Annotated in this window: 79 protein-coding genes, 1 tRNA gene and 1 rRNA gene (1 of these 81 running past the window's edge); 44 read left to right on the forward strand and 37 right to left on the reverse strand. The window is 62.3% G+C overall.

The features are described from left to right. The 6 genes from ACYU70_RS10765 to ACYU70_RS10790 form a co-directional block, all read right to left on the reverse strand. A 16S ribosomal RNA gene (locus tag ACYU70_RS10765) occupies positions 1-161 on the reverse strand; the annotation flags it as partial. 1,146 nt (positions 162-1,307) lie between these two features. Then, positions 1,308-2,576 (reverse strand): adenylosuccinate synthase, encoded by a 1,269-nt coding sequence (locus ACYU70_RS10770; RefSeq protein WP_342299644.1) that lies wholly within the window; start codon positions 2,574-2,576, stop codon positions 1,308-1,310. Positions 2,577-2,684: 108 nt separating this feature from the next. Next, complete coding sequence (locus ACYU70_RS10775; protein ID WP_342299645.1) at positions 2,685-3,035, reverse strand: STAS domain-containing protein; 351 nt, start codon at positions 3,033-3,035, stop codon at positions 2,685-2,687. Next, entirely contained in the window at positions 3,032-3,487 is a 456-nt protein-coding gene (locus ACYU70_RS10780) for a Fur family transcriptional regulator (RefSeq protein WP_342299684.1), read from the reverse strand. The genes ACYU70_RS10775 and ACYU70_RS10780 overlap by 4 nt, the downstream gene beginning before the upstream one ends. A gap of 254 nt (positions 3,488-3,741) precedes the next feature. Further along, positions 3,742-4,074 carry a CHY zinc finger protein gene (locus ACYU70_RS10785; RefSeq protein WP_342299646.1) on the reverse strand — a complete coding sequence of 111 codons (333 nt, stop codon included), beginning with the start codon at positions 4,072-4,074 and terminating at the stop codon, positions 3,742-3,744. A gap of 2 nt (positions 4,075-4,076) precedes the next feature. Then, on the reverse strand, positions 4,077-6,275 hold the full coding sequence (locus tag ACYU70_RS10790) for a RelA/SpoT family protein (protein ID WP_342299647.1): 2,199 nt from the start codon (positions 6,273-6,275) through the stop codon (positions 4,077-4,079). Between the two features lie 139 nt (positions 6,276-6,414). Here ACYU70_RS10790 and ACYU70_RS10795 point away from each other — a divergent pair. From ACYU70_RS10795 to ACYU70_RS10805, 3 genes are all read left to right on the forward strand, one after another. After that, positions 6,415-6,496, forward strand: a tRNA-Leu gene (locus ACYU70_RS10795). Between the two features lie 88 nt (positions 6,497-6,584). After that, positions 6,585-7,907 carry a trigger factor gene (gene tig, locus ACYU70_RS10800; protein ID WP_342299649.1) on the forward strand — a complete coding sequence of 441 codons (1,323 nt, stop codon included), beginning with the start codon at positions 6,585-6,587 and terminating at the stop codon, positions 7,905-7,907. Between the two features lie 142 nt (positions 7,908-8,049). Then, positions 8,050-8,766 (forward strand): ClpP family protease, encoded by a 717-nt coding sequence (locus ACYU70_RS10805; RefSeq protein ID WP_277881541.1) that lies wholly within the window; start codon positions 8,050-8,052, stop codon positions 8,764-8,766. A 500-nt stretch (positions 8,767-9,266) separates the two neighbouring features. Here the strand turns inward: ACYU70_RS10805 and ACYU70_RS10810 are convergent, their stop codons facing one another. Continuing rightward, positions 9,267-9,899, reverse strand: coding sequence for a GNAT family N-acetyltransferase (locus ACYU70_RS10810; RefSeq protein WP_342299650.1), 633 nt, complete (start codon positions 9,897-9,899; stop codon positions 9,267-9,269). Between the two features lie 376 nt (positions 9,900-10,275). After that, on the reverse strand, positions 10,276-14,472 hold the full coding sequence (locus tag ACYU70_RS10815) for a two-component regulator propeller domain-containing protein (protein ID WP_342299651.1): 4,197 nt from the start codon (positions 14,470-14,472) through the stop codon (positions 10,276-10,278). Between the two features lie 425 nt (positions 14,473-14,897). On the opposite strand from ACYU70_RS10815, the gene clpX reads away from it, so the two are divergent. Then, the gene (gene clpX / locus ACYU70_RS10820) at positions 14,898-16,121 is read left to right on the forward strand and encodes an ATP-dependent Clp protease ATP-binding subunit ClpX (protein WP_342299652.1); all 1,224 of its coding nucleotides are present in this window, start codon (positions 14,898-14,900) and stop codon (positions 16,119-16,121) included. A gap of 349 nt (positions 16,122-16,470) precedes the next feature. On the opposite strand, the gene ACYU70_RS10825 is transcribed toward clpX, so the two are convergent. From ACYU70_RS10825 to ACYU70_RS10845, 5 genes are all read right to left on the reverse strand, one after another. Next, positions 16,471-20,415, reverse strand: a complete 3,945-nt coding sequence (locus ACYU70_RS10825; protein ID WP_342299653.1) for an IPT/TIG domain-containing protein — start codon at positions 20,413-20,415, stop codon at positions 16,471-16,473. 217 nt (positions 20,416-20,632) lie between these two features. After that, the gene (lpxB, locus tag ACYU70_RS10830; protein ID WP_342299654.1) at positions 20,633-21,745 is read right to left on the reverse strand and encodes a lipid-A-disaccharide synthase; all 1,113 of its coding nucleotides are present in this window, start codon (positions 21,743-21,745) and stop codon (positions 20,633-20,635) included. Positions 21,746-21,878: 133 nt separating this feature from the next. Continuing rightward, positions 21,879-22,295, reverse strand: a complete 417-nt coding sequence (locus ACYU70_RS10835; protein ID WP_342299655.1) for a 6-pyruvoyl trahydropterin synthase family protein — start codon at positions 22,293-22,295, stop codon at positions 21,879-21,881. A gap of 96 nt (positions 22,296-22,391) precedes the next feature. Next, positions 22,392-23,393 carry a FecCD family ABC transporter permease gene (locus ACYU70_RS10840; RefSeq protein ID WP_342299656.1) on the reverse strand — a complete coding sequence of 334 codons (1,002 nt, stop codon included), beginning with the start codon at positions 23,391-23,393 and terminating at the stop codon, positions 22,392-22,394. Continuing rightward, positions 23,393-24,301 (reverse strand): ABC transporter substrate-binding protein, encoded by a 909-nt coding sequence (locus ACYU70_RS10845; RefSeq protein WP_342299658.1) that lies wholly within the window; start codon positions 24,299-24,301, stop codon positions 23,393-23,395. The genes ACYU70_RS10840 and ACYU70_RS10845 overlap by 1 nt, the downstream gene beginning before the upstream one ends. A 79-nt stretch (positions 24,302-24,380) precedes the next feature. On the opposite strand from ACYU70_RS10845, the gene rfaD reads away from it, so the two are divergent. Beyond that, positions 24,381-25,349, forward strand: a complete 969-nt coding sequence (gene rfaD, locus ACYU70_RS10850) for an ADP-glyceromanno-heptose 6-epimerase (protein ID WP_342299660.1) — start codon at positions 24,381-24,383, stop codon at positions 25,347-25,349. Between the two features lie 77 nt (positions 25,350-25,426). Then, entirely contained in the window at positions 25,427-26,794 is a 1,368-nt protein-coding gene (locus ACYU70_RS10855; RefSeq protein WP_342299662.1) for an FAD/NAD(P)-binding protein, read from the forward strand. Positions 26,795-26,848: 54 nt separating this feature from the next. Here the strand turns inward: ACYU70_RS10855 and ACYU70_RS10860 are convergent, their stop codons facing one another. The 4 genes from ACYU70_RS10860 to ACYU70_RS10875 form a co-directional block, all read right to left on the reverse strand. Next, a complete protein-coding gene (locus tag ACYU70_RS10860) occupies positions 26,849-27,127 on the reverse strand; it encodes a hypothetical protein (RefSeq protein WP_342299664.1) in 279 nt (92 codons plus the stop codon). A gap of 167 nt (positions 27,128-27,294) precedes the next feature. Then, positions 27,295-28,302 (reverse strand): zinc-binding dehydrogenase, encoded by a 1,008-nt coding sequence (locus ACYU70_RS10865; protein ID WP_342299666.1) that lies wholly within the window; start codon positions 28,300-28,302, stop codon positions 27,295-27,297. A gap of 151 nt (positions 28,303-28,453) precedes the next feature. Then, entirely contained in the window at positions 28,454-29,335 is an 882-nt protein-coding gene (locus tag ACYU70_RS10870; protein ID WP_342299668.1) for a rhomboid family intramembrane serine protease, read from the reverse strand. A gap of 275 nt (positions 29,336-29,610) precedes the next feature. Beyond that, positions 29,611-30,459 (reverse strand): hypothetical protein, encoded by an 849-nt coding sequence (locus ACYU70_RS10875; protein ID WP_342299670.1) that lies wholly within the window; start codon positions 30,457-30,459, stop codon positions 29,611-29,613. 151 nt (positions 30,460-30,610) lie between these two features. Here ACYU70_RS10875 and ACYU70_RS10880 point away from each other — a divergent pair, with 151 nt between their 5' ends. Then, positions 30,611-30,901, forward strand: coding sequence for a hypothetical protein (locus ACYU70_RS10880; protein WP_342299672.1), 291 nt, complete (start codon positions 30,611-30,613; stop codon positions 30,899-30,901). Between the two features lie 221 nt (positions 30,902-31,122). Further along, positions 31,123-32,937: a glycoside hydrolase family 10 protein gene (locus ACYU70_RS10885; protein WP_342299674.1), complete on the forward strand. Its 1,815-nt coding sequence runs from the start codon at positions 31,123-31,125 to the stop codon at positions 32,935-32,937. Positions 32,938-33,028: 91 nt separating this feature from the next. On the opposite strand, the gene ACYU70_RS10890 is transcribed toward ACYU70_RS10885, so the two are convergent. From ACYU70_RS10890 to ACYU70_RS10900, 3 genes are all read right to left on the reverse strand, one after another. After that, positions 33,029-34,312 carry a hypothetical protein gene (locus tag ACYU70_RS10890; RefSeq protein ID WP_342299675.1) on the reverse strand — a complete coding sequence of 428 codons (1,284 nt, stop codon included), beginning with the start codon at positions 34,310-34,312 and terminating at the stop codon, positions 33,029-33,031. Between the two features lie 174 nt (positions 34,313-34,486). Then, a complete protein-coding gene (locus ACYU70_RS10895; RefSeq protein ID WP_342299676.1) occupies positions 34,487-36,058 on the reverse strand; it encodes a SusD/RagB family nutrient-binding outer membrane lipoprotein in 1,572 nt (523 codons plus the stop codon). A 105-nt stretch (positions 36,059-36,163) separates the two neighbouring features. Beyond that, positions 36,164-39,328: a SusC/RagA family TonB-linked outer membrane protein gene (locus tag ACYU70_RS10900; RefSeq protein WP_342299678.1), complete on the reverse strand. Its 3,165-nt coding sequence runs from the start codon at positions 39,326-39,328 to the stop codon at positions 36,164-36,166. Between the two features lie 492 nt (positions 39,329-39,820). Here ACYU70_RS10900 and ACYU70_RS10905 point away from each other — a divergent pair, with 492 nt between their 5' ends. From ACYU70_RS10905 to proC, 5 genes are all read left to right on the forward strand, one after another. Next, positions 39,821-43,066 (forward strand): SusC/RagA family TonB-linked outer membrane protein, encoded by a 3,246-nt coding sequence (locus ACYU70_RS10905; RefSeq protein ID WP_342299680.1) that lies wholly within the window; start codon positions 39,821-39,823, stop codon positions 43,064-43,066. A 91-nt stretch (positions 43,067-43,157) separates the two neighbouring features. Then, positions 43,158-44,483 carry a RagB/SusD family nutrient uptake outer membrane protein gene (locus ACYU70_RS10910; protein ID WP_342299682.1) on the forward strand — a complete coding sequence of 442 codons (1,326 nt, stop codon included), beginning with the start codon at positions 43,158-43,160 and terminating at the stop codon, positions 44,481-44,483. Positions 44,484-44,611: 128 nt separating this feature from the next. Continuing rightward, on the forward strand, positions 44,612-46,531 hold the full coding sequence (nagB, locus tag ACYU70_RS10915; RefSeq protein ID WP_342300944.1) for a glucosamine-6-phosphate deaminase: 1,920 nt from the start codon (positions 44,612-44,614) through the stop codon (positions 46,529-46,531). Positions 46,532-46,735: 204 nt separating this feature from the next. Beyond that, complete coding sequence (locus ACYU70_RS10920; RefSeq protein WP_342300945.1) at positions 46,736-47,917, forward strand: acyltransferase family protein; 1,182 nt, start codon at positions 46,736-46,738, stop codon at positions 47,915-47,917. A 202-nt stretch (positions 47,918-48,119) separates the two neighbouring features. Further along, positions 48,120-48,920: a pyrroline-5-carboxylate reductase gene (proC, locus tag ACYU70_RS10925; protein ID WP_342300946.1), complete on the forward strand. Its 801-nt coding sequence runs from the start codon at positions 48,120-48,122 to the stop codon at positions 48,918-48,920. 28 nt (positions 48,921-48,948) lie between these two features. On the opposite strand, the gene ACYU70_RS10930 is transcribed toward proC, so the two are convergent. From ACYU70_RS10930 to ACYU70_RS10940, 3 genes are all read right to left on the reverse strand, one after another. Then, positions 48,949-49,350: a GxxExxY protein gene (locus ACYU70_RS10930; RefSeq protein WP_342300947.1), complete on the reverse strand. Its 402-nt coding sequence runs from the start codon at positions 49,348-49,350 to the stop codon at positions 48,949-48,951. A gap of 79 nt (positions 49,351-49,429) precedes the next feature. Beyond that, the gene (locus ACYU70_RS10935) at positions 49,430-51,055 is read right to left on the reverse strand and encodes a 3-(methylthio)propionyl-CoA ligase (protein WP_342300949.1); all 1,626 of its coding nucleotides are present in this window, start codon (positions 51,053-51,055) and stop codon (positions 49,430-49,432) included. A gap of 75 nt (positions 51,056-51,130) precedes the next feature. Next, positions 51,131-54,208 carry a glycoside hydrolase family 3 N-terminal domain-containing protein gene (locus tag ACYU70_RS10940; protein WP_342300950.1) on the reverse strand — a complete coding sequence of 1,026 codons (3,078 nt, stop codon included), beginning with the start codon at positions 54,206-54,208 and terminating at the stop codon, positions 51,131-51,133. A gap of 302 nt (positions 54,209-54,510) precedes the next feature. Here ACYU70_RS10940 and ACYU70_RS10945 point away from each other — a divergent pair, with 302 nt between their 5' ends. The 10 genes from ACYU70_RS10945 (at position 54,511) to ACYU70_RS10990 (ending at position 72,505) form a co-directional block, all read left to right on the forward strand. Next, positions 54,511-56,727, forward strand: coding sequence for a T9SS type A sorting domain-containing protein (locus ACYU70_RS10945; RefSeq protein WP_342300952.1), 2,217 nt, complete (start codon positions 54,511-54,513; stop codon positions 56,725-56,727). A gap of 963 nt (positions 56,728-57,690) precedes the next feature. Continuing rightward, positions 57,691-58,164 carry a T9SS type A sorting domain-containing protein gene (locus ACYU70_RS10950; RefSeq protein WP_342300953.1) on the forward strand — a complete coding sequence of 158 codons (474 nt, stop codon included), beginning with the start codon at positions 57,691-57,693 and terminating at the stop codon, positions 58,162-58,164. A gap of 175 nt (positions 58,165-58,339) precedes the next feature. Next, the gene (locus ACYU70_RS10955; RefSeq protein WP_342300954.1) at positions 58,340-58,888 is read left to right on the forward strand and encodes a hypothetical protein; all 549 of its coding nucleotides are present in this window, start codon (positions 58,340-58,342) and stop codon (positions 58,886-58,888) included. 235 nt (positions 58,889-59,123) lie between these two features. Continuing rightward, on the forward strand, positions 59,124-60,938 hold the full coding sequence (locus tag ACYU70_RS10960; protein ID WP_342300956.1) for a DUF885 domain-containing protein: 1,815 nt from the start codon (positions 59,124-59,126) through the stop codon (positions 60,936-60,938). Positions 60,939-61,184: 246 nt separating this feature from the next. Next, positions 61,185-62,942, forward strand: a complete 1,758-nt coding sequence (locus ACYU70_RS10965) for a DUF885 domain-containing protein (RefSeq protein WP_342300957.1) — start codon at positions 61,185-61,187, stop codon at positions 62,940-62,942. A gap of 167 nt (positions 62,943-63,109) precedes the next feature. Continuing rightward, positions 63,110-65,365, forward strand: coding sequence for a M3 family metallopeptidase (locus ACYU70_RS10970; RefSeq protein ID WP_342300959.1), 2,256 nt, complete (start codon positions 63,110-63,112; stop codon positions 65,363-65,365). 271 nt (positions 65,366-65,636) lie between these two features. Then, positions 65,637-67,976 (forward strand): S9 family peptidase, encoded by a 2,340-nt coding sequence (locus ACYU70_RS10975; protein WP_460615989.1) that lies wholly within the window; start codon positions 65,637-65,639, stop codon positions 67,974-67,976. Positions 67,977-68,152: 176 nt separating this feature from the next. Then, positions 68,153-70,144 (forward strand): S9 family peptidase, encoded by a 1,992-nt coding sequence (locus ACYU70_RS10980; RefSeq protein ID WP_342296617.1) that lies wholly within the window; start codon positions 68,153-68,155, stop codon positions 70,142-70,144. Between the two features lie 134 nt (positions 70,145-70,278). Further along, positions 70,279-71,775, forward strand: coding sequence for a M28 family peptidase (locus ACYU70_RS10985; protein ID WP_342296616.1), 1,497 nt, complete (start codon positions 70,279-70,281; stop codon positions 71,773-71,775). Between the two features lie 91 nt (positions 71,776-71,866). Further along, complete coding sequence (locus ACYU70_RS10990) at positions 71,867-72,505, forward strand: flavin reductase family protein (RefSeq protein WP_342296615.1); 639 nt, start codon at positions 71,867-71,869, stop codon at positions 72,503-72,505. 80 nt (positions 72,506-72,585) lie between these two features. Here ACYU70_RS10990 and ACYU70_RS10995 read toward each other — a convergent pair whose 3' ends face one another. Next, the gene (locus ACYU70_RS10995) at positions 72,586-72,924 is read right to left on the reverse strand and encodes a hypothetical protein (RefSeq protein ID WP_342296614.1); all 339 of its coding nucleotides are present in this window, start codon (positions 72,922-72,924) and stop codon (positions 72,586-72,588) included. 112 nt (positions 72,925-73,036) lie between these two features. Between ACYU70_RS10995 and ACYU70_RS11000 the strand changes: the two genes are divergently transcribed. The 3 genes from ACYU70_RS11000 to ACYU70_RS11010 all read left to right on the forward strand — a co-directional run bounded on the left by ACYU70_RS11000 (position 73,037) and on the right by ACYU70_RS11010 (position 77,560). Continuing rightward, the gene (locus ACYU70_RS11000; RefSeq protein ID WP_342296612.1) at positions 73,037-74,203 is read left to right on the forward strand and encodes an esterase/lipase family protein; all 1,167 of its coding nucleotides are present in this window, start codon (positions 73,037-73,039) and stop codon (positions 74,201-74,203) included. A gap of 145 nt (positions 74,204-74,348) precedes the next feature. Next, positions 74,349-74,765 carry a thiol-disulfide oxidoreductase DCC family protein gene (locus tag ACYU70_RS11005; protein WP_342296611.1) on the forward strand — a complete coding sequence of 139 codons (417 nt, stop codon included), beginning with the start codon at positions 74,349-74,351 and terminating at the stop codon, positions 74,763-74,765. A 335-nt stretch (positions 74,766-75,100) separates the two neighbouring features. Then, positions 75,101-77,560: a reprolysin-like metallopeptidase gene (locus ACYU70_RS11010; protein ID WP_342296610.1), complete on the forward strand. Its 2,460-nt coding sequence runs from the start codon at positions 75,101-75,103 to the stop codon at positions 77,558-77,560. Positions 77,561-77,587: 27 nt separating this feature from the next. On the opposite strand, the gene ACYU70_RS11015 is transcribed toward ACYU70_RS11010, so the two are convergent. Both ACYU70_RS11015 and ACYU70_RS11020 read right to left on the reverse strand, forming a co-directional pair. Continuing rightward, positions 77,588-78,835 (reverse strand): serine hydrolase, encoded by a 1,248-nt coding sequence (locus ACYU70_RS11015; protein WP_342296609.1) that lies wholly within the window; start codon positions 78,833-78,835, stop codon positions 77,588-77,590. Beyond that, a complete protein-coding gene (locus ACYU70_RS11020; protein WP_342296608.1) occupies positions 78,835-79,950 on the reverse strand; it encodes a mandelate racemase/muconate lactonizing enzyme family protein in 1,116 nt (371 codons plus the stop codon). The genes ACYU70_RS11015 and ACYU70_RS11020 overlap by 1 nt, the downstream gene beginning before the upstream one ends. A gap of 266 nt (positions 79,951-80,216) precedes the next feature. Between ACYU70_RS11020 and ACYU70_RS11025 the strand changes: the two genes are divergently transcribed. The 3 genes from ACYU70_RS11025 to ACYU70_RS11035 all read left to right on the forward strand — a co-directional run bounded on the left by ACYU70_RS11025 (position 80,217) and on the right by ACYU70_RS11035 (position 82,993). After that, positions 80,217-81,746, forward strand: a complete 1,530-nt coding sequence (locus ACYU70_RS11025) for a DUF2271 domain-containing protein (protein ID WP_342296606.1) — start codon at positions 80,217-80,219, stop codon at positions 81,744-81,746. Further along, positions 81,736-82,422 (forward strand): PepSY-associated TM helix domain-containing protein, encoded by a 687-nt coding sequence (locus ACYU70_RS11030; RefSeq protein ID WP_342296605.1) that lies wholly within the window; start codon positions 81,736-81,738, stop codon positions 82,420-82,422. Before ACYU70_RS11025 ends, ACYU70_RS11030 begins: the two co-directional genes overlap by 11 nt. Positions 82,423-82,522: 100 nt before the next feature. After that, positions 82,523-82,993, forward strand: coding sequence for a hypothetical protein (locus ACYU70_RS11035; RefSeq protein ID WP_342296604.1), 471 nt, complete (start codon positions 82,523-82,525; stop codon positions 82,991-82,993). Positions 82,994-83,164: 171 nt separating this feature from the next. Here the strand turns inward: ACYU70_RS11035 and ACYU70_RS11040 are convergent, their stop codons facing one another. The 3 genes from ACYU70_RS11040 to ACYU70_RS11050 all read right to left on the reverse strand — a co-directional run bounded on the left by ACYU70_RS11040 (position 83,165) and on the right by ACYU70_RS11050 (position 86,673). After that, on the reverse strand, positions 83,165-83,407 hold the full coding sequence (locus tag ACYU70_RS11040; RefSeq protein WP_342296603.1) for a hypothetical protein: 243 nt from the start codon (positions 83,405-83,407) through the stop codon (positions 83,165-83,167). A 219-nt stretch (positions 83,408-83,626) separates the two neighbouring features. Continuing rightward, entirely contained in the window at positions 83,627-84,199 is a 573-nt protein-coding gene (locus ACYU70_RS11045; RefSeq protein ID WP_342296602.1) for a hypothetical protein, read from the reverse strand. An 11-nt stretch (positions 84,200-84,210) separates the two neighbouring features. Then, positions 84,211-86,673 carry a glycoside hydrolase family 31 protein gene (locus tag ACYU70_RS11050; RefSeq protein WP_342296601.1) on the reverse strand — a complete coding sequence of 821 codons (2,463 nt, stop codon included), beginning with the start codon at positions 86,671-86,673 and terminating at the stop codon, positions 84,211-84,213. A gap of 988 nt (positions 86,674-87,661) precedes the next feature. Between ACYU70_RS11050 and ACYU70_RS11055 the strand changes: the two genes are divergently transcribed. The 4 genes from ACYU70_RS11055 (at position 87,662) to ACYU70_RS11070 (ending at position 91,520) form a co-directional block, all read left to right on the forward strand. Continuing rightward, positions 87,662-88,318 (forward strand): glycosyltransferase family 4 protein, encoded by a 657-nt coding sequence (locus ACYU70_RS11055; RefSeq protein ID WP_342296600.1) that lies wholly within the window; start codon positions 87,662-87,664, stop codon positions 88,316-88,318. 79 nt (positions 88,319-88,397) lie between these two features. After that, positions 88,398-88,868 carry a YdeI/OmpD-associated family protein gene (locus ACYU70_RS11060; RefSeq protein ID WP_342296599.1) on the forward strand — a complete coding sequence of 157 codons (471 nt, stop codon included), beginning with the start codon at positions 88,398-88,400 and terminating at the stop codon, positions 88,866-88,868. A 180-nt stretch (positions 88,869-89,048) separates the two neighbouring features. Next, complete coding sequence (locus ACYU70_RS11065) at positions 89,049-90,920, forward strand: glycoside hydrolase family 13 protein (RefSeq protein ID WP_342296597.1); 1,872 nt, start codon at positions 89,049-89,051, stop codon at positions 90,918-90,920. Positions 90,921-91,031: 111 nt separating this feature from the next. Further along, the gene (locus ACYU70_RS11070; RefSeq protein WP_342296596.1) at positions 91,032-91,520 is read left to right on the forward strand and encodes a hypothetical protein; all 489 of its coding nucleotides are present in this window, start codon (positions 91,032-91,034) and stop codon (positions 91,518-91,520) included. Between the two features lie 77 nt (positions 91,521-91,597). Here ACYU70_RS11070 and ACYU70_RS11075 read toward each other — a convergent pair whose 3' ends face one another. Next, positions 91,598-93,646: an alpha amylase C-terminal domain-containing protein gene (locus tag ACYU70_RS11075; protein WP_342296595.1), complete on the reverse strand. Its 2,049-nt coding sequence runs from the start codon at positions 93,644-93,646 to the stop codon at positions 91,598-91,600. 143 nt (positions 93,647-93,789) lie between these two features. On the opposite strand from ACYU70_RS11075, the gene ggt reads away from it, so the two are divergent. Continuing rightward, positions 93,790-95,544: a gamma-glutamyltransferase gene (ggt, locus tag ACYU70_RS11080; RefSeq protein ID WP_460615990.1), complete on the forward strand. Its 1,755-nt coding sequence runs from the start codon at positions 93,790-93,792 to the stop codon at positions 95,542-95,544. A gap of 194 nt (positions 95,545-95,738) precedes the next feature. Here ggt and ACYU70_RS11085 read toward each other — a convergent pair whose 3' ends face one another. Beyond that, positions 95,739-96,110, reverse strand: a complete 372-nt coding sequence (locus ACYU70_RS11085; protein WP_342296593.1) for a hypothetical protein — start codon at positions 96,108-96,110, stop codon at positions 95,739-95,741. A gap of 105 nt (positions 96,111-96,215) precedes the next feature. After that, a complete protein-coding gene (locus ACYU70_RS11090) occupies positions 96,216-97,286 on the reverse strand; it encodes an NYN domain-containing protein (RefSeq protein ID WP_342296592.1) in 1,071 nt (356 codons plus the stop codon). A gap of 289 nt (positions 97,287-97,575) precedes the next feature. On the opposite strand from ACYU70_RS11090, the gene ACYU70_RS11095 reads away from it, so the two are divergent. Next, a complete protein-coding gene (locus ACYU70_RS11095; RefSeq protein ID WP_342296591.1) occupies positions 97,576-98,112 on the forward strand; it encodes a GNAT family N-acetyltransferase in 537 nt (178 codons plus the stop codon). Between the two features lie 24 nt (positions 98,113-98,136). On the opposite strand, the gene ACYU70_RS11100 is transcribed toward ACYU70_RS11095, so the two are convergent. From ACYU70_RS11100 to ACYU70_RS11110, 3 genes are all read right to left on the reverse strand, one after another. Continuing rightward, entirely contained in the window at positions 98,137-98,778 is a 642-nt protein-coding gene (locus ACYU70_RS11100) for a phosphatase PAP2 family protein (protein WP_342296590.1), read from the reverse strand. Positions 98,779-98,823: 45 nt separating this feature from the next. Next, the gene (locus tag ACYU70_RS11105) at positions 98,824-99,567 is read right to left on the reverse strand and encodes a phosphatase PAP2 family protein (RefSeq protein ID WP_342296589.1); all 744 of its coding nucleotides are present in this window, start codon (positions 99,565-99,567) and stop codon (positions 98,824-98,826) included. Between the two features lie 69 nt (positions 99,568-99,636). Next, on the reverse strand, positions 99,637-100,671 hold the full coding sequence (locus ACYU70_RS11110; protein ID WP_342296588.1) for a YncE family protein: 1,035 nt from the start codon (positions 100,669-100,671) through the stop codon (positions 99,637-99,639). A 250-nt stretch (positions 100,672-100,921) separates the two neighbouring features. Between ACYU70_RS11110 and ACYU70_RS11115 the strand changes: the two genes are divergently transcribed. The 7 genes from ACYU70_RS11115 to ACYU70_RS11145 all read left to right on the forward strand — a co-directional run bounded on the left by ACYU70_RS11115 (position 100,922) and on the right by ACYU70_RS11145 (position 107,948). Next, positions 100,922-102,373, forward strand: a complete 1,452-nt coding sequence (locus ACYU70_RS11115; protein ID WP_342296587.1) for an alpha-amylase family glycosyl hydrolase — start codon at positions 100,922-100,924, stop codon at positions 102,371-102,373. A gap of 141 nt (positions 102,374-102,514) precedes the next feature. Further along, positions 102,515-103,108: a nitroreductase family protein gene (locus tag ACYU70_RS11120; RefSeq protein ID WP_342296586.1), complete on the forward strand. Its 594-nt coding sequence runs from the start codon at positions 102,515-102,517 to the stop codon at positions 103,106-103,108. A 123-nt stretch (positions 103,109-103,231) separates the two neighbouring features. Next, on the forward strand, positions 103,232-104,371 hold the full coding sequence (locus tag ACYU70_RS11125; RefSeq protein WP_342296585.1) for a TlpA disulfide reductase family protein: 1,140 nt from the start codon (positions 103,232-103,234) through the stop codon (positions 104,369-104,371). Positions 104,372-104,464: 93 nt separating this feature from the next. After that, positions 104,465-104,950, forward strand: a complete 486-nt coding sequence (locus ACYU70_RS11130; RefSeq protein WP_342296584.1) for a DinB family protein — start codon at positions 104,465-104,467, stop codon at positions 104,948-104,950. A 70-nt stretch (positions 104,951-105,020) separates the two neighbouring features. Continuing rightward, positions 105,021-105,410: an SMU1112c/YaeR family gloxylase I-like metalloprotein gene (gene gloA2, locus ACYU70_RS11135; protein ID WP_342296583.1), complete on the forward strand. Its 390-nt coding sequence runs from the start codon at positions 105,021-105,023 to the stop codon at positions 105,408-105,410. Positions 105,411-105,581: 171 nt separating this feature from the next. Continuing rightward, complete coding sequence (locus ACYU70_RS11140) at positions 105,582-106,928, forward strand: alpha-amylase family glycosyl hydrolase (RefSeq protein ID WP_342296582.1); 1,347 nt, start codon at positions 105,582-105,584, stop codon at positions 106,926-106,928. Between the two features lie 57 nt (positions 106,929-106,985). Further along, complete coding sequence (locus tag ACYU70_RS11145) at positions 106,986-107,948, forward strand: aldo/keto reductase (protein WP_342296581.1); 963 nt, start codon at positions 106,986-106,988, stop codon at positions 107,946-107,948. A 123-nt stretch (positions 107,949-108,071) separates the two neighbouring features. Here ACYU70_RS11145 and ACYU70_RS11150 read toward each other — a convergent pair whose 3' ends face one another. Next, positions 108,072-112,319 carry a T9SS type A sorting domain-containing protein gene (locus ACYU70_RS11150; RefSeq protein WP_342296580.1) on the reverse strand — a complete coding sequence of 1,416 codons (4,248 nt, stop codon included), beginning with the start codon at positions 112,317-112,319 and terminating at the stop codon, positions 108,072-108,074. Between the two features lie 342 nt (positions 112,320-112,661). After that, positions 112,662-113,684: a transglutaminase-like domain-containing protein gene (locus ACYU70_RS11155; RefSeq protein WP_342296579.1), complete on the reverse strand. Its 1,023-nt coding sequence runs from the start codon at positions 113,682-113,684 to the stop codon at positions 112,662-112,664. Between the two features lie 232 nt (positions 113,685-113,916). Here ACYU70_RS11155 and ACYU70_RS11160 point away from each other — a divergent pair, with 232 nt between their 5' ends. Both ACYU70_RS11160 and ACYU70_RS11165 read left to right on the forward strand, forming a co-directional pair. Then, positions 113,917-114,633 (forward strand): DUF421 domain-containing protein, encoded by a 717-nt coding sequence (locus ACYU70_RS11160; protein WP_342296578.1) that lies wholly within the window; start codon positions 113,917-113,919, stop codon positions 114,631-114,633. Between the two features lie 42 nt (positions 114,634-114,675). Next, positions 114,676-115,343, forward strand: partial view of a helix-turn-helix domain-containing protein gene (locus tag ACYU70_RS11165; RefSeq protein ID WP_342296577.1) — the 5' portion only. Its footprint extends 193 nt past the window's final position; only the first 668 of its 861 coding nucleotides appear in the window; it begins with the start codon at positions 114,676-114,678; the stop codon falls past the right edge of the window.

The raw sequence follows: 115,343 nt of genomic DNA on the forward strand, positions 1-115,343 counted from the left end.
TATTAATCCGCCTTTCGGCGGGCTATCCCCCAGATTCGGGTAGGTTGGTTACGCGTTACGCACCCGTGCGCCACTATTGTTATTGCTAACAACCGTTCGACTTGCATGTATTAGGCCTGCCGCTAGCGTTCATCCTGAGCCAAGATCAAACTCTCCATTGTAAAATATTCTACACCACGGCGAACCGTGGCTGATGTCGAGTGCTGACCTTGCTCACATATTGACATTATGGTCAAATTCGTTTCGCTTGGTTTGTTTCACTGTGTTTCTTCCGAAGAAGAAGCAGCAAGTGGAACACTTACTATTTTGTCTATTTCCGTCATTCAAAGAACGTGTGATGCTTCCATTTGAAGCGTCAGTGTGGGTTGATAATTTAACCCGGTATTGGCGTTGTCAGCCTTTGTTCGTTTTGGGAGTGCAAAGGTAGAAACTATTTTTGATTTGACAACTTGTTTTCGAAAATCTTTGTGACTTTCGATTTGTTTTTCAAATCTGCCGATTTCGTTTAAAGCGGCTTTTTTATTTGTAAGTCAATTGTTTAAGACTGACTTTTAATTACCTCTGTTCGTTTTGGGAGTGCAAAGGTAGTTGATTTTTTCGACTTTCAAATTTTTCAGCGAAAAAATTTTATAATCTTTTCGTTTAGATTTTCAAGTCTGGCTGCTTCCGGTTGAAGCGGGCTGCAAAGGTACGGTGGCTTTTTTCGCCCGTGCAAGCTATCTGAGAAATAAATCTCGACGCTTGCAGCGGGCTGCGGTGGGTAAGACAAACTACTTTCCGCTGGAGTTCCTGACCTTTCAATTTGGTGCCAGAGCAGTTGCTTTTGGCTTTTCCGTTGGTCCGTTTGACGTTTCGGGACTGCAAAGGTAGGTGGACTTTTTGGGGTGGCAAGGGGGCTTTTACGAAATAGATGGATTAGAGTTGTAAGTAGCTGATTGATGCGGCTAAAAAATCAATTGAATTTGAGGTTTAGCTTGGAATGGTGGTGGATTAAGCGAGAGGGCGCTGCGTTGCGAGTGGATAAAGCTGGCGAGAAAATGCCTGCTTAGTGGTATTCGGAGCGGGTTTTGAAGGCGAAATCTTGAGGTTAGCGGATGTATCTTGATACGATATTTGCTCCTACCCTGCTGTTGGAGTGGGTGGTTTTGAAGTAATAATGCCCGCTTTGGGTGGTTATGGGAAAGTTGGGGCTGGAACATTCTTTGCAAAAGCCCCGCATCTATCTCCAGCATTTAAGGCTGGGGAGGAATGCGGGGCTGAATGAAGCAGCGAGAAACTGCGGCGCTGACGGACTTAGCGCTTAGTGCTTAGCGGTGGAGGGTGCTGACGCGGTCGGGGCCGACGCTGACGATGCGGATGGGGACTTGCAGCTCTTTTTCGAGGAATTCGAGGTAGGCGACGAGGTTGGGGGGGAGTTGGGTGGCGTCGGTGATGGTGGTGAGGTCGGAGTTCCAGCCGGGGAGGGTGATGTACTCGGGGGTGACGGTGGTGAGCTCGCCGGGGTCAGGGAGTTGGGGGGTGCTTTCGCCGGTGGCAGTGCGGTAGTGGGTGCAGGCCCGGATTTCGGTGAAGCTGTCGAGGACGTCGGCTTTCATGAGGTGGAGTTCGGTGACACCATTGAGCATGATGGCGTAGCGGAGGGCGGGCAGGTCTATCCAGCCGGTGCGGCGGGGGCGGCCTGTGGTAGAGCCGAACTCGCGGCCGGCCTGGCGGATTTGCTCGCCGACTTCGTCGTGGAGTTCGGTGGGGAACGGGCCGCTGCCGACGCGGGTGCAGTAGGCTTTGGTGATGCCGTATACTTTATCGATGTGGCGTGGGGCGATGCCGAGGCCGGTGCAGGCGCCGGCGGCGATGGTGCTGGAAGAGGTGACGTAGGGATAGGAACCGAAGTCGATATCTAATAAGGAGCCTTGGGCGCCTTCGGCGAGGATGCGCTTGCCTTGGGTGAGGAGGCCGTTGAGGAGGTATTCGGTATCTGTGAGTTGGAGGGTGCGGAGGAATTCGACGGCGGAGAAGAATTCAGCTTCGAGGGCTTCGATTTCCAGCTCTTTGTGGTTGTGAGCGGCGATGGCGGCGTGCTGGGCGACGGCTTCCTTATAACGTTGCTCGAAATCGGGCAGGAGGATGTGGCCGACGCGGAGGCCGACGCGGCCGATTTTGTCGGAATAGGTGGGGCCGATTCCTTTGAGGGTGCTGCCGATTTTGGTGTTGCCGCGGGCTTCTTCGCTGATGCGGTCGAGGGCACGGTGTGACGGGAGGATGAGCTGGGCTTTCTTGGAGATATAGAGGTTTTTGGACCAGTCTACTCCCCTATCGGTGAGTTTTTGGAGCTCCTGACGGAAAACGATGGGGTCGAGGACGACGCCGTTGCCGACTACGTTGATGATGTGCGGGTGGAAAATGCCGCTGGGGACCTGGTGCAGGACGTGCTTTACGCCATCGAAGAGAAGGGTGTGGCCGGCGTTGGGGCCGCCCTGGAAGCGGGCTACGGCATCGTAGGTGGGCGCTAATACGTCTACGATTTTGCCTTTGCCTTCATCGCCCCACTGGAGGCCTACTAATACGTCTACTGGCATGTGCTTGTGTGAAAACCTCACCTTGGGCCCTCCTTCAAAGGAGAGGGGAGCCGAACGGTGAATAATTGAAAATTGATTTGTTATTGGCTAGGACAAAAAAATGGCCGCCTAAATGGCGGCCGGGGTAAGCTGTTGGCGGGCGGTGGCTTCGTCGGGCGAAACGGTGAAGATGTTGTTTAGCTTCGTGATGGCCAGCATCTTTTTGGGGTGGTCGGCGGGGTTGATAAGGACCATTTCGCCGCCGCGGCTGCGGAATTTGGTGAGGAGCGAAACGAGAACGCCGATGCCGGTGCTGTTGATGTAGCGGATTTCGGAGAGGTCGACGGCGCACTGGTTGAGGTCTTCGCCGAGGTGCGTGTTGACGGACTGGAGGAGTTGGTCGGTGTCGGGGCTGCCGATGAGGTCGCCGTTGAGGCGGACGAACAGGATGCCGTTGTCGACGGTGCTGGTGGTGGTCATGCGTGGGGGTTTCGGGCGGCGGCCTGGGCGCGGCAGTCGCCGCAAATGCCGTACAAATTTAGAGAATGGTGCAAGATATGGAAGTTCAGCAGGTCGCCGACCATGGTCTGGATGCCGTGGATGCGGGGGTCACAGAATTCCACCACTTTATGACATTCGGTGCAGATGACGTGGTCGTGCTGGCGGTAGCCGTAGCTTTTTTCATACTGGGCAAGGTTGCGGCCGAACTGGTGCTTGCTGACGAGGCCCTGCTCAACGAGCAAATCGAGGGTGTTGTAGACGGTGGCGCGGCTTACTTGCAGGCCGCGCTCCTTCATGCCGGCGTAGAGCTCATCCACATCGAAATGGCCGGAGCGGGCGTAGATTTCTTCGAGAATGGCATACCGCTCGCCGGTTTTGCGGAGGCCTTTGTTTTCGAGATGGGCGGTGAAGAGTTTGCGGACTTCGTCCAGCTTATCGGTGTTAAGCGTTGCTTCGGAGGCGGGACTGGGCGTGTGTTTGGCGGCGTAGCCGGTTTCGGAGGAGCCGCCCGCGCCCTGGCCGGCCGCATCGGCGGGGGCGTTGGGGATAGAGGCGGCTGTGGATTTACTCACTGTATATATATGGTGTAAGTCGGCGGGACAAAAGTACGTTCTAATGGTTCACCTCGCCCCCCAGCCCCCTCTCCTCATGGGTAGGGGGAGCTACGGCGGCACGAATAAGGAATCTATTGTTCGAAATAGAGGTGATAGTGATTGGCGCAGCCGGGGTTAAAGGCGGCCTGGCAATGTGGGCAGGTACTGTCGCAGCTTAAGTAGCTGGCGATGGATAAGGTTTGGTGGCAGTTGCCGCAGTAGATGGCCTGGGTTTGGAATTCGGCTTTGGGCCAGACTTGCGCGGGGTGGTTGGCAGCTTCGTTGTGACACTGGATGCAGGCGTAGAACTCACTGCAGCATTTGTGTTGGATGGCGATGATGTCGCGCTCGGAGTGGTAGTGGGCGCATTGGGTGCGTGCATTTACCTCAGTGCCTTTGATGATGATGGGCTCGGTGGCTTTCACTTTTAGGAATCAAACCGCTCAACCTGGAGTACGCCGTCTACTTTCTTGAGGCGCTGGATGAGCTTGTTGAGATGGTCAGTATCATTGACGAAGACCATAATCTGGCCTTCGAAGAATCCGTCATCGGCGGTTAGGGAGATGGAGCGCATGTTCACCTTGAGGCTGGTGCTGATGATGCGCGTAACGTCGTTGACGAGGCCCACGCGGTCGGAGCCTTTGAGGCGGACGCCGGCGAGGAAGGCCAGCTCTAACTGGTCGGTCCACTTGGCGCGCACGATGCGGTTGCCGTAGTTCGACATGAGGTCGACGGCACGGGGGCAGCTGGTGCGGTGGATAATGAGGCCCTGGTCGGTTTCAAAGCCGAACACGTCATCGCCGGGAATGGGGTTGCAACAGCGAGCAATGCTGTAGTTGAACTTGTCGGTATGCTCGCCGACTACCAGCATATCCGGGCGCACGCCGCGGATTTTCTGGACTTCGTTGTCGAAGGTTTTGGGTTCGAGCACGGCCGGCAGCGGCTTTTCGGAGGTGAAGAGCGACTCACGGATGGCGCGGCCGTCAATCTGCCCCACGGCCAGACGGTAGTAGAATTCCTGGGCGCTGGGCACGTTGAAGTAGGCCAGCAGGCGGTTGAAGTTGTCCTGCGTGAAGGGCACACTGATGAGCTCCAAGCGCTTCTCCAGCAGAAAGCGGCCGTCTTCGGCTTTGGCGCGCTTGTCATCGCGCAGGAAATCCTTGATTTTGGAGCGCGCCTTGGTCGTGATGACGTAGTTGAGCCACTCGGCCGTGGGACGCTGCTTGTGTGAGGTCAGGATTTCGACCTGGTCGCCGTTGTGCAATTGGTAGCTCAGCGGCTCCAGCTTCTGGTTCACCTTGGCCCCGAGGCAGTGGATACCGATTTGCGAGTGAATGTCGAAGGCGAAATCCAGCGCAGTGGCCTTGTCGGGCAAAATCACCAGCTTGCCCTTGGGCGTGAAAGCATACACCTCCTTCACGAACAGATTCTGGCGGAATTCGTCCATGAATTCAAGCGCGCTGGAATTGTTGGATTCCAACATTTCGCGCACCTTGTTCACCCAACCTTCGAGCGAGCTTTCGGGCTGAATGCTGCCGGTGTCCTTGTATTTCCAGTGCGCGGCGTAGCCTTTCTCGGCGATGTCGTCCATGCGGCGCGAGCGGATTTGCACCTCCACCCACTGGCCGGCGCGCGACATCACGGTGGTATGCAGGCTCTCGTAGCCGTTAGCTTTCGGCGTGCTCACCCAATCGCGCAGGCGGTCGGGGTTGGGCTGGTAGAAGTCCGTTACGATAGAATAAACCTGCCAGCAAGCCGCTTTCTCCTGCTCCGGCGGCACATCCAGAATTACCCGAATGGCAAACAAATCATACACCTCCTCGAAGGTGATGTTTTGTTTTTTCATCTTCTTGAGGATGGAATAGATGCTTTTCGGCCGTCCCTTGATTTCATAATCGAAGCCCTGCGCCTTCAATTCCTCATCAATCGGCTGCACAAACTCCTTTATAAAGCGGTTGCGTGCCGCCTGGCTCTGCCGCACTTTGGCCTTTAGCTCATTGTACGTCTCTGTATCCGTGAATTTGAGGTACAAATCCTCCAACTCACTCTTTATAGTATAGAGCCCGAGTCGGTGGGCCAGCGGCGCATACAAATACAGCGTTTCCGAAGCAATTTTCAGCTGCTTGTGGCGAGGCATCGAATCCAGCGTCCGCATGTTGTGCAGGCGGTCGGCTATTTTGATGAGAATCACACGCACGTCCTCGCTCAGCGTGAGCAGCATCTTGCGGAAGTTCTCAGCCTGCTCGCTGGTCCCATACTCGAAGACCCCCGAAATCTTGGTTAGCCCGTCAATAATGCGGGCCACCTTGGGGCCGAATTCGCGCTCGATGTCCGAAATTTCAGTCGGCGTGTCCTCCACTACATCGTGCAGCAAGGCTGCCACAATGCTAGTAGTACCCAGCCCGATTTCCTCCACCGCAATCTGCGCCACGGCCAGCGGGTGCAGAATATACGGCTCGCCCGACTTGCGCCGCATCTCCTTATGGGCCTCCAGGCTCTGATTAAAAGCCTTTTTAATCAGTTTTGGGTCGCCGTCTTTCAGGTACGGCTTGGCGGTGCGCAGCAGGCGGCGGTAGTGGCGCAGGATTTCCTGGCGCTCAGCTTCGGGGGAGATAACGGGAGGCATAATGGGTAAAGTAACAACGCCGGGGCGGAAAAGGTGGCCCCACCAGCCCTTCTGATACGAGTTATACCCAGACTTTGCACGCAATGGTTTTCCCGAGTACCTTTGCGGGCCCGTAGCAAACGGCTGCGGCGCCCCATATGCGGATATGGCGAAATTGGTAGACGTGCCAGACTTAGGATCTGGTGCCGCAAGGCGTGTGGGTTCGAGTCCCTCTATCCGCACTTTTATTTGATGCAGGCCTTCAGTCGTATAGGCTGGAGGCTTTTTTTTCAACCTTTCAATCTGGCCGGCAGCAGCTGGCTCCCTGTTTTGAACATTACTCTCGACAAGAACGACGAGCAGCTGACCGGGCTGCTGACCGTGAACCTGACCGAAGCCGACTACGCCCCCGCCGTCGAAAAGCAGATTAAGGAATACACCAAGCGTGCCCAGGTGAAGGGCTTCCGTCCCGGCATGGTGCCCGTGGGCATGGTGCGCAAGATGTACGGTAAAGGCATCATGGGCGAAGAAATCAACAAAATGCTGGGCAAAGCGGTGGACTCCTACATCAAGGAGAACAACGTGAAGCTGCTCGGCGAGCCCCTGCCCGTGCCTTCGGAGGTTAATTTCGATACGGACAAAGACTTCGCTTTCCAGTTTGAGCTGGGCCTGCTGCCCGATTTCGAGCTGCCCGCTGACCTCACCGTAGAGCGCCACCAGGTGAGCCTTGATGACGAGACGCTGGCCCAGACCAACGAGCAAATCGCGCGTCAGTATGGTGAGACGACCAACCCCGAGGTTTCGGAAGCTGGCGACTACCTGTTCGGCAAGCTGAAGAAGGCTGGCGAAGAAGGCGAAGGCCGCACCATCCTGCTGCCCATCGGCAAGGTGACCGGCGACCCGGCTCAGTTCATCGGCAAAAAAGGCGGCGACGTGATTACGTTTGACCTGAAGGCAGCTTTCAGCAATGATGCCGCTTCGATTTCAAACGTGACCGGCCTGAGCAAAACCGAAGCGGAAGAAGCTACCGGCGACTACGAGTTCAGCGTGGAGAAAGTGAACCGCACGGCTGCCCCGGAAATGAACCAGGAGCTGTTCGACAAAGTATTCGGCCCCGAGGCAGTTTCGAGCCAGGAAGAATTCGATGCCAAAGTGCGCGAAACCATCCAGTCGAACTACGACCGCGAGAGCGACGGTGCGATGAACAACAGCATCGTGGAGCAGCTGGTGGAGAAAACCTCCATCAAAGTGCCCACGGAGTTCTTCAAGAAGTGGCTGGTGCGTGCCAACGAAGGCAAACTGACCGCCGAGAAGGTGGAAGAGCACTACGCTGACTACGAGAAGGAGCTGAAGTGGAGCATGATTCGCAACAAGGTGGTGGAAGAAGCCGGCCTGAAGGTGAGCAATGACGAGATTGTGGACCGCACGCTCGACAAAATCATGGGCCAGTTCAACATGCCGAACATGCCCGACGAGATGCGCGAATCGATGCGCAACTACGCCAACGAGTACCTCAAGCAGGAGAACGGCAAGAACTACGTGAGCGAGTACGAGGCCATTCTGGCAGAGAAAGTGCTCGAAAACCTGCGCGGCAAAGTTGTTGTTACGGACAAGCCCGTAACGGCCGAAGAATTCCGGACCCTGCACAGCTAACCCCTGCGCAACCCGATTTTTGGAAAAGCCCTTACGGAAACGTAGGGGCTTTTTTTATTGGGTTTCCAGCAACATTCGCTTTCTTCGTCCGTCTTACTAACCTCACCCGTGCGAGCGCAGGCCCGCACCCCATTTTTCTCCAATGAATCCATTACTGAATAGACAAGAATTCCGCAAGTTTGCCGTGAAAGGCCAGGGACTGAGCGGCCTGGGCGTTGACCAGTACCTGAACCACATGGAAGGCCAGGTGCGCAACGGCATGATGCTGCCCACCAACATGACCCGCTCGGTGATTGAAGAGCGTCCGCAGAACTTCCGCGAAATCGACGTGTTCTCGCGCCTCATCATGGACCGCATCGTGTTCCTGGGCACGGCCGTGGACGATTATATCGCCAACATCCTGACGGCGCAGATGCTGTTCCTGGAATCGGCCGATGCCAAGAAGGACATTCTGCTTTACATCAACTCGCCCGGTGGCTCGGTGTATGCCGGCCTCGGCATTTATGACACGATGCAGTATGTAAATCCCGATGTGGCCACGATTTGCACGGGTCTGGCCGCTTCGATGGGCGCGGTGCTGCTCGCGGGCGGTGCTGCCAACAAGCGCTCGGCCCTCCCCCACGCTCGGGTGATGATTCACCAGCCTTCGGGTGGCGCGCAGGGTCAGTCGTCGGACATTGAGATTACGGCTCGTGAAATCCTGAAACTGAAGAAGGAGCTGTATGACATTCTGGCGCAGCACACCGGCAAAACCTACCAGGAAATCCACGACAACTCGGACCGCGACTACTGGATGCGCGCCGATGAGGCCAAAGAGTACGGCCTGATTGACGAGGTGCTGGAGAAGAAGAAAGCCTAATCACGGATTCAGTCGCATTTAACTGATTTCACGGATTTTGTAGTCGCTTCTATTTGTAAAAAAGCCCCTGCTGGTTTAGCAGGGGCTTTTTTATTGACCGGATTTTAGGCGCTAATAACGGCTAGCCGGAGCCGGACGGGAGCCGCGTAATAGCCCGCCGGGCGCGAGGGTTGGAGCGGAGTGGCGGTGAAAACCCACCCTGTACCCCAGGCCGGGGTGATGGTGGAAGCTAGAAATACTAATTGCAGATGTTGGGCTTGTGATTCCATGAGTAAGAGCAGGAAACGTGACTTGCGCCAGGCGTCGCATTCTTGGGTTGGCTTCGATGATGCGGGTACCCATTGGGCAAGGCAGCGCGAAGGCAAGTCACTTGGTGTCGGATAAAATCAGGATGTGGGAATTCATTTTCAACAGGAAAGGACGGGGCAACTAATGGTAGCATAAGGGCAGGATGGTCAACTGGTATTTTGAAAAAGCGCCGGGCTGGCAGCATTAGTGCTTCAGGCGTGGCCTTCGCGCATGAGGCCCCAGTTGATGGGCGCTTCGGCGTCGTGGCCGGCAGCACACTGGCCGGTAGTCTGAAAACCCAGCCGTTGGAAAAAGAGCAGGATTTCGGACCGTTGGGCATCAAGGTAGCAGGGCGCGTGGGTGGCCTGCATGGCGGCCAGTGTGGCCTGCATCAGGCGGCGGCCCAGGCCGTGGCCCCGGGCGGCGGGGTGCACGGCCAGCGCCAGCAGGTAGTAGTGGCTGGTGGCAGTGAGGCTCTGGCGGCGCAGCCACGCCGAGGCCACCAGAAAGTGCCGCAGCCGCTGAAACCCGGCCCAATCGAGCCGCCATACGGCGGCAGGCAGCAGCCCCATGCGCAGCAAGCGCTGCAGCGTGACGGCCGGATGGCTGGGTCCCAGCCACACGGCAATGGCACTGGAATCGGCATTGGTGTACACGCGGCCGTAGCGCAGGCCGAAACGTAGCAACTGTTCCAGCAGCCATATTTTCTGGCTTTTGTCATCGGAGCCGGTGCAGCAATATTTCAGGACGGGATGGTCGGCGCACGCGGCTTCGAGCAGGGCGGTGGCCCACACCATATCGGCAGGCTCAAGGCGGCGGGCGGGCAGGGTCGTGGTGGGGTGCATAGGCGCATCGGTAATGGACGGGAATGACTAGGTGGTGACGGGTGTGAGTTTGCCCAATGATATACCCGTCTGGTTATTCCCGTTGTATGATGGGTCGCCGTTGGCCTAGCCCGGCGGCACGCAAATGGGCGAGCCCATTAAATAGCAAGTAGTGTTTTTTCATGGTGACGCATTAACCACCAACCATGCGTTGGCCGGCAATCTCAAAGCACGGCCGTTCTTCCCCAGATGCGTTTCGCTGATGTTGCAAATACATTCGCTAACGTTTCGCCGCATGCGAAAACGTTGCAAAAACTCATTATTTTATAAAAACAGCTTGGAATTATTCTGTAAAATTCAAACCTCGCGCCCTAAAAAAATGTAACAATTAATTGATTTATTGAATTTTATTACTGGCAACGTACTCTTTAACGGCCTCCTCCCCTGCCATTGCGCCATTCCTTGTTACCGCACTGGGAGGCATGCCAAACTGCCGCGAGAAGGCGGTTGAAAAAGCAGCCGGGCTGCCAAATCCCACCTGATAAGCCACTTCAGCCACCGTGCCCACGTGCGCTTGCAGGAGCACCAGCGCCCGGTTTAGCCGCGTGGTACGGAGGCTCTCGCCCGGCGACTGTCCGGTGAGGGCTTTCAGCTTGCGGTGAATCTGGGTGCGGCTCAGCCCAATGTCAGCCCCAAGCTCATCGACGCCGAAGGACTCATCGGCTAGGTGGCGCAGCATTGACTCGCTCACGCGCCGCAAAAAATCTTGGTCGAGGGAAAGCTGGCCAGCGGCGGCAGCGGTGTGGGCCGCCGCCTGCGCGGGCTCCAGGCTGACCAGCGGGGCGCTAGGTGCCGCCGGTGGCACGGGGGCAAAATGAGCCTGCACCTGCCGACGCAGCGCCAGCAGGTTGCGCACCTGCGCCCGCAACTCGCGGGGATTGAATGGCTTGGCCAGGAAACTATCGGCACCTGTTTCGAGGCCTTCGAGTTTGGCAGCGGGGCCAGATTTGGCAGTGAGCAGCACCACCGGAATATGGCTGGTGGCAACGTCAGCCTTCAGTTGGGCGCATACCTGGTAGCCGTCCAGGCCGGGCATCATCACGTCGCTCACCACGAAGTCGGGCACTTCGGCCCGGGCCAGCTCCAGACCGGCATCGCCGGTGGCGGCCAGCAGGAGGCGGTAGCCGGCCGGGGCGAGCGTCGCGCGGATGAATTCGCGCACCTCGTTGTTGTCTTCGATAATGAGGACAAGGTCGGGCTCGACAGTGCCCTGAACCGGCTCATCAAGCTGCTGACCATCGGGAAAAGGCAGCGGGGCTGACTCCGGATAAACGGGACTACGCGTAGTTACTCCGCCAATTAAATCCGGCACTTCTCGGGTCGAGTTGGCGGGCAGGCCGTGCGGCAATTGCACGGTGAAGGTAGAGCCGGCCCCCGGCTGGCTGGCCACGGCCACCGTACCCCCGTGCAGCATGGTGAGCTCGCGCACCAGCGCCAGGCCAATGCCAGTACCGGTAGGCCGGGCCTCGCGGCCGGGGCTGCGGGCCTGGAAGAATCGGTCGAACAGGTAGGGCACGTCTTCGGGCGCGATGCCCGGGCCAGTATCCTGCACGGCAATGCTGACGCTGCCGGCGGGGCTGGCAGCCGTGGCTGGCTCCTCGGTCACAATCACCGTTACGCGGCCGCCGGCCGGGGTGAAGCGCAGGGCATTGGCCACCAGGTTAGTGAGAATTTCCTCCAGCTTGCCCGCGTCAAACACCAGCGGCACTGGCTGAGCGGGTACCTGACAGGTCAGGTCAATCTGCCGGCTTTCGGCCAGCACGGCAAAGGACGAAACCAGCTGCCGCACGGCCAGCGCAACATCGCCCGGGGTGGGCAGCAGGTGGAGGGCTCCGGCTTCGAGCTTGCTCAAATCGAGCAGCTGATTGATGAGGGTGAGCAGCTTGCGGGCATTGCGCAGCACCAGCCCACCCTGGCGGCGCACGGCGGGGTCGGCGGGTTCGGTGGCCAGCGCTTCGGCCGGGCCGAGGATGAGGGTGAGCGGAGTGCGAAACTCGTGGCTGACGTTGGTGAAGAAGTCGGTTTTTACGCGGTCCAGCTCCTGGAGGTGTTGCAGAGCCTGGCGTTCGAGCTGGCGGTCGGCGCGCTCCCGCTCCCGGTTGCGGGTGTAGGCCCGCACCCCGTACATTATGCAGGCAAAAACTATGACATACAGCAGATAAGCCCACCAGGCACGCCACCACGGCGGCTGCACGCTGAAGGCAAACACCGCCGGGCGCGGGCTCCACAAGCCGTCTTCGTTGGCGGCCCGCACCTCGAACTGATAGTCGCCGGGCGGCAGGTTAGTGTAGGTGGCGGAGCGCGCCGCCGAGGGGCCATTCCACCGCTGCTCGAAGCCCGCCAGGCGGTACTGATAGCGCACGCGGCCGGGCGTGGTGAGGCTGGTAGCGCCGTAGTCGAAAGTGAGGTAATTGAGGCGGTGCGGCAGGCGGGCGTGGGGCAGCAGCACCGTGTCGTGCATGAACAGGCGGAAGCCGGTGAGCTGGGGGCGCGGCGGCACGCGGTTGGGGTGCGCCCCGGCGGGCGTATAGCGCATCAGGCCGAACACGGTGCCGGCCCAGAGCACGCCGTTGGGCTCGGCCAGTACGGCATTGATGCCGGCTTCCTGACCGATGAAGCCTTCTTCATGGCCAAAGAAATCCTGGCGGCCCGTGGCGGGCGTGTAGCGCAGCAGGCCCCGGGTGGTGCCCAGCCAAACGGCCCCGCTGGCGTCGCACTGCACGAAATAGGGATTGTTGACGTGGGCACCGGGCACATCCTGCAAGGGCACCCGGCGCAGCCCAGCGGCGGGGTGCGCCGGGTCATAGCAAAACATGCCTTCACCGAAACTACTGAGCCACAGCCGTCCGTGACCGTCTTCGCTCATCGAAAAAACGCTGAGGGGCTCGGCTCCCGCTGGCCGGGGCGCCACGATGCGGAACCGCAGGCCGGGCAGCGCCCCCGGACTGGCCGGGGCGATTTCCTGCGCTTCGAGCAAGCCGGAATTCTCAGTACCCAACCAGATGGTGCCGGTGTGGCTGCGCAACAGCTTCATCACGCGCCGCGCGCCGGCCAGGGTGGCCCCCACGTATTGCTGGTAGTGTGCCGTGGCGGGGTCGTACACTATCAGGCCCTGGGTTTCGGTGGCCAGCCAGATGCGACCGTGCCGGTCCTCGGCCAGGCTGGCCACGGTGGCGTCACTCAGCTCCGGGATTTGGGCATTCAGCGAAAGCCAGCGGGCTTGCCGGGGGTTCCAGATGGCGGTGCCGCCTTTGGTAGCACCGGCCCACACGTCGCCGTTGGCCCGCTCCAGCACGGCCCGGATGATGTTGTAGGTATCGGGCTCGCGCTGGGGCAGCACTTGGCAGCGAGTAGCTGGAAATGGGCCGGGATGCAGCAGCGCCAGGCCATTATTGGTCCCCACCCAATAGTCGCCACTAGTGCCCCGGGCCTTGGCCAGGGCATACACTTTGGCCCCGGGCAGCCCGTCGACGGTGCCGAACAGGGCAAAGCGGGCATCGGGCGGGTACTGGGTCAGGCCGTTGGCGGAGGTGGCCCAGAGGTTGCCTTCGCGGTCGCGCAATAGGTCGCCCCGGCGGTAGCTGTGGCTCACCAAGCCGGTGCCCGGTAGGCAGCGGGCCACCGGGGCCGTGGCCCGCTCCAGGTAGCTCAAGCCTTGCCCCGTGAGCACCCACACCCGGCCGGCCGGGCCGGGCTCGGCCACTATGCGTAGCACTTTATCAGAGCATAAGCCCTGCGCCATAGCATATTGATGCACTCTGCTCCCAGCGGCGGGCGGGTCGAGGACAAACATCCCGGCGCGTTCGGTACCCACCCACAGCCGGCCGTCGGGCGCGGCGTTCAGGCCCAGTACCGGCCCGGTGGTGAGGGCAGCCGGCAGCGGCCCCGGCAGCGCCCGAGGCTGGCCCGTGGCTTCATCTACCAGCAGCAGGCCCTGGTCGGTGGCGACCCAGAGGGCACCGGATGGCCCCAAGGCCAGGGCATTGATGGCGGGTGGCTGCCCACCCGGACCAATGGGCAGCGGCACCCGCTGCACTTGTGGGGCCGCAGGCCAGATGCGTCGGCCCGACTCCTGGGGCCAGAGCAGGCAGTATAAATCGCCGCCGCCGGTGCCCATCCACACCCGCCGCCGGGCGGCGGTGTCGCGGGCCAGGATGGCTCGCACATCGGTGGGGTAGCCCAGGACGCGGGGCGTTACGCGCTGCACGCGCTCGGAAGTGGGGTTGAAATAGCAGAGGGAGCCGTCGCGCAGGCCCATCCACAGGCCGGCAGCCAGGCCGGGGTCGGCCGCGAGGGCCGTCACGCGCGTGTTGGGCAGGCCCGATTGGGTGGTGAGCGAATGGAAGGCGTGGCCATCGTACCAGGCCGCCCCTACTTCTGACACCAGCCACAACCGGCCCAGGCCATCCTGCGCCAGGGCGCTCACGCTGGTTTCGGGCAGACCCTCGGCCAGGCTGAAGCTGCGCGAAGGCAGGGTCTGACCCACGGCGGCTAAGCTGAGCAGTACGGCCAGGCAGCTCAATACTGACCTCACCAGCCACCGAAAATGCGTGTACTCAAGCCCCATACCAGCACCTTTTGATTCAGGAATTCAAATATGGTAGATTGCCAAATATAGGAACTGATTTCTGGATTGACTACTGGGTTAACTAACGGTAGCCAGCGGCTAAACGCAGGCGTGCGGCGGGCCTACCCGAAGCAACCATTAGCCCGCGAAACGAGTCGTTTAATCCCCGCATCAAAGCCCCCTGGCAACTGTCCACCTACCTCGAAGGCAATTTACAGGCCGCCGTTTTTGCCGTTAACAGCGGCCTATTCGGGGATTTGACGCGCGGCTGGGCGATGGGCCCATGCGAAGGCGATGGCACCATTTTTCTAGCCGCCGACGTTGGGCATGTCGTATCTTTGAGCCCGCTTGTTCTAAAACTTGCCCTCCCACCTTCCTCTATACCTCCCTCCGTGGCCGAAATATCCTGTTCCTTTTGCAATAAGAGCAAGCGCGAAGTCGCCGTCATGATTTCGGGCATCAACGCCCACATTTGCGAAAAATGCGTGGGCCAGGCCCAGCACATCCTCGACGAAGAAGCCAAAGCCCAGGACGCCGGCCGCCAGCCCAAGTTCAACCTCATCAAGCCCAAGGCCATTAAGGAGCACCTCGACCAGTACGTGGTGGGCCAGGACGAGGCCAAGCGCGTGATGGCCGTGGCCGTGTACAACCACTACAAGCGCCTGATGCAGAAGCCCCAGGACGACGAGGTGCAGATTGAAAAGTCGAACATCATCATGGTGGGCGAAACCGGTACCGGCAAAACCTTCCTGGCCCGCATGCTGGCCAAAATCCTGCAAGTGCCTTTCTGCATTGCCGATGCCACCGTGCTGACGGAGGCCGGCTACGTGGGCGAAGACGTGGAAAGCATCCTCACCCGCCTGCTGCAAGCCGCTGATTACAACCTCGAAGCGGCCGAGCGCGGCATCGTGTACATCGACGAAATCGATAAAATTGCCCGCAAGAGCGATAACCCCAGCATCACGCGCGACGTGAGCGGCGAAGGCGTGCAGCAGGCTTTGCTCAAGCTCCTCGAAGGCACCAACATCAACGTGCCGCCGCAGGGCGGCCGCAAGCACCCCGAGCAAAAGATGATTTCGGTGAACACCGAGAACATTCTCTTCATCTGCGGCGGTGCGTTCTCGGGCCTCGACCGCATCATCAAGAGCCGCCTGAATACCAAGCCGATGGGCTTCGCCAAGACCAACCTGGACGAGCAGGTGGACACGCAGAACTTCCTGCGCTACGTGTCGGCCCAGGACATCAAGAGCTTCGGCCTGATTCCGGAACTGATTGGTCGTCTGCCGGTGCTCACCCACCTCAACCCGCTGGACCGCACGACCCTGCGCATGATTCTGACCGAGCCCAAGAACTCGCTCGTGCGCCAGTACAAGCGCCTGTTTGGCATGGAGAACATCGAGCTAAGCTTCACCGAGGATGCGCTGGAATACATTGTGGAGAAGGCCGACGAGTACCGCCTCGGCGCGCGCGGCCTGCGCTCCATCTGCGAGAGCATCATGACCGATGCCATGTTCGAAATGCCTTCGGAAGAAGGCTCCGACGCGCTGCAAATCAACCTGAGCTACTGCCGCAGCAAGTTCGAGAAATCGCCGCTGCGGCACATGCGGGCGGCGTAAAGCCTCCCATTCCGGTACATCGGTTGCCGCGTAATCATCACTAAAAAGCCCGCCTGATAATTCAGGCGGGCTTTTTAGTTGGTTTTCGTTGGAGCGCCCCTGGCGTAATGATGGAGGCAACAGTTGTACGAGTATTTTCAGAAAATGAAATTTACTTGTACACATTAACATCTCTATCTGTACGAGTGGATTTGCAAAACTGAATTTATTCGTACTGACATCGCCCGCCTTTGTGCACCGTGCACCCAAACAAGTTTGGCTCATTCCTGCCTCAGCCCCACAAAAAAGGCCCGCCAATTGGCGGGCCTTTTTCATACACAATTGGAAATTTTCCAATCAACTTTCAACCCTACTCCACTACCACGCGCTGCACGCTCGGCGCACGGCCGGCGGCCTGCACCGTGAGTAGATAGGTACCGGCAGCCAGGCCGGTCATGGGCAGTTCGGTGGCCGTGCCACTGAAGGCGCGGGTGGCTACCGTCTGGCCCAGCACATTGCGCAGGGTGACCTGAGCAGCGGTGGTGGCAGTGGCCAGCTTCAGGTTCAGGGTGCCGTGGCCGGCTACCGGGTTGGGGTACACGCTGAACGCGCTCTGCTGAGCGGCGGCGGTAGCCGTAGCCGTAGTTGTTACCGTGAAGGTCACGCCGTTGCTGGGGATGCCGGTGGCCGTGGTGATAACCACGTTGCCGGAGGTAGCACCGGCCGGGATGGTGAAGGTAATGGTGGTGCCATTCACCACCGTGAAGCCGGTTACGGCCACGCCGTTGATGGTGGCTGCCGTAGCTCCCGTAAAGTTGCTACCCGTGACCGTAACAGTGGTGCCGGCCGGGCCGCTGGTGGGGCTCAGGCTGGTGATGGCCGGGGCCACAGGCGGCGTGGCGCAGGTCAGCGTCAGCCCGAAGTTGCCAACCTCGGTGGCATCGTAGCCATTCACAAAGACGAGGTAATTGACTCCATACTGCGAAGCAAACGTCACGGTCGAGCACGTGTTCGCGCCGGTATCGTCGTTGCCCCTTACGCAGGTGTAAGAGCCGCAACGGCCCGTGAATACGAACAGTTTGGTGTCAAAGTCCGTGACGGCGTTGCAAGTAGTCACCGTCATGCTGGCTCCGGTGCCCACCACCGTATAGAACACGCCGCCCGGGCCGATGCTGAGGGTACAGGCAGCGGTGGGGTCGCCGGTAGACGTGGCACCCAGGTTAGTGCCGTTTATGGTTTGCCCGCAGGCCAGCGGAATGGCACCGGTGCACTGGTCGTTGGGCAGCGGCAGCAGGAAAGGCGTAGTCGAAGTGCCGCTACCGATGGGCGCGGTTACGGTAATGGGGCCCGAAGTAGCGCCGGTGGGCACCACCACGGTAATCTGCGTGGCCGAAACCACTGTGAATGTCGTCGCGACGGTGCCATTGAAGGAAACCTGCGTCGCCCCGGTGAAGTAGTTGCCGGTAATCGTCACCAGCGTGCCCACTGGCCCGCTGGTGGGCGTGAACGAGGTGATGACCGGTACCTGCAGCGTGAAACGGGTGGTGGAAACGGCAATGCCGTTGGGCGTAGTCACGGTGATGAGGCCCGTGGTAGCGCCGGTAGGCACGGTCACGGTAATCTGCGTGGCCGAAACCACCGTGAACACCGGAGCCACCGTGCCGTTGAACGTCACGCGCGTAGTACCAGTGAAGTTGGTGCCGGTAATCGTCACGACCGTGCCGGGCACGCCGATAGTGGGCGTGAACGAGGTGATGGCCGGAGCCGCCGGGATGGTGAAATTAGTAGCCGAGGTGCCCGTGCCCAGCGGCGTAGTCACCGCAATAGGTCCCGTGACGGCCCCGATGGGCACCACCACGGTAATCTGGGTGGGCGAATTCACTGAATAGACCGGTGCGCTCGTACCGGCGAAGGTAACCTGCGAAGCGGCCGTGAAGTTGGTGCCGGTGATGACCACCGTGCTACCCACCGCACCCGTAGCGGGCGTGAAGCTGGTAACCGTGGGCGGCACCCCTACCAGGAACGACGTGGCCGATACGGCCGTGCCGGCCGGCGTGGTCACGCTGATGAGGCCGCTAGTGGTACCGGCAGCCACCGTCGCAGTGATGCTGGTAGCTGATGCTACAGTGAATGTAGCGGGCGTGCCGTTGATGTTCACAGCCGTGGCCCCCGTAAAGTTGGTGCCCGTGATGGTAACCACCGTGCCCACCGGCCCGCTGGCGGGCGTGAAGCTGGTGATGGTGGCACCCGGACCCGGCGCGATGGTAAAATTGGCATCCGAAATATCGAAGAAGTAGTTGTCGGCCGCTTCCACCATCACACGGGCCTGGGCCGTGCTCACATTAGGCACGACTACCGTAGCAGTGCCGTTGTTGAGCACATTTGAGGCCAGCAACACCGGGTAAGTGAGGCCGCCGTCGAGGCTCAGGCGCAGGTTCACGATGGCGCAGCTCACGGGGGCCGCGTCGGTGCCGGCCACGTTCCAAGTTATAGTCTGCGCGGTGCCACCGGTCCAGCTAACGGCCGTGTTGGGGGCCGAAATCACGAAGGGACCAGCGGTGCTCACCACGTTCAGGTTCACGAAAGCGCTGTAGTCGACGCCGCCAATCACACCGGCGGGGCCGCTGTGCTGGTCACGGGCCGTGCAGCGGAATTTCAGGGTGCGCGTCACGGTGGGCAGGCGCTCGCCGATGACGGTGGTATTGTTCACCAGGTCGGTGAGGCGCGGGAAGTAGCGGGTGCCGTCCAGCAGTGGCACGAACGAGCGGAACAGCGGCACGTTGTCGTTGGCAACCTGTGCGTCGTTCGGGGCCTTCTGCGAGCCGAGGTCCATTTCTTCCCACATGTAGGTCAGGGGGTCGTTTTCGGCATCCGTGGCCGTAGCCGTCAGCTTAAAGGGCGTGCCCATGGGCAGGGTTTTGCCACTGGCCGGAGCCGTTACCACGGGAGCCGTGTTGCCGGTGGCCGCATCGGTGCCGCAGGTCGTGCTGGTGATAAAGGCCCGCATCTCCTGGTAATTGCCGGTGTGGAAGGTAGCATCGGAGTGCGCCTGCAGGTCGTTGGTGGCGGTGCAAATACCGGCGTAGGCCATGATGGTCGTGCCCGAGCCCGGCTCCCAGGCCGTGGTGCCGTTGCGGTTGCCGCCGGCGCAGCTGCCCGCATTGCCGTTGAACGGGTGGTTGCCGGAAAACTGGTGTCCCATTTCGTGGGCCACGTAGTCGATATCGAAGGCATCACCTACGGGGTTGGGCAGGCCGGTGACACCTTGGGCCTTGCGGGCCGAGGAGCACACCACGCCCAGGCCGGCAATGCCGCCGCCGCCGGTGCTCACCACGTGGCCAATGTCGTAGTTGACCGAGCCGATGATGCGGTCAACGTTGGACTGGTTCTGGCCCAGCAGGGCGCCGCCGTTGCTGTTGCTGAACGTGGGCGAAGGCTGCGTGCCAATACCGCTCAGAAACACGAGCTGGTCGTTGTTGGGCACCAGCACCATGCGCACGGCCAGCTCTTTCTCATACACGCCCACTACGCGGTTCACGGTGGTAACTTCGGCAGCCAGCACGCTGGTTACCGTGTTGCCTTTGGTTACGGCATACTCGGGGGTGTTGGACAGCGCCAGGCGGTAGGTCCGCAATTGCGAGCCGCTGGCCAGGGCCTTGCCCGCAGCAGCAGCAGCCGTCAGGCGCAACCGGTTGTCTTTCAGTTCTTCGGCGGTGGGGGCAAATTCGCAGGCTGGCATCGGGCCGGCGGCCACGCGGTTCATGTCCTTCCGAAAAAAGCCCAGATAGTGGCGGTTATCGGTGTGGCTAACGGGGTCGATGTAATAAGTTTTGCCGCCCCCGGCCAGCACCTGGGCGTGGAAGCCCTGTGGTGTCAGGTCGAGGCGCACCGAAGCCGACGGGTCGTCGAGGCCCACGCCGGCGTAGGTTTTAATGGTTGGGTACTTGCGCGCCAGCTCCGGGTCCATCACCGAGGTTTCGCGCACGGCGAAGCGGCTGGTGCTGCCATCGGGCCGGGGCAGCGCCAGCACCAGCGGGGCGGCACTGGACCGGATTTCGGGCGGTGCCGTGGCCAGGGCGGCCTGCAGGCTGTTCACGTCCAGCGTGAGGGCCTGCGAGTGGAACAGCGCCGCCGCAAGTGGCGAAGCGGCGGCCACACGGCGGGCCTCGGCATCGGCCTCAAAAAACTGAGGTGCGGTTTGTTGAGCATTGGCTCCGAGCGTCAGGCCCAAGGCCAGCAGCACGGCCCCGATACGGCCCCGGCCGCCTGTTGCCGGCCGAAGGGTGGCCGGCCAGCGTGAGTAACGTTGTGTCATTAAAAGAGGAAAATGGTATGTAAGAGTAAATCTAAGGAATAACCTCTACCATGGGGCATTTTGTCTGCTAATTGGCTGATTTAGTCGACAATTACTCTTTCAACAGTTGCCCTTCAACCCCAACACAATCACTCATATTCCCCAAACACAAAAAAAGCTCCTGGAAATACCAGGAGCTTTTTTATTGTGTTTGGGGAATAAATAAGGGCGCCGGCGGCTACTTGTCCCGCAGGTAGCTCACCATCAGCTCAGCGGTTTTTTTGGCGGCCTGGTGCTGGCCCAGCTTTTCGCGGAGCTCGGCGTAGCCGGCTTTCATGCGGGCCAGATAGGCTTGGTCGGTGAGCAGGGCGCGCAGCTCGTCGAGCAGGTTGCGGGCCGTGAAGTCACCCTGAATCAGCTCTTTTACCACCTCGCGGCCGGCAATCAGGTTCACCAGCGAAATGTAGGGCACCTTGATAACCATCTTGCCGATGGCGTAGCTCAGCGAGCTGGTGCGGTAGCACACTATCTGCGGCACGTCGAACAAAGCGGTTTCGAGCGTGGCCGTGCCGCTGGTGACGAGGGCCGCCGTGGCGTGGCTGAGCAGGTCGAACGTCTGGTCAAAAACGAACCGGATGCCGTTGCGGTGGAAGTGCTTGTAGTAGTTAGGGTCGAGGTTGGTGACGCCGGCCACCACGAACTGATACTCCTGAAAACCCGGCAGAATGGCAATCATCTCGTGCAGCATCTCCTCAATTTCCTGCTTGCGCGAGCCCGGCAGCACGGCAATAATGGGCTTGCCGGCCTCCAGGCGGTTGCGCTCGTAGAAATCGGTGGTGGGCTTAAACTCGGCCACGGCATCGGCCGTGGGGTTGCCCGTGTAGTCGACGGGGTAGTTGAATTTCTGGTAGAACTCCGTCTCGAAGGGCAGGATGACGAACATCTTGTCCACCCGGGCCTTCACCTGCTCAACGCGGCCCTGGTTCCAGGCCCAAATTTTGGGCGAGATGTAATAGAACACCTTGATACCATTCTCCTTAGCGATTTTGGCCATGCGCAGGTTGAACCCGGCGTAGTCGACCAGAATGAGCACATCGGGCTTGTAAGCCAGCAAATCCTGCTGGCACTGCTTGAGGTAGCCCCGGAACTTAAGGATGCTAGTGGCCGCTTCCAGAAAGCCCATGATGGCCAGGTCCTGGTAGTGGCGCACCAGCTCACCGCCTTCAGCCTGCATCATGTCGCCGCCCCAGTAGCGGAACTGCGCGTCGGCATCCTGCCCGCGCAGCTCGTGCATGAGGTTGGCAGCGTGGAAATCGCCCGACCGTTCGCCGGCTATTAGGTAGTATTTCAATTTGTTACGCCATCCTGAGCATTCCCCGAATGAAGGGGCGACGAAGGACCTTATCACGTCCGCGCCGCTTGGGTTAGTAATTCTGACAAAAGCGCCCGTGATAGGATGCTTCCTTCGTCAGCATGACAACGGCCTAGTTGCCGTAGTATTCCACGAAGTTGCGCGGCGTTTCGTAGAGTTTGATGCAGTGCAGCTTAGCCGGGGTAATGGCGGGCAGCTCGCGCTCGATGATTTGCCAGAAGGCGATGGCCAGGTTTTCGGTGCTGGCCATCTGGCCGGCCATGAAAGGCACGTCGAGGTTGAGGTTTTTGTGGTCGACTTGCTCGGTGATGTGCGTACGCAGCAGGTCGGACAGGGCTTTGAGGTCGACTACGAAGCCGGTTTCGGGGTCGGGCTCGCCTTTTACCGTCACAATGAGGTCGTAGTTGTGGCCGTGCCAGTTGGTGTTGGCGCAGGGGCCGAATACTTCGCGGTTGCGCTCCTCGCTCCACTTGGGGTTGTAGAGCTTGTGGGCGGCGTTGAAATGTTCCTGGCGGCTGATGTATATCATTCTGATTTTTAGCTGTTAGCTACTAGCCATTAGCCATTAGCTTTCAAATAAGCGCTTCTGAAAGCGGCTTACCGCCGTCAGCAATCAGCTAACGGCTTAATTAGTTTTCCGCAGCAAATATACGAAGAAGGGTACCCCGAACAGGGCCGTGACCAGCCCCACCGGCAGCCCGGCCGGCGGGTAGAGCAGCCGTGCCAGCAGGTCGCAGGCCAGCAAAAAGGCCCCGCCCAGCACCGCGCACACCAGCAGATTGTAGCGCCCCGTGGTGCCCAGCAGCCCCCGCGTGAGGTGCGGCACCAGCAAGCCCACGAAGCCCACCGGCCCGCACAGCGCCACCACGCCGCCCGTGAGGCCGGCCGCCAGCAGCACCAGCAGCCAGCGCCGCCGCGCCACCGGCAGGCCCAGAGCAGCAGCCCGCTCCTCCCCCAGCAACAGCAGGTTGAGGTCTTTCTGCAAAAAAGCCAGCACAAACAGGCTGATAACCAGTGCGGCAGCCGGATACGGCAGCACATCCCACCCAGCCCGTTCGAAGCTACCAAACGCCCAGAACACCACGCTCCGCAGGCTGCCCTCGGGCGAGGCCAGAAAGGTGAGCAGGCTGCCCACGGCCGCCGCCAGCGCCCCCACGGCCACGCCCGCCAGCAGCAGCGGGGCGGGCAGAATTTTGCCACGCCGGGTGCCCAGTGCCACCACCAGCAGCGTGGCCGCGAAGGCCCCCGCAAGGGCGGCCACCGGCGGCAGATACACGCTCATAAACGTGAGTGACGGCACCAGAACATAGCAGGCAATAGCCCCTAAAGAAGCTCCCGAGGCCGTGCCCAGCAGGTAGGGGTCGGCCAGCGGGTTGGTGACGAGGGTTTGGAGGAGGTAGCCGCTCACGGCCAGGCTGGCCCCGGCCAGCAGCGCCAGCAGCAGACGCGGCAGGCGCAGCTGCACCAGCACCAGCTGGGCGGGGTCGGCAGGGTTGTAGTGCTGGAAGGTGTTCAGGATGAAGCTGTACGACGTAGCGTAGCTGCCCACGCGCAGGCCCAGTACCAGCAGCGACAGCGCGAGCAGCAAGCCGATTATCAGCCACAACGCAGGACGACGAACCGGCATCAGCGGGCGGGAATGGGTGGTTTGGGCGGAGCCTGGTTCAGCAAGCCTTGCAGCTCGCGCACCGACTCGACCACACGGGGACCGGGCCGCTCCATGAGGTTGCCGGTGATGGGGAACACGCGCCGGTTTTTATACGCATTGATGCGCCGTAGCTCGGGGTAATTCTTGAAAAAGGTGCTGTCCAGCTTCCCGAAGTTGCCGCCGAGCAGCACGTCGGGATTCAGCTTGAGCACGTACTCGCGGGTGAGAGCCGGGTAGGGCTGCGGGAAAGTTTCGGTGATGGCATTGCGCCCGCCGGCGAAGCGAATCTCATTGGTGAACAGCGTATTCTGACCGTAGCAATAAATGGGGTCGAGCCAGGTAATGGCCAGCACTTTGGGGGTTTTGGCGGGGCGCGCGGCTGAAAGCGTGAGCTGCCGGAGCTGCTGCCGGAGCGAGTCCGTCAGGTGCCGGGCCTGGGCGGTGCGGCCCAGCAGGCGGCCCACGTCGTCGATGCCCTTGAACACGTCCTCCACGCGGCGGTAGCGCTGGAAATATACCGGAATGCCCAGGTCCTGGAGGCGTTTGGCGTCATCGACGGAGGTAATGCCTTCGATGGTGAAAACCACGTCGGGCTTCAGCAGCACCAGCTTTTCCAGGTCGAGCGGGTAGTTATTCACCACCGGCTTGCGGTAGACGGCGGCGGGATAATCGTCCTGTGGCACGCGGGCAACGATGGTGGCGGTATCGGCCACGGCAAACAGCATTTCGGTCATGCTGGGGGCTAGGGCCAGTACGCGGCTCGGATGGGCGGGTATTTTCATGGACCGGCCCAGGTCGTCGCGCACCTGCACGGTGCCCGTTTTCCCGGCCTCGGATTGGCAACCCAGCAGCAGGGCCAGGGGTAAAAGCAGCATCAGAACACGCATGGCGCAAAGGTAGGCGAGCGGCCCCACGGCCCGGCGCGCCGGTATACCTTTGCCCTTCCCCGCTTCAATCTCCGCTCCCATGATAGTAGTCACCGGCGCAGCCGGCTTTATTGCCAGCTGCTTAGTTTCCCGCCTCAACGCCGCCAATTTCAACGACATCGTCGTGGTGGATAATTTTTCCATCGAGAAGAAGCTGCCCAATATCGAAGGCAAAAAGCTGCGCGAATACGTGGACCGCGAAACGTTTTTCGACTGGCTCGATGCCAACCACGAACAGGTGGAATTCATCTTCCACCTCGGGGCCCGCACCGATACCACGGAGATGGACCCGGCCGTGTTCGATGTATTAAACTTGAACTATTCCAAGCAGATGTGGCAGGCCTGCGTGAAGTATAATCTGCCGTTGGTCTACGCCTCCTCGGCCGCGACTTATGGCGACGGCACGCTGGGCTACACCGATACCGACGAGGCGCTGTTCCCCCTCTACCGCCCGCTGAACCCCTACGGCGATTCGAAAAACGACTTCGACAACTGGGCTTTGCAGCAGGAAGAAAAGCCGTATTTCTGGGCCGGATTGAAGTTTTTCAACGTGTACGGGCCGAATGAATACCACAAGGGCCGCATGGCGTCGGTGATAATGCACGCCTTCCACCAGATTCAGCAGTCGGGCTCGATGATGCTGTTCAAATCGCACAACCCTGACTACACCGACGGCGGCCAGATGCGCGATTTCGTGTACGTGAAGGATGTGGTGGAAGTATGCTTTTTCCTGCTGAACCACCGCACGCATTCCGGCATTTACAACCTGGGCAGCGGCCAGGCCCGCACCTTCCTGGACCTGGCCTTGAACACGTTCAACGCCCTGGGCCGCACGGCCGATATCCAGTTCCGGGACACGCCCGAGGATATTCGCGATAAATACCAGTACTTCACCGAGGCTGATATGAGCAAACTCAAAAGTATTGGCTACGACCGGCCGTTTACGCGTCTGGAAGATGGCATTGCCGATTACGTGCAGAACTACCTCGTGCCGGGGCGGTATATGTAATACTCCCGTTTGTCATGCTGAGCGAAGTCGAAGCATGACGTTCTTTGGTTCCGCTCTATTCAAATACCTCTCCGCCCGTGCCCCAACTTGCTCGTCCCGTTATTACCGTTGTGGGCGGCGGCTTCGCGGGCACGGCGCTGGTGTTGCAATTGCGGCGGCAGCCGGCGTTGGCTGCGGCTGAAATTCATCTCATTGAGCCGCGCGACGTACCCGGCCCCGGGCTGGCCTACACCGCCCGCCGCCCCGAATACCTGCTCAACGTGCGCCCCGGCGGCCTGAGTCTGTACCCGGACGAGCCCAACCATTTTGCCGACTGGCTGCAAACCCAACCCGAAAGTGCCGCCGGACTGCCGGAATTCGCTTCCCGCGCCGCTTATGGCCGCTACCTGCGGGAGGAGCTGGCGCAGGAATTAACCACGGCCGCCGTGCGCTGGCACCACACTACCGCCGTGGCCGCTCCGCTCCTGCCCGATGGCCGGCGCGCCGTGCTGTTGGCCGATGGCACCATAATCAGCAGTGATATCGTGGTGTTGGCTCTCGGCAACTTCCCGCCCCCGCCCCCCACCGGTCCCGACCGGCGCTACCTCCAGCACCCCGGCTACCACGCCGACCCGTGGGCCATCGGCAACCTGCGCCGCATCGGCCCCGATGAAGAAGTACTGCTCATCGGCTCGGGGCTGACGGCGGTGGATGTGCTGCTAGCCCTGCGCCAGGATGGGCACCGCGCTCCCATTACCGTAGTGGCCCGGCACGGGCGCTGGCCCTCGGCGCATGGCCCGCTCATGGCTCCCTACCCCAGCTTTTATCCCGAACTGGCCCACGAAACTACCGTGACGGGTGTGGTCGCGGTGTATAAGCGGCACCTGAAACTGGCCGCCGCGCAGGGCCTCGACTGGCGGCCGGTGCTGGATTCGCTCCGGCCCGATTTGGGCCGCATCTGGGCGGCGTGGCCGCTGGCGGAGCAGCGCCGGTTTCTGCAGCATCTGGCGGGATTGTGGGCCGTGGCCCGGCACCGCAGCCCACCCCAGAATGCGGAGGCAGTGGCCGCCCTCACGGCCGCCGGGCTGGTCCAGCTGCACATTGGCACGGTGCGCGAGATTCTGCCTGAAGGCAACCGGCTACGGGTGGGCGTGCGAACTCATAGCCCAGAGACTTGCTGGCATACCGCCGACCACGTCGTCAGCTGCGCAGGGCCGCTACTGGACTACACCCGCATTGCCGACCCATTGGTGGTGAGCCTGCGCGAAGCCGGGGACCTTACTCCCGACCCGTTGCACCTGGGCCTGCTGACCGATGCCCACGGCGCGCTGCTGAACGCTGCCGGGGCGGTTTCGCCGGGCCTGTTCACGCTCGGCCCCAGCCGCCGGCCGGCTTATTTTGAGTCGACGGCGGTGCCGGAATTGCGGCAGCAGGCGGCGGCGCTGGCAGCCCATCTGGCACAATAAAAAAGCCCTCGAAATAGAATTTCGGGGGCTTTGCATACCGGTTTTGGCTTGTGGTTAGGCCGCCATGTTTTGCTGGCCGGGATAGAGCGGCAGCACGGTGGCCTCGTCAGCAAAGAAGGACGAAGAAGTGGCATTAACTGCGGGAGCAGCGGCCGGGTCGCTAGCGTGATGGCGTAGGGCACGCATCAGCAGGTAGCGGTATTTCTCGGCATCGGCCACGGCTTGCTCGATGGCATTCAGAGCGGCATCATAGGCTACCACCGGCTGCAATTCGCGGCGCGGGCGGCGGGCTTCAAACACTTGGTTTTTGAGGTATTCGGCGGCGGACTTCATAGCGGAAAAGCGGCTGTATTTAGGTCATATGACAGCGCACTTTATTAACTCTAAAATCCTCGTTTTCATTCCACAAAGCAATGTTTTACCACTTTTTCAGCAAGCAAAATCGCAGTTAAAATCTCACGGATTTTAACTGCGATTTTATCATTTATCCAGCTCTTTTCTCAGGCAATTTTCAGCACCACTTTGCCAAATTGCGCGCCCGCGTCGAGGCGGCGCAGGGCGGCTTCTCCTTCGGCCAGCGGGAAGATTTCATCAATCACCGGCACCAGTTTTTTCTCGCTCACCAAGGCCAGCATGTCCTCAAAATCCTGCGCCGTGCCCATGGTGGAACCCAGGATGCTGAGCTGCTTCCAGAATATTTTGGCGGGCGGCACATCGGGGATGTTGCCCAGCGTGCCGCCGTAGAACACGATGCGGCCGCCGGGCGTGGCCGCATCGAGCAGCGCCCCGAAAGCCGCCCCCGCCGCGCTGTCGACGATGACATCGAACGCGCCGCCAGCTTGATGGGTGAGGGCTTTCACCCAGTTTTCGGCGTTGTAGTTGATGCCGCCTTTGGCTCCCAGCGCCTGGGCGCGGGCTATTTTTTCCTCGGAGCTGGACGTTACCCACACCTCGGCACCCCGGGCCACGCACAGCTGCACGGCCGTGATGGCCACGCCGCCGCCCACGCCGGTTACCAATACCCGCTCGCCGGGCTGCACTTTGGCGCGGGTGAAGGCCGCCCGGTATGCCGTGAGGCCCGCCAGCGGCAGCGCCGCCCCCTGCTCGAAGCTGAGGTGGGTCGGCAGCGGCCGGATGTATTGGGCCGGCAGGGTGATGTATTCGGCAAACGTGCCGGGGTCGGGCATGCCGAGGACCACGAAATCGCGGGCCTGGGCGCGGGGGTTAGTGCCCCAGCGCAAGCCCGGGTTGATGAGGACGCGGGTGCCCACGGCCGGCGCATCGGCGGGCACGTCGGGGCCGTGGGCGGCTACTTCGCCCGCGCCATCGGCCCCGAGGGTGCAGGGCAACTTGATGCCGGCATACTTGCCCTGCTGAATGAACACGTCGCGGTGGTTGAGGGCGGCAGCGTGCAGCTTCACGAGGATTTCGCCGGGGCCGGGCGTGGGCGTAGGCACTTCGCGCACAACGGCGGGCTGGTGGATAGCATCGAGCTGGAGAGCTTGCATGGGTTGTTTTTGGGTTTTGGATTAGTGGCGAACAATAAGGAACGTCATGCAGAGCGCAGCGAAGCATCTTTACCGTGGAAGCATATCATTTACTACCGAGGTAAAGATGCTTCGCTGCGCTCTGCATGACGTTCTACATATTAATAACAGACTACACCGTCTCCATTTTCTCCCCGCCCTTGAGCCCGATAAACGCCAGCGGGCCGGCGATGAACAAGCCAGTGGCCAGCCCGCCGAGGTGGGCCGCGTTGTCGATATTGCCGGTGAGGCCGGAGAGCAGGTTGCTGAGCACCAGGTAGAGCACCAGGCCCAGCATGGCGCGGCGGTCGGACTTATCGAGCACCAGCTTCTTGCCAATCAGCAGGGCCAGCAGCAGGCCGTAAAGGCCAAAAATGGCCCCGCTGGCGCCCACGGAATTAATGCCCTGGGTATTCCACCACAGACTGGCCAGGCCACCGCCCACCCCGCAGGCCAGGTACACCAGCAGCAGGCGCAGCGGCCCCACCCGGTCTTCCACCAGCAAGCCCAGCAGCCAGAGCGAGAGGATATTCAGCAGCAAATGCGAGAGGCCGGCGTGCACAAACATGTAGGTGAGCAGCCGCCAGGGCTGGCCATACAGCGTGAGGTCGGTGACGTTGGAACCCCAGCGCACGAGCTGCTGCGCGGTGGGGTCGGAGGCCGGTACGCCGTTGAGCATCATCAGGCCGAATATCAGCAGGCAGGCATCAATCAGCAGAGGCGTGGCCAAGAAGCGGCGCGAAGGGATGAGCAGCCCGCGCAGCAAATCGCCCAGCAGCTGGGGCCAGGTTTCGTGCTCGGTTTCGGCTTTGGCGGGTGGCGGCACGGGGCGGGCGGTGTCGGGCAGCAGGCCGCGCCGGTTGAGCTCGGCCACGGCGGCGGCCCCCACGGCGGGCGGGTAGCGGGCCGAATTCTGGGCCAGGTACAGCAGCTCGGCTTCGGGCTTCTGGGCAAAAAGCTGGGCAGCCAGCGCGGCCGTGGAGCCGGGGGCGTGGTCGGGAGGAGATGGTTCCATTAGAAAGCCGGACGCGGCAAGGAGTGCGCCAGCTTCCCCAACCGGCCAATTTGCCAGATGTTGGAAACTGAGGTCCGAGGACCAACTCCCCTCCTTACCAAGGAGGGGACGCGGCCGCGAAGCGGACGCTGGGGTGGTTGTGGCGTTGGGTGACACTGAGTAGCAACCAAAACCCCTTGAAATACCTGCTCAACGAAGCGGCCACCCACACCCCCCGTTTCAGCTTCACTGAAACATCCCCTCCTTACCAAGGAGGGGGGTTGGCTACCCTCCCGCTATAGCCGCACCCGGCGCACGATGGTATTATAAGGCTGCCCCGTGACCGGCGATTTCGGCAGCAGGCCGGAGAGCAGGTCGCTGACATCGGCGGTGCGCTTGCGGGTCTGGTCGTTTTCGTAGCTCTGGGGGTTGTTGGCTACTATCAGCAGGTCGTTCAGGCCTTCCTGCTGCTGTTGGGCCACGCGGGTCATGATGTCGAGATGGTCGCTCATGGCTGGGCCGAATTTATAGCTGTAGCGCAGGGCCTTGTTCCACTGCTCCCAGGTGGCTCCTACTGCCTGGATGTGGCCGGGCAGGGCCGCGTCGAGCTGGCCCCGGCGGGCCTGGTTCATCACGTATTCGGTCTGGGTTTCGGCCGTCCAGAAGCGCTTGGCCAATTCGCGGTACTGGCGCAGGGGCATGGCCTCCTTAGCCGCAGCGGCCCGCTCGGCGGCCGGAATGCGCTGCACCTGCCGCTGCACGCTGGCCACCACGGCCGGCCCGAAATCGGGAATGGTGGAGGTGGCAACTTCCGTGAGGCGGGGTGGCGCTTTGGGTTTGGCCGGGGCGGTGGTGGCAGGTGCGGGGTCATTTTTGTGGTTGATGAAGTAGAGCACGCCCAAGGTCAGGGCCAGCACTACGGCCACGGCCAGTACCAGCGGACCGGTTGGCAGGCCGCGGGTGGGTGGCGCATATGCTACTTCGGCTGGGGCGGGTGCCGGCTGGGGCAGCGCCACGCCCCGGCGGCGCAGCTCGCGGCGGGCTTCGGCCACAATGTCGGGCTGGTAGTGGTCGGGGTTTTCGATGAAGAACTGGAGCTCAGCGTCGGTTTTCTGATGGTAGAAGTCGGTGATGGAATCGGCCACGGCAAGTGGAATATTGGGTGAAAAGGAAAGTTCTCAGCAAGATGGCAAACGCCGCGCAATCTACCGCGCCCAACCGTGCGGGCCGGCCGCCGTAAACCCAACCACGGGGCTGCTACCGCGCCTCCTTCATCCTTCTCATTTCCTCTCAATCATGCCTGACCCCACGCAAAACCCCACCGACCCGCAGCCCGACTACGCGCCCACTTCCAGCACCCCCGACGATACTTCGGAGCAGGAGGCCACCGTGAACGCCACGCCCGACAAAGGGCCTGACGAACAGCCCCGCACCGGTACTACCATCCCCAGCAGCACCCAGCAGAACATGGGCGACGGGGCCGGCATTCGCGGCGACTACGGCGACGCCAGCCAGACCAACGGCCTCGAAGGCGGCCCCGATACGCCCGACCAGCCGATGACTGACACCGAACTGACGGGCTCGTAAACCCGGCAACAGCAAAATAGAACGGTCATGCCGAGCGCAGCCGAGGCATCTCGCATGTGGTAGTAATTCCATCGCAAGGAAAGATTTACTGTCACACGCGAGATGCCTCGGCTACGCTCGGCATGACCGTTCTCATAACCGTTCTTCATTAAGCAGCAATCAGACTGCGGGGCTTAATGGCGTAATTTGCGGCAATTATTCCTGCTGCTGATTTTCCCTTGATGCGTCGTTTCCTTTCCGCTGGTCGGTTTTTGTTTTTTCTGGTGCTGCTGAGTGGTTTCTGCGGCTCACTGCCCACCCTGGCCCAAACGGCGGCCGACTCCACCGAAGCTCTGCCCCCGCCAAAGCGCGAATTGCGCGGCATGTGGATTGCCACCGTCGAAAACATCGACTGGCCCAACCAGCGCGGCGAGGCCCCCGAGCAGTACCGCCGCGACTATCGCCGCCTGCTCGATGCCGGCCAGCGCGCCGGCCTCAACGCGGTGTTCGTGCAGATTCGGCCCGCCTCGGATGCCTTCTATAAATCAGACCTGGAGCCTTGGAGCAAGTGGCTGACCGGCGTGCAGGGCAAGGCCCCCGCCGGCGGCGACGACCCCCTGCCCTTTCTCATTACCGAGGCGCACCGGCGCGGCATGGAGTTCCATGCCTGGTTCAACCCCTACCGCGCCACCATGGATTCGGTGACGCGCCGGCTGGCTGCTAACCACCCCTACCGCCAGCATCCGCAATGGTTTTTGCGCTATGGGGGGCAGCTGCTGTATAATCCCGGCCTGCCGGAGGTACGGACGCACATCACTCGCGTGATTATGGACGTGGTGCGGCGCTACGACATCGACGCGGTGCATTTCGATGATTATTTCTACCCCTACCCCGACCCGGGAAAGGTGTTTCACGACGAGGCAGCCTTCCGCGACTTCAACCCCGACAGTCTGAAAAAGCTGGCCGACTGGCGGCGGCAGAACGTCAACATCCTCATCCACGACCTGCACGACAGCATTCAGAGTGCCAAGCGCTGGGTGAAATTTGGCATCTCGCCGTTTGGGGTGTGGATGAACAAGTCGAAGGATTTCCCGCAGGGGTCTGATACGCGGGCTGGGCAGCCGTCGTATTCGAATTTGTATGCCGATACGCGGCTGTGGCTGGAAAAGGGCTGGATTGACTACGTGGTGCCGCAGCTGTACTGGAGCTCGAACTTCCGCCTTTGCCCCTACCCCGTGCTGGTAAAATGGTGGGCCGAGAACCACTTCGACCGCCACCTGTACATCGGCCACGGCACCTACCGGATGCTGGAAAGCACCCGCTCCGACACCACCTGGCGCAACGCCCGCGAGCTGCCCCGCCAGATTCGGACCAATCGCGCCACCGACGGCGAGGCCATCGGCAGCGTATTCTTTTCGGCCAAATCGGTGCTCACCAATCCCCTTCACACCACCGATTCGTTGCGGCAGGACCTGTTTCGCTACCTGGCCTTGGTGCCGGCCATGCCCTGGAAAGACGCCACCCCGCCCCTGCCGGTGACCAACCTCACCCTGCGCCGCCTCAGCCACTACGTGACCCTGAACTGGCAGTCCGGCCCGCCCGCCGCCGACGGCGATGCGGCCACCTACTACGTCCTCTACCGCTTCGAGCCCACCGAGGCCAGCACCCCCAACGACCCGCGCCGCATCCTGGCGCTGCCCCGGCCGGCCCCCGGCTTCCCCGCCACCTACGTGGACACCACCGCCGTGCCCGGCCAGGCCTACGCCTACTACGTAACGGCCGTGGACCGCCTGCACAACGAAAGCCGGCCCATGCGCGTCATCACCACCGGCCAGCAATCGGCGGAGCTGGCCTTGGGCCAGGCCCCCGGCGGCGCGCCCCGGCCAGCGGCTCCGGCCGTGGCCACGCAGCCCGCGCCGGCAGCCCAGCGCCCCACCATCCGCCTCAACGCCCCGGCCGATAAGCCCGAGGCTTCGGCACCGTTCTCCAAAATCAAAATCAAGGAGAAGCCGGCGAAGAAGAAGGGCTTTTTCGCACGGTTGTTTGGCGGAGGGTAATGCTCGCCCTGTCCCTTCGGCTAACATGCAAAAGCGGCCTTCCCCAATGGAGAAGGCCGCTTTTGCATGTTAGCCGAAGAAGGTTAAGTCCTTACAGCGTCTTGTACTCGAAGCGCACGCGGGCGTTGGAGCCGGCCGAGCTTTGCTTCACGCTGAGGATGCGCAGCAGGGCAAACTCGGCGGCGCGAATGCGTACGGCGTACACGTCGCCAGCCGCTACGGGGCCGAGGTCGGCGCTGACGCTGGCGGCCGAGGCCACGCCGTTGGCGTAGAGGGCCGTGCCCACCGCGTTGGCCGTGGGCGCGGAGTAGAAGCCCCGGTCAAGCTGCAAAGGGGTGATTTTGGTGTAGCGCGTGGTGTTGGCGGCCGAGAGGTACACGCCGCCGCTCACGCCGCTCACAAACAAATCCTTGGCGGTAGCCGGGTTGGCGGCCGGCTCGATGAGGCCGGTGCGCAGGTTGAAGGCTAGGGAATCGGGCGTAGCATTGGGGCCGCCGCTGATGCGGCCGGTGCGCAGCGTGGCCAGCGCCGTGGGGTTGGTCACGTTGATGGGCGGGGCCGTGACCGTCACGGCCTGCACCGCCCCGTAGGCCGTGAAGGAATAGGTGACGGGCTGGCCGTTGGTGTTGCGCGGAATGGTCACGTCCACGGTGCGGGTGTTGGCCGCACCGTTCGAGGGGTTCCGAATCACGCCCACCCGCACCGGCGCACCGGTCCCGATGCGGTAGAAGGTGGTGAGGCTGTCCACGGCCTTGAACAGCGGGTTGGCGGCCGTGAGCACGGCCGGCGGCGTGGGCAGCGCCCCAATTCCGGTTTCGTTGGTGATGAGCGAGTAGCCGATGATGTCGCCCTCGCTCTGGGCCGTTGCGGCCAGCGTGTTGCGGTAGGTGGCCGGCGTCGCGCCAAACTTAAGGGTGATGGGCTGGGCCACGGTGTAGGTGAAGCGGCGCAGGCGCTTGGCCCCGTTCTGGAAGGTCAGGGTCACATCCACGCGCACGGGCACGCCGTTGGCGGCATTGGCGGGCACCGTATAGGGCACGGCCTGGGCCAGCAGGCCCCCACTGGCATTGAAGGCCCCGTTGGCTGGGTACACGCCGGTCTGCACCGAGTCGGCCTTGTTTACCACCTGAAACACGGTGATGTCGCGCAGCTGGTCAGTTTCGTTATAGGTCACGTAGAGCGGCACGGCATCGCCGGGGGCGTAGCGGGGGCTCAGGGGCACGCGGGGCAGCCCCAGCCCGGCAAAGCCCGAATCCGACGACTCGTTGGTCGGGGCGTGGAAATAGTCGTCGAGCTCGTTCTTTTTGCAGCCGCCGAGCAGCAGCCCCAGCACCGGCAAGGCCAGCAGCAGGTTTTTGGTTGAGAAGAAATTCATATCGGGAGGGAATGGAAGTTTAGAGGAAGATGGATTCGGCGCTCGCCCGTCATGCTGAGCGCAGTCGAAGCATCTCTACCGCAGCAGTAATTCAATTAAAAGGAATAGTTACGCAGTAGAGATGCTTTGACTGCGCTCAGCATGACCTTTCTGGCGAGGTCAGCCAAGCCCGCTTTACGGCCGGTCAAACCACAGATTCTTGGTGACGTACTCCTGGTCACCGGCCGTGGTGCCCACCGCCACGCCGGCCTCGTTGTAGAGGGCCGCGATGGCGTTGGGGTTCACCGTGACTTCGGTGGCTCCCGGCAACAGGCGGCGCGGGAACTTGTTGCCCGTCAGCGGCGGGATGGTGTTGCCGGAATACGTCGGGTACAGGAAGTTCACGTAGAGGTCGCTGCGGAAATCGTAGCGGCGCAGGTCCGACCACGAGTCCGGGTTCAGGAACATGGCAATGTATTTCTGCTCCATGATGTGGCGCAGCGTGAGGGCCGTTTCATTCTGGGGCAGGGCGGCGCTGGCCAGGTAGGCCGTAATCTGCCCGTCGAGAATGACCGGGAACGTGACGGCCGGGGGCGAATACGAGCCGCCCGCGCCCACCTTCTTCATGTGCGCCGTGATGCCGGCCCGCAGCGCATTGAAAGCCCGGAGCTTGTTGCCGGCCAGGAAGGCCGCCTCGGCCTCAATAAACTTCAGCTCGTGGTAAGTGATGGCCTCGTAGTAGCCCAGGTCGCGGGCGTACCAGCCACCGTAGAAATCGGTGATGTTGGTAGTGCCCGGCGTGAGGTTGGCCGTGGTGCTGGTGCCCCGGCCGGGGTCGATGCCCTGACTGTTGGTGGGCGTGAGGATGCCGAAGCGCGGGTCAATCACGCCGGGGTAGGTGGTGCCGTTCAGGTACTTCACGATGTTCGACGAGAACGTGGCCGTGCCAAAGTTGGCCCGCGTCACCCCAAAAATATTGGTCGTGTTCGAGAGCGGGGCAATGGCCGTCTGGAAGTTAATCTGGGCATCATCGGCCGTGCTCTGGAAGGCTTTGTCGCAGAGAGCCAGCACGGCGTTGGGGTCGTAGCTGGTCTTTTTGGTGAGGTGCTGGGCCTGGCGGGCCTTCAGGGCGTAGGCCAGGCGCACCCACTTGGCGGCATCGCCCTTGTAGAGGATGTCGCCGCTTTCGCTGGGCGAGGTGCTGTAGAAGGGGCGCACCTGGGCGCTGGCGGGCTTGCTCATTTCCACCACGCCCTCGTCGCAGAGCTTGTTGATGGTGGCGTAAATCTGCTGCTGCGAGTCGTACTTGGGCGTGAAATTGGCCCCGCCTTGGTAGGCTTCGGAGTACGGAATATCGCCCAGCATATCGGTGGCATGGGCCAGAATCATGGCCTGCATAATCTTGCCCGCCCCGATGTAGTACACCGAACCCTCGGCCTCCGCCGCCTTCTGCATGGTCGGGATGTTGCCGCCCGACTGGAAGTAGGAGTAGTTGAAGGTGTTTGTGCTTTGGGCGTTGGTGAAGAAATACTGGTCGTTGCCGCCGCTGTTGGCCGTGCGGCTCACCACGTACTGCGTGATGTAGGGCGTGCGCAACGCCGTGAACATCTGCGTCTGAATGCCATTGGCAATGATGCCCGGCAGCAGGAAGTTGGGCGTGGAGACGACCGGGTTGTTGGGGTTGTTGTTCACGTCGAGAAACTTCTCGCACGCGGTAAGGGCCGGGAGGCTAAGTAACAGGCCGAAGCCTAGGATATATCTTTTCATCGGAGGAATTATTAGGATGTAGGGGCGGGGCTTGTCCCCGCCCGCAGTTCGCGCCACATGGGCATCGTTCAACGACGGGCGGGGGCAAGCCCCGCCCCTACTCGGTTAGAAATTGACCCGCACGGCCATGTCCACGCCACGGGTGGCGGGCACGTTGCCGAAGTCGAAGCCATTGGAGCCGCCGCCGCGCACGCCCGCGCCGGCCGCCGACGTTTCGGGGTCGGCCCCGGTGTAGCCGGTCAGCAGTATCAGGTTGCGGCCGGTCACGCTCAGCTCCACGCCTTTGATGTATTTGGTGGGGCTCAGCAGGCTGGCGGGCAGCGCGTAGCTGAGGGTGGCGTAGCGCAGGCGCGCCCACGAGCCATCCTCGATGAAGGCGGTGCCCACCCGGCCCAGAATGCTGGTGTAGTAGGTCTGGGTCAGCTCCACGGGGCGGGTGTTGGCGGAGTAAGTCACGCTGCCGTCAGCATTTTTCTTGATGGTGCCGTCGGCGTTGAGCGGGGCCACTACGCCATCGAACACCACCTGCTTGTAGCGGTCGGCGGTGCGCTGCGAGGTGCCCACGCCGGTCTGGTACCAGTCGTTGCCGTTCACCACTTTGCCGCCCACCCGGAAGTCGAACAGCGCGGCTAATGACAGGCCTTTGTAGGTGAACGTATTGGTGAGTTGCGTGGTGAAGCGCGGGGCACGGTTGCCGGCGTAGCCCAGAGTGGTGTTCACGCTGGGGTAGCCCGTCGAGCTCACGATGACTTTGCCGTAATCGGGGCTGTTGGGGTCGGTCACGCGGTTAAAATCGGTGGCCCCGATGCTGGAAATGGCCCGGCCGGGGAAGGCGCCGCCCTCGTGCACGTCGGTGATGAAGGCATCGGACTGAAACACCACCGTGAGCGGATAGGGCAGCTCTTCCACGCGGTTGGTGTTGTGGTAGAAGTTGGCAATGATGTCCCAGCTGAAATCCTTGCTCTTGACGGGCGTGCCAGTGAGGGCAATTTCCTGGCCCTCGTTGGTCACGATGCCGCCGTTGATGTACTGCAGGATGAAGCCGGCCGCCTGGCTCACGCGGGGCGCGATAATCTGGTCGGTAGTACGCGAGTAGTAGTAGTTGAAGTCCAGACCCAGGCGGTTTTTCAGGAACTGCAGGTTGACGCCGGCCTCGTAGGTGCGGGTGCGCTCGGGCTTGAGGTTGGGGTTCGAGCCGAAGAAATCATTACGGAAGCCGCCGCCGATGTAGGTGTTCTGGGCCAGCGCGGCCTGGATGCGGTAGGGCTGCGTGTCCTTGCCCACCTCGGCCACCGAGGCGCGTACCTTGCCGTAGTTCAGGATGTTGTTCTGCTCCAGGCCCAGGGCCTTGGTGAACTCATAGCCCAGGCCGGCCGAGCCGTAGAGGAAGCCCTTGCCGTAAATCTTGTTCTGGTCGGGGCGCGGCAGGGTCGACGACTGGTCGTAACGAGCCTGCAATTCCACAAACAGCTGGTTGAAGGCGCTCACGCTCAGACGGGCAAAGTTGCCAATGAGGTGGCGTGTATTGTCGCGCTGCAAGGCGCTGCGGTTCACGGTGTTGTTCAGGCCCACAAAGCCGGGGTTCTGGAAAATCAGGCCGATGTAGTCCACGGCCTGGTCCTTGTTTTCCTCAATCGTGTTGCCCAGGATGAACGTGCCGCCGAAGTTTGAGCTGAAATCATGCGTAAACGTGGCCAGCGACGTGGCCGTGATGAGGCGGAACTGGTCCACGGTTTCGGCCAGGCCGCCGTTCTGATTGCCCACCTGCGAGGTGCCCACGGCGCGCACCGAGGTGTTGCGCGAGGTGTACAAATCGGTACCGATGTTGTGGCTCAAAGTCAGCCATTTGGCGGCCTTGAAGCTCAGCTGCACGTTGCCGATGAAGCGGTTGGTGCGGTCGGTCTGCGGGTTTTTCTCAACGGTGAAGTAGGGGTTGTCGGCGTCGGCATCGGTGCCGTTGCCCAGGGCCAGCAGGCGGCGGCGCGAGCCATCGGGGTTGAGGTAGTTGCGGGCATCGTCGCCGCGCGGCCAGTTCAGCAAGCTCAGCAGATAGCCGCCCGACGAACCGAACAGGCCCGGCCCCTGAATGGGCCGCTCGCCGCCCGAGGTCAGGTACTGCGCCGAGCCGCTCACATTGAGCCGGGGCGAGATTTCGGCCGTGCCCGACAGGCGCACGGTGGTTTTGTCGTACTTGCTCTGGGGCGTCACGCCGCTCTGCTGCAGGTTGGAGGCCGACACGAAGAACGTGGCCTTATCCGAGCCGCCCGACATGTTCAGGAAGTTCTGGTAGGTGTAGCCCTTGCGGTAGAAGTTAGCCAGGTTGTCATACACCGGCTGGCCCGGCGTGAAGCGCGGCCCGAACGACACCCGCGTGGTGCCATCAAACACGCCGCCCGAACCCTGGCCGTACTGGTCCTGCATTTTGGGCAGGCGGTTCACCTCATCCACCGAAACCTGCGAGCGCACATTCAGCGTAGTGCGGCCGGAAGTGCCTTTTTTGGTCGTAATCACCACTGCGCCACCAGCAGCGCGCAGGCCGTAGAGGGCAGCGGCAGCCGGCCCTTTCAGCACCGTGATGCTGGCAATGTCCTCGGGGTTGAGGTCGCCGGCGCGGTTGGCCGCACCCACCGAGCGGCCCAGCAGGCCGTTGAACTGCGAGCCCGCGCCCGGCGCGGCGCTTTCCTGAAACGAGCCGTTGTCCATAATCATCCCGTCGATGACGAACAGCGGCTGGTTGTCGCCATCCAGCGACGTACCGCCCCGGATAACGATGCTGGCCCCTTCGCCCGGCGCGCCGCCCGAGGAGGTGATGTTCACGCCCGCCACCTTGCCCTGCAGGGCGTTCACCACGTTGGTCTGGCGCGAGTCGATGATGTCTTTGCTCTTCACTTCCTGCACGGCCGTCACCAGCTCGCGCTTGTTTTGGGCAATGTTGTAGGCCGTCACCACCACCTCATCGAGGCCGGTAGTGCTTTCCTTCAGGGCCACGTCGATGTTGCCGCTGGCATCCACCGTGCGCTCCTGCGACGTGTAGCCAATGAAGCTGAACACGATAACCGCGCCCGGCGCGGCCGATAAGGAATAGCGGCCGTCGGAACCGGTGGTGCTGCCGATGGTGGTGCCCTTCACGAGCACGGTCACGCCCGGGAGTGGGCTTTGGTCGGTGCCCGAGGTGACGGTACCCGACACAGTGCGGGCCGTCTGGGCCCAGCCGGGCGTGGCCAGCAGCAGGCCCAGCAGCAGCAATAATAGCCAGTATGTTTTCTTCATGAGAAGGGGAATTAGGGTGAGAAATTGGGGGTGAGAGTCAATAAAAAAGGCCGGGACCCGGCGCGGTACGCGCTCAGGTTCCGGCCCTGGGTAAAGGCGGCAGGTGGCAACAGCAGGAAGCCGCGCAGGACATCGTATTCAGGACAAGAAGGGTGGGAAATGGAAATGAGGGGTCAAATGTGCGAAATATTCAGGAAACATTCAGCGGAAACCACGCCGCCTCATCACCAACAAATTAGCACATTCTATTTTATAATTATTTATTTTTCAATATTTATCAGCACAATATCACCCCTGATTTTCACCTGACAATCAAGCCCAAATGACCAAAGCCAATGCCCCAGGCGGGCCAGTCTGGGCATAGTTGCTCTATCGGGGCTTGCAGGGCTCTCGCCAAGCCATTCATCAGCAAACCATTCGGCATTAGGCAAGCATCAACTTTTTGCGATATTAGCCACCTCATCCTTCACTCTCACCTAACCCCTCTTTCCCATGCGAAACCCCTACTCATCTGGTAGCTCGAGCCTCCGTTGGACCGGGTTGCTATTTCTCCTGCTGCTGGCGGCCCTCTCGGCCGGCGCGCAAACGGCGGCGCAGCGCTACACCCTGCAAGGCCGCGTGACCGATGCCGGCGGCCAGGGCCTGCCCGGGGCCACCGTGCTGCTGAACGGCACCACGCTCGGGGCCTCGACCGGAGCCGATGGCGGCTACTCGCTGGAGGCCAGCATTGCGCCGGGCAGCTACACGCTCACCGTGTCGCTGATTGGCTACGCGGCCGTGTCGCGGCCCCTCACGCTGGGCGCGAGCCCGACGGTGACCACGGACGTGGCGCTGACGGAAGCCCGCCAAAAGCTGGACGAAGTGGTGGTGGTGGGCTCCACCATCAGCGCGCCGAAGCGGGAGCTGGGCAACGCCATCAGCACCATTCGGGCCGAGGACTTAGCCCAGAGCGGCTCGGGCGGGCTGCTGAACTCCTTGCAGGGCAAGGTGGCCGGCGCGCAGATTACCCAGAACTCGGGCGACCCGGCCGGCTCGCTCTCGGTGCGGCTGCGCGGGGTGCACTCGCTGCAAGGCTCGTCGGACCCACTGTATGTGATTGACGGCGTGATTGTGAGCAACGCCAGCACCAACGTGTCGCAGCTGGCGCTGAGCAACGACATCGGCGCGGCCAACCCCGGCCAGAACCGTTTGGCCGACCTCAACCCCAACGATATTGCCAGCCTCAACATCATCAACGGCGCGGCGGCGGCGGCCCAGTACGGCTCGCGCGCGGCCAACGGCGTGGTGCTCATCACCACCAAGCGCGGGCAGAGCGGCGCGGCGCGGGTGGCGGTGTCCACCAGCTTTAACATGAATGAGCTGCGGAAATCGGTGCCGGTGAATACCTACGGCAAGCAGTTTGGGGCCGACAATTTCACGGCGCTCGATAACCTGGGCCGGCCCGTACCCAGCGTTTTCCGGCTGTATACGATTGGTTCGGCGGCCCCCATTGCCTCCAATCCGGCCAACACTTTCCTGACCACGGTGCCGATTACCCGGGCCGGCACGACCACCCCGCTGGCTTCGAACCTGATTGACGTGACCCGCTACAACTACTTCGACCAGATTTTCCGGACTGGCTACGGCACCGATAACGCGGTGTCGGTATCGGGTGGCTCGGAGCGCACGCAGTACTACGTGTCGGCCAACTATTTGAAAAATGAGGGCATTATCAAGGGCACCGATTTCACGCGCTACAACCTGCGGGCGCGGGTCGACCAGCGGCTCACGGACTGGGCCAAAGTGTCGGCCGGCCTGAGCTACGTGAACAGCTTTTCGAACGAGAAAGCCAACGGCAACGTGTTCTACAGCCCGATTAACTCCATCAACATCACCAACAACATCTACGACATCACGAAGCGCGACATCAAAGGCGACCTGATGGCCGTGGAGCCTACCCGCGTCAATCCGCTCTCGACCATCGAGGACATGAAATTTACGCAGAGCGTGAACCGCACCGTGAGCGACGTGCAGGTGAACCTCACGCCTTTCAAAGGCTTTTCGGCCGACTACGTGCTGGGCGTGGATGCCTACTCGCAGGTGGGCCAGAGCTACATCCGGCCCTACCCTTACCAGGCCACGGCCGGCCTGCCCGCCGCCCGCTACCCGCTGGGCTTCGCGGCCAATGGCAACAACGCCGTTATCCAATTGAACTCCGATATCAACCTCGGGTACGAGTACCAGCTCAGTGAAAACCTGAAGCTGAACCTGCGCGCCGGCTACAGCTACCAGTACGCGCAGCAGGACTACACCACCACGCAGGGCCAGAACCTGGCCCCGTTCATCACCACGGTTTCGGGGGCGGGCAGCACCACGGTGGTATCGGCCTACAACCTCGACCGCTACGACCTGAGCGGCTACTACGGGCAGGCCACCATCGGCTTCCGCAACCTGGCATTTCTGACGGGTGCGGTGCGGCGCGACCGGTCGTCGAAGTTCTCGTCGTCGGAAACCAACCAGGTGTACCCCAAGGTGAGCGGCTCGCTGGTGGTGTCGGATTTCAGCTTCTGGCAAAACAGCGCCTACGCCAACTCCTTCAACAGCCTGAAGCTGCGCGCCAGTTACGGCGAGGCCGGCAACCTGACGGGCATCGGCTCCTACGACCGGTTCTACCAGTTCAGCCCGGTGGGCTTTTTGGGCAAGAACACCATCACGCCGGGCACGCAGCTGGCCAACCCCGCCGTGAAGCCCGAGCGCATGGCCGAGCTGGAAGGAGGCGCCGACCTGGCTTTCCTGCACGACCGCATCACGCTGGGCGTGACGGCCTACTACCAGAAAATCACCGACCTGGTGGTGAAGCGCAACCTGGCCCCGAGCTCGGGCGGCTCCAGCATTGTGAACAACGTGGGCACGATGGAAAACCGGGGCCTGGAGGTGTCGCTGGGCGGCACCCCCGTGAAAACGACTGATTTCACTTGGGACGTGGCCTTCATTTTCAGCCGCAACCGCAATAAGGTGCTAAGCCTGCCCGGCTCGAACGGCAGCGTGCAGGCCATTTCCATTGATAACGCGGCCGGTGCGCCGGTGTATCTGCTGGAGGGCCAGCCGGCGGGCGTTTTCTACGGCTCGGGCTACGCCCGCAACCCCGACGGCTCGCTGCTGCTCACGCCCCAGGGCTTCGCGCAGGACGAGCACGCCGTGGGCCAGGGCGTAGGCGCGGTGAGCTTCACGCCGGCCCGCGGCAGCGACGGCCAGCCGCCCGCCAGCTCCCCCACTGCCAACGTGCTCATCGGCAACCCCAATCCGAAATGGACGGGCTCCTTCAACACCAACTTCACCTACAAAAAGCTGGGCCTGCACGTGCTGCTTGATGCGGTGCAGGGCGTGAGCGTATTCAACGCCGACAAGCGCACCCGCCAGGGCGTGGGCCTCGGCGATTTGGCCGAGCAGGAATTGCGCGGCACACTGCCGCGCGGCTACATTTTCGCCATCTACAACACCCAGGAATTCCGGGTGGACGACGGCTCCTACGTGAAGCTGCGCGAGGTAGCGCTGAGCTACGGCCTGCCCACGTTCACGAAGTTCATTACCTCCCTGAACCTGTCGCTGGTAGGCCGCAACCTGTATTCGTGGGACAAATACAACGGCTTCGACCCCGAAACCAGCGCCGGCGGTGCCTCGGATTTGCTGCGGGCCATTGACTTCGGCAACGTGCCGATTCCGCGCACTTACCAGGTTAAGCTGGCGGCTACTTTTTAGGTGTAGCGCGGACTTTTAGTCCGCGCCTGAGCCGTTTCCGGCGCGGACTAAAAGTCCGCGCTACTCTCCCACCTTCCCGCAATTCATCATCATGAAGAAAATAATAACCCTCGCAGCCCTGGCCCTCGCGCTGGGCAGCTGCAACAAGGAATACCTGAACCCAAGCACCGCCAGCCAGCAGCAGGTGGTCACTTCCTCCGATGGCCTCATCACGCTTTGCAACGGCTTGCAGGCGCGCTACAGCACGGGCGGCCTGCTCAGTGTGCTGTATAATACGGTGGCGGCCGGCGGCCTCACCACCCGCGAGCTCACCGTCCTCAACCAGGGCAATATTGAGGAATTCAACGTGGGCCTCGGAGGCGGCAGCATCACCAACAGCAACGGCGTGGTGCGCAACCTCTGGACCCAGGCCAACTTGGTGAAATCCAACGCCGACCTGGTGCTGGCCAACGTGGGCAACGCGCCGGATGCGGGCACCCGCAGCGGCATCGTGGCCTACGCCAGCATTTTCCGGGCGCTGAGCATTGGCACGCTGACGCAATATTTCGAACAGCTGCCGCTGGTCACGCAGGAGAACGCGCCTTTTGTGCCCCGCGTAGATGCCCTGCGCAACGCCGTAGCCCAGCTCGAAGCCGCCGCCACGCAACTGGCCGCCACGCCGGTTTCGGCCGATTTCAACGCCAAGATTGTGCCCGGCATTGACTTACCGAACACCATTCAGGCCCTCATCGCCCGCTACAGCCTGGAGGCCGGCGACTACGACAAGGCCCTGGCCGCCGCCGGCCGCGTGGACCTCACCAAACGCTCCGTCCTCAACTTCGACGACAACACCCGCAACCCGCTGTTCGAAACGTCTTTTGGCAATAAGAACGTGTTTGAGCCCACCAACACCAACCTGGGCCTCACCGGCGCGCTGGCTCCCGAAACCGGCGACCGCCGCCTGCCCTTCCTGCTGCGCATCACCCCGCCGCCCACCACCACCCAGAACCTGGGCACTGGCTTCTACACCGCCAACAGCGCCCCCATTCCGGTGTACGTGCCCAACGAAATGCTCCTGATTCGGGCCGAGGCCTACGCCCGCAAAAACGACGTACCCAATGCCGTGACGGAGCTGAACAAGGTGCGCACCAGCACGGCCGCCGCTGCCACCACCAGCACCGGCCTGCTGCTGGCGCTGCCCGGCGCGGCCCTGCCCCCCTACGCCGGCCCCCTCACCACGGCCGACGTGCTCACCGACATCCTGCGCAACCGCGATATTGAGCTGGCCTTCCAGGGCTTCCGGCTGGCCGATAGCCGCCGCTTCGGCCGCCCCGCGCCGGGCACCACCGGGGCCGAGCGCAACCGCAATTTCTTCCCCTACCCCCGCATAGAGCGCGAAAATAATTCGCAAACGCCTCCCCTGCCCGACCCACAGTAAGGCAGTGGAGGGGGTGAAACGGGGCGTTGTGCCCGCTGGGCAGTGCGCTTGCAGTACCGACTTCCACGTCTGTCATTCGGAGGATGACAGACGTGGAAGTCCATCCTTCTTCCTTTACCTTCCACCCCATGAACCCACCCAATTCCCACCCTACCCCCATCGCCACCACGGTTTATGCTGATTCCGAATTAGCCTCGGCCGCCGTGGCCGGCCAGATTGCTGACCTCATCCGCACCCGCGCCGCCGAGGGGAAAACCTGCGTGCTGGGCCTTGCCACCGGCTCCTCTCCCACGCGGGTTTATGAGGAGCTGGTGCGCCTGCACCGCGAAGACGGCCTGAGCTTTCAGAACGTCATCAGCTTCAATCTCGATGAATATTACCCCATGCAGCCCGACTCGCTGCAGAGCTACGTGCGCTTCATGCGGGAGTATTTATTTGACCATGTTGATATAAAACCGGAGAACGTGCACATTCCCGATGGCACCGTGCCGCCCGAACAGATTGCGGAATTCTGCCGGCGCTACGAGGAGCAGATTCACGCGGCGGGCGGGATTGATTTGCAGCTGCTGGGCATCGGGCGCACGGGGCACATTGGCTTCAATGAGCCCGGCTCCGGCCCGGCCTCGCGCACCCGGTTGATTACCTTGGACCATGTGACGCGCACCGACGCGGCATCGGATTTCTACGGCGAGGAAAACGTGCCGCGCCGGGCCCTCACCATGGGCGTGGGCACCATTCTCGAAGCCCGCCAGATTGTGCTGCTGGCCTGGGGCGAGGGCAAGGCCGCCGTGGTGAAGCGCATGGTGGAAGGCGAAATCACCGACACCGTGCCCGCCACTTACCTCCAGCGCCACCCCAACGTGCAGGTGGTGCTGGACGAGGCCGCCGGGGCCGAGCTAACGCCCCGCAAAACGCCCTGGCTGCTGGGCCTGCCCTGCAACTGGCACGATGCCGGCCTGGTCCGCAAGGCCGTTACTTGGCTGGCCCGCACGGTCACGAAACCAATTCTCAAACTAACTGAGGAAGACTACAACGAAAACGGCCTTTCGGAGCTGCTGGCGCAGTCCGGCCCGGCCTACGACATCAACATTCGCGTCTTCAACGAGCTGCAACATACCATCACCGGCTGGCCCGGCGGCAAGCCCAACGCCGACGACACCTACCGCCCCGAGCGCGCCGCGCCCTTCCCCAAGCGCGTCCTCATCTTCAGCCCCCACCCCGATGATGACGTGATTTCGATGGGCGGCACCCTGCTCCGGCTGGTCGACCAGGGCCACGAGGTGCACGTCGCCTACCAGACCTCCGGCAACATTGCCGTGTTCGATGACGAGGCCATTCGCTTCGCCGATTTCGTGGCTGATTATGATGAGGCGTTTCATCTTTCTTCCAACGAGCCGGCCGACAACCTCTACCACCGGGTGGCCGATTTCCTCAAAAACAAGCAGCCCGGCCAGGTCGACTCCGACGAGGTGCAGCAGATAAAGGGCCTCATCCGGCGGGGCGAGGCCAAGAGCGCCTGCCGCCTGGCCGGCATCCCCGATGCCAACGTGCACTTCCTGGATTTGCCGTTCTACGAAACCGGCCGGGTGCGCAAAAAGCCCCTCGGCGACGAGGACATCCGCCTCACCATGGAGCTGCTGAACCGCATCCAGCCCCAGCAGATTTACGCCGCCGGCGACCTCTCGGACCCGCACGGCACCCACCGCGTGTGCCTGGCGGCCATTTTTGAGTCCATCCACCGCCTCAAAGCCTCCGGCACCGCCTGGCTCGACGACTGCTGGGTGTGGCTTTATCGCGGGGCCTGGCAGGAATGGGACATCGACCAGATTGAGATGGCCGTGCCCCTCTCGCCGCAGGAGCTCACGCGCAAGCGCCGCGCCATCTTCAAGCACCAGAGCCAGAAGGACCGGCCACTATTCCCCGGGGCAGACCAGCGCGAGTTCTGGCAGCGCGCCGAGGCGCGGAACCGCACCACGGCCAAGCTGTACGACCAGCTGGGGTTGCCGGAATACGAGGGTATTGAGGCCTTTGTGCGGTGGGAGTTTTGAGGTAATTGAACGGCAACTCCCCTCCTTACCAAGGAGGGGATGTTCGCGCTTCAGCGCGAACGGGGGTGGTTGTGGGCGTTGAATGACGACCAAACGATTTACTTCAATGATTCGGACGCCACAACCACCCCAGTTGCCGCTAGCGCGGCAACATCCCCTCCTTGGTAAGGAGGGAAGTTTTTTCCATCCCTATTCCCACCCGCCATGCAACGCACCACCCAGGCCGCCCTCGAAACCACCGGCGCACTGCCCCTCGCGGAGGCTTCCCAGCCCGGCCGCCTAATCAGCCTCGACGTGTTTCGGGGTATCACCGTCATGGCCATGATTCTGGTGAACAACCCCGGCGACTGGGGCCACATCTACCCGCCGCTGGAGCACGCCGAATGGAACGGCTGCACACCCACCGACCTCATATTTCCGTTTTTCCTGTTCATCGTGGGCGTGAGTCTGGTGTATGCGCTCGATGGGGTGAAGCGCCAAGGCGGGCCGCAGGGCGCGGTGCTGCTGCGGGTGCTACGCCGGGCCGGCGTGCTGTTTGGCCTGGGCCTGCTGCTGTCGTTGTATCCGAAGTTCGACTTCTCGGTGGTACGCATTATGGGCGTGTTGCAGCGCATCGCGCTGGTGTTTCTGGGGTGCAGCGTCATCTTTCTGAAAACCAGCTGGCGCACGCAGGTTTGGCTGATTGTCAGCTTTCTCATCGGCTACGCGGTGCTGATGCAGCTGGTGCCCGTGCCCGGCTTCGGGCCGGCCAACCTGGAGCCCGCCACCAACCTCGGGGCTTGGCTCGACCGCACCATCTTCACCGAAGCCCACCTCTGGAAAACCAGCAAAACCTGGGACCCCGAAGGCCTCCTCGGCACCCTGCCGGCCCTGGCCACCGGCCTGCTGGGCGGCCTCACCGCCCAGTGGCTGCGCCACCGTGGCCCAGAGCCGGCCGCCAAAGTGGCCTGGCTGTTCGTGGCCGGCGGCGGCATTATTCTGCTCGGGCTGTGCTGGGCCCCGTGGTTTCCCATCAACAAAGCCCTGTGGAGCAGCCCATACGTGCTCTACACCGGCGGGCTGGCCATGGCCGGCCTGGCCGCGCTCTACTGGATTTGCGACGTGCAGGGCTACCGCGCCTGGACGCGCCCGGCACTGGTCTACGGCGTCAATGCCATCCTCGTATTCTGCCTCTCGGCGCTGCTCTCGCGCACGTTCGGGCTGTTCAAGCTGGCTTTGCCGGGTGGCAAAACGGGCGGATTGAAGGAATGGCTTTACGAATGGGGCATCGCCCTGCATTTCTCCGACCCGCGCACGGCCTCGCTGGTGGGCGCGGTCACGCTTATCATCATCTGGTATTTCATTCTGAGCTGGATGTATAAAAAAGGTGTGGTGCTGAAGGTGTGAGGGGACGTTAGGAATAACACAGAACGTCATGCAGAGCGCAGCGAAGCATCTTTACCGCAGTAGTAACTCCAATTGAAAGGATTAGTGACTGCGGTAAAGATGCTTCGCTGCGCTCTGCATGACGTTCTGCTTTTCGACGTTCTATTCCTGACGTTCTTTCCACCGTGCCGTTCTTTGCCAGCTCAGACGGCATCCTATCACAATGAAAATCCTCATCATCGGCGGCGGCAACATGGGCCTCACATACGCCCGTAGCTTCGTGCGTGCCCACATCACCTCGCGGCTCGATTTGCGCCTGCTGGCCCGCTCGCCCGAGCGGGTGCCGGCCCTGGCGGCCCACGAAATTGGCACCGTCTGGGGCTCGCCGGCCGAGTGCGTGCCGGGGGCCGACATCCTTATCCTGGCCGTGAAGCCGCAGGACTCCCCCGCCCTATTCGCATCGCTGAAGGGGCTGGTGCAGCCGCAGCAGCTCGTGCTCAGCATCATGGCGGGGGTGCGGATTGATACCTTGCGCGAGGCCCTGGGTACGCCCAAAATCATCCGGGCCATGCCCAACCTGCCCGCCCAAATAGGCATGGGAATGACGGCCTTCACCAGCACCGACGAGGTGACTCGCGCCGAGCTGGTGCAGGTGCAAAACCTGCTCTCCACCACCGGCAAGACGGTTTACGTCGAAAACGAAAGCGCCATCGACGCCAGCACGGCCATCTCGGGCAGCGGCCCGGCCTACGTCTACTACTGCATGGAAGCCCTGATGGCCGCCGCCGCCCAAATGGGTTTCAGCGGGGCCGAAGCCGAGCTGCTGGTGAGCCAGACCTTTCGCGGCGCGGTGGAGCTCTACTCGCAATCGGGCCTAAGCTGCCAGGACTGGATTGCCAAAGTGGCCTCCAAAGGCGGCACCACCGAGGCCGCGCTGGGTGCGTTCGGCGCGGGCGCGGTGCGCGAGGGCCTCATGGCCGGGGCCGGCGCGGCGCGCGACCGGGCCGAGGAGTTGGGGCGTTAGCGGTTTTTCCCGCAGTGGGCGCAGGGGTTTACGCAGTGGCCGCAGTGTCGTTCTCGAGGCCGTTTACGCGACGGTGCATATGGTCTTTGAGGCGGTCAACGTTGAAATTGATGAGCAGCCCGAGTTTGAGGCCGGACAGTTTCAGGTAAGTCGTCAGTTGCTTGAAATGAACTTCCTGCAGCGCATCGACGGATTTAAGCTCAATAATGACTTTGCCTTCCACTACCAAATCGAGCCGATAGCCCGTTTCCATGTGAATGCCTTTATAAACCATTGGCATTGGTACCTGCCGGGCTACCCGCAGACCTTGCTGCCGCAACTCATGCTCCAGAGCAGTTTCGTAAACCGACTCCAAAAGGCCCGGCCCTAAATCTGTATGAATTTCATAGGCCGCTTTACGAACCTGAAAAGAAATCTGGTTTTCATGCATCGCGCAAAGTAAACCCGGCTGAACGACACTGCGCCCACTGCGTAAACCCCTGCGCCCACTGCGGGAAAAACCGCTAACGCTATGCCACTGAATACCCCGCGAAATCCTTTCGGAGCTGGGTTTTCAAAATTTTCCCCGTAGCCGTGTGAGGCAGCTGGCTCACGAACTCCACGGCATCGGGCTCCCAGAACTTGGCCACCCGGCCCCGGAAGAAGTTCAGCAGCTCATCGGCCGAAACCTCCATGCCGGGGCGGCGCACCACTATCAGCAGCGGCCGCTCGCTCCACTTGGCGCTGGGCACGCCGATGACGGCGGCTTCGGCCACGGCGGGGTGGGCCACGGCCAGGTTTTCGAGGTCGATGCTGGAAATCCACTCGCCGCCCGATTTGATGACGTCTTTGGAGCGGTCGGTGATGTGCATGTAGCCGTCGGGGTCGATGGTGGCCACGTCACCGGTGCGGAACCAGCCGTCGGCGGTGAGCTCGCCGGGCGTGGCGGTGCGGAAGTAGTCGCGCACCACCCACGGCCCGCGCACCAGCAGGTCGCCGAAGGCCACGCCGTCGTGGGGCAGCGCGTGGCCGTCGTCGCCCACAATCTTCATATCGACCCCAAACACCGCCCGGCCCTGCTTAGCCCGGATGGCCATGCTGTCGGCCGGACTGAGGCCGGCGTGCTTGCCCTTGAGGCGGGCGGTGGTGCCCAGCGGGCTGGTTTCGGTCATGCCCCAGGCGTGCATGATGGTCACGTTTAGCTCTTCCTCGAAGGCTTTCATGAGGGCCGGTGGGCAGGCGGCCCCGCCCACCACCGTGCGGTTGAGGGTGCTGAAATGGCGCTGCCCCTCGCGCATAAATTGCAGCAGCGCCAACCAGATGGTGGGTACCCCGGCCGAAAACGTCACGCCTTCGGTTTCAAACAATTCAAACAGACTGGCGCTATCCATGCCCGCGCCGGGCAGCACCAGCTTCGCGCCATTGAGCGGGGCCGCGTAGGGCAGGCCCCAGGCATTGACGTGGAACATGGGCACCACCGGCATTATCACGTCCGAGGCCGAGCAGCTCAGCGCATCGGGCAGCGAGATGCCCAGGGCGTGCAGCACCGTGGAGCGGTGCGAGTAAAGCACGCCCTTGGGCTGGTCGGTGGTGCCGGAAGTGTAGCAAAGGGAACAGGCCGTGTTTTCATCGAAGCTGGGCCAGTCATAGTCGCCGGTTTCGGCCGCTAGTAAATCTTCGTAGCTGCACAGGCCAGGCAGCTCGGAGGCGGCGGGCAGGTGTTCGGGGCCGGCCATGAGCACCCATTTTTCCACGGTGGGGCACACCGGGGCCAAGCGCTCCACGAGGGGCAGAAAGGTGAGGTCGAAGAACATCAGCCGGTCTTCGGCGTGGTTGATGATGAACACCAGCTGCTCGGGAAACAGGCGCGGGTTGATGGTGTGGCACACCGCCCCGATGCCGGCCACGCCATAATACAGCTCGAAATGGCGGTGCGTATTCCAGGCCAGGGTGCCCACCCGGTCGCCGTTTTCGATGCCGAGCTTCAGCAGGGCCTGGGCCAGCTGCTTGCTGCGGTGGTTGGCCTCGGCGTAGGTGTAGCGGTGCATGCCGCCCTCGGGCCGGCGCGAGACTATTTCGGTATCGGAATGCCACTTGGCGGCGTGCTCGATAATCGTAGCCACGCGCAGCGGCTCGGCCATCATCAGTCCTAACATAAGTGCGGGGTGGGAATGTAGGGCCGTAAGGTAGCAAAAGGCGGCGCATTTCCACCGCTGCCGCAGCCCTACAAACTACCGCGCCGCCTCAATCGCCAGTTGCAACAGGCTCGAGCGCACACTCAAATCCCCCAGCTTATTATTCCGCCGCGTGGGGTGCACCCGGTTGGTCAGCAGGACCACCACCAAATCCTTCTCGGGCTCCACCCAGAAGTACGTGCCCGTGAAGCCGGTGTGGCCGTAGCTGCGCTGGGAGGCACTTTTGGCCGAGTTCACCGTGGGGTTGGCGGCGGGGCGGTCGAAGGCCAGGGCGCGGCGGTTGTCGGGGCAGAACTGGCAGCTGGTCCACTCCGTCAGCACGGTTTTGTCGAAGAGCTGCTGGCCGCCGTAGCGCCCGCCCCAGGCGTAGGTCTGGGCCAGCTTGGCCACGTCATTGGCATCGCCGAAGAGGCCGGCGTGGCCCGAGAGGCCACCCAGCAGGGCCGCGCCTTCGTCGTGCACCGTGCCGTGCACCAGCTGCTTACGAAACGCCGAATCCACTTCCGTGGGCACGATGCGTGCCACCGGAAAGCGGTTGCGGGGTCGGAAGCCCAGCGTGGTAGCGCCCAGCGGCCCGTACACTTCCTTCTGCAAAAATGCATCGAGTGGCAGCCCGGTGCGGGCCTGCACCAACGCCGGATACAGCACAAACGACAAGTCCGAATACACGTACCCCGGCTTTTCATTCAGCGGCGACTCCCCTATCTCTTTATAAATACGAGCCGGCAGTTTCTTCCGCGCCCAGATGCCCTGGGCCACCGGCAGCGGGAACCGGCCCGACGAATCGGCCCGGAAATAGCGGCGGCGCAGGTTGCCATTTTTCTTCACCAATTCCTTCCAGAACGGAATAAAAGCCTTGAGGCGGGCCTGGTGAGCCAGCACGTCGCGCATTTTCAGGTCGGCCTTGTTGGTGCCGCGCAGAAAGGGAAAATAGTTACCCATCGCGCTGTCAGGGCTGAATTTATGGTCGGCTTCCAGGCGCATCAGCGCGGGCGTGGCGGCCATCAGCTTGGTCATCGAGGCCAGGTCGTACAGGTCGTCATCCTTCACCGGGCGCGGCACTGATACGGGTTTGGTATCGGTCACTACGGCGTCCTTTTTCTTCTTTTTCTTATCGACTACCGCTTCGCTGAAGCCCGCATACGTCTGGTTGCCGTAGCTTTTGCGGAGCACCACCGTGCCGCGCCGGGCAATGAGCACCTGCGCCCCCGGGAATGCCTGCGCCGCCAGCGCCCGGCCCAAGAGGCTATCCACGCGGGCTTCAAGGCGGCCGTCCATGTTCACGTCTTCAGGGTTGGCGTAGCGCAGGCGGTAGTTGCCAGCCGTGCGCAGGCCAAAGCCACGCGGGTACCGGTCGCTCACCGTCACGGGCAGCTTGCCGGTGGCCGCGATACCCCCGAAAATGGCCTGTGCGGCCAGTTTCTGGGCATTCGGGCTTTCCTGGTAGGCCATGATGACGGCGGCGGCGCGGTCCAAATCCCGCACTTTGGCCACGGCGTAGGCCGAGCCAAATACACTTAGCACCAGCGTTTGCTTCTGGTCGGCCAGCTCGCGCAGCAGCATGTTATCCTCGGGTGTGATGCCGAAGCTGGTGGCCGGCAGGCGGCCCAGGCTTTGCAGGCTCACCAGAATGAGGTTGTAGGGCTTGAGGGCGGTGCGCAGCTGCATCAACTCATCGAGCGTAGCTGTGGCGCCGATGTGGAAATGCGCGGCCGGCGCGTAGTCGGCAACCGCTTTCTGGAAGTCGGTGGTATCGCGCGGGGAGCCGCCCAGCACCAGCGTGGCAATGCGCAGCGTGTCGAGGCGCTGGAGCGGCAGCAGGGTTTTCTGGTTGCGCAGCAGCGTGATGCTCAGCTCGGTGAGGCGGTGGCTGAGGTACTGCGCGTGCGGGCCGTTGAGGTCTTCGTAGATGTTTTTGGTATTGATGGGCCGATAGTGGTTCAGCCCGGACCACTGCTTGAGGGCCAGCACGCGGCGGCAGTGCTCGTCAATTTCCTTTTGCGAAATCCGGCCGCTGTCCACGGCAATTCTTACCATCTTCAGCGCCAGCGGAATGTTTTTGCTGAACTCCAGAATATCGTTGCCGGCCATGATGGCGCGCACGTCGGCCTCACCGGGCGGGAACTTGCTGATAACGCCGCGCATGTTCATGGCATCGGTGAAAATCAGTCCCTTGAAACCCATTTCGTCCCGCAGCATCCCCGTGATGATGGGCCGCGAAAGGGTACTTGGCCCCAGTACCGTGTCCAGAGCCGGCACGTTGAGGTGGGCCACCATCATACCGCCCAGGCCGCCCGCGATGAGGCTACGGAAGGGCGGCAGCTCCAGCGTATCGAGCCGGCGGCGGTCGACGCGCACGGTGGGCAAGGCGAGGTGTGAGTCGGCGTCCACGTCGCCGTGGCCGGGGAAGTGCTTGGCTACGGCCAGAATGCCGGCATCCTGCATGCCGCGCATGTACTGGCGGCCGTCGCGCGCCACAGCCGCCGGGTTTTCGCCCCAGCTACGAAAGCCGATAACCGGGTTGGCGGGGTTGTTATTCACATCGACCACCGGCGCGAAGTTGACGTGCATGCCCAGCCGCTTGAACTGACGGGCCACCTCGCGGCCCATATCGTAGAGCAGCGTGGTGTCGGTTTCGCCGCCCAGGCTCATCTGGTAGGGGAATTTCACCACGCTGTCTAGGCGCATGCCCACGCCCCATTCGCCGTCCAGGGCCACCAGCAGTGGCACTTTCGATTGGCTCTGGTAGCGGTTCAGCAGGCGGGCCTGCCGGGCCGGGCCGCCCTGAAAAAATATCAGCCCGCCAATGCCGTACTGCTTGATGAGCGTCGAAACCGAGTCCTCAAACACGCGGGTGCGGTTGGAATACGCGGCCACCATGAACAGCTGCGCGGCGCGCTGGTCGGGCGTAAGCACCCGCATCAGGCTGTCGACCCAGGGCGAGTGCAGGTACCGCGTGAAGGCGGGCGCATTGGCCGGAATCGGCACTAACTTCTTTTTTTTCAAAGCCTTGCGCACCCCCGACGGCTGCTTTTTGGGGCGGGGAGCGGTATGCTGCTGCGCGTCGGCCAGCAGTGGGAAGGTAAGCAGCCAAAACAAGAACAGGTACTTCATTAACGACAAGAGCTGAGCGACAAAGGAGACGACCACGCATACGCGGCGCTGCAAAAGTCGGCAGCTGAACGGTATGAATCCGCAACCGCCCGCTACACCCCGCCTCGGAGGCCCCTGTTCATCTCGGCAGGCAGCGGAGAGGCTCAAGCCACTAGCAGAACAGCAAATACAATTAAATATTAAAAATATTTTATAATAAGAACAAATATTACTTATTTGCAATATCTAATAAAAACAATACGTCTATGAGCACAACTACAAAAACACCAGCTCGGCTGATGCTTAGCCATTTCCATTCGCTGATGCCCAAAGCAGCTTTGTTACTCATCAGCTTTTTGCTCCTGCTGTCGGCCACGGCGCAGGCCCAGAACACCTACTATTGGCGCGGCGCGGTGGGCGCCAACTGGAGTACATCAACCAGTTGGAACACTGCGGCCAATGGCACGGGCACGGCCCGGACCACTCGCAACAGTGGCGACGTACTGATATTCAACGGCGGCAGCCCCGTCGTCACCATGGACTTAAGCGAGACCATCAAGCAGTTGTCCTTCACGAATAACACTGCGGCTACGCTCAATACTACCACGGATGCGACCCGCACCATCACCCTTGGCGGGGGCACGGGCGAGGACTTTGTGGTAGCCGCCGGGTCGTCGCTGGCGGTGGTGGGCGTGGTAAGCGACAACGATGACGCGGCCGTGATTTTTCAGCTCAATAACAGTGTCACGGCCAGCATTGCCGGGGCCGTCACCTTCACCAGCTCGGGCGGCAACGGCGGCTCCAATGCACTCCACGAGTTTCGGGGCGGGGAAGGTTCGGTGCACTTCACGAATGGCGGCAGCCTGATTGCCACCGGCCGGATGAACGGGGATTCCTTTGGTACGACGGCCGGCATGGCCGTTTTTGAGGCGGGCGCCACCTACCAGCAGAATGGCTCCAATGCCGATGACCCCTACGGCCCCGCCACCTTTCTGGATGGCAGTACCTACCGCTACCTCACGGGCAGCTTTGGCGGCACGACCCTAACGGTTAACCGGGCCTACGGCAATCTGTCGTACGAGAGTTCCAGCGACCGAACCATTGGCGGCCTCATGAACCTGCTCATTCGCAACAACCTAACCCTTAGCGGCACCGGCAACCTCTCGCTCAATGCCCGCAATACGGACGGCACCAGCATTGGCGGCAATATCAGTATCACCAACAACAGCGCGCTGCTCAATTTCGACCCCAGCTCGACGCGGCCGGTAACGCTTAATGGTACCACGGCCAAAACCGTCAGCGGCGTCGGAGCGCTGGTTCTCGGGGACAACGCGCAGCTTGAAATTGATAACCCGGCCGGGGTGACGCTCATGCGACCCATCACCGTAGAGAGCGGCCTGATTCTGACCAACGGCTTGCTGACGACCAGCGCCACGGCCCTGCTCACCTTAGACCCAAACGCCACCATAAGTGGCGGCAGCGCCACCAGCTTTGTGAACGGCCCGCTGGCCCGCATCACCCCAGCGAATAATAGTGTCAACCGCACCTGGGTTTTCCCCATTGGCAAAGGCACCGCGTACCGCCCCCTGACGCTCCGGTCCTCCGACCAGAATAACGCCGCCACTTACACCGTGGAGCAGTTTGAGGGCAACCCCGGGCAAACGGTGACCGGCCTGCTCCAGCGGGTGTCGTTCAAGCGTGCCTACAGCATCATTTCGTCCAGCGCTTCGGCCACCAACCTCACCGGCACCGTCACCATCTCCTTCGCCCCGGACGACTACGTGAACGTACCGGGCACCTCGGACCTGGTAGTAGCCCGGCGGCAGGGCACCACCGGGGCCTGGAGCACCATAGGCCATTCGGCCAATACCGGCCCGGCCGGTGCAGCCGGCGGCCCCGGCGTAAGCGGCACTATCACCTCGAATTCCTTCACTGGGTTCACCACCGGCTCCGCCACGTATTTCGCACTGGGCGCGCTGAACCTGAACAACCAGGCCAACCCGTTTTCCACCGCCGTGAACCCACTGCCCGTGGAGCTCACGCGGTTTGACGCCGCTGCCAAACCACAGGGCATTGCCCTGAGCTGGGCCACGGCCACGGAAAAAAACAGCGACTATTTTGAGGTGCAGCGCAGCGCCGATGGCGAAATATTCCAGCGCGTGGGCAGCGTGAAGGGCCAGGGCACCAGCAGCAACGCCCACGAGTACGCTTTTCTGGACGGCCACCCGTTGGCGGGCCTCTCCTACTACCGCCTGCGCCAGGTAGATACGGATGGCACCAGCACGTTTTCGCCGGTGGCCACGGTGCAAATGCGCGGCGAAGTAGCCGTGTACCCCAACCCCAGCACGGGCACAGTTTCGCTGCCAGCTACGATGGGTGCCGTGCGCTACCGTGTGCTCAATGCCCTGGGGCAGGCCGTGCTGAGCGGCCAGGCCACTGGCAGCGACCAGCTCGACCTGCACACGCTCGCCAAAGGCTCCTACTTTCTGGAGCTAACCGGGGCAGGCGGCAGCACCATTCAGCGCCTGATGCGGGAGTGACTGGCTTAAGTAATTCGCCGACACCTGATTTTGGTCAGTAGTGCCGTGCTTTTACACTCTACTGCCGAATTACGCCCAATAAATTGCACATAATCAATAAAAACAAACATGATACAACCTTATGATATTACTTTATCTTTAATATGCAAAAAAAATGGTAAGTTTTGGATGAAACTGGTGTAAATTGCGGACTTACAGCATTTTTCAAACTGAAAACAAATGATTCACTTTATACCTCGTCGCCTTTCTGCATCATCAAATTCTTTTCTAATCTGTGCAGCAGCACTATGCTTTGGTTCTTTCGGGGCCTCTGCTCAGATTCTTTCGAGAACCCAGGATTTTTCAGGTGCTGCAGCCACGCGAAACACGTACGGAACTGATTTCGCAGCTGACATCGCTAAAGCGACTAACCAGAACTCTGCCGGCTATTATTCGACAGGTTTTGTCTATAGTACCACTCCTGCTGGTGCCTTCGGCTCGGCCGACAACAATGCCAGCGCCACTCCTAATTCTATTCCGGTACTTTTTGACACGCAGGTATTTCAAGCAAATTCCACCAACAATAAAATAACTTTTGAGCTAGGTCAAAGTGGGCAATTTGGTTTTGATAATAACAATAGTGTAACTGCAGATGTATCGCTTAATGGGGCAGCCGCTGTAAGAGTCGTAGAAGTAACCGGCACTACCGTTAATAACGCCACTCAATCCTTTGCTATTGGCAGTGGCAGCACGTACACAACTACTTACCCGGCATTAGGAAAAGTTGTAGAATCTAATACTAATGTAGTCGGTAAGTTCGTCGTAAATCTTCCCAATTTTACGGCCAGAACAACAGTTGATGTAACCATCGTCGTTACAGCTTCTCGAAAGTCCACTGTACTTATTGATAACGTTACGATTTCTTCAGGTTCCCCCCTGCCCGTCGAGCTCACCCGCTTCGAGGCCACGGCCAAAGCAACGGGCGTGAGCCTGAGCTGGGCTACGGCCAGCGAAAAGAACAGCGACCGGTTCGAGATTCAGCGCAGCGCCACGGGCGAGGCTTACGAAACCCTGGGCCTGGTGAAGGGCCAGGGCAACACCACCCTAGCGCACGACTATTCCTTCGTGGATAGCCGCTCGCTGGCCGGCACGGCTTACTACCGTCTGCGGCAGGTCGATTCCGATGGCACCTTCAGCTACTCGCCGGTGGTGACTGTGCAAACTGAAGCCAGCGCCAAAGTAGTGCTCTACCCCAACCCCAGCGCGAACCAGCTCATCCTGCCCGCCGGTTTGGGCGTAGTGGAGTACCGCGTTTTCAATGCCTTGGGCCAGACCTTGCTCGCTGGCAAAGCCACTGACAATGACCGCCTCGACATCACCAGCCTGCCCAAAGGCCCCTTCTTTCTGGAGCTGAGCGGAGCCACCGGCCACCGCACCCAGCGCCTGCTGCGCGAGTAACGCTCTGCGTGGGCCATATGCACCGCATCTGGCCAGTCTTACCATCAAGCCCCGCCCCTGCCTTGCGTAGTGGCGGGGCTTTTTTTGATTACGACATAGCACCAGGCCAGCATTGCCTTTTTTGGCCTGCCAACGTAGAGGATAGTTGCGATAACCGCCTTTCAACGTTCGTTTTATGCGTACTTCCCTTCTTTCCATCGGGCCGGGCACCCGGCTGCTGGCGCTGGCCGGTGCCGTGCTGCTGGGGGCCTGTAGCGGCCAGGCCCCGCTGGAGCAATCCAGCGGCGGCACCGCCCGCTCCACCACCGTGCAGCTTGACACCACGGCCACACTGCCCACCGAAGCCTGCGGCCTGCTCACGCCCGGCGAGGTGGCCAGCCTCACGGGCCGCCCGGTGCAGCAGCAGGCCCAGGGCGAAGCCTGCCGCTTTGTGGAGGCCGACCAGCCCGCCAGCCCCGATGCCGTGGTGACGGTTTCGTTTCGGCCGGCCGCCGCGTTCCAGATTGCGCAGGCCGGCAGCGACTTGCGCCGACGCAACATGGTGCCGGTCACGGGCCTGGGCCGCGAGGCATATTACGACGACAGCCACGGCGACCTCTACGTGCGGCTGCCCGACCGTACCCTCGTCATCGGGATGCCGCGCCGCGTGAAAAGCTACTCGCGCGAGCGCATCGCGCCGGAGCTGGGCCGCCTGGCCGTGGCCCGGCTCACGACCAGGCGGTAGAACGACAACTCCCCTCCTTTTTTAAGGAGGGGATGCCGACGCAAAGCGTTGGCTGGGGTGGTGGCATTCGTTGAACGATACCCGAACGATACCGGCGCAAGTCGTCCAGTCATCGTTCAACGAGTCCCCTGCGGTGCCACTACCCCTGTTTCAGCTTCGCTGAAACATCCCCTCCTCATATGACGAGAGGAGTGATGTGCCGTTTCGTAGCTTGCGGCACATTCCCATTCGCTCCATGAAGAAACTTGCCCTGGCCGGCCTCGTCGCGGCCGCCCTCACGTCGGCCTGTAACCAGACCAAAACCACCGAAACCGCCGCCACCAGCGCCAACGGCGCGGCCGCAACTGATACCACCAAAGGCATCAACGGCCTGTTCGCCAGCTTCTGGGAGCAGCAGTCGCGGCTCGACCCGCTTTCGGCTACGGCCCAGGGCGACAACCGCTTCAACGACCAGTTGCCCAACGACCAGACCCAGGCGTTTCGGGACACGCTGCGCACGTTTTATCAGGATTACCTGACGCGGCTGGGGCAGTTTGACCGCGCCAAGCTGGATGATAACGACCGCATCAGCTACGACATCTTTCAGTACGACCTGAAGCAGCGGGTGGAGGGTTTGAAGCTGAACACCTGGATGATGCCGTTTCAGCAGTTCTGGGGGCTACCCATCAGCATGGGGCAGTTTGGCTCGGGGCAGGGCAACCAGCCGTTCAAAACCGTGAAGGACTACGACAACTGGCTGGGCCGGGTGCGGGGCTTCACGGTGTGGGCCGATTCGGCCATCGGAAATTTCCGGCGCGGCATGAAGGCCGGTGTGGTGCTGCCCAAGTCGTTGGTGGAGAAGATGATTCCGCAGATGCGCGATAAAACTATGGTGGTGACGGACCCCACCAAGTCTCTGTTTTACGGGCCGATAAATGCGTTCCCGAAGGACTTTTCGGATGCCGACAAGAAGCGCATTACCGAAGAGTATAAGAAGGCTATTCTGACGGAAATTGCTCCTACTTACAAGAAGCTCGGCGATTTTCTGGCCAACGAATACCTGCCCAAGTCGCGCCCCACCAGCGGCATCAACGCCATTCCCGGCGGGCCGGAAATGTACCGCTACTACGCCAGCTACTGGACCACGACCGACAAAACCCCGGCCGAAATCCACGCCCTGGGCCTGCGCGAAGTGGCCCGCCTGCGCGCCGAGATGGAGCGTATGAAAACCCAATTGGGCTTCAAAGGCACGCTGCGCCAGTTCTTCGAGAGCCTGAAAACCAACCCCAAGGCCATGCCCTTCAAAACGGCCGAGGAAGTACTGGCCGGCTTCCGCAAGATTCAGGCAACCATCGACCCCAGCCTGAAAAAGATGTTCGGCCGCGTGCCCAAGTCGCCATTCGAAATCCGGGAAACGGAGAAGTTCCGCGAGGCATCGGCATCGGCCGAATACAACCAGGGCTCGCCGGACGGCTCCCGGCCGGGCATTTTCTACGTGCCGCTGTCCAAGCCCGCCGAGTACAACGTGACGCAGGGCATGGAGTCGCTGTTTCTGCACGAGGCCATTCCGGGCCACCACTACCAGATTTCTTTGCAGCAGGAAAACACCAGCCTGCCCAAGTTCCGCCAGTTTGCCGGCTACGGCGCCATGACCGAAGGCTGGGCCCTCTACTGCGAAAGCTTAGGCAAGGAACTCGGCCTGTATAAAGACCCCTACCAATACATCGGCGCACTGAGTGATGAGATGCTGCGCGCCGTGCGCCTGGTGGTGGACACCGGCCTGCACACCGGCCAGATGACCCGCGAGCAAGCCATTGACTACATGCTGGATAACACGCCCGACAATAAAGAGAACGACACGGCCGCCATTGAGCGCTACATGGCCATTCCGGGCCAGGCGCTGTCCTACAAAATCGGCCAGCTGAAGATTCAGGAGTTGCGCGCCCGCTACGAAAAGCAGCTGGGCAGCAAGTTCTCCCTCAGCAACTTCCACGACGAATTGCTGAAGGATGGCGTGATGCCGCTGGCCGTGCTCGAAACCAAGATGGATGCCTGGGCGGCGAAGCAGTAGTTGCTTCAGAATTCTGAACAGAGCTAGAAGCAAGTCATGCTGAGCGCAGTCGAAGCATCTCTACCGCAATAGTAAATCCTGTCGATTGGATTACGGCTGCGGTAGAGATGCTTCGACTGCGCTCAGCATGACGTTTTTAATATATTCAGCCTCGCCTCGAGAAAAACTGCACTATTTACAGCCGTTTGTGTAGCTTGCCGGCTTACTTACTGGTTGATGAACAGATTTTTTGTTGCCTTACTGGCAATGTGGTGCCTTTTGGCGCACCCGGCCGGCTCCCAAACCCCACCCAATAGCGGCACGACCTCCGCCACACTGCTCGCCGGTTTATTCAATTCGTATTGGGAAGACCGCGCCCGGCTGTTTCCGCTGATGGCCACGGCCCAGGGCGACAACCGCTACAACGACCGCCTGCCCAACGACCAGAGCCGCGCCTTTCGCCAGCAGCAGACACGCTTTTACCGTCGCTATCTTAATGACCTACTAAACATTGACCGCGCCCGTCTGTCGACCGACGACAAGCTCAGCTACGACATCTTTCAGTACGAGATGCGCAGCCGCCTCGAAGGCCTGCGACTGAATACGTGGATGATGCCGTTTGCGCAGTTCTACAGCCTGCCCACCACGCTCAGCCAGCTGGGCGCGGGCACCGGGGCGCAGCCGTTCAAGACGGTGAAGGACTATGACAACTGGCTGGCCCGCGTAGGCAAGTTTCCGGTGTGGGCCGACTCGGCCATTGGCAATTTCCGGCAGGGCATGAAGGCGGCCGTGGTGCTGCCCCGCGTGCTGGTGCTGAAAATGGTGCCCCAGCTGCAAGCCCAGGTCACGGCCGATGCCGCCAAAAGCCTGTTTTACGGCCCCATTACCCACCTGCCCGCCAGCTTTTCGGAGGCTGATAAAGCCCGCCTCACCAGCGCCTACCAGCAGGCCATTCTTACCGAGGTGGTGCCCACTTACCGCAAGCTGGCCGATTTTCTGCAAACCGAATATCTGCCCCAGGCCCGCAACAGCACCGGCCTGAGCGACGTGCCCGGCGGGGCCGAAATGTACCGCTACGACGTGCGCCTGATGACCACCACCGACCGCACCCCTGACGCCGTTTACCAAACCGGCCTGGCCGAGGTGAAGCGCATTCGGGCCGAGATGGAGGCCGTGAAAAAGCAGGTTGGCTTCAAAGGCAGCCTGCCCGGCTTCTTTAGCTACCTGGGCTCCAGCGGCAAATTCATGCCCTACAAAACGCCGGACGACGTGCTGAACGCCTTTCGCAGCATCCAGGCCCGCATCACGCCCAACCTACCCAAGCTGTTCGGGCGCACGCCGAAGTCGCCGTTTGAGATTCGGCAGACGGAAGCCTTTCGTGCTTCCACGGCCTCGGCCGAGTACAACCGGGGCACGCCGGACGGCGCGCGGCCCGGCATTTTCTACGTGCCCATTCTCGATGCCACCAAGTTCAACGTGACCTCCGGCATGGAGTCGCTGTTTCTGCATGAGGCCATTCCGGGGCATCACTACCAGCTGTCGTTGCAGCAGGAAAACACCAGCCTGCCCAAGTTCCGCCGCTTCGCCTCCTACCCCGCGTTCAGCGAGGGCTGGGCACTGTATTGCGAAAGCCTGGGCAGGGAGCTCGGCCTCTACACCGACCCTTACCAACGCATTGGCGCCCTGGGCGATGAGATGCACCGCGCCCTGCGCCTGGTGGTGGATGTAGGCATGCACGCCAAGGGCATGAGCCGCGAGCAGGCCATCGACTACATGATGGCCAATGAGCCCATTTCGGAGCAGGCCGCCACGGCCGAAATCGAGCGCTACCTGGCCATGCCCGGCCAGGCCTTGGCCTACAAAACCGGTCAGCTCAAAATCCGCGAGCTGCGGAGTCGCTACGAAAAGCAGCTGGGCAAGAAATTCAACCTGCGGGCTTTCCATGATGAGATTCTGGCCGGCGGCTCCATGCCCCTGGCCGTGCTGGAGCGCCGCATGGATGCCTGGGCGGCCCGGCAGCGGTAAGGCATTCTTTCCGTCTGTCATCCTGAGCGCAGCGAAGGACCTTATCCCGTCTGCTACAATTACTGCAAATTGTTCGGCCGTGATAAGGTCCTTCGCTGCGCTCAGGATGACAGACAGCCCAAATTGTTACCTTGCTCCTTCTTTCGTATTCTCCGAATCTCCTCTCAATGCCCAATTTCAATTCCCACCAGCGGCTGACCGGTTTTCTGGCCACGCTCGGCCTGGCCTTCACCCTGCTTCCCACCCCTGGCATGGCTCAATCTTCCGCTCCCGCTGCATCGGCCACGGCCCGTGCCGACCAGTCGCCGCTGCTCCAGCCCTGGGGCAGCCTCCATGGCGGCGTGCCCGCTTTTGATAAGGTACGGGTGGCTGATTTCAAGCCCGCGCTGGAAGCGGCGATGGCTGAGAACTTGGCTGAAATCAACGCCATTGCCACCAACCCGGCGGCCCCGACGTTCGAGAACACCATTGCGGCAATGGAGCGTAGCGGGCAAACGCTGACGCGCGTTTCGGCCATCTACGACATCTGGAGCGGCACCCTGAACGATGCCGCTTTCAGCGCCGTGGAAACCGAAATGGCCCCCAAGCTGGCCGCGTTCTACGACCAGATTTCTCAGAATCCGGCCCTGTTCAAGCGCATCGAGGCAGTGTATAACGCGCCGGCTACCAAAAAGCTAACGACCGAGCAGCAGCGGCTGGTGGAGGTTGACTACAAGCAGTTTGTGCGGGCAGGCGCGAAGCTGGATGCCACGGCCAAGGCCCGGGTTTCGGCCATCAACCAGCAGCTGGCGGGGCTGTTCACCAATTTCTCCCAGAACGTGCTGGCCGATGAAGCTGACTCGGTGCTGGTGCTGAAAACCGATAAGGACCTGGGCGGCCTACCGGCCTCGCTGCGCGACGCGGCTAAAACCACGGCCGGCACTCGCAAGATTGCGGCGGCGGGCGTTATCACGAATACGCGCTCCAGCATCGACCCGTTCCTGACCTACTCCGACCAGCGCGGGCTGCGCGAGAAGGCGTGGCGCATGTTTACGAACCGCGGCGACAACGGCGGCGCGCACGACAACAACGCCATCATCACCCAGATTTTGCAGCTGCGGGCCGAGCGTGCCAAGCTGCTGGGCTACGCCACCCACGCCCACCTGCGCCTCGACAACACGATGGCCAAAACCCCGGAAGCCGCCATGCAGCTGATGGAGCAGGTGTGGAAGCCCGGCGTAGCCCGCGTGCACGAGGAAGTGGCCGACATGCTGGCCGTGGCCAAAAAAGAAGGTGCCCCCGCCAACTTCAAAATCGAGCCTTGGGACTACCGCTACTACGCCGAAAAAGTGCGCAAAGCCCGCTACGACCTCGACCAGAACGAGGTGAAGCAGTATTTGCAGCTGGATAAGATGCGCGAGGGCATGTTCTGGGTGGCCGGCGAGCTGTTCAATTTCAGCTTCGCGCCCGTGACGGATGTGCCCGTGTACCACCCCGATGTGAAGGTGTGGCAGGTGAACGACAAAACCACCGGCAAGCAAATCGGCCTCTGGTACTTCGACCCCTACGCCCGTCCCGGCAAAAACTCGGGCGCGTGGATGAATGCCTACCGCAACCAGGAACGCCTAGATAAGGAGGTGACGACCATCGTGTCGAACAATTCCAACTTCGTGAAGGGCAAGGACGGCGAGCCGGTGCTCATTTCCTGGACCGATGCCACGACGCTATTTCACGAGTTCGGCCACGCTCTGCACGGGCTGTCGAGCAATGTGACGTACCCCTCGCTTTCGGGCACCAACGTGGTGCGCGACTACGTGGAATTCCCTTCGCAACTGCTGGAAAACTGGCTGGCCACGCCGGAGGTGCTCAACAAGTTTGCCCTGCATTACCAAACCGGCAAGCCCATTCCGAAGGTGCTTGTGGACCGCATCAACAAGGCCAGTTCGTTCAACGAAGGCTTCGCCACCACCGAGTTTCTGGCCAGTGCGCTTATTGACATGAAACTGCACCTGGCCGGCGCGCAAAAAATTGACCCTGACAAGTTTGAGCGCGAAACCCTGGCCGGCATGGGCATGCCCTCCGAGCTGGTAATGCGCCACCGCACGCCGCAGTTTTCGCACGTTTTCTCCTCGGATGGCTACTCGGCGGGCTACTACTCCTACCTGTGGTCGGTGGTGCTGGCGGCTGATGCCTTCAGCGCCTTCACCGAGGCCGGTGGGCCGTACGATAAGGCCGTGGCCGCCCGCCTGCGCAAAAACGTCTTCACCGTGGGCAACACCGTGGACCCGGCCGCTGGCTACCGCGCCTTCCGCGGCCGCGACCCAAAAATCGACGCGCTGATGAAGCAGCGCAACTTCCCGCTGGCGGGGGCCAAAACCAGCACCACGGCTCCGGTCAAAAAACCGGTTGGCAAAGCCAAGCCGGCGGCAGCGAAGGGCAAGTAGTCGCTTTTTGGCGAATGTTAATTCCAGGAAAGCCCCGTTATTGGGGCTTTCTTTTTGGCCATTGTAGGGTGCGGGGCTTGCCCCCGCCCGTCGTTGAACGGAACCATTGCAACGATGCGAACGGGGGCAAGCCCCGCACCCTACACCAAATATTAGAACGACTTCAATTCATCGCTGTTAGCATTAGCCAAAATCAAAGCAACCTCCCGGCCCAACTGCCGACCTTTCGCGCTTAATCATCCCAACTTTTAGCCCGCTCCTTCCCAAGCCTATGCATAAGTACGTACCGGCCCTGCTCGCGGCCGCGACCTTTTTCGTTTCAGCAGCAGCTTCAGCCCAGCAAATGCCCGCCCTCACGGCCGAGGACTACGCCCGCGCCGAACGCTTCCTGAGCTACAACACCCAGGCGCTGGTGGACCACAGCGCCGGCCAGCCCAACTGGCTCGCGGGCGACCGGTTCTGGTACCGCGTGCTCACGGCGCAGGGCAGCGAGTTCATCCTCGTGGACCCGGCTCGCAAAACCCGCACCGCCGCCTTCGACCAAGCCAAGCTGGCCGCCGCGCTGTCCACGGCCACCGGCAAAACCTACGAGGCCAGCCGGCTGCCGTTCCGCACGCTCACGTTTTCGCCCGATGAGAAGACGATTTCCTTCGCCGCGAGCGACAAAAGCTGGAAATATGACGTGGCCAACGGGCAGTTGAGCCCCGACTCTGCGCCCGCTGCCAAACCGGACCCCAACGCCGAGAACGAAATTGAGTCGCCCGACGGCAAGCTCGCCGCCTACATCAAGGACTACAACCTGTGGGTGCGCGACACGAAAACCAATCAGACCACCCAGCTCACCACCGACGGCACCAAAGACTACGGCTACGCCACCGACAACGCCGGCTGGACCACCAGCGACAAGCCGGTGCTGCGCTGGTCGCCCGACTCGCGCAAAATTGCCACCTTCCGGCAGGACCAGCGCAACGTGGGCGATATGTACCTGGTGACCACCAACGTGGGCCATCCCACCCTCAAATCGTGGAAATACCCGCTGCCCGGCGACAAGGATATTGCCACCATCGAGCGGGTGATTGTGGAGGTGAACAGCCCGAAAGTGGTGCGCTTCCAAATGGCCCCCGACCCGCACCGGGGCTCGCTCTCGGATGATATTTCGAGCAGCGGCACCTTCGATGACGTGGATTGGAGCGCCGATGGCCGCGAGTTGGCGTTTGTGTCGACTTCGCGCGACCACAAGGAGGAGAAAATCCGCGTGGCCGATGCGGCCACCGGCGCGGTGCGCGACGTGTTTTCCGAAACCGTACCCACACAGTACGAGTCGGGCCAGAACGCCATCAACTGGCGCTATCTACCCAAGAGCAAGGAAGTTATCTGGTATTCGGAGCGCGACAACTGGGGCCAGCTCTACTTGTATGATGCCGGCAGCGGCAAGGTGAAGAACCAGATTACCAAGGGCAATTTTGTGGTGACGCGACTGCTGAAAGTAGACGAAAAGAAGCGTCAGCTTTACTTCCTGGCCGATGGCCGCGAGGCCGGCAACCCCTACTTCACGCACCTCTACCGCATCGGGCTGGATGGCAAAAACCTCACGCTGCTCACGCCCGAGGCCGGTAACCACCAGGTTATGCTCGCCCCCTCGGGCCGCTATTTTGTTGACACCTACTCGCAGCCCGATAAGCCCGGCGTGACGGTGTTGCGCGGGACCGATGGCAAGCTGATTTCGACGCTGGAGAAAACCGATATTTCCCGCCTCACTGCTACCGGCTGGAAGGCCCCCACTCCCATCACGGTGAAAGCCCAGGATGGCCAGATTGACTTGTACGGCCTGATGTTCACGCCCACCAACCTGGACCCCAACAAGAAATACCCGATTATCAACTACATATATCCGGGGCCGCAGGGCGGCGGCGTGGGCAGCTGGTCGTTTGCCTCGGCGCGGGGCGACCACCAGGCGCTGGCCGAGCTGGGCTTCGTGGTGGTGGTCATCGAAGGCAGCTGCAATCCCCTGCGTTCCAAGAGCTACCACGATGCCTGCTACGGCAACATGGCCGAAAACACCCTCTCGGACCAGGTGACCGGCATGCGCCAGCTGGCCCAGAAATATCCGTACATCGACCTGAACCGCGCCGGCATCTGGGGTCACTCGGGCGGCGGCTACGCCACGGCAGCGGCCATGTTCCGCTACCCGGATTTCTTCAAAGTCGGCATCTCGGAATCGGGCAACCACGAAAACCGCAACTACGAGGACGACTGGGCCGAGCGCTATATCGGCTTGATGAAAACCAACGCCGACGGCACCACGAGCTACGACAATCAGGCCAACGCTGCCTTTGCCAAGAACCTCAAAGGCAAGCTGATGCTGGCCCACGGCCTGATGGATAACAACGTGCCGCCCTACAACACCATGCTGGTGGTGGAAGCTCTCACCAAAGCCAACAAGAGCTACGACCTGGTGGTGTTCCCCAACGCCCAGCACGGCTACGGTGCCTACTCGCCCTACATGATGCGCCGCCGCTGGGACTATTTCGTGCAGAACCTGGCCGATACTCAACCGCCCCACGATTACGAGATGAAGCCCCACCCCGACCCGCGCAACGCAGTGCAGTAGGGAGTTCAGAGTAAAAGTAACGTCATGCTGAGCGGAGTCGAAGCATCTCTACCGCAGTAAGTAATCCAATCATCAGGATTTACTATTGCGGTAGAGATGCTTCGACTTCGCTCAGCATGACGTTTTTTATTCATTCTATTGCGGCAATGAAAAGCCTTGTGCCCAAATTGATTCCGATGCCAAGATTTCTCTGGCTGCTGACGCTGCTGCTGTTGCTCCGGCCCGGCTTCAGCCACGCCCAGCGCCGCTTCGAGCTGGCCGACATCAGCCGGCTGGTGAACGTGAGCGACCCGCAACTCTCGCCCGATTGCAAAAGCATTCTGGTAGTAGTGTCGCGGCCCAATCTTACCACCAACCGCCACGATGCCGAGGTAGTGCTGGTAGACGTGGCCACCGGCCGGCAGCGCATACTCGTAGCCAACCAGCCTACCGTGAAGCAGCCGCGCTGGTCGCCTACCGGCGACCGCGTGGCCTTCCTGGCGCGCACCAACACGGGCAAGGACGCGCACACCCAGCTTTTCGTGCAAAATCTGGCCGCCGACGAAGTCCGCCAGCTCACCACGGCCGTGACCAACGTGCAGCTTTACAGCTGGAACCCTGCTGGTACCGCACTCGCCTACTCGGCCGCCGATGCGCCGGCCAACGCGGCTGAAATAGCCCGGGGCAACGACAGTTTCGAGGTGGGCAACGGCAGCGTGACGCTAACCGCGCCACCTGCGCCCGACCACCTGTGGCTGGTTTCGGCCACCGATGGGCAGCCCGCCCGCCGCCTCACCAGCGGCCCGCTAAGCTTGCCCGATGACTCCTCGGCTCCCTTTACCTGGGCTCCCGACGGCCGCATGCTGGCCTGCGTGCTCCGCTCCAGCGCCCAGACCGGCGACCAGGAAACCGCCGTGTACACGCTCGAAGTGGCTACCGGCACGGTGCGCGAGCTGCCCGGCTCCCCGCACCACGTCGATTTGCCCGCCTACTCGCCCGATGGAAAATGGCTGAGCTACCAGACACCCCGCGAGCCACCCTATTTCGAGTCGCTGGAATTTGACGTGGTGCCCGCTGCCGGTGGCCCAGCACGCCACCTCTGCCGCGCGCTCGACCGTAACCTGCAGCGCGCCCTATGGAGCCAGGACAGCAAAAGCCTATTCGTAGGCGGCAACGATGGGGCCACGGTTTCCATCTGGCAGCAGGAACTGAATGGCCGCAGCCGCAAGCTGCCGCTGGGCCCAGTATCGCCCAACGGCAGCTACTGGGTCGAAATGGCGGTGGGCCGCCGCAATGCTGTGGCCCTCACGGCCAACGAGCCGGGCCGGCCGGCCGAATTATACTACTTGGCCTCACCCACCGCCACCCCGCGCCGCCTCACCGATTTCAACCACGAAACCGCCGTCCTGGCCCTGGGCCGCATGGAAGCCGTGGAGTGGAAATCAGACAACCTTCGTCCTGACGGCATCCTCACCTATCCGCCTGATTTCGACCCGGCCAAGAAGTACCCGCTGGTGCTGATGATGCACGGCGGCCCCTCAAATGCTTCGCGGGCCGCATTTTATGGACTGGGCCAGGCAGTGGCGGCGCGCGGCTACGTGGTTTTTCAGCCCAACTACCGGGGCAGCGACAACCTGGGCTACGCCTTCCAGCGGGCCATTCGGGATGATGCGGGGGCCGGGCCGGGGCGCGACGTGCTGGCCGGCATTGCCGAGTTGGAGAAGCGCGGTTGGATTGATACCAGCCGGATTGCGCTGTCGGGCGCTTCGTATGGCGGCTTTATGACGGCGTGGTTGATGGGTGAATCGCGCCGCTGGCGCTGCGCGGTGGCGGCGGCTTCAGTGGTTGATTTGTTAGACAGTTATAACCTGAGCGACAACAACATCGCCAACGCCGGACACTACGGCCCCTCGCCCTGGCTCAGCGCCGAAAACATGGCGCACTACAAGGCGCAGTCGCCCCTTTCGCGGGCCACTCGCTGGCGCACGCCTACGCTCATTCTGCACAATGTGGGCGACTTTCGGGTGCCCATCAGCAATTCGTATAAAATGTACCACGCACTGAAAGACAACGATGTACCAGTGCGCTTCGTGGCCTTTCCAATTTCGACCCACGTCCCGTCCGACCCCGTACGCAGCGCCGAGTGGAACCGTCTGTGGATTGAATGGCTCGACCAGTATTTGAAATAAAGAACGATGTAGGGGCGGGGCCTGTCCCGCCCGGTCGTTTGCGCCGTTATGACGATTCCGTTTGACGACGGGCGGGGACAAGCCCCGCCCCTACGCCGTTCAAACAAATCGAATAATCCTTGCTTTAATTCCACATGAAAAGACCTTTTCAAACTACCGCCCGCCTGCTGCTGGCCGCTTCTATCCTGGCGCTCCCACTAGCCGCCTCGTCCCAGAAAAAGCCCGCTGCCAAAGCCCCCAACGCCGAAAGCGCCATCCGCGAAAGCGACATCAAGCGCGACCTGTTTGCATTGGCCGATGACCATTTCCGAGGCCGCGAGGGCGGCACGCTCGATGAGTTGAAAGCCTCCGTGTGGCTCGCCGACCAGATTCGGGCCACCGGCATGCTCCCGGCGGGTGACGACGGCACCTACTTCCAGTGGTTCAACCTGCAGCGCACCCGCCTGAGCAAAAGCAGCACGCTACGCATTGGCACCCATGAGATTAAGCTGAACGAGGACGGCGTCGTAACGGCCCCCACCAATGCCAGCATCACGGCGCCGCTGGTGTACGTGGGCACTGGCTCGGCGGCAGAGCTGGCCAAAGTCGACATCAAAGGCAAGGCCGTGGCGGTGCAGATTTCGGGCGCACCTACCGACGGCATCAGCTACCGGCGCTACGTGTTTGGCAAGTTTGCCGGGCAGGCGGGCGAGCTGGTGAAGGCCGGCGCGGTGGCGGTGGTGTTCGTATCGGATGCGCCCTCGCAGGCCCTTTACGACCATTGGAGCCACATTTATGAGCGCGGGCGCTACAGCCTCCCGGGCGCGGCCAGCACCAAAGTAGTGAGCACGCCGCCCGTGGTGTGGCTGCCCGCTAGCGCCGCCAGCTGGGTGCAGCAGGCCGGCCAGCAGTTCAGCACCGAGCTGAAAGTGGAGAGCTTCCAATACCCGTCGGTGAACATCGTGGCCAAAATGCCCGGCACCGATGCCCAGTTAAAAAAGGAGTACGTCCTTTTCAGCACCCACCAGGACCACGACGGCGTGCGTGCGCCCATCGCCGGCGACTCGATTTATAACGGGGCCGATGACAATGCCACCGGCTGCGCGGCGCTGCTGGCCATTATGCGGGCCTTCAAGCAGCAGCCGGGCCGGCGCTCGGCGCTGTTCGTGTACCAGGGTTCGGAGGAGCGTGGGCTGATTGGCTCGACCTACTTTTCAGCCCACCCCACGGTGCCGCAGGCCAGCATCGTGGCCGTGCTCAATGCCGAGATGATGGGCCGCAACGTGGCTGACAGCGCCGCCCTGCTGGGCTCCACGCCGCCGCACATGAATTCCTCCGACCTCGTAAAAACCGCGCTGGCGGCCAACCAGGCCGGTCCCAAGTTCAAGCTTGATACAGAATGGGACAAGCCCACGCACCCCGAGGGCTGGTATTTCCGCTCCGACCACCTGCCCTACGCCCGCCTAGGCATCCCGGCCATCATGTACACCTCGCTGCTGCACGTCGACTACCATACGCCCCGCGACGAGGCGAGCCGCATCGACTACGCCAAGCTCACCCGCATGACGCAGTGGATGTACCTCACCGGCTGGGCCGTGGCCAACCGCACCGCGCCGCCTGCTCGCGAGCCCGGCTTCAAGCTGGAGCGGTAGCCCGCTGGGCTTAATGAGGAATGAACAAATCTGCCAATGCCGGCTTAATTGCTCACTCCTCATTCTTCATTTCTCATTAAGCGAAGCGTCCATGCGCCACCTCACCGCCGCCGACATCGCCGGCTTCGATAAAATCTACCGCCTCAACCTCGTCAACGGTTTGCCGGGCTTTAAGTCGGCTAACTTGGTGGGCACGGCCTCGGCCGATGGCGCGACCAACCTGGCCGTGTTCAGCTCGGCCCTGCACCTGGGTTCCGACCCGGCCTTGCTGGGCATTGTGACACGGCCCACCACCGTGCCGCGCCACACCTACGCCAACCTCAAAAGCAGCGGCTGCTACACCCTCAACCACGTGCCCGAAGCCCTGGCCGCCCAAGCGCACTACACCTCGGCCAACTTCCCGGACTCGGTTTCGGAATTTGAGGAATGCGGCTTCACGGCCGAGTACCGCGACGATTTCCCCGCGCCTTACGTAGCCGAAAGCGCCCTCAGCATCGGCTTGCGGTTGCTCGAAGAGCACCACATCAGCAACGGTACCGTGCTGCTGGTGGGCACCGTGGAGCATGTTTATCTAAGCGAAGAAGCCCTGCGCCCCGACGGCACTCTCGACCTCGTGGCCCTGGGCACGGCCACCATCTCGGGCCTCGATGGCTACCACGCCGTGCAGCCGCCCGTGCGCTTCGGCTACGCCCGCGTGGGGCAGCCGCCGGTGGCGGAACATCCGGCCTAAGGCCGCCCGCAATTTCAACGCAAAAAGCCCGCTACCATCATGGCAGCGGGCTTTTTGCGTTTCGGGCAAGTGCCGAAAAACTATTTTTTAGCTTGCGCCTGTTCGGCCGGGGCCATCTGGCCGCTGGCGGTTTGGGGCGAGGTGGCGCTGGCACCGGCCGGGGCCGAATCCAGCTGCTCTTTTACGCTGCCTTTTTTGATGGCCGTGGCCGAGCCGGTGCCCGTGGCGGGCATTGCTTTGGGCTGGTTGTTGATGCTGTCGCGGTCCACGTCCGATTTGTGCCAGCCGGGGGCGTTGGTGAAACCGTGTTTGAATTGCGGGTTTTGGCCGGGGCTCCAGCGGTAATCGCAGGACGAGAGCGAGGCCGCCAGGGCGGTGCCCAGCAACAGGGCCAGGACGGGACGAGTGGAAAGCTTCATGAAGTAGTACTTGGGATTGGTGGTGCAAAGTACGTTGATTTCGGGCGGAAGGCCAACGCAATACCGGCGGCGGCGCTACTTTCGGGCAATACTGCACGTTTCCCGCCTGTCCATGTCCGATTCTGACCCCAAGCTGCCTTCCCGCTTCCGCCGCGCCCTGGGGGCCGTGGGGCGGGCCGCCCTGCTGCCCGTGCGCGGGGCCAGCTACGTGGTGCGGGCGGGCCAGGCGCACCAGCATTTTTTCCTGCCCGTGCTCAACGGGGCCCTCGGCGACCAGCTGGCGGCCCGCTTCGACCCGCGCGCCATTCGGATGAGCTTCCGGCGCGGCGGGCAGGACGTGGCCGTGGCCGACCTGCGCCTCACTGAGCCACACCAGAAAACCGTGGTCTACATCCACGGCCTGATGGGCGACGAGCTCATCTGGCAAACCGGTTTCCAGGACCCGCCCACCAGCCGCCGCTACGGCCCGCGCCTGGCCGAAGAAACCCACAGCCGCGCCCTCTACCTGCGCTACAATTCAGGCCTGCACCTGTCCGAAAATGGCCGCGAGCTCAACCGTCTGCTCACCGAGCTGGTCGAAACCTACCCCGACGCCATCGGCGAGCTCGTGCTGGTGGGCCACAGCATGGGCGGGCTCATTATCCGCTCGGCGGGGTATTACGCTTCGCAATTAAAAATTATGAATTATGAATTAGGAATTGATTCTACAGCAGCTGCAAATGCGGAAGATTCTACAGCAATTCATAATTCACAATTTATAATTCATAATTCAACGTCGGCTCCCTGGCTGGCGCACCTGCGCTCCATCTTCCTCATCGGCACGCCTAACGACGGCTCGTGGCTGGAGCAGAATTCGCACTTCACGGCCCGGCTGCTGGAGCGCATCAACCTGTTTCCCACCCGCTTCCTCAGCAAAGCCCTCAACCAGCGCAGCAACGGCATCAAGGACCTGCGCTACTCCATTCTGGTGGACGAGGACTGGCAGGATGCCCACGCCAACGACTTTATGCCGCCGCGCACGCCCGTGCCGCCGCTGCCCGGCGTGCAATATCATATTCTGATGGGCTCCTGGCTGCGGGCCACGCGGCCTTCGGCCTTGCGCGAATACTTCGGCGATGGACTGGTGGGCCACGGCAGCGCCCGGGGCCACACCACTTTCGGCGATGAGGCCGCGATGCCCGCCGGGACCAGCGTGCGCACGGCCGTGTTCAGCCAGCAGCACCACGGCGGCCTGCTCACGCACCCGGAAGTGTTTCAGTACCTGAAGCAGTGGGCGTGATGCTGTGTTAATAGGACTTGGTTCATACCTGATGCTGGCTGGCCGGCATTAGGATGGCCGCTAGTTAACGGTCAGTTGCCGGCTTGCGTCAACATTGGTCCGGCCGGGCCGTTTAGAATGACGGATACCCTTACCGTCGCCTGCTATGCCTGATTTTGCTCCCGATACCATCCTGTTCGACGGCGTGTGCAACCTCTGCAACGGCTTCGTGCAGTTCATCATTCGCCACGACCCGGCGGGCCGCTTCCGCTTCGCGGCCCTGCAAAGCGACGCCGGCCGGGCCTTGCTGCTGGCCCACGGCCTTGCGCCGGCCGCCATCGCGGCCGAGCCCGAATCGGTGCTGCTGCTCAGCGGCGGCCGGCTTTATTCGCACTCCGCCGCCGTGCTGCGCATTGCCGAAGGGCTGGGCGGTGTGTGGCGGGTGGCGACCCTGGGCCGGGTGCTGCCCACTGCCTGGCGCGATGCGATTTATCGTTTCGTGGCGCGGCACCGCTACCGCTGGTTTGGCCGGCAGGCAAGCTGCATGCTGCCGAATCCGGCCCTGAAAGCGCGGTTTTTATAAGGCCCCCGCCGAACGCATTACCTATCCATCAGGCAAATTTCTGGCTTATCCCGACGGCGCTAAGCCAGGAGGCATTTTGACTTTTTTCAACAATCAAATATTGTATATAAACAATATAAATTATATTACCAAACGCATAAAAAAAGCCTGGCTGACACCTGCTTTCGGGCGTAGTGCAGGAGATTAAACGGCCTTCTGGCGATGCAGCCGCAGAATCATTTCGCTTTCTGACTTGTATTTTGCACCTCATTATTCCTCATTTGGTGGAGGCAGCATGCAACAGTGTTTTTTGCACTGGATAATTATTGCACAATGCCCGGCTATGCTTGACATATATGAATTTCAGATACGGTAAGGTTTCTTTTGCGCTGGTTGTTTCGCTATTGCTGGGTGCCCGGGTGGGCAGCACCCAAACCCCGGCTCCGCTGTGGCAGCCCGCCCCGGCTCCGGCCGCCCGCAACGGCAACGCCGCCCCGAAAACTGCCGGCAGCTGGTTTACCCTCGATGCCGCACAGCTGGCCGCCCGGCTGGCCCGCGCCCCCCTCGAAACCAAGCCGGCCGCCGCCGTCACCCTCGAACTCCCCTACCCCGATGGCACGCTGCACCGCTTCGCCCTCACCAAAGTGCCGGTGATGGCCCCGGCGCTGGCGGCCCGCTATCCCCAGATTCAGACCTACGCCGGCCACGGGCTGGACGAGCCCACCGCCTCGGTGCGCCTCGAAACCTCGCCCGCCGGCCTGCACGCCCAAGTGCTGGGCCTCACCAGCGCCCTCAGAATTGAGGCCGACCCCGGCACGGCCAACCGCTACCAGAGCTACCCCGACGCGCTGCCGGAGTTTGCCTGCCAGGCCTTGGCGGTGCCCGGCCGGGCACACCGGCCCGCCGGGGGCACGCCGCCTACGCCGCCGACACCCTACGGCACCCAGCTCCGCGTGCTGCGCCTGGCCTTGGCTACCACCGGCGAGTATTACCAGAGCCCGGCGCTGGGCAAGAACGACGCGGTTGCTACCATGACCAGCCTGGTCACGCTGGTGAGCGCCCTGAACGCTGTGTATGAGCGCGAACTGGCCGTACGCCTGGAGCTGATTGCCAACAACAACCTCCTCATTTACACCGACCCGGCCGCCGACCCCTACACCAACAGCAGCCCCGGCACCATGATTGATGAAAGCCGCGCTTCCATCAACACGGTGATTGGCAGCGCCAACTACGACCTGGGGCACGTGCTGGGCTACCGGGCCGGGGGCTATTCCGGCGTGGCCTACATTGACGTGACGTGCTTCGACCCTTACAAGGGCGGTGGAGCTTCCACGGGCAGCACGGCGGCGTACATGGCGGCCGTGACGACGCACGAAATAGGCCACCAGCTCGGCTCCGAGCATACGTTCAATGGCGACCAGGGCAACTGCAGCGGCGGCAACCGCAGCCCCGCGCTGGCCTACGAGCCGGGCGCGGGCAACACCATCATGTCGTACGACTCGCGTTGCGCCCCCGACAACGTGGGCGCGGGCATCAACTATTTCCATGCCGGCAGCCTGAGCGCCATCGTGCCCAGCCTGAGCTGCGGCACCTTCACGGCCACCGGCAACCAGCCGCCCAGCGTGAGCGTGCCCGCCAGCAATGCCTACACCATTCCGCTGGGCACGCCCTTCACCCTGACCGGCAGCGGCACCGACCCCAACGGCGATGCCCTCGCCTACTCCTGGGAGGAGTTGGACCTGGGCAATGCCAGCGGCCTGGCCGGCGCGGCCGCCGATGTATCTGGCCCGCCGCTATTTCGCAGCTTTGCGCCCGTGGCCAGCCCAGCCCGCACGTTTCCGAACCTGACTTCGCTGCTGGCCAACACGGCTTCGCTGGGCGAAATATTGCCCCAGGTGGCCCGCACGCTCAATTTCCGCCTCACGGCCCGCGACAACCACAGCGGCGTGGCGGGGGCCAACGTGACCCTGGCCGTGGCCTCGGCCGGCCCTTTTGCCGTGACGGCCCCCAGCGCCGCCCTCACGGCGGCGGGCGGCAGCAATTATGCCCTCACCTGGAGCGTGCTGGGCACCGACCAGGCCCCCGTGAGCTGCCCCGACGTGCAGGTCCTGTTCTCTACCGATGGCGGCCTGACCTTCCCCACCGTGCTGCTGGCCAGCACCCCCAACGACGGCACTCAAACCGTGCAGCTCCCCAACGTGAGCACGACCAAGGGCCGCCTCAAAATCCAGGCCCTGAACAACGTGTTTTTCGCCATCAACAATGCCAACATCACCCTGACGGCCACCCTGCCCGTGGAGCTGACCGCCTTCACGGCCGAAGCCCACGGCCCCACGGCGCACCTGGAATGGCACACCGCTTCGGAGAAAAACAACGCCGGCTTTGCCATTGAAGCCTCTGCCGATGGGACGGCTTTCCGCCGCCTGGGTTGGGTGGCGGGCCAGGGCAGCAGCACCATGCCCCACAGCTACCAGTTCGATGACGCGGAACTGGCCACCTACCCCGGCCCCACGGTGTACTACCGCCTCCGCCAGCTGGATAATAACGGCCCGGAAAGCTTGTCGCCGGTGCGGGCGGTGGCGGTGGCTGGTGCCACTACCCGGCTTCAGGTGTGGCCTAACCCGGCCGCTGGCACCGTGACGGTGGCGGGCCTCGCGGCCGGCCAGCCGGTGCAGGTGCTCGACCTGGCCGGCCGGGTGCGGCTCACGGCCACGCAGGCCGGCAGCGGCGCGCTGCGTCTGGAGCTGGCGGGCCTGGCCCCCGGCCTGTACGTGGTGCGCGGCAACGGTACCGCCGTGCGCCTGGTGGTGAAGTAGCCGAAAAACAATACTTTATTCGGCCGGCTATCGGGCCGGCTTTGCACGGAGAGCGCGGCGGCATTCGGCCTCGTACACGCGGCGGCCCAGGTCACGCAGGAAGGGGAAGCCGATTTGGTCGTACTCGTACTTGTCGTCGTTCAGCACGCCGTCGGCATTGGTGTAGATGACGGCACTGAGCAGGAATTCCACGCCGTGGGCTTCGTCCTGGATGTAGGCGTTGTCGATGAGAAAGCCGTAGGACTGCCCGATTTTATTGAACACCCGCACGCCCGGCGGCAGCGCCGCTTGGCCGCCCCCGCCCAGCAGGTACTTCACGTAGGTATCCGGGAATTGAGCCGGGGCGTAGCGCGGATGGGCGCTTTCGCGCGGCAGCTGCGACATAGCCGCGCGCAACCGGGCGTAGTCTTCGGGTGCGAGGCGCAGGCGGCGGGCGGCGGGCACGGTTTCGGGAAACAGGATGGTGCGGAGCAGCCGCTGCTGGTCGGGCAGCGCGAAGGCATTTTTCTGGCTGAAATCCAGCGGGCCGGCAATCTGCTGGTCGCCTTTGATATAGGCCTGGCCGATGGCCTCGCCGCGCAGGCCCAGCCGGGGCCACGGCCCGCCATAATAGCCAGCCGGCTGGGCATAAAGCAGCTGCGTAGCCGCCGTATCAGCAAAGAAGCGGATGGGGTTGGTGTGGCGGCTACCCGGCTCCTGGTCGCCCACCGACAAGCGGTTTACAATGCGGGTGTGGTGCAGGCCCAGCCGGGCCAGCTCGCGGTTCAGCTCCTCGGGCCCGACGAACTCATAGAGCCGGTTGAAGGCGTCGTTATCGCTCACGAGCAATATTTTGCGCACGTAGTTGCCCACAGTGGGCCGGCCGCCGGCCGCGCTGGTGTCGCGCCGCACCCGCGTCTGGCCCGCGAAGGCCGAGTCCGTCAGCATGGGCGAGTCGGCGCTCAGGCCGGGGTGCGGGGTACTCAAGGCGCGCAGCTTTTGCAGGGCCAGGGCCACGCCGGCCAGCTTCACGGTGCTGGCCGGGTAGAAGTATTGGCGGGGCCGCACGTGGTAGCGGGAGGTGCGAAAATGCGGCTGCCCCGCCGCATCGCGCCGGATGCGGGTGTAGATAATTTGCAGGCGGTAGTAGTCGGGCCGGGCCAGCACGCGGGCCAGACCTACCGTGTCATGTCGCAGCACCTGGCGCAGCGCATTCGGCCGAAACTGGGCCTCGGCCGGCTGGTTTAGCCCGGCCAACACAACTAGCAACGCCCAGGCAAAAAGGCTCTTTCGCATCAGAAATGGACTTGGGGGGCTTTTCGTAGCCAGCTCTCGTCAATAGTCGCGCCCAGCCCCGGGCCGGTGTGCATCTCAATCACGCCACCTGGGCGGTAGCGGAAACCGCCCACCACGGGGTCCTCCGTGAACATGAGCGGGGTGTCGAAATCGCAGTGATGGATGGCGGGGTTGCTCAGGGCCAGGTGGGCGGCGGCCGTCATGCCGAGGCGCGACTCGAGGAAGCCGCCCACTTGCAGCGTGAGGCCGGCAGCCTGGCCCAGTTTGGCAATCTTTTGGGCGCGATGAAAGCCGGATGACTTGCCCAGCTTGATATTCAGCATCTGGCAGGCTTGCAGTTGGATGAGGCGGGCGGCGTCGTGCTCGTCGCCGCAGCTTTCGTCGGCCATAATGGGGATGGGCGAGGCGGCCCGCACCCGGCTCAGCTCCATGAAATGCTGGCGCAGGATGGGCTCTTCGCAGTGCTCGATGTTGAATTCGCCCAGCGCCTGCAGCACGGCAATGGCGTTGTCGGCCGTGCGCCAGCCCTGGTTGGCATCGATGCGCAGCGGGTGCGTGGGGCCGATGCCCGCCCGAATGGCCCGAATGCGGGCCACATCCTCTTCCAATGTCCCGCCCAGCTTCACCTTAATGGCCGGGAAGCCTTCGCGCTGAAACTGCTCAGCATCAGCCCGCATTTTCTCGGGCGGACCGAGGCTCACGGTCATGTCGGTCGTCAGCACTTTGTCGTTTTTCCCGCCCAGAAACTCATACAGCGGCAGGCCGGCGTGCTGCGCGGCGATGTCGTGCAAGGCAATATCGAAGGCGCTTTTGATGCTGCTGTTGCCGTAGATGATGCGGTCCAGTTCGGCCAGGCAGCCGGGCAGGTCCAGCGCGTCGCGGCCTTTGAGGGCGGGCGCGAAATACTGGCCTACGATGAAGCCGGTGTCCACGCTCTCGCCGTTGATGGTGAGGAAGGGGCTGCACTCGCCGTAGCCGACGTGGCCATCGGCCGTGCGCAGCACCACTACCACGTTTTCCACGGCCAGCAGCGGGCCGAGGGAGATAACGAACGGCTCGCGCAGCGGCACAAGCAGCTTGTAGATACTGATGGCTTGGAGGGTGGTGCCGGGCATAAATTCAGCGGGTTAGTCCACGAATAACGGGGCCTGGTCGACACAAAGCAACGCGGCGGGCGGTAGCGGTGGCCCGACAGCCCGCTTGGTCTTTCTTTTGCAGAGGGGACGAGCGTAGAGACGCATAATTGCGTCTCGTCGTTGAACTCGCCCCAGGGTCGTTGAATGATTTTGTTCAACGATGAGACGCAAATATGCGTCTCTACCCCGACCAACGCTTCTTTAAGCAGGCTCTTCAAGAACAATCGAATAAATATCCCCAGATAATGAATGTATTTCAACGCCGCATTGCCGGCCTTTCGCTGGTGCTGGCCACCCTCAGCACCCCCGCCTTTCTCCCCCATCGCGCCAGCAAGCTCTACGTATCCGACTACGAAAACGTACTCGGCACCTCCTTCGAAATGAAGGTAGCCGCTAATGCGGCCCAGCCCGCCGCCCAGGCCGAAACTGCCGCCCTGCGCGAAGTCGACCGGCTCAATAAAATCCTCAGCGGCTACGATGCCAATAGCGAATTCAGCCGCTGGCTGCGGGCCGGGCAAAAGCCGGTGGCCGTGTCAGCCGAGTTATATGAGGTGCTGGACTTATTCGAGCAGTGGCGGGTGAAAAGCGACGGGGCGCTCGATGCCTCGGCCGAAACCGTGGGCCAGCTCTGGCGCGAGGCCGCCAAGCAGAACCGCCAGCCGACAGAGGCCGAAATTGCCGCCGCCGTGGCCGCCGTGCACCAGCAGCATTACGTGCTGAATGCCCAGAACCACACCGCTCAGCGCCTCAGCAGCGCGCCGCTGGTGTTGAATTCCTTCGCCAAAAGCTACATCATGAATAAGGCGGCCGGGGCGGCGCTGGCCACGCCCGGCGTGCGCGGCGTGGTGCTGAACATCGGCGGCGACATTCTGGTGCGGGGCGAGCACTCCGAGCAAATCAACGTGAGCAACCCCCGCGCTGATGCCGAAAACGACCTCCCCGTAGCCCAATTGCAGGTGAGCGACAAAACCATTGCCACCAGCGGCGACTACCGGCGCGGCGAAACCATCGGCGGCCGCTGGTACTCGCACATCATCGACCCGCGCACGGGCCGCCCGGCCAGCGAGGTCATCAGCGCCACGGTGGTGGCCGACAAGGCGACCGATGCCGGCGCGCTGGCCACCGCCCTCAACGTGCTGCCGCCCGCCGAAGGCCAGGCCCTGGTAGCCGCCGTGCCCGGGGCCGAATTCATGCTCCTCACCGCCGACGGCCAGCGGCTGGAAAGCGCCGGCTGGCAGAAGCTGGAGCGCCCCGCCGCCCCGGCCGCCACGACCAAAGCCGCGCCCGTCCTCCCCAACGCCAAGCCCTGGGACCCCAACTACGAAGTGGCCCTCACCTTAGAGCTGGCCACACCGGAAGGCGGCGGGCGCGTGCACCGGCCCTTCGTGGCGGTGTGGGTAGTGGATAGCAAGAAGAAGCCCGTGCGCCAGATTGCCCTGTGGTACAACAAGCCCAAGTACCTCGACGACATGCGCTACTGGTACGCCACGTACTACGAGCAGTTTGCGGCCGGCAACAACAGCATCAGCTCCACCACCAGCGCCACCCGCTCGGCGGGCAAATACACGCTGAAATGGGACGGCAAGGACGACCAGGGCAACCTGGTGCCCCAGGGCAGCTACACCCTGATGGTGGAAGTGGCCCGCGAGCACGGCACCCACCAGCTCATGAAGCAGGAAATCAATAGCAAAAAGCCCCAGCACTTCGACCTGCCCGCCAATACCGAAGTAGCCTCGGCGGCCGTGGACTACCGCAAGAAAACCGATGGCCAATAGCCCTACCGGGCACGGTCCCGCCCCCCTCCCCCAGCGGCCTTTTGGCGCGGCGCCCGCCGGCGGCCCGGCCGGCAAGCCGAAATCGGTATTGAAGAAGCGCACGGCCTCGTGGTCGCGCTGGCTGCACGTCTATTTGTCGATGCTGAGCTTCTTTGTGGTGCTGTTTTTCTCCGTCACCGGCATCACCCTGAACCATGCTGCGTGGTTCGATGGGCAGCAGGCGGAAACCAAGCGCACCGGCACCCTGCCCGCCGCCTGGGTGAACGTGCCCGACACCGCCCGCATCAACAAGCTGGCCATCGTGGAGCGGCTGCGCAGCCAGTACGCCCTGCGCGGGGCCGTGAGCGACTTCGAGATACAGGACGACGAGTGCTCCGTCTCCTTCAAAGGCCCCGGCTACAGCGCCGATGCCTTCATCAACCGCCAGGATGGCACCTTCGAGCTAACGGAATTGCGCCAAGGCTTAGTGGCCGTGCTGAACGACCTGCACAAGGGCCGCGACAGCGGCGCGGGCTGGAGCTGGGTCATTGACCTCTCGGCCGGTTTCCTCACCCTGGTCTCGCTCAGCGGGCTGGTGATGCTGTTTTTCCTGAAGAACAAGCGGTTGCGCGGCCTGCTGGTGGCCGTGGTGGGCGGGGCGCTGTGCTACCTGGCCTACGCGCTGCTGGTGCCGTAGGGCCAGCCCTTACAGAGTTGCACTTCGAAAGGGCTGGCAAAGGGCTTGTGCCCGCTCTTGAGTGGCAAGGGAAAAGCCTCTTTTCCGTTACATTAGCGGTATGATGAAACGCTACTTCCTTCCGCTGATTTGGACTGCCCTCGCCCTGGGCAGTTGCTCGAAAGAGGCTCCGCCTCCCGAAACCCCGGAACCTACGTTTGGCTATACGCTGGATGGCCAGGCGTACTCCACTACCGCCAAGGCCGTCAGAGAGGTAATGACTCCCCAGGGGCTCACGTTTAATTCCACCCCGCTCCCGGTAACCATTGGCGGGGTGAGGTACCAGGACCGGTTGCTGGTGGCTTTCACGGGTACCGGGCAGGGCCCATACGCCCTGCGCGAGTTGCAGCTGTACCGGACCGACGAGCGCGGCCAGACGCAGCTACTGGAGTACCGCACCGACGTTACGGCCACGGCCACATCAGGGGCCAAGCTTTGCTCCGGTACGTTTGCTGGCAAGAGCACCAACGCGCAGGGCCAGGTGGTGAGCATACTAAGCAATGGCGTATTTGCCTACATCCCAGCGCCGTAGTTAGTTTGAGGATTCCCGGTTGGCACACGTCTGCGATGCGTGCCAACCGGGAAACCCTTTCTGTTATTGATTCTTTAAGAGACTTAAGCGGCTGGAGCAACTTCCCTCTCCCCCGCGCCACTCGCCACCACATCCACGCGCACCTCGCCGAAGCCGACGGCCCCGGTTGACTTATTTCTGCCGGATGCGGTTTGGGACGGCATCGGCCGGGCGGCCGGAGCGCCGGAAGGCGGCGGTGTCCTTGATGAAGGGCGCTCCATACGCCTTGCCCTTGGGGGCGGCGGCTCCTTTGGGGTACGGCAGCGGCTTTACCGGCTGGGTTTTGGGTGGGGTGGCGGGGGTGGTTTGCGCCCGAGCGGTCCAGCAGAAACTTAGCAGCGCCACGCCCAGCAGGCAAGCGGATAAACTTTTCATAACGGGAGGAAGGATGAATGGCTGAATATACGGCCCCTGACCAGAACATTCCTGTAGCAGCCGACGCCTCGCCAGCCCGCGGCCTGCGTGGCGACGGACACGCCCGCCCCGGTGCCGCCCCAGACGGAGCGGCCAGGTGGGCGGGAACGAAACAGGGCACCCCGTGGGGTGCCCTGTTGTGGTTTTATAATTACTTGGAAATTGCGCGCTATCCAAGGATTATTTCCATTTAATTGAATTAATGGTCTGTCGAAACAGAGTCCTATTTTTTTGATTCCTCAGTCCTGAATGATTCAAAGCTGAAGCAAATAACGCAACGCGCATATTCCCTCTTTTATATATCGCATACGTCTGAATCAAATCCAGATTGACTTCCGAACTACGACATGTAACTTCTTTAATCGATAAATCCCCGTTGTGCATTACGGTATCCTTAGAGGAAATTACCTGCATTTCGCCGGAAGAATCAATTAAGCTTTTAATGAACTGCTTACCCGATTCCTCTGGTCGAACAGCCCGATTAAAATCATCAATCATAATGACCATACTTTCTCGGACACTGTCTTGAGAATTGAAATTCATGAAGAGATGTCGCGGGTTGGCATTCTTACGCTTAATTCTCAAGCTGTCATAAGCAACTTCTTTCCAAGTGTCGGGAAGCTGAATTGTAACTGCTCCTAAGTCGTGGTTTTGAGAAGGTATTTTTTTAGTTTCTGTCGAATTATCAATTCCACAGCTAACCAAAAATCCGATAACAAAAGCAGCACAAAGTATTCGGGTTAGAAGAAACATAAAACGAATGCTTACACTACCTTCCCCGCCCCACTCGCCACCACGTTCACGCGCACCTCGCCGAAGCTGACGGGCACCACGAGACTGGGCAGGGTGAGGCCCGTTTCCAGCGTGGCATCCGTCACTTTAGCAGCTTGGCCGTCGGCGGTGACGGCGATGGCACCGGCCACACCGTGCAGCACCACGCGGTAGGTGGCGTAGCTGGGCGCGTAGTCGCCTTCGATGGCCTGGGTGAGGACGAGGTCGGTGGCGGAGCCGGTGACGGTGAAGCGGCGCACGGTTTTGTGGCCTTCGAGGTAGGCGTAGCCTTCGCCGCCGTCGTCGTAGAGGACGCTTTCGGCGGTGCCGTTTTTGTAGTACACGTGCAGGGTGAGCTCGGTGACGGGGGTTTCGCCCACGTACTGCATCACCGGCTGCATGGGCACCACCGCGCCGGCCTTGATGAAGAGCGGAATGCGGGTGAGGTCGGCGGCGGCCCAGACTTCGCTGCCGCCGGCCTGGGGCGTGTCGGTCCAGTAGTAGAACCAGTCGCCGCGGGGCAGGTACATCCAGCGGCCATCGGCGCCGGGCTGGGTGATGGGGCATACCAGCAGGTGGTCGCCGAGGCCGAATTCGGCCATGCGCAGGTAGGTTTCGGTGTCGTTCTGGTCGAGGAAGGTGAGCGGGCGCAGCATGGGCGTGCCCTTGGTGGCGTACTGCCAGAAGGCGGTGTACATATAGGGCAGCAGGCGGTAGCGCAGCTCGATGAAGTGGCGGGCCAGGTCGGTCACGGTATCGCCGAAGCTCCAGGGCTCCTGGTCGCCGTGGTCGCCGGAGCTATGGGTGCGGAAGAACGGGTGGAAGGCCCCGAGGGCAATCCAGCGCGCATATAGCTCGCCGGTGGGCGTATCTACGAAACCGCCGATGTCGGAGCCGATGAAGCTGAAGCCCGAGATGCTCAGGCGCTGGCACTGGATGTTGGCCAGCCAGAGGTGCTCCCAGCTGGCGATGTTGTCGCCGGTCCAGCCCGAGGAGTAGCGCTGGCCGCCGCTGTAGGTGCTGCGCGTGATGGTGAAGGGCCGGTTGGGGTAGCTGAACTTCTTCACGCCGTCGTTGGTGGCGCGGGCCATCTGCATGCCGTAGATGTTGTGGGCCTTCTGGTGCGAGGCCCAGTGGCCGTCGTACTCGAAGCGCACATCGGGCGGGAAGGTGCCCTTCTCGAACACCGCCGGCTCGTTCATGTCGTTCCACACACCCTTCACGCCAATGTCCTGAATCAATTCCTGAAACAGCCCGGCCCACCACTCGCGCACGCGGGGCGCGGTGAAATCGGGGAAGTTGCAGAGGCCGGGCCAGACGGAGCCCTTCATCAGCGGGCCATCGGCGCGGCGGCAGAAGTAGTCGTTGGCCACGCCCTCTTTATAGACCGAATACTCGGGGTCAATCTTGATGCCAGGGTCGATGATGACGATGGTTTTGAAGCCGTCGGCGGCCAGCTCCTGCACCATGCGCTTGGGCTCGGGGAAGTGCGACTTGCTCCAGGTGAAGCAGCGGTAGCCTTCCATGTAGTCGATGTCGAGGTAGAGGGCATCGCAGGGAATCTTGCGGTCGCGCAGGCCGCTCGTGATTTCCTTCACGTTGGCCTCCGGGAAGTAGCTCCACTTGCACTGGTGGTAGCCCAGCGTCCAGAGCGGCGGCAGCTCGGGTGGGCAGGTGAGCAGGGTGTACTCCTCGGTCACCTCCATCAGCGTGGGGCCGTAGATGAAGTAGTAGTTCAGCTCGCCGCCTTGGGCCCAGAAGCTGGTCACGTCGGCCCGCTCGGCCGCAAAGTCGAAGCTGGCCTTGAAGGTGTTGTCGAAGAAAATGCCGTGGGCAATTTTCTGATGCAGCACGTGGTAGAACGGAATGTTCTTGTAGAGCGGGTCGGAGCCCTTCACGTAGCCGTAGGTATCGGAGCCCCAGTTGGTGAAGCGCTTGCCGCGCAGGTTCATGTTGTCGGGCTTGTCGCCGAGGCCGTAGTAATGCACGCCGGGCGGCACCTGCTTGCTCATCTTCACGATGTCGTTGCCGGTGTCGTAGTCGTACTCCCAGTGGAAGCCTTTCTCGTCGTCGCTCAGGATGGTACCGGAGCGGTCGAGCACGCGGGCCTTCAGGTTTTCCTTCTGAATGATGCAGATGAGCCGGGCCGTGGTGAGGCGGTAGTGGTCGGGCTTTTCGCGGAATTCGACCAGGGCCGGGGCCATGCGCGTGGTGGCATCGGCCGGCACGGCGTAGGAGAAATCGGGGGAGAGCGGGCCGTCCGTTAGGTAGCGGAAGCGTAGGATTTTATCGCTGAGCACGTGCAGCAGCAGGCGCACACCGTTCTGGCAATTGAAGAGGAAGCGGTGGCCGTCGAGCTCGTCGGCCCGAATAATTTCGCCGGGATAATGTTCCTGGTGGCTCTTGGCCGCCAGGTCGTTCACCATGTAGTTATTTTCCTGAATCGTGGTATCCATAAACTAATTCTAAGCAGAAGGCAAAAGCTGCGGCAAAGCCGGGCAAAAAAAGACCGGCCGGGCCGGTGAAGTGCGCGTGAAGTACGCAAGTTACTTTTTTCTGAATCCGCCAAACGAGTTTTTTCGGCAAATGCGGCCCCGCTGCCGTAGCATTGGGAGTTAATTCACGGCCAAACGCCACCCCCAGGCTTCGGCTGATTGAATTTCCTTCCCCGCTGTGCCCATGACTCTGCCCGAATTTTCCGTCTTGCTGCTGGCCTGGGACGATGCCGACCCCACCGTGGCCGTACTCGGCGGCGCGGCCCTACCCCCTACCCTGCCGCTGGTGTATCAATTGGCCGCACAGCATCCGGTGCTGGCCGTTTATCCACACCTGCCGGCCGGAGAAAACAGGGGAGAAAGCGCAGCCGCTGGTTCATCGAAAACTATGGCATCAGAAGCTACCACTGTGCCTGCTACCACTCCGAAAATTGCTGTTACGGATGATTTCGCAACGGTTGCAGCGGCTTCTGAAGCGACTGTAGATGCGTTGGTGACAGCGGTGGATGGGCCGGGCGTGCAGTTGCTACCCTCGTTAGTTTCAGGAAAGAAAGTGGCCGTTCCGGCCTTGCAGTCGCGCATTATCGGGTTGGCTGAGTTGGAATCTATTGATGCTCCAGCACCGGCTGCGTCTCCCGCTTCGACGGCTCCTACCTCGGCGGCTCCGACGAAGCCTTTGGCGACTCGGCTCCCTGCGCTACAGCCGGCGGTCGGCCATAGCCAGTGGCCTACGGGTATTCATGCGCCCGCACTGGCGGGCCAGTGGCAAGCGCCAGCCGCGCCGTATCTGGGCGCGGGTTCGGGTGGGTTTTTCCCGCCGCCTCCACCTGCCCCGCCCCGGCCGCTAGTGGCAGTGAAAGGTGCGAATGTCGTTGCGACAACGGCAGCAGCACATGGTTTCAGGCCGTTGAGTGGAGCCGCTTCGCCCGCCGTTGCCATCTCAACGCCCATGCCCACCCTCCGTCCACGGCAAAACCCGCAAGCCGGCGACCTGAGCTTCGACCCCGACCCGGAGCTGCCAGCCGTGCAGCACCCCGACGCTTTCCAGGAAACCACGGAAGAAATCGGGGCTGGAGAAGCCGCCGATATTTCAGCGCCCGAAGACGACCTCGTGCCCGACGCGCCAGTTGCTGAAGTACTTGAAGTGGCACCCGCCGCAGCATTCACCCCCGCCTCTGAAACGGCCGAACCCGCCGCGCCCACCATACTCGCACCCCGACTCGACGGCCTGAACTTCCGCATGATTCAGTATGCCCGGCAGGCGGCGCAGCTGGTGCAGGGCCGTGCCGCCGATTTTGGAGTGATTTACGCGCCCAACTGGCCGGCGTGGCTGGCCGCGCTTGAAATCCGCAACAGCTCGGGCCGGCCGCTGGTGCTCTATCTAGCCAGCCTCGCCACCGACCTGCCCAACCCCGCCGAGCACGGCTACCAGCTCGAAATGGAGCGCATGGCCATGCGCCGCGCCCGCCTCGTGCTGGTACCCGATGAAGCCCTGCGCCGCCGCCTGCTGGCCCTGTATGAGGACGCCGCCGGCAAAGTGCGCGTAGTGGCGGCCGACGATGAAACCGCCATGCAAAAGGCGCTGGGCGAAGTGGCGTTGGGCTAAGCCCACCCCGGCGGCTTCATTGCGAAATGGCTTACTTTGTTGCAACAAGCCCTTTTTCAACCCCAAAACTCCGCCCCGTATGCAGCCTGAACACGAATTTGAAGCCGTATTGGAAGCCGGTGATGGCGATGGCGGTGTGTTCGTCGTGATTCCGTTTTCAGTGCCCGAAGTATATGGCAAGCGCGGCCAGCTGCCGGTCAAGGTCACCTTCGACGGCTACCCCTATCAGGGCAGCGCCGTGCCCCTCGGCGACGGCCACCACGCCCTGCTCATCCTCAAGCAAATCCGCAAAGCCATTGATAAAACCATCGGCGACTCGGTGCGCGTGACCATGTCGCACGATACGGCGGTGCGCAAAATGACGCCCCCTGACGACCTCGCCGGACAGCTCGCCACCAACCCCAAAGCCGCCGCCTACTTCGACAAGCTGGCCTACACCCATCAGCGCGAGTTCGTGCGCTGGCTGGAAGGCGCCAAGCGGCCGGACACCCGCGCCCGCCGCCTAGCTGAGACGATGGAGATGCTGGGCCAGGGGCGCAAGCGCCCGTAGGTTTCCACTTTCAGGAAAAGAACGTCATGCTGAGCGCAGCCGAAGCATCTCTACCGCAACACTATTCCTTATGATTAGAATTAGTTGCGCGGTAGAGATGCTTCGGCTGCGCTCAGCATGACGTTCTAATAATCAACATTATTCAGAATCCATTCCGTCAGTTTCCCACCAACTCTCGTCATGAAAAAACGCTACCTGCTGCCCTTCCTGGCCCTGCTGCTCCCAACCCTATCCAACGCCCAAACCGCCAGCATCGACCGCGTGAACCCGACCAACTGGTGGGTGGGCATGAAAAACCCCAGCGTGCAGGTGCTCATCCACGGTCCCGGGGCGGGCACGCTAGCCTACAGCATCAATTACCCCGGCGTGAAACTGGTGAAAACCAATACCGTCGAGAACCCCAACTACGCCTTTCTCGACCTGACCATTGCCCCCACCGCTAAGCCCGGCCGGGTCCAAATTATCGGCAAAAAAGGCAGCCAGACAGTGATTCAAACCTGGGAAATTCGCGCCCGCGACAACGCCCCCAAAGCCCAGGGCGTGACCGCTGCCGACTTCATCTACTTGGCCATGCCCGACCGCTTTGCCAACGGCGACCCGACCAACGACAAGTTCGCCGATATGCGCGACCCGAATATGGACCGCGCCAACCCTTTCTTCCGCCACGGCGGCGATTTGCAAGGCGCCGCCCAGCGAATCCCATACCTCAAAGACCTGGGCGTTACGGCCGTATGGTTCACCCCGGTGCTGGAGAATAACCAGCCGCTCACCAACGAGGGCGGCACCATGCGCGCCTCCTACCACGGCTACGGCTTCACCGACCAGTACAACGTGGACCGCCGCCTGGGCGGCAACGCGGCCTACAAAAGCTACGTGCAGCAGGCCCACGCCGCCGGCCTCAAGGTGGTGCAGGATGCCGTGTACAACCACGTCGGCAACACGCACTGGTTTTTGCAGGATTTGCCGATGAAAAGCTGGCTGCACCAGTGGCCCACCTACACCAACACCACCTACCGCTACCAGTCCATCACGGACCCACACGGCGCGCCGTCCGACCGCAAAGTCACGCTCGACGGCTGGTTCGTACCCTTCCTGCCCGACCTCAATCAGAGCAACCCCTACGTGGCCAATTATTTGATTGAAAATGCCATTTGGAGCGTGGAGAATTTTGGGGTTGATGCCTGGCGCATCGATACGTATATGTACAACGACCAGCCGTTTATGAACCGCTGCAACGCGGCGCTGCTGGCCGAATACCCGCGCATTCACATCTTCGGCGAGTCGTCGGTGAACAACGTGGTGGACCAGTCTTACTACACGAAAAACACCATCGGTTTTCCGTTCAAATCGAACCAGCCCGGCACCCTCGATTTCGTGCTTGAAAGTGCCATGAACGATGCCCTGAAACAGCCCGTGAGCTACGATGGCGGCGTGCAGCGCTTCTACCAGACCCTGGCCCAGGACGCAGTTTATCAGGACCCTACCAAGCTCGTCACCTTCCTCGACAACCACGACCACGACCGGTTCCTGTCCGTCATCGGCGACGACCTGGACAAGTATAAAATGGGCCTGACTTGGCTGCTCACCACCCGCGGCATCCCGAGCATGTACTACGGCACCGAAATCCTGATGAAGAATTTCAAAGACCCCACCGATGCCGAGGTGCGCAAGGATTTCCCCGGCGGCTGGCCCGGCGACAAGGAGGACAAATTCACCCCCGCCGGCCGCACCGCCCGCGAAAACGAAGCCTTCGATTTCGTAAAAAAACTAGCCACCTACCGCCGCGACCACAAAGTGCTGCACGACGGTAAGCTGATGCAATACCTGCCCGAAAACGGCCTCTACGTGTACTTCCGCTACGATGCCAGTGGCACGGTGATGGTGGCCTCGAATACGTCAGACAAACCGGCCACGCTGCCCACGGCCCGCTTCGTGGAGCGCATGAATGGCCTCACGAAAGCCCGCAACGTGATGACGGGCGAGAGCCTGAACAGCATTGCGAGTTTGGCCTTACCCGCCAAAACCGCTGTGGTGCTGGAGCTGCTGAAGTAGCTGATTAGCAACAACACCAGGTAAATAGAAAGCGGGGTGATTGCAACAAGTCGCCCGGCTTCTCAATCCGCTAAACTGTATTTTTACAACGTGTTCCTTTCCATTAAACTGATGAAAAAGACGTTAACTGTTTTTCTACTCCCCCTCGCACTTTTAGGCTGCTCAAAAAAAGCTGCTGACCCTAATCCAACTACCGACCCTAATCCAAGCGACACGCACACCCGGGTGCGCGTAACCGGCACCGACCTGACAGGCATGGGAGCCTATATAAAATCTTCATTCAAAATGGATTATCGGTCGAGTTATCCCTATGAGTCGACGCCGGTTGATAATTCAATTACGACTCCCGACTACAGCTTCACATATGACATGGGAGTTCGGGAGAAAAAAGATTTTGTCGCTGCTGAAATAGGCTTTCGCACGGTTGATATTTACAATACCGCGCGCCCTCGTCCAACAACGCATCTTAAAGTTGAAATATTAGTCAACGGTAAGGTCGTTCAGGAGACTGAGTTGAATAGCTCGCTCACTGGCCGGAATGTCCGATTTAATCCCAAATACCTGCAAGCTAATTTGATTTGCAAGCTTGACAGCATCTAGCTCTGGCAAGATATTTCCTGGTTGCCGCGCCAGCTATTATTTAACCTAAGAACTAGCACGGCAACTCTTGTAGATGTTTACCCCCGCGCAAGCACCAGCGCCACCCGGCTCGGCACGTACAGGCTGAGCTGGTGCTCATACGTCTCGTACTCAAACGCCTCATCAGGCCGGTCGAAACCGCCGAAACGGCTATTGTCCGACGACAGCACCACGCGGTACTTGCCCTCCTCCGTTACCCAGAAGCGGTAGTCGGTCAGGCTTTTTTCGACGTGAAAATTCACGATGAACACCAAGCCAGCGCGCTCGAATACCAGCACTTTGTTTTCCTCATCGTGCTTCAATAAAACCGCCGGGCCGGCCCCCAGCAGGTGGCGGGCTTTGGCCAGGTGAATCATGGCCTTGTCGAACTCGCCGAGCTGGTGGTATTTCAACTCGGGGTTGTCGGCTAGGCTCCACTGGCGGCGGGCGAAATGGTAGCTCCAGTCGTTGCCCTCGCGGGGGAAATCGACCCACTCAGGGTGGCCGAATTCGTTGCCGATGAAGGTGAGGTAGCCCTCGCCGCCGGTGGCCAGCGTGACCAGGCGGATGAGCTTGTGCAGGGCCACTCCCCGGGCCGCGTTGGGGTCGGGGTCGGCGGCATGCATGTGGGTGTAGATGCCGGCATCAATCAGCCAGTGCAGCAGGGTTTTGTCGCCCACTAGGGCCTGGTCGTGGCTTTCGGCGTAGGCAATGGTTTTTTCGCCTGCGCGCCGGTTGTTGAGCGTATGCCAGAGGTCACCGAGGGGCCAGTTTTCGTCAGGCGTGTGCTTGAGGAGTTTTATCCAATAGTCGGGAATGCCCATGGCCAGGCGGTAGTCGAAGCCCACGCCGCCTTCCTTGATGGGCCGACATAGGCCAGGCAGACCGCTCATGTCTTCAGCAACGAGGATGCTGCCCTTTTTGAACTCGTGGGCCAGCGTGGTTGCTAGCTGCAAATACAGAATGGCGTCCTCATCGGCGGCCTCACCGAAGTAGTTGTCGTAGCCCATGAAGGCCACGCCCTCGCCGTGGTGGTGGTAGAGCATGCTCGTCACACCATCGAAGCGGAAGCCGTCGAAGTGGAATTCTTCGAGCCAATAGCGCAGGTTCGAGAGCAGGAATTGTTGCACCTCGGGGCGGCCGTAGTCGAATAGTTTGCTGTCCCAGCCGGGGTGGTTGCCGCGCTCGCCTTTGTGAAAGTAGAGGTTGCCGGAGCCGTCGAAATCGGCCAGGCCCTCGGCCTCGTTTTTCACGGCGTGCGAGTGCACGATGTCGAGCAACACGGCAATACCACGCCGGTGGGCTTCGTCGATGAGAAACTTCAAATCCTCGGGCGTACCAAAGCGGGAGCTGGCGGCAAACAAATTGGCGACGTGGTAGCCGAAAGAGCCGTAATACGGGTGCTCCATCACGGCCATTAGCTGCACGGTGTTGTAGCCGTCGGCCTCGATGCGGGGCAGAATGTTTTCGGCAAATTCACGGTAGGTGCCCACCCGGCTTTCCTCGGTGGCCATGCCCACATGGGCCTCGTAGATGAGCGGCACTTTAACGGCGGTAGCAGGTTTGAACTTCTGGTCGGTCCAGCGGAATTCCGTTTCAGGCCGCCAGATTTGGCCGGCGTAGTCCTTGGTCTGCTCGTCCTGCACGGCGCGGCGCAGGGTGGCGGGCAGACGGTCCTTGCCTTGGCCGTTGGCCGCCACGTGCACCTTGAAGCGGCTGCCGTGGCTGAGGCGCTGGTCGTATTCGGCATCGGGCAAAAACACTTCCCACACCCCGAAATCAAGCTTATGGAGCGGATTGGCCCCACGGTCCCAGCCGTTGAAATCGCCAATTAGTGACAGATAATCAGCTCCCGGAGCCCATTCGCGGTACACCCAGCCGCCGCGCCCGGCGTCGTGGTTCAGGCCCAGGTGCTGGTGCGCGGTAGCGTAGTTCAGCAGGGAGCCGTGGTATTGTTCGATTTCGGCCAGGCGGGCCTGCAGGCGGGCTAGGCGCTGGCGCAGCACCGGCTCGAAGGGCGCGAGCCAGGCATCGTTTTTCACGAGGGCGAGCGGGGCCGGGCGGCGGGCTTTGGGAGCGGCGGAGGCGGTGGGTTTCGATGCAGCCATGATGCGGGAAGGTTTGGGCCAAATGTAACGCGCCGCCACTGCCGGCTTGGCAGCGGCGGGTGCTCGGCGGCAATTTATACGAGCTAACCGGCAATTTCGGCCCTGCAATAGTAATCCGCTGAAACATGGCGTTATTTTGCCCAATGATGAAATACCGTCTACTGACCATTCCGCTGGCGCTGCTGCTGGCCTGCTCGGCCGAGCGGCCGGTTACGTCCACCTCGCGGGCTTTTGAAGGGTCGCTGGGCACGCCACCGCCCAAGGCCGCCGCGCCCCGGCTGGCCCGCTACGCCATGGTGGTATCGGCCCACCCCGAGGCCTCTAAAATCGGCACCCTGATTCTCCAGCGCGGCGGCAATGCCTACGACGCGGCCGTGGCCGTGCAGTTTGCGCTGGCCGTGGCTTTGCCAGTAGCCGGTAATATTGGGGGCGGCGGTTTCCTACTCTACCGCGACCGCAACGGCTCGGCCGGCTCGCTCGATTTCCGCGAAACCGCCCCGGCCGGCGCTACGCGGGATATGTACCTCGACAAGCAAGGCAACGTGGTGCCCGACCTGAGCACCGCCGGCCCGCTGGCTGTGGGCACGCCCGGCACCGTAGCCGGCATGGTGACCTTGCACAAGCAGTTGGGCAAACTCTCATGGGCCACGCTGGTGCAGCCCGCCGTAGCGCTGGCCACGCGCGGCTTCCCGCTCACGGCCAAGGAGGCCGCCGGCCTCAACCGCACCCGCGCCGATTTTCAGAAGTATAACCCCGGCAACCCGCCGGCCTACCTACGGCCCGGCGGCGGCGACTGGCAGGCCGGCGACACCCTGCGCCTGCCCGAGCTGGCCCGCACCCTCACCCGCGTGCGCGACCAGGGCCGCGCCGGCTTCTACAAGGGCGAAACTGCCCGCCTGCTGCTCAGCGAGATGAAGCGCGGCGGCGGCCTCGTGAGCCAGGCCGACCTCGACGCCTACAAAGCCAAGTGGCGCGAGCCCCTGCGCGGCCACTACCGTGATTACGACGTCATCACCATGCCGCCGCCCAGCTCGGGCGGCGTGGCCCTGCTCCAAATGCTGCAAATGCTGGAGCCCATCGACCTGGCCCAGGCCGGCTACCACACGCCCCTGGCCGTGCACTACATCACGGAGGCCGAGCGGCGCGTGTACGCTGACCGCGCCACCTACCTCGGCGACCCGGATTTTGGCTTCGTGCCCGTGCAAAAGCTGCTCGATGTGGACTACAACCGCCAGCGGGCTGCCTCCATGCGCCCCAAGGGCCGCGCCACGGCCAGCGCCGACGTAACGGCTGGCACCGGCCTGCCCGGCTACGAGAGCGACGAAACCACCCACTACAGCATCGTCGATGCCCTCGGCAATGCCGTGAGCTGCACCACCACCCTCAACGGGGCGTATGGCAGCAAAGTAGTAGTGCCCGGCGCGGGCTTTTTGCTGAATAATGAGATGGACGACTTCTCGGCCAAAGCCGGCGTGCCGAATGCCTACGGCCTGGTGGGCGGCACCGCCAACGCCATCGCGCCCGGCAAGCGTATGCTCAGCAGCATGACGCCCACCATCCTAACCCGCAACGGCAAAGTGGCGCTGGTGACGGGCACGCCCGGCGGCAGCACCATCATTACCAGCGTATTGCAAAGCATCCTAGGCATTGTCGATTACGGCCTGAACGCTCAACAGGTGGTGACCGCGCCGCGCCTGCACCACCAGTGGCTGCCCGATATCGTCGACGTAGAAGCCGGCGCGCTGCTCCCCGCCGCGCAGGACACGCTGCGCGCCCGGGGCTACCACCTCAACCCGCGCCTGCCCTGGGGCCGGCTCGACATCATCCACATTCTGCCCGAAGGCACCCTGGAAGGCGGCGCCGACCCGCGCGGCGATGATACGGCGCTGGGATATTAGAAGTTAGGAATAAGAGCAGAAAAAAGAACGTCATGCTGAGCGCAGTCGAAGCATCTCTACCGCAGCAGTAATCCAATCGAAAGAGGTTTACTATTGCGGTAGAGATGCTTCGACTTCGCGCAGCATGACGTTCCTGGTTTTGGGTTGTGCTCATCGGACAAGCAACCCAAACAACTGTTTAACTCAAGCGCAAACTAGTGCTGCACCACCTGCGAGTTAGCAATATGGCGCAGGTTGCCGGCGGCCGAAATCAGCTTCTGGCTGAGCTCGCGGGCTTTGTCGCCTTCGCCGCTGAAGTTGTGGGTGGTGAGGGCGGCTTTGGCCGTCATCTCGCCGAGGTTCTGGAAGGCCTGGGCCATGCCGGCGGCGTTGTTGCCGCTGATGTGGTTGCGCAAGGTTTCGAGTTCGGTCACCATGAGGCGGGTGGCGGGCTGGTCGATGCTGCGCAGGTGCTGAATCCAGCTTTCGAGGTGGCTGAGACCCTGGCTGGGGTCCACGTGGAAACCGGCGTTGTTGACGTTGAACAGCATGCGGATGCTGGATTCTGCTTCGGAGATAAAGCTCATGAAACGAAGAAATAGGGGTGTGAAAACGAACGGGAACGGGCCAAACTGCGGCGGCGGCCAGAGGCCGGCGCGCCGTTCGGCGGCCAAAGATAACCGGCGGGGCGGCTAGTTTTCGGTGCCGGGGTGGAGTTCCTGCACGTCGGGGTGGCTGTAGTTGACCACGATGACGGAAAACGGGTGCGGCTCGCCCTCGCGCTTCTCGATGCGGATGGTGCCGGCATCGCGCAGCTTGTTGAGCTGGTCGCGGCGCTCGTAGTCGGGCAGTTCGGGCAGCTCGTCGGTGAGCAAGCGCATGAACGGACCCAGCCACAACTCCGTCACGCGGCGCTGCTGCTTGGCTTCGAGCTTCTGAAACTCGGCCAGCATGAAGGCCAGCGTGCGGCGCTCCATATCGGTAGTCAGGCGGCGGGTGGGGGCAAATTCGGGCACGTCATCGCGCGACACAAACGGCCGGGCCGGCACCGGCACAATGGGCCGCGGGGCGCTGGCCGACGGCACGGGCACTACTTTGGGCAGGGGCACGGCGGCTTCGCCGCCGCTGTCGGCGCGGGCGGCCAGCGCGGCGGCCGAGGGCACACCGGCCATACCCTGCTCGCGCAGGCGGCGGCTTTCCTCAATGCTGCGCTGACGGTCGGCACGGCGTTTTTCGAGCTGCTCGACGCGCTCAATCGACAGCAAATCGCGGGCATCGATGAACTGCGCGGAGCCGATGTTCTGGAGCAAATCGCCGGATACGGACTCGCGGAAACCGGCCACCAGCACCTGCCGGGCCTGCCGGCGCAGGTGCTGGAGCACAGGAATGTAGTCGCGGTCGCCGGCCACGAGCACGAACGTGCCAATGTCGGGCCGAGTGTACATCACCTCCAGCGCGTCGATGCAGAGTTGCATGTCGGCGGCGTTTTTGTGGTCGGTGCCCAGCACGTTGCGGGTGCTCACGCCCATCAGGTAGAGGGCACCCTGGGGGGCGGTGGCCAGGCGCTCGAAGTCGGCATAGGCGTAGCTGATGAGGCTATCGAGGCCTTTGTCGCTGAGCTGCTCGCGCAAGGTCCGGACGATGTCGAGGCAGATATCGTTGAGGTCGGGCGGGTCGTGAAAGTGGTTTTTCAGGAAGTAATAGACGTTTTCAAAATCGATAAAAACGGCCGCGTAGGGGGAAGCTGTCGGTTTGGGCAACATGATGCTGAAATACTAAGTCCTATCACGAGAAAACTGCGCTGAGGGAAGACCAGAACACTTGAACAACACGCACCTAGAGCGGCAAATAGTCCGGCTGTGGCTACCGGAAAAATGCGCCCGACGGGCTAGTAAGCGGAGCCATAAATTGCCGGCGTATCGTTTACTTTGAAGGAATAAAGGTACGCAGCCAGGCCACTGGTTTGGTAATAGCCCCGGCATTGCTGGTGCAACCGGCCCGCGCCAGCGGCTGATGCTCACGCAGTAACTTCGCCGCTCCTACCCTACTTCTATGCTGCCTTTCGATAGCGCCCGCCTGCATTTCCGCCCCCTTACCGATGCCGATACGGCCGGCATGTTCGCGCTCGATTCCGACCCGGCCGTGCACCGCTACCTCGGCGGCATTGGCGGGCACATGGTGAGCGAGCCGGCCCAGAGCCTGGATATGATTCGCTACATTCAAGCGCAGTATGAGGCCAACGGCATTGGCCGCTGGGCCGTGGTGCTGCGCGAAACCGGCGAGTTTATGGGCTGGGCCGGGCTGAAGCTGGTGGCCGGCCCCATCAACGGGCAGCGCGATTTCTATGACCTGGGCTACCGGTTTCTGCCGCAGTTCTGGGGACAGGGCTACGGCTTTGAGGCAGCCCGGGCCTGGCTGGATTACGGGTTTGAGGTGCTGCACCTGCCCCGCATCTGCGCCTACGCTGATGCGCACAACGTGGCTTCGCGGCGCATCCTCACCAAAATCGGCCTGCACGAGGGGCCGGAGTTTCTGGTGGAAGGTCTGCCCTGCGTGTGGTTTGAGGCAGATGCGCCTAAACGGGCGTAAATCCCATATTTTCAGCAGGAATAGCTATATACGGCGAATGCGCTGCGCTGCCAGCTGCACCAGCACCACCCACGCCACGGCGGCCGCCCAGCCCGCCAGCACATCCGACGGGTTGTGCACGCCCAGGTACATGCGCGCCCAGCCCACGGCCAGCGAAAACAACGGCATTAGCCACACCCAACCGCGCGTGCGGCTATTCCAACACAAAAACACCAGCGCCGTGGCAATGGCCGCCGTGTCCATAGCGTGCCCGCTCGGGAAGCTGAACGTGTGTTCGGGCCGGATGCTGGCCCAGAGCGTGGGCCGGGGCCGGGCCACCAACGGTTTGATAACCTGCGTGAGCAGCATTGAGCCGCCCACCGCCGCAAACCACACCCACGCTGCCCGCCACTGCCGCCGCAGCAGCAACGCCAGCCACACCAGCACCCCGAGGCCTACCATCGGCCAGGTATTGCCCACGATGGTGAGGAATACGGCCACTTTATTGAGCCCCGGCGTGGCGTGGCGGTGCCAGAATTCAAGAATGGGGACATCCCAGGGCAGGCTGCCGGCGTGCGCCACAGCCAAGACCAGCCAGCCAAAGATTCCGGCTGAAATCAGCAAAATCAACCACAACGCGCCGGGCGGTGGCGCTGGGTTGAACACGGAACGCGGAGGCGAAAGCATAACGAGGCCGGGGGATAAAACGCTGGCAAGTAACGACGCGGGTTACTAAGCCGGGGCATTTTGCGCTTCCCGCGGCGGCGCTACCAGGGTGGGCAGCCGCCGGTGCAGGGCCTCGCGCCAGAACCGCCGCAGCTCGTGGAACTCGGGCGAGAACAGTACGTGCAGCCCCGCCACCCAGCCCACCGAGCCCGTCCAGCCGGCCAGCACATCGGAGGGGTAATGCACGCCCAGGTACATCCGGCTCCAGCCCACGGTCAGGGCAAACAGCGGCCCCAATACCCAGGCTAGCCAGTGGCCCCGGTGCTGCCACAGCAGGAAACCAAGGGCCGTGGCGACAGCCGCCGCGCCCATGGCGTGCCCGCTCGGGAAGCTGTAGTAAAAGGCCGGTTTCAAACTGAGCCACAGGGCGGGCCGGGGCCGGGCAAACAGTACTTTCACCAGCAGATTCAGGGCCATGGCCCCGCCCACCGACAGCCCAAAAAACCACGCCTGCCGACGCGTGCCCCACCCGGCCAGCCCCAGCGTGATGAGCACCGCCAGAATCCCCATCGGCAGTGGGTCGCCGGCGGCGGTGAGGGCCAGCGCCAGCTTATCGAGCCCGGGAGTGCCGTGGGCGTGCAGAAACTCCAGAATCCATTTGTCGCCGATGAAACCGCCGTGCTCCCAAACATCCTCGGCCACGTTCACGAACACCACCCACGGCAGCACCAGGCCAATCAACAGGGCCATCAGCAGCACTTTGTGCACCCACAGGGCGTGGCGCAAACGGGGCCAGAGCGTGGTGAACATAGAACAGGAGTATCGATGGAATTGGTGAATGGTGGATTACGGCCTCAACGCCAAAAAGAACGTCCCTTTCTACCGCCCAAATTCCAGTACGCGAAACGTGCCGGGCACGATGCTGGGCCGGGGGCGCGGGTTTTCAGTGGTGGGGGCCGGCGTGGGGCCATAATCGGCCGTGACGGTGAAGAGGTGGCTGGTTTTCGGGTCGAGGCTCATGGTGCGTACGCCCCGGGCGGTGGGCACATTGGTCACCACCGAGAATTTATTGGGTGAGTCTTCGTGAATTACGGTGAAGGTGCCCGCGCCGTTGGAGGTGATGATGTTGCGCGTGGTGGGGTCGAAGCCCGCGCCGTCGGTGCCCTTGCCGGTGGGCAGCACGGCGATTTGCTTGCCGGTTTTGCTGTCGGTCACCACCAGCTTTTCGTTGGCGCAGCCGCTGAAGAGGCGGTTGGTTTTGGCATCGAAGGCCAGACCGGTGGGCTCTTCGCCGGGAGCCAGCGGGAAGCGGTGGCGCACGGCCAGCGTCTTGGCATCGAAGGCCACGATTTCGCTTTTGTTTTCGATGTTGACGAAGATGGTGCCGTGGCCGTCGCTCACGCCTTCTTCCACGTCGCCGCCCAGCTCGGCGGTGCCTACTACGGCGCCGGTTTTGGCGTCGAGCACGGTGCTCTTGCCACCGTCGTTGCTGAAGATGAATACCCGCTTCGAGAAGGCGTCATACAGCAGCGCGTCGGGCTTGGGGCCGGTGGGGATGGGCGCGCCGATGGGCTTCAAAGTCTTCACATCAAACACCACGCAGGTGTTGTTGCGCCCGCAGGTGATGTAGCCGCGATTGGTGCCCGGCACTACTTCAATACCATGCACTCCCGGCGTATCCATAATGGTACCGACAACCTTGCGGGTCTTCAAATCAACAACTTCCACCCGCGTGCCGTGCGACACGTAGAGGCGCTCTCCGGCGGGGTCTACTTTGAGGTAGTCCCAGCCACCCTCGCCACCAATATTGATGGTATTGAGCAGGTGGTAGGGCGCGGCGGCCGTGGTTTGGGCATGGGCGGCGGTGCCAAAAAAGGTCAGGGCCAGGGGCGCGGCCAGCAGCAGGTTTTTCACGAGAGAAAGGCTTAGGATGAAACCGATGCGGCGAAGGTCGCAGCCGATTCTGTAGCTGGGCTGAAGGCGTTATCCAGAACTATTTCTTAAACGTCATGCCGAACGCAGCCGAGGCATCTCGCTTGCCACCACTCATCAATACCATTTTCACGATTGGATTACTTTCACAAGCGAGATGCCTCGGCTGCGTTCGGCATGACGGCCTTTACTGCTTGATAGTCCGAATAATCCCCGCTCCTTACCTTGCGCCATGCCCTATCCTGCCCCTTTCCGCCCGTTGCGTGCGCTGCTTTTGCCCCTGCTCTTGCTGGGAGCCTGCCAATCCGGCACCAAGTCGAAACCCGAAACGGAAACGACCGCCTCACCGGCCGCCACGCGTGATTCGGCGGCCTACACCATCCGGCATCCGGAGTGGGCGCGCCACGCTACCATCTATCAGGTAAATGTGCGGCAGTACACGCCGCAGGGCACGTTTCGGGCGGCGGAGGCGGACCTGCCGCGCCTGCAACGCATGGGAGTGGGCATCCTGTGGCTGATGCCGATAAACCCCATCGGCCGTAGCCACCGCAAGGGCACGCTGGGTAGCGCGTATTCGGTGCGCGACTACCGCGCCGTGAACCTGGATTTGGGCTCGCTGGCCGATTTGCAGCACTACGTAAACACCGCCCACGGCCTCGGAATGCACGTTATTCTGGACTGGGTAGCCAACCACACGGCCTGGGACAGCAACCTCACCACCGAGCACCCCGACTGGTACACCCGCGACAGCCTCGGCCATTTCCGGCCGCCCGTGGCCGACTGGCAGGACGTTATCGACCTAGACTACACCAAGCCCGCCCTGCGCCGGTACATGACCGAAACCATGGCTTACTGGGTGAAAACGGCCGGCCTCGACGGCTTCCGCTGCGACGTGGCGGGGCTGGTACCGACGGATTTCTGGAACGCCACACGGGCCGAATTGGAGAAGATAAAGCCGGTTTTCATGCTGGCCGAGTGGGACGAATTATTCCCGCCCACGTTCATCTCGCGCAAGGAATTCGACCCCAACACCCGCCTGCTCGAAAAGGCCTTCGACGCTACCTACGCCCTGCGCCTGCACGGCCTGCTCGATAGCCTGGGCCGGGGCCAGAAACCCACCACTGAACTAGCCCACTACTGGGCCGCCGAGCGGAAATTATACCCCGCCGGCGTGAATCTAATGACCTTCACCAGCACCCACGACATCAACGCCTGGGACGGCAGCGAGTACGAGCGCCTCGGCAAAAATGCCCAGCCCGAAGCCGTGCTCACCATGCTCTGGCCCGGCATCCCAATGCTCTATAACGGTCAGGAAGCAGGGATGAAAAAGCGGCTGCGCTTTTTTGATAAGGATACCATTCCGTGGGTTAATTATGGCTATCAGGGTTTCTACATGATGCTGATTGGCCTGAAAAACCGTCATCCAGCGCTGCGCAATTTCGATACTGGGGCTTCCTTCCAGCTGCTGCCGGCACCGGAGCAGTGCGTTGCTTTCGTGCGGCAAAAAGGGGCGGCGAAGGTTTTTGTAGCTGTCAATCTCGGCGATTTGCCCCGGGCGGTGGCGCTGCCGGCCGGCCCAGCGCAGGCGTGGCGGGGAGTCTTTTCAAAGGCTGGGGCGTTGCCACTTACCGCTGCCCCGGTGCAGGTAGCCGCACACGACTGGGCAATCCGAATCATTGAATGAGCCGGCATGGGCCAATCAAAACTTGTGGTGGCTTGGTTGGGTAAGCAAAGCATCTTGCCCGACTGAGCGTCTGCCCGATGACATCCATGACCGTTTTCGTGTCAGCGACACAGGTTCTATTTCCCCAATGCATTCTACACCATGACCTCTCCCCTCTTCGATACCGAGCAAATCAACACCCTTATCCGCACCCGGCGCAGCACGTTCATCCCGCAGTTCGTGCCTGGCCGGGCCATCCCCGATTCCACCATCTGGCAGCTGCTCGAAAACGCCAACTGGGCCCCCAGCCACAAGCAAACCGAGCCCTGGCGCTTCACGGTGTTCACGGGCGCGGGCCTCGAAAAACTGGCGGTGTTTCAGGCCGATTTGTATGAGAAAACGGCTGGCCCGGCCTACAAAGCCAGCAAGCACGCCAACCTGCGCAACAACCCGCCGCAGTGCTCGCACGTCATCGCCATTGCCATGAAGCGCACCGAGCCGCGCCTGCCCGAAATCGAGGAGATTGAAGCCGTGGCCTGCGCCGTGCAAAACCTGCACCTCTCGGCCCACGCCTACGGCCTGGGCGGCTACTGGAGCAGCGGCGGCATCACGTACACGGAGGAAGCCAAGGCGTTTTTCGGCCTCGGGCCGGAGGATAGATTGCTAGGGTTCTTTCAGTTGGGCTACATCGAAGTGCCCTCAGCCCCCGGCCAGCGCGGGCCGGTGCAGGACAAAACGCGCTGGGTGAGCGAGTAGCCACCCGCGCCCCCGGGGCTCGGTTATATTTAGGACGTAAAATAGAGCCATCCGCTGCGGGGCTCCGAAGCAACTGCGGCCTGAAAAACGACATCATTCTCCTGCTCCACATCAATCATTCTTATGAAAAAGCTCCTCTACAGTGCCTTGTTTCTGGTGCCCGCGCTGGCCCAGGCCCAAACCGAAAATTTTGTCGTGAAAGGTACCGTGGGCGCTAAGGCCGCCGTCACGAAGGCCTACCTGGTCTACCCCGTCAACAAAGTCTGGACCACGGATTCGGCCGTGGTGAAAAACGGCCGTTTCGAGTTCAAGGGAACCCTGCCCGAGCCGGGACGGGCCTCCCTCACGCTGAGCCACAACGGCACGCCCAAGAAGAAGTCGAAGGACGGCACCAGGCAGTTTTTCTACCTGGAAAAGGGCACCATCACCATTACCACGCCCGATTCGGCCGCGAAAGCCACCGTGCGCGGCACCCCGCTCAACGACGAAAACGCCAGGCTGACGGCTGCGCTGAAACCGCTGAGTGACCGGTACGACGCCTTCATCAAAGAGTACCGCGCCCAGCCTGAGGCCACCCGCAAAGACCCGGCCTACATCAAGCAGCTGGATGCCAAGCTCGACCCCATCGATGCCGAGCAGAATAAGATTCGGACTGCCTACGTGAAGGCGCATCCCGATGCGCAGTTCAGCCTGTTTGTGCTGCAGGATTTGGGCGGTTCCGTTCCCGAGGTGGGCTCCTATACCGCGCTGTATCAGGGCCTTAACGCTGGCGTGCGCAACACGCCGCGGGGCCAGCGCATCGATGAGCAAATCAAGCGCCTGCAAAAGGTGGCCGTGGGCGCCGTAGCCCCCGATTTCACCCAAAACACCCCCGACAACGTGCCCGTGAAGCTGAGCAGCCTGCGCGGCAAGTACGTCCTGATTGATTTCTGGGCCAGCTGGTGCGGCCCCTGCCGCCAGGAAAACCCCAACGTGGTGAAGGCCTACAACGCTTTCAAGGACAAGGGCTTTACCGTTCTCGGTGTGTCACTGGACAAAGAAGGTGCCCGCGAAGCCTGGCTCCGTGCCATCGAGAAAGATGGCCTGACCTGGACGCACGTTTCGGACCTGAAATACTGGAACAACGCCGTGGCCCAGGAATACGGCGTGCAGTCCATTCCGCAGAACTTTCTGCTCGACCCCCAGGGCAAAATCGTGGCCGCCAACCTGCGCGGCGACGAGCTGCAGAGCACCCTCGGCAAGCTACTAAACAAGGCAAACTAACCGCCTTTTCCACAATAGTTTACGCCGCAGGCCAGGAATCCTTTCTTTCTTACCCGAAATGGCCCCGACCTGCGGCGTTTTGCATTCCTTTTGATGTTGATAAACACTGCTTTTACGCAACAGTACGCGCTGGTTCGGAGCGCCCGGAGCATTTTGCTGGACTATTGCGCCAGCTTTGCTCCCACCCATTTCAGCACTCCCGTGGCCGAGATGAACAACGGCAGTATCCGCGAGCTGCTGGTGCATGTGGCCGGTTGCTACTATTACTGGCTGGGCGAGGTGGGACTAAACCAGAAGGCCACCCGGCCGCAGCCTGAAAGCGTGCCAGATGTCGCAGCCCTGCGCGCCAGATTTGCAGAAGTGGATGCGCTGGTGGCTGAATTCAGCCAGCACTACGCGGCCGAGTGGCTGGTGCCGAAATCACTTATCCTACCGCGCCAGGCGCAGCCGCTGGAGCTCACGCCTTTGCAGCTGTTTACGCATGCCATCACGCACGAATTCCACCACAGGGGCCAGGTACTGAGCATGAGTCGGCTGCTGGGCTACGTGCCGGTTGATACCGATATTATCCGTACCTAGCCCGCCCCGAGCCCCAAACAACCAGACGCAATTCCGGATATTGGCAGCTCATCACCACATTCATTTGCCCATGCTGCCCCTGCTCGGCCTGCACCACGTTGCCCTCATTTGTTCCGATTACGCGGCATCGAAACGCTTCTACACCGAAATTCTCGGGCTCGAAATTCTGGCCGAAACCTACCGCGCGGCGCGCGATTCGCACAAGCTGGATTTGGCCGTGAATGGGCAGTACGTGCTGGAGCTGTTTTCCTTCCCCAGCCCGCCTCCGCGCCCCAGCTACCCCGAAGCGGCCGGCCTGCGCCACCTGGCCTTCGCCGTGCCCGACGTGGCCGCCGCCATCCGGCACCTGGAGGCGCACGGCGTGACCTGCGAACCGGTGCGCGTGGATGAATTTACCGGCCGCCGGTTTACGTTTTTTTCGGACCCTGATGGGTTGCCACTGGAGTTCTACGAGGTGTAGAGACGCACTATTTTGCGTCTCGTCGTTGCTGATGTTATTTAGCCTGCGGGGTTCGGCGCAGTTTCGGTCGTTCAACGACGAGACGCAAAATAGTGCGTCTCTACCTCGTTCGGCTCACAACCACCAGTCCTGGCGGCGCGTAGCGGAACACTCCACCGCTTCCCCCGCTCCATGCCCGCCGACCACCCGCACGCCAACCGCTTCACCGTGGCCCATCCCGAATGGGCGGCCCACGCCACCATCTACGAAGTAAACGTTCGCAATTTCACGCCTGAAGGTACTTTTCGGGCTTTTGAGGCGCATTTGCCACGCCTGCAAAAAATGGGCATCGGCATTGTGTGGCTGATGCCGGTGCATCCCATTGGCGAGGTGGGGCGCAAGGGCACGCTAGGCTCCCCTTACGCCGTGCGCGACTATTTTGGCGTGAACCCCGAATTTGGGACGATTGAGGACCTACGACACTTGGTACAGACAGCTCATAATCTGGAAATAAAGGTGATACTCGACTGGGTGGCCAACCACACCAGCCGCGACAACGCCCTCATCACCGAACATCCCGACTGGTACCAGCACGACGCCGCCGGCCAGCTGGTGCCGCCCGTGGCCGACTGGACCGACGTGGTGGCCCTCGACTACGGCAACCGCGACATGCGCCGCTACATGACCGAAGCCCTGGCCTGGTGGATTCGGGAAACCGACATCGATGGCTACCGATGCGACGTGGCCGGCCTGGTGCCCACCGATTTCTGGGACGAAGCCCGGCCCGTGGTCGATGCCATTAAGCCGGTGTTTATGCTGGCTGAGTGGGACGAGCTATACCCCTCGGGCGGGCTGACTTGGGAGGAATTCGACTCCGACACGCGGCTGCTCGAAAAGGCTTTCAACATGGCTTTCGGTCTGCGCCTGCACTACCTGCTCGACCGCATTGCCGAGGGCCACGCCGCGCTGGCCGAAATCGACACTTACCTGGCCGCCGAGCGCGAGAAATACCCACCCAGCGTGTACCTGATGCACTTCACCAGCAACCACGACGTGAACAGCTGGGATGGTACCGAGTACGAGCGCCTCGGCCCGCTGGCGCTGCCCTTCGCCGTGCTCACGGCCCTGCTGCCGGGCATGCCGATGCTGTATTCGGGCCAGGAAGCAGGCCTGAACCGCCGGCTCGAATTCTTCGACCGCGATACGATTGAGTGGAGTAATTTCCCGCTGCAGGATTTCTACACCCGCCTGTTCCAACTCAAAAAAACGCACCCGGCGCTGCGCAACGGCGACCGGGCTAGCCACCTCCTGCGCCTGCCCGCGCCGCCCACCGTCTACAGCTTTTGCAGGACCAAAGGCACGGCCGCCGTGCTGTGCGCGGTGAATATCGCCGCCGAAGCGCAGCTGATTCCCGCCGTGCCGGGCCAGTGGCGCGACCTGTTCAGCGAAGAAACCCTGACGCTTTTTGCCGGCGAGGAATTGCCGGTACCGGCCTACGGCTGGCGGGTATTGGTAGCCGTGGAGCCCGCCGCCGGCTAACCTTTAGGGTCGTTTTTCGGTTAGCTAGGCTCTTTTCTCTGATTCAAACTTACACCTATGCAAACCCGTGAACTCGGCCGCTCCGGCCTCCAGATTTCGCCCCTGATGCTGGGCGGCAACGTCTTCGGCTGGACCATCGACGAAGCCACGTCCTTCGCCGTGCTCGATGCCTTCGTGGCCAACGGCGGCAACGCCATTGATACCGCCGACGGCTATTCCGTCTGGGTGCCCGGCCATGTGGGCGGCGAATCCGAAACCATCATTGGCAAGTGGCTGAAACAACGCGGCCGGCGCGATGATGTGGTCATTGCCACCAAGGTGGGCTGGGAGGTGAACGCAGACAACAAGGGCCTGAAAAAGGACTACATCCTGCGGGCCGTCGAAGGCTCCCTCAAGCGCCTGCAAACCGATTACATCGACCTGTACCAGTCGCACAAAGACGACCCGACCACGCCCGTGGAGGAAACCCTCGAAGCCTACGCCCAGTTGGTGAAAGAGGGCAAGGTGCGCGCCATTGGGGCTTCCAACTTCACGGCGGCCCGCTTGCAGGAGTCGTTGGATGCCAGCGCCAAACACGGCTTCCCGCGCTACGAGACGCTGCAAAACCTCTACAATCTGTACGACCGCGAGGATTTTGAGCAGAACCTGGCCCCGCTCCTGCTGAAAGAAAACATTAGCGCGATTCCGTACTACGGCCTCGCCGCCGGCTTCCTCACCGGCAAATACCGCGACCAGGCCGACCTGCAAAAGAGCCCGCGCGGAGCCGGCGTCGGCCAGAAATACCTGAATAAAAAAGGCCTCGCCCTGCTCACTTCCCTCGATGCCGTGGCCGACCGCCAGCAGGCCACGCCCGCCCAGGTAGCGCTGGCTTGGCTGATGCAGGCCCCGGCCGTGACCGCGCCCATTGCCAGCGCCACCAGCGTGGGCCAGGTCACGGAACTGCTCGAAGCCACCGAGCTGCGCCTGACGGCCGAGGATTTGGAGACGCTGGAGCAGGCGAAGGCAGTGAAGGCGGCGTAGCGCAATGCCAGGCACCTGCTGAATATAATGCAGAGCACCGCGAAGCATGACATTTTGGAATCAGACACAAAAAGGCCCGTCAGCAGCAGCTGACGGGCCTTTTTTATTATGTAATACGCTCGCCTACTCCCGCACGATACGGCGGGTAGCCGTGCCGTCGGCCGAGGTAGCGCGCAGCAGGTACACGCCGGTGGGCAAGGCGCTCAGGTCGAGGGGCTGCGCGGCAGTGGCCGAAGCCGGCAGCGCGGCCCGATAGACCACCTGCCCCAGCGCATTGAGCACGCTGAGCTGCACCGCCTGGTGGACGCTGGTCAGCTGCACCAGCAGCTTGCCGTCGGGCGTGGGGTTGGGGTACACTTGCAGCGCGGCAGCGGCCAGTTGCTTCGCCGTGGCCGTCACCACAAGCGGGGCCGACGGCAGCGAGGCGCAGCCCTGGGCCGAGGTCGTCGTCACGGTGTAGGAACCCAGCTGGGCGGCCGAGTTCACCACATAAGTAGGGCCGGTGGCCCCGGCAATGGCCACGCCGTTCAGGTACCACTGGTTGCCGGTGGGGGCGCTGCTGGTGAGCGTGGTGGTGGGGCCATTGTACTGGGCAGTCACCGTGGGGCGCGTGGGCAGGGCATTGATGGTTACCGTAGCCGTGGATGTGGCCCCGCCGCAGGCCCCGGCATTGCTCACCGTGTTGGTCACGGTATAGGTGCCGGGGGTGCTGCCGGCCAGGTTGATGGTCCCCGTGCTGGCATTGAGGCTCAGGCCGGTGGTTGAGGAGAACGTGCCGGCGCTGGCTCCGGTGGCCAGCGCGGCGGTGGCAGAGCCGGTGGCGCACAACGACGAGCTGCCGTAGCTGAAGGCCGCCGAGGCCGGGGCCGAGATGGTGATGGTGGCCGTGCTGCTGCTGGGGCAGCTGCCGCCCACGCTGTACATGACGGTATAGGTGCCGGGCGTGCTGGTGGCGGGGCTGATGGCCCCCGTGGTCGGGTTCAGACTCAGGCCCGTAGTTGAGGCAAACGTGCCGCCCGTGGTGCCGGTAATGCTCGGCGTAGAGGTGGGGCTGCTCAGGCAGTAGCCGGTAGCGGCGTAGCTGAACGTGGCCGAAGTGGCCGGTGTCACCGTCACGGCCGTGGCCGCCGAGGTGGCCGAGCACCCGCTGCCGCTGGTGACCACCACCGCGTAGCTGCCGGCCGCGCTGGCCGAATACGTAGCGGTGGTAGCCCCGGCAATAGCCTGGCCATTGAGTAGAAACTGATAGGTAGCCCCCGCCCCGCCGCCAGTGGCCGTGAGCAGCACCGCACTACCCTGGCAAATGGCAGTAGCGCCGCCAGCCGAAATGGCGGCCACCGGAGCCGGGCTGATGCTGATGGGAGCCGTAGCCGCAGTAGCCGCGCACGAGCCCGAAGCCGCAATGGTATTGGTCACGGTGTAGCTGCCGGCCTGACTGGCCGCCAGGTTCACCACGCCGGTGGCCGGGTCGAGGCTCAGGCCGGGAGTTGAAGTGAACGTGCCGGCACTGGCCCCGCTGCCGAATACCGGGGCCACGTTGCCCTGGGCCGCCGCGCAGTAGCTGGTTACCGGATAGCTGAAAGCCGCTACCGGAGCCGTAGTGATGGTGACGCTGGCCGAAGCCGCCGCCGTACAGTTTCCACTCACCGTGTACGTTACGGTGTAGGTGCCCGCCGTGCTGGCCGCCAGGTTGATGGCCCCGGTGCTGGCATTCAAACTCAGGCCCGCCGCCGAGGTAAAGGTGCCGCCGGCCGTGCCCGTGATGGTAGGCGTGGCCGTGCCCCCGCTAGCGCACAGCGTAGACGAAGCGTAGGCAAACGCCGCGCTCGGAGCCGCATTAATAGTGATGCTGGCCGTGCCGGTGCCCGGACAGGGGCTGCCCGCCGAGTAGCTCACGGTGTAGGTCCCGGGCTGGCTGGTGGCCAGGTTGATAACGCCGGTGCCGGCATTCAGGCTCAGGCCCGCCGGCGCGCTAAAGGTGCCGCCCGCCACCGAAACCGTGGGGCCGGGGTTGGTGCCGGCGTTCTGGCAGTAGCTGGTAGCGCCGTAGGCCACGGTGGGCGTGGCCACAGGGTTTACGGTGATGGCAGTGCCGGCCGAAGTAGCGGTGCAGTTGCCGGGGTTGGTTACGACCACGCTGTATGTGCCGCTCTGGGCGGCTGCGTAGGTGGCGGCCGTAGCCCCATTTATCGGCTGGCCGTTCAGCAAAAACTGATAGGTAGCCCCGGTGCTGCCGCCGTTGGCCGTCAGCGTCACGGTGCTGCCCTGGCAGATGGTGGTGGGGCCGCTAACGGCCAAAGCCGCCGCCGGCACGGCGCTGACACTCACCTGCGTGGTGGCCGAGGCGGCCTGGCAGGCCCCATTGGCCGATACGGTATTGGTGACAGTGTAAGTACCGGGCTGGCTGGCGGCCAGGTTGATGGCCCCGGTGCTGGCATTCAGGCTCAGGCCCGTGGGCGAGGCCGTGAACGTGCCGGCGGCCGCGCCGGCCGTAAGGGTGGCCGTAGGGTTGGCCCCGCTGGCGCAGTAGGCCGCATTGGCGTAGCTGAAACCGGCCGCGCCGGGCGTGGCCACGGTCACCTGCTGGGTGCTGGTGCTGGGGCAGGGGCCGCCCACGCTGTAGGTGACGGTGTAGGTGCCGGCCGTGCTGGCAGCCAGATTGATTTGTCCCGTCACGGCGTTAATAATCAGACCACTTGCCGAAGTAAAGCCGCCACCGGCCGTGCCGGTAATGGTGGGCGTGGGGTTGGCGCTGCTCTGGCAGTACGAGGCTGCATTATAGGCAAAGGCGGCCGAGGTAGCCGGGTTCACCGTCACGGCCACGGTGCTGGTGCTGGAGCAGCCGTTGCTGGAAGCCGTGAGCGTGTAGGTGGTGGTAATGGGTGCGCCGGTGGTATTAGTCAACGTCACGGTGGGCTGGGCCACGGTGGTGTTGCTTAAGCCGGTAGCAGGGCTCCAGCTATAAGTGTAGCCCGTGGCGGCCGCCGTGCCCAACTGGGCCGAGCCGCCCGAGCAGAACGTCTGAGCCGCGCCGGCATTCGCGGTCACGGCGGGGTTCACGGTCACGCGCACGGTGCTGCTGCCCACGCAGCCCGTGGCCGATACGGCCGTGAGCGTGTAGGTGGTAGTGCGCGGGGCCGTGCCGGTATTGGTGAGGGTGATGGTGGGCTGGGCGCTGGACGTGCTGCTCAGGCCCGTGCTCGGCGACCAGCTGTACGTGAGGCCCGTCGCGGGGGCGCTGCCTAGCTGGGCCGACTGGCCGGAGCACAGCACGCGGTCGGGGCCGGCGTTGGGCGTGGGCAGGGGCTCCACGGTCACGGTCACGGTGGATGTGGCCGAGCAGTTGCCGTTGTCGCCGGTGATGGTGTAGGTGGTGGTGGCGGTGGGCGAGGCGATGGGCGTGGCCGAGCGCGGGTTGTTCAGCCCCGTGCTGGGGCTCCAGGTGTAGTTCTGCGCGCCGCTGGCCGAAAGCGTGGTGGAACTGCCGGCGCAAATCGTGGTGTTGGGCGACACCGTGAGCACCGGCGTAGCCCGCACCGTCACCGTGGCCTGGGCCGTGCTGGAGCAGCCGGCGGCGTTCGTCACCGTCACCGTATAAATAGTAGAGGCCGTGGGCGAGGCCGTAGGGCTGGCCACGGTGCTGCTGCTCAGGCCGGTGGCGGGGCTCCAGGAGTAGCTGGTACCGCCGCTGGCGTTCAGCGTGATGGACTGGCCGGCGCAGATGGCCGTGGCCACCGGGTTCACGCTGGCCGTGGGCAGCGCGTTCACCGTCACCACCACCGCCGACGTGGCCGAGCAGCCGTTCGAGTTGGCCGTCACGGTGTAGGTGCCCGAGCGGTTCACGCCCACGTTGGCGATGGTGGGGTTTTGCAGCAACGAGGTAAAGCCGTTGGGGCCGGTCCAGGAATAGCTGGCCCCCGGCACCGTGCTGGCCGTGAGCAGCAGGTTGCCCCCGGCGCAAAGCGGCGAGTTGCTGCCCGCCGTCACGGTCCCGATGTTGGTAATGGTCAAATCCTGACCGTTATCGGTACCGATGGTAGCGGGGCTGGAAGCCACCACCCGCACGCGGTAGCCCGAGCCCGTGACCACGCCCGCCGGCAGCGCCGCCGTGATGGTGCCGCCCGCCGTGCCCGTGAGCGAGCCAATGGCCACCGGCGCGGCAAAAGAGCCCGTTTCGTCCGAGAGCTGGGCCGTGAACACGTTGCTGGGGTCGATGCTGCCGCTCACCGCGTAGCTCACCCGCACCGTGGAGTTTTGGCAGAAGTTCGGGCCGTTCAGGACCGAGGTAGTGATGGTGGCCGCCGCGCCCGTGCGGCCCCAGGCCAGGCTTATCAGCGCGAGCAGAAAGCCAAAGAGTAACCGGTGTTTCATGATAAGCAGGAAAAAAATAAAGAAGGCGATACCCCAACGGCCGGCTAGTTAGCACCCTCACATGAGCGTAGCGTGATAAGTCCCCGATCCGTAGGTTGCGCGTTGGATGCAGGGGTCCAGCCAAGGTTTAAGGCCTTGTTAATCTTCCTTTTTCCTTCATTCTTTGCTCATCCCGACTTCATCTTGCTCCGTCCACATTCCTCCCCTACTCCCGCCCGCTAACACTCCCTAACCATCGGCGGGCGACGTTATTCTCAATGACGACAACAAGCTAAAAAAGAACGTCCTGCCGAGCGTAGTTGCTCAGCAGGACGTGTTTGTTTCCTTGTTATCCTGTTAGGACTACTGCGCCGTCACGTCCGAATATTCGTACTTCCGGGCTACTTCCAGCGGCTGGCCATCGGCCTCGGCGTAGGGGTACACGAAGTAGTTGAGCGGCGGGCCGGCTTGTTTGGGGGCCAGCTCTACGTCGCGGCCCCGGGTGAACTCGACGCGGTTTTCGTCGTGGGCACCGAAGAAGTAGGCACGCTTGTCGGGGTTTTTGGCGGCTTCGGAGGCATCGACGGGCACCCAGCCGGTTTCGGGGGTGAAGAACTCGGCCCAGCAGTGGTAACCTTTTATTTCGCCGTGGCCGCGCTCGGCCGGCAGCGGCAGCCCTATACTGAAGCGCGCCGGAATGCCTAGGCTGCGGCAGTAGCCGATGACGATGGCGTGGAAATCGGTGCAGTTGCCGCGCCGGGCATCGCAGGCGTAGTAGATGTCGCCGCGGCCCCAGCCCTGGCCGGTTTTGTCGTATTTCACGGTGCTCACCACGTGCTCGTAGATGGCGCGGGCTTTTTCGAGCGGGGTTTTGGCGTTGGTTTTGGCCACCACTTCTTCGGCCTGCTCGTGGATGTGCGGGTCGAGGGGCACGAGGCGGTCGGGGGCCAGCCAGCGGGCCAGGTCGGGGTCGGTTTTTTCTTTGGCGGGCTTGGCGGTGGGCGTGTTGGCGCGCAGGTTGAGGTGTTCGCGGCGCGTGATTTGGGCCGTGAGCTTCACCACCAGCGGCGCGGTGGGCACGGTGGCGGGGCGCAGGTGCAGCATCTGGTTGCCGAAAGCACCCTTCTCAATTTTATACGGCACGGGCGACTCAATTTTCAACTCGTGCACCTCTTGGTTAGCGTCGGGATGCGGCAGCGGCAGCCACAAATCGAGGGTTTTGGTGCCGGCCGGCGGCACGGGCACGGTGGCCGTGCTGGTGAGCAAAAAGGTGCGGCTCCGGGGCGTGGTGGCCGTTTGGCCCAGGGCACCCAAGCCCGGCAGGTGCGCGGCCGCACCCAGCAGCCCCACCCAAATGGCGGGGGAAATCAACAACGAAACGTTCACGGCAACGAGGCAACAAGTCGCTGCTGGCGGGCGTCGGCAAAGCTGGATTGGAATTGAAAATCAATTCGAACTCAACGGCCACCGCCACGCGCGATGCCCGCCGACGCGGTGCTTGCGAAAGCGCCCGCCAGTCAGGGCCAACCAGACCCCAGCAGTGTCCCAAAGGTACGGCGCGGCCAACCGTGGGCCGGGGCGTGCGTACCAGCATCGGCTTCACCCCTGCTTCATTTTCATGCTTTTCCTCGCCGAACCCATCACGCCCTTCGACTGGCAGCGCCTGCTTTGGACGGCCGACGCGCCGCCCACTTTCCTGCTCGAAGTCGTGTTCCGGTGCGTGGTAACCTACCTGCTACTGCTGGCCACCCTGCGCGTGACGGGCCGGCGAGGCGTGCGGCAGCTGTCCATTTTCGAGCTCAGCATCATTCTGGCATTAGGCTCGGCAGCCGGTGATACCATGTTTTACCACGACACGCCGCTGCTGCCCGTCGTCATCGTGTTTGCCGTGGTCAGTGCCATGTACTGGCTGTTCAATCGCCTCACCGAGTGGTTTCCGCGCTTCAGTGACTGGCTCGAAGGCACGCCCGTGCTGCTGGTGGAGGAAGGCCGCATCAACATGAAAAACCTCGACAACCTGAACCTGACGCAGAAGGAATTATTCGGCGAGCTACGGCAGCAGCAGGTGGAGCACCTTGGGCAGGTGCGCCGCGCCTACATGGAGGCCACCGGCAACCTCAGCGCCTACTTCTACGCACCAGCGGAGGCCGCGCCCGGCCTGCCCATCTGGCCCGAATTATTAGCCAAATCGCAGCACCGCGTGGAAGCCGCTGGCCCGCACGCCTGCTGCAAGTGTGGCCATGTGCAGGAGCTGGCGCGGGGGGAGGCGGCCAGCTGCCCGGTGTGTGAGGGCAAAGGCTGGGTGCCGGTGTGCGCGGCAAAAAGGGAGGCATGATTCTGTCGGGCCTAGCGTCTTCCCCATTCTACCTTTGGCTGCATGAAGCCCACCGCCCCGCCGGTTCTCGCCCTGGCCTCGTTTCCCGGGCCGCTGGCCCACACACCGTACTACTGCGACCGCCTCGAACAGCACGTCGTGCGGTTTCCGCACGTCAACGCGCCGCACGCCCACGACTTCTACCTGCTGCTCTATATCACCGAGGGCGCGGGTACGCACACCGTCGATTTGGTGACGTATGAGCTGCGGCCGGGCAGCTTGTTTTTTCTGGCTCCGGGGCAGGTGCATCATTGGCATTTAACGCCCGAGACGCGCGGCTTTGTGGTGTTTTTCAGCGCCGATTTCTACCTATTTCGCTACCCTGGCAGCGGGCTCTACGATTTCCCGTTTTTCGATAGCACGCACCCGCCGGTGCTGTACCTGACGCCCGCCGAAATGGAGATTCGCCCGCTCATCGAACGCCTGTTTGCCGAGTTTTCATCCCCTCAAGCCAATCAGGCCGAGGTTTTTCGTTCCTACCTGCACCTGTGCCTGGAGCTGGCCGCCCGCCACTACGCGGCTCCGGCTACGGCCGAGGCCGGCCTGGCCCAGCAGCAAATCCGGCAGTTCGGGGCGCTGCTCAACCAGCACTACCGCACCCGGCGCAGCGTGCGCGACTACGCCGCGCTGCTACATGTCACGGCCAACCACCTCAACGCCCTGTGCCGCCG

Source organism: Hymenobacter segetis, from assembly GCF_054776495.1.

Coding starts and splice junctions, on each gene's coding strand:
- ACYU70_RS11005 (WP_342296611.1), top strand. CDS start 74,349: ATGCCTGATTTTGCTCCCGATACCATCCTGTTCGACGGCGTGTGCAAC.
- ACYU70_RS11030 (WP_342296605.1), top strand. CDS start 81,736: ATGGCCAATAGCCCTACCGGGCACGGTCCCGCCCCCCTCCCCCAGCGG.
- ACYU70_RS10940 (WP_342300950.1), bottom strand. CDS start 54,208: ATGAAGTACCTGTTCTTGTTTTGGCTGCTTACCTTCCCACTGCTGGCC.
- ACYU70_RS11090 (WP_342296592.1), bottom strand. CDS start 97,286: ATGTTGCCCAAACCGACAGCTTCCCCCTACGCGGCCGTTTTTATCGAT.
- ACYU70_RS11010 (WP_342296610.1), top strand. CDS start 75,101: ATGAATTTCAGATACGGTAAGGTTTCTTTTGCGCTGGTTGTTTCGCTA.
- ACYU70_RS10845 (WP_342299658.1), bottom strand. CDS start 24,301: ATGCGTGTTCTGATGCTGCTTTTACCCCTGGCCCTGCTGCTGGGTTGC.
- ACYU70_RS11160 (WP_342296578.1), top strand. CDS start 113,917: ATGCTTTTCCTCGCCGAACCCATCACGCCCTTCGACTGGCAGCGCCTG.
- ACYU70_RS10880 (WP_342299672.1), top strand. CDS start 30,611: ATGCCTGACCCCACGCAAAACCCCACCGACCCGCAGCCCGACTACGCG.
- ACYU70_RS11055 (WP_342296600.1), top strand. CDS start 87,662: ATGCCCACCCTCCGTCCACGGCAAAACCCGCAAGCCGGCGACCTGAGC.
- ACYU70_RS11095 (WP_342296591.1), top strand. CDS start 97,576: ATGCTGCCTTTCGATAGCGCCCGCCTGCATTTCCGCCCCCTTACCGAT.
- ACYU70_RS10895 (WP_342299676.1), bottom strand. CDS start 36,058: ATGAAAAGATATATCCTAGGCTTCGGCCTGTTACTTAGCCTCCCGGCC.
- ACYU70_RS11025 (WP_342296606.1), top strand. CDS start 80,217: ATGAATGTATTTCAACGCCGCATTGCCGGCCTTTCGCTGGTGCTGGCC.
- ACYU70_RS10985 (WP_342296616.1), top strand. CDS start 70,279: ATGAAAAGACCTTTTCAAACTACCGCCCGCCTGCTGCTGGCCGCTTCT.
- ACYU70_RS10970 (WP_342300959.1), top strand. CDS start 63,110: ATGCCCAATTTCAATTCCCACCAGCGGCTGACCGGTTTTCTGGCCACG.
- ACYU70_RS11100 (WP_342296590.1), bottom strand. CDS start 98,778: ATGCTTTCGCCTCCGCGTTCCGTGTTCAACCCAGCGCCACCGCCCGGC.
- nagB (WP_342300944.1), top strand. CDS start 44,612: ATGAACCCACCCAATTCCCACCCTACCCCCATCGCCACCACGGTTTAT.
- ACYU70_RS11050 (WP_342296601.1), bottom strand. CDS start 86,673: ATGGATACCACGATTCAGGAAAATAACTACATGGTGAACGACCTGGCG.
- ACYU70_RS11045 (WP_342296602.1), bottom strand. CDS start 84,199: ATGTTTCTTCTAACCCGAATACTTTGTGCTGCTTTTGTTATCGGATTT.
- ACYU70_RS11070 (WP_342296596.1), top strand. CDS start 91,032: ATGAAAAAGACGTTAACTGTTTTTCTACTCCCCCTCGCACTTTTAGGC.
- ACYU70_RS11125 (WP_342296585.1), top strand. CDS start 103,232: ATGAAAAAGCTCCTCTACAGTGCCTTGTTTCTGGTGCCCGCGCTGGCC.
- ACYU70_RS10775 (WP_342299645.1), bottom strand. CDS start 3,035: ATGACCACCACCAGCACCGTCGACAACGGCATCCTGTTCGTCCGCCTC.
- ACYU70_RS10805 (WP_277881541.1), top strand. CDS start 8,050: ATGAATCCATTACTGAATAGACAAGAATTCCGCAAGTTTGCCGTGAAA.
- ACYU70_RS11145 (WP_342296581.1), top strand. CDS start 106,986: ATGCAAACCCGTGAACTCGGCCGCTCCGGCCTCCAGATTTCGCCCCTG.
- ACYU70_RS10930 (WP_342300947.1), bottom strand. CDS start 49,350: ATGCATGAAAACCAGATTTCTTTTCAGGTTCGTAAAGCGGCCTATGAA.
- ACYU70_RS10975 (WP_460615989.1), top strand. CDS start 65,637: ATGCATAAGTACGTACCGGCCCTGCTCGCGGCCGCGACCTTTTTCGTT.
- ACYU70_RS10860 (WP_342299664.1), bottom strand. CDS start 27,127: ATGAAGTCCGCCGCCGAATACCTCAAAAACCAAGTGTTTGAAGCCCGC.
- rfaD (WP_342299660.1), top strand. CDS start 24,381: ATGATAGTAGTCACCGGCGCAGCCGGCTTTATTGCCAGCTGCTTAGTT.
- ACYU70_RS10900 (WP_342299678.1), bottom strand. CDS start 39,328: ATGAAGAAAACATACTGGCTATTATTGCTGCTGCTGGGCCTGCTGCTG.
- ACYU70_RS10825 (WP_342299653.1), bottom strand. CDS start 20,415: ATGACACAACGTTACTCACGCTGGCCGGCCACCCTTCGGCCGGCAACA.
- ACYU70_RS10790 (WP_342299647.1), bottom strand. CDS start 6,275: ATGCCTCCCGTTATCTCCCCCGAAGCTGAGCGCCAGGAAATCCTGCGC.
- ACYU70_RS10870 (WP_342299668.1), bottom strand. CDS start 29,335: ATGGAACCATCTCCTCCCGACCACGCCCCCGGCTCCACGGCCGCGCTG.
- ACYU70_RS11150 (WP_342296580.1), bottom strand. CDS start 112,319: ATGAAACACCGGTTACTCTTTGGCTTTCTGCTCGCGCTGATAAGCCTG.
- ACYU70_RS11065 (WP_342296597.1), top strand. CDS start 89,049: ATGAAAAAACGCTACCTGCTGCCCTTCCTGGCCCTGCTGCTCCCAACC.
- ACYU70_RS11000 (WP_342296612.1), top strand. CDS start 73,037: ATGTCCGATTCTGACCCCAAGCTGCCTTCCCGCTTCCGCCGCGCCCTG.
- ACYU70_RS10980 (WP_342296617.1), top strand. CDS start 68,153: ATGCCAAGATTTCTCTGGCTGCTGACGCTGCTGCTGTTGCTCCGGCCC.
- ACYU70_RS10945 (WP_342300952.1), top strand. CDS start 54,511: ATGCCCAAAGCAGCTTTGTTACTCATCAGCTTTTTGCTCCTGCTGTCG.
- ACYU70_RS11120 (WP_342296586.1), top strand. CDS start 102,515: ATGACCTCTCCCCTCTTCGATACCGAGCAAATCAACACCCTTATCCGC.
- ACYU70_RS10935 (WP_342300949.1), bottom strand. CDS start 51,055: ATGTTAGGACTGATGATGGCCGAGCCGCTGCGCGTGGCTACGATTATC.
- ACYU70_RS11020 (WP_342296608.1), bottom strand. CDS start 79,950: ATGCCCGGCACCACCCTCCAAGCCATCAGTATCTACAAGCTGCTTGTG.
- ACYU70_RS11035 (WP_342296604.1), top strand. CDS start 82,523: ATGATGAAACGCTACTTCCTTCCGCTGATTTGGACTGCCCTCGCCCTG.
- ggt (WP_460615990.1), top strand. CDS start 93,790: ATGATGAAATACCGTCTACTGACCATTCCGCTGGCGCTGCTGCTGGCC.
- gloA2 (WP_342296583.1), top strand. CDS start 105,021: ATGCTGCCCCTGCTCGGCCTGCACCACGTTGCCCTCATTTGTTCCGAT.
- ACYU70_RS10965 (WP_342300957.1), top strand. CDS start 61,185: ATGTGGTGCCTTTTGGCGCACCCGGCCGGCTCCCAAACCCCACCCAAT.
- ACYU70_RS11105 (WP_342296589.1), bottom strand. CDS start 99,567: ATGTTCACCACGCTCTGGCCCCGTTTGCGCCACGCCCTGTGGGTGCAC.
- ACYU70_RS11085 (WP_342296593.1), bottom strand. CDS start 96,110: ATGAGCTTTATCTCCGAAGCAGAATCCAGCATCCGCATGCTGTTCAAC.
- ACYU70_RS10960 (WP_342300956.1), top strand. CDS start 59,124: ATGAAGAAACTTGCCCTGGCCGGCCTCGTCGCGGCCGCCCTCACGTCG.
- ACYU70_RS10810 (WP_342299650.1), bottom strand. CDS start 9,899: ATGCACCCCACCACGACCCTGCCCGCCCGCCGCCTTGAGCCTGCCGAT.
- ACYU70_RS11130 (WP_342296584.1), top strand. CDS start 104,465: ATGTTGATAAACACTGCTTTTACGCAACAGTACGCGCTGGTTCGGAGC.
- ACYU70_RS10835 (WP_342299655.1), bottom strand. CDS start 22,295: ATGATATACATCAGCCGCCAGGAACATTTCAACGCCGCCCACAAGCTC.
- ACYU70_RS10770 (WP_342299644.1), bottom strand. CDS start 2,576: ATGCCAGTAGACGTATTAGTAGGCCTCCAGTGGGGCGATGAAGGCAAA.
- ACYU70_RS11060 (WP_342296599.1), top strand. CDS start 88,398: ATGCAGCCTGAACACGAATTTGAAGCCGTATTGGAAGCCGGTGATGGC.
- ACYU70_RS11075 (WP_342296595.1), bottom strand. CDS start 93,646: ATGGCTGCATCGAAACCCACCGCCTCCGCCGCTCCCAAAGCCCGCCGC.
- ACYU70_RS10910 (WP_342299682.1), top strand. CDS start 43,158: ATGAAGAAAATAATAACCCTCGCAGCCCTGGCCCTCGCGCTGGGCAGC.
- ACYU70_RS10955 (WP_342300954.1), top strand. CDS start 58,340: ATGCGTACTTCCCTTCTTTCCATCGGGCCGGGCACCCGGCTGCTGGCG.
- ACYU70_RS10890 (WP_342299675.1), bottom strand. CDS start 34,312: ATGAATTTCTTCTCAACCAAAAACCTGCTGCTGGCCTTGCCGGTGCTG.
- ACYU70_RS10920 (WP_342300945.1), top strand. CDS start 46,736: ATGCAACGCACCACCCAGGCCGCCCTCGAAACCACCGGCGCACTGCCC.
- ACYU70_RS11115 (WP_342296587.1), top strand. CDS start 100,922: ATGCCCTATCCTGCCCCTTTCCGCCCGTTGCGTGCGCTGCTTTTGCCC.
- ACYU70_RS10840 (WP_342299656.1), bottom strand. CDS start 23,393: ATGCCGGTTCGTCGTCCTGCGTTGTGGCTGATAATCGGCTTGCTGCTC.
- ACYU70_RS10865 (WP_342299666.1), bottom strand. CDS start 28,302: ATGCAAGCTCTCCAGCTCGATGCTATCCACCAGCCCGCCGTTGTGCGC.
- proC (WP_342300946.1), top strand. CDS start 48,120: ATGAAAATCCTCATCATCGGCGGCGGCAACATGGGCCTCACATACGCC.
- ACYU70_RS10995 (WP_342296614.1), bottom strand. CDS start 72,924: ATGAAGCTTTCCACTCGTCCCGTCCTGGCCCTGTTGCTGGGCACCGCC.
- ACYU70_RS10905 (WP_342299680.1), top strand. CDS start 39,821: ATGCGAAACCCCTACTCATCTGGTAGCTCGAGCCTCCGTTGGACCGGG.
- ACYU70_RS11040 (WP_342296603.1), bottom strand. CDS start 83,407: ATGAAAAGTTTATCCGCTTGCCTGCTGGGCGTGGCGCTGCTAAGTTTC.
- ACYU70_RS11015 (WP_342296609.1), bottom strand. CDS start 78,835: ATGCGAAAGAGCCTTTTTGCCTGGGCGTTGCTAGTTGTGTTGGCCGGG.
- ACYU70_RS10990 (WP_342296615.1), top strand. CDS start 71,867: ATGCGCCACCTCACCGCCGCCGACATCGCCGGCTTCGATAAAATCTAC.
- ACYU70_RS10885 (WP_342299674.1), top strand. CDS start 31,123: ATGCGTCGTTTCCTTTCCGCTGGTCGGTTTTTGTTTTTTCTGGTGCTG.
- ACYU70_RS11140 (WP_342296582.1), top strand. CDS start 105,582: ATGCCCGCCGACCACCCGCACGCCAACCGCTTCACCGTGGCCCATCCC.